General features: G+C 64.0%; 105 protein-coding genes (2 of these 105 running past the window's edge). 35 read left to right on the top strand and 70 right to left on the bottom strand.

Features of this window, described 5'->3' with window-relative positions; genetic code table 11:
* The 5 genes from flgJ to OX462_RS06440 all read left to right on the top strand — a co-directional run.
* Window positions 1-436: the final stretch of a flagellar assembly peptidoglycan hydrolase FlgJ gene (gene flgJ / locus OX462_RS06420; protein ID WP_099408912.1), read on the top strand. Its footprint begins 491 nt before the window's first position; only the last 436 of its 927 coding nucleotides appear in the window; its start codon lies beyond the left edge, outside the window; the stop codon is at window positions 434-436.
* Window positions 437-524: 88 nt separating this feature from the next.
* On the top strand, window positions 525-2492 hold the full coding sequence (gene flgK, locus OX462_RS06425; protein ID WP_070220147.1) for a flagellar hook-associated protein FlgK: 1968 nt from the start codon (window positions 525-527) through the stop codon (window positions 2490-2492).
* Window positions 2493-2543: 51 nt separating this feature from the next.
* Window positions 2544-3785: a flagellar hook-associated protein FlgL gene (gene flgL, locus OX462_RS06430; RefSeq protein ID WP_070220145.1), complete on the top strand. Its 1242-nt coding sequence runs from the start codon at window positions 2544-2546 to the stop codon at window positions 3783-3785.
* A gap of 168 nt (window positions 3786-3953) precedes the next feature.
* Window positions 3954-4397, top strand: a complete 444-nt coding sequence (locus OX462_RS06435) for a MarR family winged helix-turn-helix transcriptional regulator (RefSeq protein ID WP_409028031.1) — start codon at window positions 3954-3956, stop codon at window positions 4395-4397.
* A gap of 48 nt (window positions 4398-4445) precedes the next feature.
* Window positions 4446-5705 carry an MFS transporter gene (locus OX462_RS06440; RefSeq protein WP_409028032.1) on the top strand — a complete coding sequence of 420 codons (1260 nt, stop codon included), beginning with the start codon at window positions 4446-4448 and terminating at the stop codon, window positions 5703-5705.
* Window positions 5706-5714: 9 nt separating this feature from the next.
* On the opposite strand, the gene OX462_RS06445 is transcribed toward OX462_RS06440, so the two are convergent.
* Window positions 5715-6617: a LysR family transcriptional regulator ArgP gene (locus tag OX462_RS06445; RefSeq protein ID WP_409028033.1), complete on the bottom strand. Its 903-nt coding sequence runs from the start codon at window positions 6615-6617 to the stop codon at window positions 5715-5717.
* Between the two features lie 73 nt (window positions 6618-6690).
* Here OX462_RS06445 and OX462_RS06450 point away from each other — a divergent pair, with 73 nt between their 5' ends.
* Window positions 6691-7344 carry a LysE/ArgO family amino acid transporter gene (locus OX462_RS06450; protein WP_070289131.1) on the top strand — a complete coding sequence of 218 codons (654 nt, stop codon included), beginning with the start codon at window positions 6691-6693 and terminating at the stop codon, window positions 7342-7344.
* Here the strand turns inward: OX462_RS06450 and fliR are convergent, their stop codons facing one another.
* From fliR to fliF, 13 genes are all read right to left on the bottom strand, one after another.
* A complete protein-coding gene (gene fliR, locus OX462_RS06455) occupies window positions 7345-8205 on the bottom strand; it encodes a flagellar biosynthetic protein FliR (RefSeq protein WP_070289132.1) in 861 nt (286 codons plus the stop codon).
* Window positions 8206-8221: 16 nt separating this feature from the next.
* Window positions 8222-8491: a flagellar biosynthesis protein FliQ gene (fliQ, locus tag OX462_RS06460; protein WP_034754044.1), complete on the bottom strand. Its 270-nt coding sequence runs from the start codon at window positions 8489-8491 to the stop codon at window positions 8222-8224.
* 10 nt (window positions 8492-8501) lie between these two features.
* On the bottom strand, window positions 8502-9260 hold the full coding sequence (gene fliP / locus OX462_RS06465; protein ID WP_373631560.1) for a flagellar type III secretion system pore protein FliP: 759 nt from the start codon (window positions 9258-9260) through the stop codon (window positions 8502-8504).
* Between the two features lie 7 nt (window positions 9261-9267).
* The gene (gene fliO, locus OX462_RS06470; protein WP_070220132.1) at window positions 9268-9846 is read right to left on the bottom strand and encodes a flagellar biosynthetic protein FliO; all 579 of its coding nucleotides are present in this window, start codon (window positions 9844-9846) and stop codon (window positions 9268-9270) included.
* Entirely contained in the window at window positions 9843-10277 is a 435-nt protein-coding gene (gene fliN, locus OX462_RS06475) for a flagellar motor switch protein FliN (protein ID WP_070220130.1), read from the bottom strand. The genes fliO and fliN overlap by 4 nt, the downstream gene beginning before the upstream one ends.
* 50 nt (window positions 10278-10327) lie before the next feature.
* On the bottom strand, window positions 10328-11314 hold the full coding sequence (fliM, locus tag OX462_RS06480) for a flagellar motor switch protein FliM (RefSeq protein ID WP_070220128.1): 987 nt from the start codon (window positions 11312-11314) through the stop codon (window positions 10328-10330).
* Window positions 11315-11320: 6 nt separating this feature from the next.
* Window positions 11321-11833, bottom strand: a complete 513-nt coding sequence (gene fliL / locus OX462_RS06485; protein ID WP_070220126.1) for a flagellar basal body-associated protein FliL — start codon at window positions 11831-11833, stop codon at window positions 11321-11323.
* 186 nt (window positions 11834-12019) lie between these two features.
* Entirely contained in the window at window positions 12020-13312 is a 1293-nt protein-coding gene (locus OX462_RS06490; RefSeq protein WP_409028034.1) for a flagellar hook-length control protein FliK, read from the bottom strand.
* Between the two features lie 19 nt (window positions 13313-13331).
* Entirely contained in the window at window positions 13332-13772 is a 441-nt protein-coding gene (fliJ, locus tag OX462_RS06495; RefSeq protein ID WP_070289135.1) for a flagellar export protein FliJ, read from the bottom strand.
* 32 nt (window positions 13773-13804) lie between these two features.
* Window positions 13805-15121: a flagellar protein export ATPase FliI gene (gene fliI / locus OX462_RS06500; RefSeq protein ID WP_227742184.1), complete on the bottom strand. Its 1317-nt coding sequence runs from the start codon at window positions 15119-15121 to the stop codon at window positions 13805-13807.
* An 89-nt stretch (window positions 15122-15210) separates the two neighbouring features.
* Window positions 15211-15912, bottom strand: a complete 702-nt coding sequence (locus tag OX462_RS06505) for a flagellar assembly protein FliH (protein WP_070222451.1) — start codon at window positions 15910-15912, stop codon at window positions 15211-15213.
* 43 nt (window positions 15913-15955) lie between these two features.
* Entirely contained in the window at window positions 15956-16954 is a 999-nt protein-coding gene (fliG, locus tag OX462_RS06510; RefSeq protein WP_034754023.1) for a flagellar motor switch protein FliG, read from the bottom strand.
* On the bottom strand, window positions 16947-18662 hold the full coding sequence (gene fliF, locus OX462_RS06515) for a flagellar basal-body MS-ring/collar protein FliF (RefSeq protein WP_070289137.1): 1716 nt from the start codon (window positions 18660-18662) through the stop codon (window positions 16947-16949). Before fliF ends, fliG begins: the two co-directional genes overlap by 8 nt.
* A gap of 328 nt (window positions 18663-18990) precedes the next feature.
* On the opposite strand from fliF, the gene fliE reads away from it, so the two are divergent.
* The gene (gene fliE / locus OX462_RS06520; RefSeq protein WP_230502628.1) at window positions 18991-19293 is read left to right on the top strand and encodes a flagellar hook-basal body complex protein FliE; all 303 of its coding nucleotides are present in this window, start codon (window positions 18991-18993) and stop codon (window positions 19291-19293) included.
* A 143-nt stretch (window positions 19294-19436) separates the two neighbouring features.
* Here fliE and OX462_RS06525 read toward each other — a convergent pair whose 3' ends face one another.
* From OX462_RS06525 to OX462_RS06580, 12 genes are all read right to left on the bottom strand, one after another.
* Window positions 19437-20183, bottom strand: coding sequence for a flagellar brake protein (locus OX462_RS06525; RefSeq protein ID WP_409028035.1), 747 nt, complete (start codon window positions 20181-20183; stop codon window positions 19437-19439).
* Between the two features lie 25 nt (window positions 20184-20208).
* Window positions 20209-20535 carry an EscU/YscU/HrcU family type III secretion system export apparatus switch protein gene (locus tag OX462_RS06530; protein ID WP_035821344.1) on the bottom strand — a complete coding sequence of 109 codons (327 nt, stop codon included), beginning with the start codon at window positions 20533-20535 and terminating at the stop codon, window positions 20209-20211.
* Window positions 20528-21706 (bottom strand): flagellar hook-length control protein FliK, encoded by a 1179-nt coding sequence (locus OX462_RS06535; RefSeq protein WP_409028036.1) that lies wholly within the window; start codon window positions 21704-21706, stop codon window positions 20528-20530. Before OX462_RS06535 ends, OX462_RS06530 begins: the two co-directional genes overlap by 8 nt.
* Window positions 21707-21732: 26 nt before the next feature.
* Entirely contained in the window at window positions 21733-22059 is a 327-nt protein-coding gene (locus OX462_RS06540) for a flagellar protein FliT (protein ID WP_070222370.1), read from the bottom strand.
* 3 nt (window positions 22060-22062) lie between these two features.
* On the bottom strand, window positions 22063-22509 hold the full coding sequence (fliS, locus tag OX462_RS06545; protein ID WP_070222372.1) for a flagellar export chaperone FliS: 447 nt from the start codon (window positions 22507-22509) through the stop codon (window positions 22063-22065).
* A gap of 22 nt (window positions 22510-22531) precedes the next feature.
* The gene (gene fliD / locus OX462_RS06550; RefSeq protein ID WP_409028037.1) at window positions 22532-25213 is read right to left on the bottom strand and encodes a flagellar filament capping protein FliD; all 2682 of its coding nucleotides are present in this window, start codon (window positions 25211-25213) and stop codon (window positions 22532-22534) included.
* Between the two features lie 231 nt (window positions 25214-25444).
* Complete coding sequence (locus OX462_RS06555) at window positions 25445-25816, bottom strand: flagellar protein FlaG (protein ID WP_121670246.1); 372 nt, start codon at window positions 25814-25816, stop codon at window positions 25445-25447.
* Between the two features lie 84 nt (window positions 25817-25900).
* The gene (locus OX462_RS06560; protein WP_070312021.1) at window positions 25901-27412 is read right to left on the bottom strand and encodes a flagellin N-terminal helical domain-containing protein; all 1512 of its coding nucleotides are present in this window, start codon (window positions 27410-27412) and stop codon (window positions 25901-25903) included.
* A gap of 342 nt (window positions 27413-27754) precedes the next feature.
* Window positions 27755-29326, bottom strand: coding sequence for a diguanylate cyclase (locus OX462_RS06565; RefSeq protein WP_070222378.1), 1572 nt, complete (start codon window positions 29324-29326; stop codon window positions 27755-27757).
* A gap of 201 nt (window positions 29327-29527) precedes the next feature.
* Window positions 29528-30175 carry a response regulator gene (locus OX462_RS06570; protein ID WP_034753998.1) on the bottom strand — a complete coding sequence of 216 codons (648 nt, stop codon included), beginning with the start codon at window positions 30173-30175 and terminating at the stop codon, window positions 29528-29530.
* A 30-nt stretch (window positions 30176-30205) separates the two neighbouring features.
* Window positions 30206-31708, bottom strand: coding sequence for a sensor histidine kinase (locus tag OX462_RS06575; protein ID WP_240453430.1), 1503 nt, complete (start codon window positions 31706-31708; stop codon window positions 30206-30208).
* A 17-nt stretch (window positions 31709-31725) separates the two neighbouring features.
* On the bottom strand, window positions 31726-32313 hold the full coding sequence (locus OX462_RS06580) for a hypothetical protein (protein ID WP_070222380.1): 588 nt from the start codon (window positions 32311-32313) through the stop codon (window positions 31726-31728).
* A 115-nt stretch (window positions 32314-32428) separates the two neighbouring features.
* On the opposite strand from OX462_RS06580, the gene greB reads away from it, so the two are divergent.
* Window positions 32429-32995 (top strand): transcription elongation factor GreB, encoded by a 567-nt coding sequence (gene greB, locus OX462_RS06585; protein WP_070222382.1) that lies wholly within the window; start codon window positions 32429-32431, stop codon window positions 32993-32995.
* A gap of 71 nt (window positions 32996-33066) precedes the next feature.
* A complete protein-coding gene (locus tag OX462_RS06590) occupies window positions 33067-33711 on the top strand; it encodes a transposase (protein WP_409028038.1) in 645 nt (214 codons plus the stop codon).
* Between the two features lie 100 nt (window positions 33712-33811).
* On the opposite strand, the gene OX462_RS06595 is transcribed toward OX462_RS06590, so the two are convergent.
* The 3 genes from OX462_RS06595 to gmk form a co-directional block, all read right to left on the bottom strand.
* Window positions 33812-36094: a RelA/SpoT family protein gene (locus OX462_RS06595; RefSeq protein ID WP_070222384.1), complete on the bottom strand. Its 2283-nt coding sequence runs from the start codon at window positions 36092-36094 to the stop codon at window positions 33812-33814.
* A gap of 82 nt (window positions 36095-36176) precedes the next feature.
* Window positions 36177-36380, bottom strand: coding sequence for a DNA-directed RNA polymerase subunit omega (rpoZ, locus tag OX462_RS06600; protein ID WP_010400723.1), 204 nt, complete (start codon window positions 36378-36380; stop codon window positions 36177-36179).
* 58 nt (window positions 36381-36438) lie between these two features.
* The gene (gene gmk, locus OX462_RS06605) at window positions 36439-37077 is read right to left on the bottom strand and encodes a guanylate kinase (RefSeq protein ID WP_080753685.1); all 639 of its coding nucleotides are present in this window, start codon (window positions 37075-37077) and stop codon (window positions 36439-36441) included.
* 199 nt (window positions 37078-37276) lie between these two features.
* Here gmk and OX462_RS06610 point away from each other — a divergent pair, with 199 nt between their 5' ends.
* A complete protein-coding gene (locus OX462_RS06610) occupies window positions 37277-37687 on the top strand; it encodes a DoxX family protein (protein ID WP_071650226.1) in 411 nt (136 codons plus the stop codon).
* Window positions 37688-37702: 15 nt separating this feature from the next.
* On the opposite strand, the gene OX462_RS06615 is transcribed toward OX462_RS06610, so the two are convergent.
* A complete protein-coding gene (locus tag OX462_RS06615; protein WP_070312022.1) occupies window positions 37703-38029 on the bottom strand; it encodes a hypothetical protein in 327 nt (108 codons plus the stop codon).
* 3 nt (window positions 38030-38032) lie between these two features.
* Window positions 38033-38923 (bottom strand): YicC/YloC family endoribonuclease, encoded by an 891-nt coding sequence (locus OX462_RS06620; RefSeq protein ID WP_070289142.1) that lies wholly within the window; start codon window positions 38921-38923, stop codon window positions 38033-38035.
* 302 nt (window positions 38924-39225) lie between these two features.
* On the opposite strand from OX462_RS06620, the gene rph reads away from it, so the two are divergent.
* From rph to hemW, 3 genes are all read left to right on the top strand, one after another.
* Window positions 39226-39954 (top strand): ribonuclease PH, encoded by a 729-nt coding sequence (gene rph, locus OX462_RS06625; RefSeq protein WP_046685905.1) that lies wholly within the window; start codon window positions 39226-39228, stop codon window positions 39952-39954.
* Window positions 39955-40092: 138 nt separating this feature from the next.
* Window positions 40093-40677: an RdgB/HAM1 family non-canonical purine NTP pyrophosphatase gene (gene rdgB / locus OX462_RS06630; RefSeq protein WP_070222390.1), complete on the top strand. Its 585-nt coding sequence runs from the start codon at window positions 40093-40095 to the stop codon at window positions 40675-40677.
* Window positions 40674-41948 (top strand): radical SAM family heme chaperone HemW, encoded by a 1275-nt coding sequence (gene hemW, locus OX462_RS06635; protein WP_070222392.1) that lies wholly within the window; start codon window positions 40674-40676, stop codon window positions 41946-41948. Before rdgB ends, hemW begins: the two co-directional genes overlap by 4 nt.
* Here hemW and OX462_RS06640 read toward each other — a convergent pair.
* The 3 genes from OX462_RS06640 to OX462_RS06650 form a co-directional block, all read right to left on the bottom strand.
* Window positions 41945-43120: a tetratricopeptide repeat protein gene (locus OX462_RS06640; RefSeq protein ID WP_409028039.1), complete on the bottom strand. Its 1176-nt coding sequence runs from the start codon at window positions 43118-43120 to the stop codon at window positions 41945-41947. The two genes, hemW and OX462_RS06640, sit on opposite strands and share 4 nt — an antisense overlap.
* Before the next feature lie 166 nt (window positions 43121-43286).
* On the bottom strand, window positions 43287-45020 hold the full coding sequence (locus tag OX462_RS06645) for a methyl-accepting chemotaxis protein (RefSeq protein WP_070222396.1): 1734 nt from the start codon (window positions 45018-45020) through the stop codon (window positions 43287-43289).
* A gap of 122 nt (window positions 45021-45142) precedes the next feature.
* Entirely contained in the window at window positions 45143-46216 is a 1074-nt protein-coding gene (locus OX462_RS06650) for a patatin-like phospholipase family protein (RefSeq protein ID WP_070289145.1), read from the bottom strand.
* Window positions 46217-46420: 204 nt separating this feature from the next.
* Here OX462_RS06650 and OX462_RS06655 point away from each other — a divergent pair, with 204 nt between their 5' ends.
* Entirely contained in the window at window positions 46421-47272 is an 852-nt protein-coding gene (locus OX462_RS06655; RefSeq protein ID WP_121670240.1) for a hypothetical protein, read from the top strand.
* A 154-nt stretch (window positions 47273-47426) separates the two neighbouring features.
* Here OX462_RS06655 and tal read toward each other — a convergent pair whose 3' ends face one another.
* From tal to zwf, 3 genes are all read right to left on the bottom strand, one after another.
* Entirely contained in the window at window positions 47427-48362 is a 936-nt protein-coding gene (gene tal, locus OX462_RS06660; protein WP_086140119.1) for a transaldolase, read from the bottom strand.
* 130 nt (window positions 48363-48492) lie between these two features.
* A complete protein-coding gene (locus OX462_RS06665; protein ID WP_034750862.1) occupies window positions 48493-49347 on the bottom strand; it encodes an SIS domain-containing protein in 855 nt (284 codons plus the stop codon).
* Window positions 49348-49477: 130 nt separating this feature from the next.
* The gene (gene zwf, locus OX462_RS06670; protein ID WP_034750861.1) at window positions 49478-50950 is read right to left on the bottom strand and encodes a glucose-6-phosphate dehydrogenase; all 1473 of its coding nucleotides are present in this window, start codon (window positions 50948-50950) and stop codon (window positions 49478-49480) included.
* 562 nt (window positions 50951-51512) lie between these two features.
* Here zwf and OX462_RS06675 point away from each other — a divergent pair.
* Window positions 51513-52466 (top strand): chemotaxis protein, encoded by a 954-nt coding sequence (locus OX462_RS06675; protein WP_070222400.1) that lies wholly within the window; start codon window positions 51513-51515, stop codon window positions 52464-52466.
* A gap of 128 nt (window positions 52467-52594) precedes the next feature.
* On the opposite strand, the gene OX462_RS06680 is transcribed toward OX462_RS06675, so the two are convergent.
* Window positions 52595-53491, bottom strand: coding sequence for an SMP-30/gluconolactonase/LRE family protein (locus OX462_RS06680; RefSeq protein ID WP_070312028.1), 897 nt, complete (start codon window positions 53489-53491; stop codon window positions 52595-52597).
* A 14-nt stretch (window positions 53492-53505) separates the two neighbouring features.
* A complete protein-coding gene (pgi, locus tag OX462_RS06685) occupies window positions 53506-55170 on the bottom strand; it encodes a glucose-6-phosphate isomerase (protein WP_409028040.1) in 1665 nt (554 codons plus the stop codon).
* Between the two features lie 336 nt (window positions 55171-55506).
* Here pgi and edd point away from each other — a divergent pair, with 336 nt between their 5' ends.
* From edd to OX462_RS06700, 3 genes are all read left to right on the top strand, one after another.
* The gene (edd, locus tag OX462_RS06690) at window positions 55507-57420 is read left to right on the top strand and encodes a phosphogluconate dehydratase (protein ID WP_409028041.1); all 1914 of its coding nucleotides are present in this window, start codon (window positions 55507-55509) and stop codon (window positions 57418-57420) included.
* A gap of 3 nt (window positions 57421-57423) precedes the next feature.
* A complete protein-coding gene (gene eda / locus OX462_RS06695) occupies window positions 57424-58053 on the top strand; it encodes a bifunctional 4-hydroxy-2-oxoglutarate aldolase/2-dehydro-3-deoxy-phosphogluconate aldolase (protein WP_409028042.1) in 630 nt (209 codons plus the stop codon).
* Window positions 58054-58115: 62 nt separating this feature from the next.
* Complete coding sequence (locus OX462_RS06700) at window positions 58116-58628, top strand: hypothetical protein (RefSeq protein ID WP_081345913.1); 513 nt, start codon at window positions 58116-58118, stop codon at window positions 58626-58628.
* A gap of 8 nt (window positions 58629-58636) precedes the next feature.
* Here the strand turns inward: OX462_RS06700 and OX462_RS06705 are convergent, their stop codons facing one another.
* The 23 genes from OX462_RS06705 to OX462_RS06815 all read right to left on the bottom strand — a co-directional run bounded on the left by OX462_RS06705 (window position 58637) and on the right by OX462_RS06815 (window position 78693).
* Window positions 58637-59671 (bottom strand): LytR C-terminal domain-containing protein, encoded by a 1035-nt coding sequence (locus tag OX462_RS06705; RefSeq protein WP_409028043.1) that lies wholly within the window; start codon window positions 59669-59671, stop codon window positions 58637-58639.
* A 13-nt stretch (window positions 59672-59684) separates the two neighbouring features.
* Entirely contained in the window at window positions 59685-60632 is a 948-nt protein-coding gene (locus tag OX462_RS06710) for a type II secretion system F family protein (protein WP_070222413.1), read from the bottom strand.
* A gap of 19 nt (window positions 60633-60651) precedes the next feature.
* Window positions 60652-61626, bottom strand: coding sequence for a type II secretion system F family protein (locus tag OX462_RS06715; protein WP_070222415.1), 975 nt, complete (start codon window positions 61624-61626; stop codon window positions 60652-60654).
* A 10-nt stretch (window positions 61627-61636) separates the two neighbouring features.
* Window positions 61637-63004, bottom strand: coding sequence for a TadA family conjugal transfer-associated ATPase (locus OX462_RS06720; RefSeq protein ID WP_070222417.1), 1368 nt, complete (start codon window positions 63002-63004; stop codon window positions 61637-61639).
* Between the two features lie 53 nt (window positions 63005-63057).
* Window positions 63058-64209, bottom strand: coding sequence for a CpaE/TadZ family protein (locus OX462_RS06725; protein WP_409028044.1), 1152 nt, complete (start codon window positions 64207-64209; stop codon window positions 63058-63060).
* 36 nt (window positions 64210-64245) lie between these two features.
* The gene (locus OX462_RS06730) at window positions 64246-64764 is read right to left on the bottom strand and encodes a TadE/TadG family type IV pilus assembly protein (protein WP_121670236.1); all 519 of its coding nucleotides are present in this window, start codon (window positions 64762-64764) and stop codon (window positions 64246-64248) included.
* Window positions 64765-64774: 10 nt separating this feature from the next.
* Window positions 64775-65242, bottom strand: a complete 468-nt coding sequence (locus OX462_RS06735) for a TadE/TadG family type IV pilus assembly protein (RefSeq protein ID WP_070289154.1) — start codon at window positions 65240-65242, stop codon at window positions 64775-64777.
* A 7-nt stretch (window positions 65243-65249) separates the two neighbouring features.
* Window positions 65250-66800: a pilus assembly protein TadG-related protein gene (locus OX462_RS06740; protein ID WP_121670235.1), complete on the bottom strand. Its 1551-nt coding sequence runs from the start codon at window positions 66798-66800 to the stop codon at window positions 65250-65252.
* A gap of 46 nt (window positions 66801-66846) precedes the next feature.
* Window positions 66847-67131 carry a hypothetical protein gene (locus tag OX462_RS06745; protein WP_070222427.1) on the bottom strand — a complete coding sequence of 95 codons (285 nt, stop codon included), beginning with the start codon at window positions 67129-67131 and terminating at the stop codon, window positions 66847-66849.
* A 9-nt stretch (window positions 67132-67140) separates the two neighbouring features.
* Window positions 67141-68742, bottom strand: a complete 1602-nt coding sequence (locus tag OX462_RS06750; RefSeq protein WP_070289156.1) for a type II and III secretion system protein family protein — start codon at window positions 68740-68742, stop codon at window positions 67141-67143.
* Between the two features lie 22 nt (window positions 68743-68764).
* Window positions 68765-69613 (bottom strand): Flp pilus assembly protein CpaB, encoded by an 849-nt coding sequence (gene cpaB / locus OX462_RS06755; RefSeq protein ID WP_070313226.1) that lies wholly within the window; start codon window positions 69611-69613, stop codon window positions 68765-68767.
* A complete protein-coding gene (locus OX462_RS06760) occupies window positions 69610-70956 on the bottom strand; it encodes a DUF8689 domain-containing protein (RefSeq protein WP_409028045.1) in 1347 nt (448 codons plus the stop codon). The genes cpaB and OX462_RS06760 overlap by 4 nt, the downstream gene beginning before the upstream one ends.
* Window positions 70957-70987: 31 nt before the next feature.
* Entirely contained in the window at window positions 70988-71608 is a 621-nt protein-coding gene (locus OX462_RS06765) for a methyltransferase family protein (RefSeq protein WP_409028046.1), read from the bottom strand.
* Between the two features lie 40 nt (window positions 71609-71648).
* Window positions 71649-72236, bottom strand: a complete 588-nt coding sequence (locus OX462_RS06770; RefSeq protein ID WP_217494210.1) for an A24 family peptidase — start codon at window positions 72234-72236, stop codon at window positions 71649-71651.
* Complete coding sequence (locus OX462_RS06775; RefSeq protein ID WP_121670234.1) at window positions 72233-73303, bottom strand: phosphatase PAP2 family protein; 1071 nt, start codon at window positions 73301-73303, stop codon at window positions 72233-72235. The genes OX462_RS06770 and OX462_RS06775 overlap by 4 nt, the downstream gene beginning before the upstream one ends.
* Window positions 73300-73473, bottom strand: a complete 174-nt coding sequence (locus tag OX462_RS06780) for a Flp family type IVb pilin (RefSeq protein ID WP_071654391.1) — start codon at window positions 73471-73473, stop codon at window positions 73300-73302. Before OX462_RS06780 ends, OX462_RS06775 begins: the two co-directional genes overlap by 4 nt.
* Before the next feature lie 94 nt (window positions 73474-73567).
* A complete protein-coding gene (locus OX462_RS06785) occupies window positions 73568-73741 on the bottom strand; it encodes a Flp family type IVb pilin (RefSeq protein WP_070222439.1) in 174 nt (57 codons plus the stop codon).
* A 75-nt stretch (window positions 73742-73816) separates the two neighbouring features.
* On the bottom strand, window positions 73817-73963 hold the full coding sequence (locus tag OX462_RS06790; protein ID WP_157814672.1) for a hypothetical protein: 147 nt from the start codon (window positions 73961-73963) through the stop codon (window positions 73817-73819).
* Window positions 73964-74215: 252 nt separating this feature from the next.
* On the bottom strand, window positions 74216-74917 hold the full coding sequence (locus OX462_RS06795; RefSeq protein ID WP_070222441.1) for a response regulator: 702 nt from the start codon (window positions 74915-74917) through the stop codon (window positions 74216-74218).
* On the bottom strand, window positions 74914-76581 hold the full coding sequence (locus OX462_RS06800) for a sensor histidine kinase (protein WP_139142972.1): 1668 nt from the start codon (window positions 76579-76581) through the stop codon (window positions 74914-74916). The genes OX462_RS06795 and OX462_RS06800 overlap by 4 nt, the downstream gene beginning before the upstream one ends.
* Before the next feature lie 149 nt (window positions 76582-76730).
* On the bottom strand, window positions 76731-77690 hold the full coding sequence (locus OX462_RS06805; RefSeq protein WP_070289169.1) for a GGDEF domain-containing protein: 960 nt from the start codon (window positions 77688-77690) through the stop codon (window positions 76731-76733).
* 5 nt (window positions 77691-77695) lie between these two features.
* Window positions 77696-78322 (bottom strand): chemotaxis protein CheC, encoded by a 627-nt coding sequence (locus OX462_RS06810; protein ID WP_070222465.1) that lies wholly within the window; start codon window positions 78320-78322, stop codon window positions 77696-77698.
* A 2-nt stretch (window positions 78323-78324) separates the two neighbouring features.
* Window positions 78325-78693: a response regulator gene (locus OX462_RS06815; RefSeq protein WP_070222443.1), complete on the bottom strand. Its 369-nt coding sequence runs from the start codon at window positions 78691-78693 to the stop codon at window positions 78325-78327.
* Between the two features lie 208 nt (window positions 78694-78901).
* Between OX462_RS06815 and rpiA the strand changes: the two genes are divergently transcribed.
* Window positions 78902-79579, top strand: coding sequence for a ribose-5-phosphate isomerase RpiA (rpiA, locus tag OX462_RS06820; protein ID WP_409028047.1), 678 nt, complete (start codon window positions 78902-78904; stop codon window positions 79577-79579).
* A gap of 20 nt (window positions 79580-79599) precedes the next feature.
* Here rpiA and OX462_RS06825 read toward each other — a convergent pair whose 3' ends face one another.
* Together OX462_RS06825 and OX462_RS06830 are read right to left on the bottom strand one after the other, a co-directional pair.
* Window positions 79600-80163: a DUF6622 family protein gene (locus OX462_RS06825; protein WP_409028048.1), complete on the bottom strand. Its 564-nt coding sequence runs from the start codon at window positions 80161-80163 to the stop codon at window positions 79600-79602.
* Between the two features lie 171 nt (window positions 80164-80334).
* Window positions 80335-80607 (bottom strand): oxidative damage protection protein, encoded by a 273-nt coding sequence (locus OX462_RS06830; RefSeq protein ID WP_034750797.1) that lies wholly within the window; start codon window positions 80605-80607, stop codon window positions 80335-80337.
* Window positions 80608-80826: 219 nt separating this feature from the next.
* Between OX462_RS06830 and kdsA the strand changes: the two genes are divergently transcribed.
* From kdsA to OX462_RS06845, 3 genes are all read left to right on the top strand, one after another.
* Entirely contained in the window at window positions 80827-81672 is an 846-nt protein-coding gene (gene kdsA, locus OX462_RS06835) for a 3-deoxy-8-phosphooctulonate synthase (protein ID WP_034750794.1), read from the top strand.
* Between the two features lie 239 nt (window positions 81673-81911).
* Window positions 81912-86387, top strand: a complete 4476-nt coding sequence (locus tag OX462_RS06840) for a two-partner secretion domain-containing protein (protein WP_409028049.1) — start codon at window positions 81912-81914, stop codon at window positions 86385-86387.
* A complete protein-coding gene (locus OX462_RS06845; protein ID WP_083293701.1) occupies window positions 86388-88133 on the top strand; it encodes a ShlB/FhaC/HecB family hemolysin secretion/activation protein in 1746 nt (581 codons plus the stop codon).
* Window positions 88134-88206: 73 nt separating this feature from the next.
* On the opposite strand, the gene argA is transcribed toward OX462_RS06845, so the two are convergent.
* The gene (gene argA, locus OX462_RS06850) at window positions 88207-89517 is read right to left on the bottom strand and encodes an amino-acid N-acetyltransferase (protein ID WP_046685875.1); all 1311 of its coding nucleotides are present in this window, start codon (window positions 89515-89517) and stop codon (window positions 88207-88209) included.
* Window positions 89518-89573: 56 nt separating this feature from the next.
* Between argA and hrpA the strand changes: the two genes are divergently transcribed.
* Window positions 89574-93782: an ATP-dependent RNA helicase HrpA gene (hrpA, locus tag OX462_RS06855; RefSeq protein WP_409028050.1), complete on the top strand. Its 4209-nt coding sequence runs from the start codon at window positions 89574-89576 to the stop codon at window positions 93780-93782.
* A gap of 478 nt (window positions 93783-94260) precedes the next feature.
* Here the strand turns inward: hrpA and OX462_RS06860 are convergent, their stop codons facing one another.
* A complete protein-coding gene (locus OX462_RS06860) occupies window positions 94261-94845 on the bottom strand; it encodes a PRC-barrel domain-containing protein (RefSeq protein ID WP_070221465.1) in 585 nt (194 codons plus the stop codon).
* 412 nt (window positions 94846-95257) lie between these two features.
* Here OX462_RS06860 and OX462_RS06865 point away from each other — a divergent pair, with 412 nt between their 5' ends.
* The 3 genes from OX462_RS06865 to OX462_RS06875 all read left to right on the top strand — a co-directional run bounded on the left by OX462_RS06865 (window position 95258) and on the right by OX462_RS06875 (window position 100060).
* Window positions 95258-96445: an extracellular catalytic domain type 1 short-chain-length polyhydroxyalkanoate depolymerase gene (locus OX462_RS06865; RefSeq protein WP_121670232.1), complete on the top strand. Its 1188-nt coding sequence runs from the start codon at window positions 95258-95260 to the stop codon at window positions 96443-96445.
* A gap of 288 nt (window positions 96446-96733) precedes the next feature.
* Window positions 96734-97948, top strand: a complete 1215-nt coding sequence (locus tag OX462_RS06870) for an MFS transporter (protein ID WP_409028051.1) — start codon at window positions 96734-96736, stop codon at window positions 97946-97948.
* Between the two features lie 78 nt (window positions 97949-98026).
* Window positions 98027-100060 carry a GNAT family N-acetyltransferase gene (locus OX462_RS06875; RefSeq protein ID WP_409028052.1) on the top strand — a complete coding sequence of 678 codons (2034 nt, stop codon included), beginning with the start codon at window positions 98027-98029 and terminating at the stop codon, window positions 100058-100060.
* Window positions 100061-100111: 51 nt separating this feature from the next.
* Here the strand turns inward: OX462_RS06875 and OX462_RS06880 are convergent, their stop codons facing one another.
* A complete protein-coding gene (locus OX462_RS06880) occupies window positions 100112-101377 on the bottom strand; it encodes a putative Na+/H+ antiporter (protein WP_070310952.1) in 1266 nt (421 codons plus the stop codon).
* A gap of 206 nt (window positions 101378-101583) precedes the next feature.
* Here OX462_RS06880 and imuA point away from each other — a divergent pair, with 206 nt between their 5' ends.
* The 4 genes from imuA (at window position 101584) to OX462_RS06900 (ending at window position 105341) form a co-directional block, all read left to right on the top strand.
* Window positions 101584-102294, top strand: a complete 711-nt coding sequence (gene imuA, locus OX462_RS06885) for a translesion DNA synthesis-associated protein ImuA (RefSeq protein WP_409028053.1) — start codon at window positions 101584-101586, stop codon at window positions 102292-102294.
* Entirely contained in the window at window positions 102224-103711 is a 1488-nt protein-coding gene (locus tag OX462_RS06890) for a Y-family DNA polymerase (RefSeq protein WP_409028054.1), read from the top strand. Before imuA ends, OX462_RS06890 begins: the two co-directional genes overlap by 71 nt.
* An 81-nt stretch (window positions 103712-103792) precedes the next feature.
* Entirely contained in the window at window positions 103793-104497 is a 705-nt protein-coding gene (locus tag OX462_RS06895) for a glutathione S-transferase N-terminal domain-containing protein (protein ID WP_070291767.1), read from the top strand.
* 70 nt (window positions 104498-104567) lie between these two features.
* Complete coding sequence (locus OX462_RS06900) at window positions 104568-105341, top strand: alpha/beta hydrolase family protein (RefSeq protein WP_070291768.1); 774 nt, start codon at window positions 104568-104570, stop codon at window positions 105339-105341.
* Here OX462_RS06900 and OX462_RS06905 read toward each other — a convergent pair.
* From OX462_RS06905 to OX462_RS06915, 3 genes are all read right to left on the bottom strand, one after another.
* A complete protein-coding gene (locus tag OX462_RS06905; RefSeq protein ID WP_409028055.1) occupies window positions 105331-106125 on the bottom strand; it encodes a hypothetical protein in 795 nt (264 codons plus the stop codon). The genes OX462_RS06900 and OX462_RS06905 overlap by 11 nt on opposite strands.
* Window positions 106126-106208: 83 nt before the next feature.
* On the bottom strand, window positions 106209-106559 hold the full coding sequence (locus OX462_RS06910) for a hypothetical protein (protein ID WP_034783462.1): 351 nt from the start codon (window positions 106557-106559) through the stop codon (window positions 106209-106211).
* A gap of 70 nt (window positions 106560-106629) precedes the next feature.
* A complete protein-coding gene (locus tag OX462_RS06915) occupies window positions 106630-108513 on the bottom strand; it encodes a M61 family metallopeptidase (RefSeq protein ID WP_409028056.1) in 1884 nt (627 codons plus the stop codon).
* A gap of 208 nt (window positions 108514-108721) precedes the next feature.
* On the opposite strand from OX462_RS06915, the gene OX462_RS06920 reads away from it, so the two are divergent.
* From OX462_RS06920 to coaD, 5 genes are all read left to right on the top strand, one after another.
* Entirely contained in the window at window positions 108722-109186 is a 465-nt protein-coding gene (locus tag OX462_RS06920; protein ID WP_121670224.1) for an Hsp20 family protein, read from the top strand.
* A 247-nt stretch (window positions 109187-109433) separates the two neighbouring features.
* Window positions 109434-110951, top strand: coding sequence for a Do family serine endopeptidase (locus tag OX462_RS06925; protein WP_070291803.1), 1518 nt, complete (start codon window positions 109434-109436; stop codon window positions 110949-110951).
* Window positions 110952-111024: 73 nt separating this feature from the next.
* A complete protein-coding gene (locus tag OX462_RS06930; RefSeq protein WP_070221454.1) occupies window positions 111025-111684 on the top strand; it encodes a response regulator in 660 nt (219 codons plus the stop codon).
* A gap of 2 nt (window positions 111685-111686) precedes the next feature.
* A complete protein-coding gene (locus OX462_RS06935; protein ID WP_070291769.1) occupies window positions 111687-113018 on the top strand; it encodes an ATP-binding protein in 1332 nt (443 codons plus the stop codon).
* Between the two features lie 96 nt (window positions 113019-113114).
* Window positions 113115-113434 carry the 5' end (the start) of a pantetheine-phosphate adenylyltransferase gene (gene coaD / locus OX462_RS06940; RefSeq protein ID WP_409028057.1) on the top strand. 826 nt of this gene lie beyond the right edge of the window, so the window shows 320 of its 1146 coding nt (coding positions 1-320); its start codon is at window positions 113115-113117; its stop codon lies off the right edge, out of view.

Genomic DNA, 113434 nt, shown 5'->3' on the forward strand with positions numbered 1-113434 from the left:
AAAGCTGGGCGTGCATGCGGAAGAGGCGAGCCGCGCCACCGGCATCCCGGCCAAGTTCATGCTGGGCCAGGCGGCGCTGGAAACGGGCTGGGGCAAGCGCGAAATCATCAGCCGCGACGGCAGCAGCAGCCACAACCTGTTCGGCATCAAGGCGTCGAGCGACTGGAAGGGCAAGGTCACGGAAGCCGTCACCACGGAATATGTAAATGGCAAGGCGCAGCGCAAGGTGGAAAAATTCCGCGCCTACGACAGCTACGCGGACAGCTTCAAGGATTATGCGCAGTTGATTACCAACAACAAGCGCTACGAAAAAGTGCTGGCCAGCGCGGGCGACGCCAGCACGTTTGCCCAGGGCTTGCAAAAGGCCGGCTACGCGACGGACCCGAATTACGCTGCCAAATTGACAAAAATTATTAAAAATTCGCTGGTCGGCTAATTCCCCGCCTGTCCCCTGCGCAAGCCGCGCGCTTCAAGTTTTCGCCGCGGCTGCCGTAAATACATTTGACGGTAACCAATAAGACACCATGACTTCGAATCTACTCAGCATCGGTAAGAGCGGTTTGCTTGCAGCGCAGGTGGGCCTGTCGACGACCGGGCATAACATCACCAACGCCAACGTGGCCGGCTACAGCCGCCAGGTGGTGCTGCAGCAGACGTCGCAGTCCAACTATGCCGGCTATGGCTTTGTCGGCACGGGCACGGAAGTGTCGCAGATCAAGCGCCAGTACGACAGCTTCATGGCCACTCAGGTCAATTCCGCGCAAAGCGCGACCAGTGCGCTCGACACGTATTACACGCAGATCAGCCAGATCGACAATCTGCTGGCCGATCCCACGGCCGGTCTGTCGCCCGCCATGCAGGATTTCTTCAAGGGCGTGCAGGATTTCAGCTCGAATCCCTCGTCGGTCGCGTCGCGCCAGGCGCTGCTGTCGAGCGCCGGCTCGCTCGCTTCGCGCTTTCAGGGTCTGAGCGCGCGCCTGACGGAGATCGGTGACGGCGTCAATTCGCAGATCACGTCGAATGTGACGGTGATCAATACCTATGCCAAGCAGCTCGCCGAGCTGAACAAGTCGATTTCCCAGTTGTCGGTCGATGCCAGCAACCAGCCCAACGATCTGCTGGACCAGCGCGACCAGCTGATCACGGAATTGAACAAATATGTGAAGGCGACGGTGCAGCCCGCCGCCAACAATACCGTCACCATTTCCATCGGCGCCGGCCAGCCCCTGGTGGTGGCGGACCGCAGCTTCGAACTGGCGGCCACGCCTTCGCGGACGGACCCGAACCGCATCGAGGTGGGCTATGTCACGGGCAGCACCGTCACCGTGCTGCCGGACAGTTCCCTGACCGGCGGTTCGCTGGGCGGCTTGCTGGAATTTCGCAGCGGTACCTTGGACAATGTCCAGAACTCGCTGGGCAAGGTCGCCATCGCGCTGGCCAGCACCTTCAACGACCAGCACAAGCTGGGCCAGGACTTGAATGGCGCCATGGGCGGCGATTTTTTCAAGATACCCGACCCCGTGATCGGTGCCGACCGCGGCAACAACGCCAGCAGCACCACGGTGCTGTCGGCCAAGGTCAGCGACCCGACCAAGCTGACGGCCAGCGATTACAGCCTGAAATACGACGGCAGCAACTATGTGGTAACGCGCGAATCCGACGGCACGCACACCATCATCAATCCGTATCCGCAAACGGGGCCGCAAACCATCGACGGCGTCGATTTCTCGATCTCGGGCACGGCCGCCCAAGGCGACAACTACGTCATCAAGCCGACGGCGAATGGCGCGGCCGGCTTGAACGTGCTGATCACCGACCGCAACAAGATCGCGGCCGCCGCGCCGATCGCCACCTCGGCGCCGGTGGCCAATACGGGTTCCGGCAAGCTCAGCGCCGGCTCCGTCGACAAGGCCTACCTGACGCCGGGCAATGCCCTGACCGGTCCCCTGACCTTGACGTATGACAAGGCGACCACCTCGCTGACGGGTTTCCCGGCAGGCCAGGCGGTGACGGTCAAAGGCTTGAATGGCGCGACCACGACCTATCCGGCCGGCACGGCGAACATCCCCTACACGGAAGGCGACAACTTCAGCTTTGGCGGCATCAATGTCAGCATGACGGGCACGCCGGCGCAGGGCGATACCTTCGTCATCAAGCCCAATACGGGCGGCGTGGGCGACAACCGCAATGCCGCGCTGCTGGCGGGCTTGCAGACGAAGAATATCCTCGATGGCGGCAATGCCACGTTCCAGGGTTCGTATGCGCAAACCGTCAGCTTCGTGGGCAACAAGACGCGCGAAGTGCAGGTGAGCGGCCTGGCCAGCCTGGCCTTGCTGCAGCAGGTCAGCACCCAGCAGCAGGCCGTTTCCGGCGTCAACCTCGATGAAGAGGCGGCCAACCTGCTGCGTTACCAGCAGTCCTACCAGGCGTGCGGCAAGGTCATGCAGATCGCCAGCACCCTGTTCGACGTGGTCATCGGCCTGGGACGTTAATCAATTTTTGCCGCGACGTAGCGCGCGGCGGCTTTCTGGAAGGGCAGCATCATGCGCATCAGCACACGAATGATTTATGACCAGGGCAGCTCGCAGCTGAACAATCTGCAGGGCGCCTTGAACCGTACGCAGATGCAGCTGTCGTCGAACCGCCGCAACCTGACGCCGGCCGACGATCCGATCGCCTCGGCGCGCGCGCTGGAAGTGACGCAGTCGCAATCGATCAACACCCAGTTCGTGACGAACCGTTCGAATGCGAAGAACTTCCTGTCGCAGGAAGAGCTGGCGCTGGCCAGCACCACCTCGCTGATCGCCGACGTGAAGGACCTGGTGCTCAAGGCCGGTAACCCTTCCCTGAAGGATGTCGACCGCGATACCCTGGCGAGAGAGCTGGAAGGCCGGCTGACCGACTTGCTGGGCATCGCGAATACGGCCGACGGCGCGGGCGGCTACCTGTTTTCCGGCTACAAATCCACGACCCAGCCATTCAGCCAGACGCCGACGGGCGCCAGCTATGTGGGCGACCAGGGACAGCGCGAACTGCAGGTGGGTTCGGCGCGCTACCTGGCCACCAGCGATTCCGGCGCCACCGTGTTTGAAAACAACCTGACGGGCAACGGCAAGTTCACGACGGCCGCCGCTACCGCCAACTTCACGCGCGGCGGCTCGGGCGTGATTTCGGGCGGCACGGTGACGGACCCGTCGGCATTGACGGGGCACAAGTATTCGATCGACTTCAAGGTCACGGGCACGGGAACGGACGCCGTCACCACCTATACCGTCACCGACGCCACCCTGGGCCAGACGGTGCCCAATCCTGCCGTGCCCATCCCCTACAAGGCGGGCGACGCCATCACCTTCGACGGCCAGCAAGTGAACATCACGGGCAAGCCGGCCGACCTGGACAGCTTTACCCTGGAGCCGAGCGCCAAGGAATCGTTGTTTACCACCGTGAAAAACCTGATCGGCGTGCTGCGCCAGCCTGGCAGCGGCGATGCGGGCCAGGCGCGCCTGACGAACGGCTTGAACGCCGCGCACAACATCCTCGACACGGCCTATGACAATGTGCTGTCCGTGCGCGCCGATGTCGGTTCCCGCATGAAGGAACTCGATTACCTCGACAGCGCCGGCGACGATCTCGACATCCAGTACGCCACCACCTTGTCGGACCTGCAAGACCTGGACATGGTGAAAGCCATTTCCACCTTCAGCCAGCAGCAAGTGACCCTGCAGGCGGCGCAAAAATCGTTCACTTCGATCTCGGGCTTGTCGCTGTTCAATTACATCAGCTGACGCACCGGCATCGCGGGATGGGCCGGCAAGCCGGGGCAGGGAGTGCATCTCCCGCCCCGGCTTTTTTGCGCGCGGAATCTGGCTGTTCTGACAATATATACAGGCAAACTGTGCAGTCTAACTGCATATCTGTTATAGTGGAGTCCGTTGATACACCACACGGCTACCATGACCACCGCGCAAGAAGACCACGAACAAGTTCTGCAACTGGCCGGCGAATTGCGCATCCTGGTCGGCAAATTGCGCCGCCGCCTGCGCGAAGAGGCGCACCTGGGGGACGTCAGCATGTCGCAGGCATCCGTGCTCAGCCGTCTCGAGCGCGACGGCCCCGCCACCGTCAGCAGCCTGGCGCGCGCCGAAGGCATGCGCCCCCAGTCCATGGCCGCCACCGTGCAAGCCTTGACGCAAGCGCGGATGGTGACGGGTTCGCCCGATCCGCTCGATGGCCGGCAGACGCTATTGACCCTGACGGACAGCTGCCGCGCCTGGATCGCGGCGAGCCGCGCCGTACGCGAAGACTGGCTGGCGCGCACCATCGAAACCCGGCTCACGCCGGCCGAAGTCACCGAGCTCGACAAGGCGGTGGCCTTACTCAAACGCTTGGCGGAGTGATCCGCTGAATTTTTCACCACGACCCCGGCAAGGAGCCCGCACGCCCAGATGAACAGCACATTCCGTTCGCTACGCATTCCCAATTACCGTATCTGGGCCGGCGGCGCCCTCGTGTCGAATATCGGCACGTGGATGCAGCGCACGGCGCAGGATTGGCTGGTGCTGAGCGAATTGACGCAGCACAATGCCAGCGCCGTCGGCATCGTCATGGCCTTGCAATTCGGCCCGCAGCTGCTGTTGCTGCCCCTGACGGGCATGGCGGCCGACCTGCTCGACCGCAGGAAACTGCTGCTGTGCACGCAGGCGGCCATGGGCTTGCTGGCGCTGGGACTCGGGATGTTGTGCATCAGCGGTCTGGTACAACTGTGGCATGTGTATGTGTTTGCTTTCCTGCTGGGCTGCGTGACGGCCTTCGATTCGCCCGTGCGCCAGACTTTCGTGGCTGAAATCGTCGGCGAGGAAGATCTGACGAACGCCGTGGCGCTCAACTCCACCTCGTTCAATGCGGCGCGCATGCTGGGCCCGGCCGTCGCCGGCTTGCTGATCAGCAGCGTCGGCAGCGGCTGGGTCTTCATCATCAACGCCGTCAGTTTTGCCGCCGTGATCGGTTCGCTGTTGCTGCTGCGCGTGGAACTGCTGCGCCGTGCGCCGCGCGTCAAGGCCACGCGCGCCAGCCTCGGCGAGGGTTTCCGCTACGTGCGCCAGCGGCCCGACCTGATGGCCATCCTGCTGATGCTGTTTCTGATCGGCACCTTTGGCCTGAACTTCCCGATTTTCCTCTCGACCATGTCCGTGACGGCTTTCCATGCGGGCGCCGGCCAGTATGGCGTGCTCAGCTCCGTGATGGCATGCGGCTCCGTGGCCGGCGCCCTGCTGGCGGCGGGGCGCGGCCAGCCCACGCTGGCGCTGCTGCTGGGGGCGGCCGCGCTGTTCGGGCTGGCCTGCGCGCTGGCCGCCGTGATGCCCAATTACTGGCTGTTCGGCATGATGCTGGTGGTCATCGGCATCGCCGCGCAAACGTTTACCACCAGCGTCAACAGCAGCGTGCAACTGTCGACGGCGCCCGCCATGCGGGGCCGCGTGATGGCCATCCTTTTGGCGATCTCGGCAGGCGGCACGCCGCTGGGCGCACCCATCGTGGGCTGGGTGGCCGACACCTTCGGCCCGCGCTGGGCGTTGGGCATCGGTGCCCTGTCGGGCCTGGCGGCAGCCTTCGTCGGCGTGCGCTACCTGGTCAAACATCACCAGTTGCGCCTGAACGTCGACCTGCGGCGCCGGCGCTTCGCATTCAGCAGCGACCAGCATTGAGGCGGTCCGTCAGGGCGGCAGCAGGCCCGTGCGGGCGGCGGCCACGATGGCTGCGCTCAAGCCGTCGAGCAGGCCGGAGGCGGCGCGCGCCGTATGCCAGTACAGGGCGATATCGAGCGGGGTATCCGGTAGCAGTTCGACCAGGCTGCCATTGTCAAGATGCGGCTGGATCAGCGCCTGCGGGTGCAAGCCCCAGCCCATGCCGGCCAGGGCGGCCGTGACGAAGGCATGCGACGAAGGCAGGGCATGGCGCGGCAGCTCCACGTGCCGGTGGCACAGGCGCCGCACCCAGCGCGCCTGCAGTTCGTCCTTGGCATTGAAGACGAGGCTGGGTGCCAGCGCCAGGCTGGCGGCGCCGACGCCGTGGGCAAAATAGCGCTGCAGGAAGGCGGGACTGGCGGCGGCCAGGTAGCGCATGGCGCCCAGCGGGCGGCTGTTGCAGCCCGATGCGGGCCGGGCCGTGGCGCTGACGGCGGCCAGCACGGCGCCGCTGCGCAGCCATTCGGCCGTATGGTCCTGGTCGTCGACGGCCACTTGCAGCAGCACCGGGTGCCCGGCCGCAAAGGCGGCGATGGCGGGCGTCAGCCAGGTGGCCAGGCTGTCGGCATTCACGGCGACGGGCACGCTGGCGCGCGACACGCCCAGTGCTGTCTGCGCCAGCGCCGGCAAGGTGCCCTGCAAATCCTGTTCGAGCAGCTGCACCTGGTCCACGTGCTGGCACAGGCGCCGTCCCGTTTCCGTGGCGCGGCAGGGCTGGTCGCGTATCACCAGCGCGCAGCCGACGCGCTCTTCCAGCAGGCGGATGCGCTGCGAAATGGCCGATGGCGTCACGTGCAAGGCGCGTGCGGCGCGCTCGAAACTGCCTTCGCGGAGGACGGCGGCCAGGGCGGCGAGGGCGGCATAATCGAGCATGAATGAAGTTTTCCTTAACTTACTGCAGTAAAGGTAGTTTGCCTTCATTGCGTGCGGCTGGCAAGATCGCTGCATGACACTTTCGACCGCCACCACCCCACTCGTTTTTTCCGTCTTTCTCCAGGGCTTGACCCTGGGCCTGGGACTCATCGTTGCCATCGGCTCGCAAAATGCCTTTGTCTTGCGGCAAGGCTTGCGCCGCGAACATGTTGGCGCCATCGTGCTGTTTTGCGCGCTGGCCGACGCGGCCCTGATTGCCGCCGGCGTGTTGGGCATGGCCCATGCGCTGGGGCAGCGCCCCTTGCTGGCCAGCGCGCTGGCATTGGGCGGCGCCGTTTTCCTGGCCGTCTACGGTTGGCAAGCGCTGCGGCGCGCGCGCCGGCCGCAGCAGCTGCGCGCGGCCGAAGGCGGTGCCGGGCTGGCGCTGGGCGCCATCCTGGCCCAGGCGGCCGCATTTACCTTGCTCAATCCCCATGTCTATCTGGATACAGTATTGTTGGTGGGAAGCATCGGCGCCCAGCAACCGGGCGCGCTGCGTGGCTGCTTCATCGCCGGCGCCAGCGCGGCCAGCCTGCTGTGGTTTGCCTCGCTCGGCTATGGCGCGCGCTGGCTGGCGCCGTGGTTTGCGCGGCCCCGGGCCTGGCAAGTGCTCGATGGCTTGATCGGCGTGACCATGTTCGTATTGTCGGCGCTGCTGTTGCGCCACGCGCTGGGCTGGCAGCCCTGATCAGCGCGCGGGCGGCAGCGGCGTCGGCGCTGCCGGGCGCAGGGGATGCGGCGGCGCGGGCGGCGGTGGCCGGTCGCGCGTGGCAAAGCCGCGCGGCAGCAGCCGTGCCGTTTCTATGCCGCGCAGGAACATGTTCTGGAACGGCGTGGCCAGATAGGGCAGGACCATGCCGATCACCAGCAAGCCCACGCCCAGGGTGACGGGGAAACCGATACCGAAAATGTTCAGCTGCGGCGCGGCCCGCGTCAAGATGCCCAGCGCCACGTTGGTCAGCAGCAGGGCGGCGATGATGGGCAGCGAAATTTGCAGGCCGGAACGGAAGATTTCTCCGCCCCAGGCCGCCAATTGCTGGAAACCGCCGCCGCTGATGGGACTCGATGAAATCGGCAGGCTGACGAAGCTTTCCGCCAGCGCCGCCAGCAAGACCAGATGGCCGTTGACGGTCAAAAACATCAAGGTGGCCAGCATGACGAGGAACTGGCTGATGGCAGACGACCTGCCCTTGGTTTGCGGATCGAAGAACGAGGCGAAGCCCAGGCCCATGGTCAGACTGCTGAGTTCACCGGCCATTTCAATGGCGGAAAACACGATGCGGATGGAAAAGCCCATGGCCAGCCCGACCAGCATCTCTTGCGTGAGGATCAGCAGGCCGGGCAGGGACATCGGGTTGATGGCAGGCAAGGCCGGCACGGTGGGGGCGATGATCATAGCCAGCAGCGCGCCCAGGGTCACCTTGACGGTGGCCGGCACGGCCGCGTTGCCGAACAGGGGGGCGGCCGCGATCAAGCCGAGGATGCGGCTAAGCGGCCACAGCAGTGCTGCGATCCACGTGTTCAGTTCGATGCTCGACAGGGTCAGCATGGCAACAATCGCTGCACTAGCCGACCAGGTTCGGGATGCCCGTGAACACCTGGCGCATGTAGTCGAGCATGACGGACAGCATCCACGGGCCGGCCACGACGATGGCGACGAAGATGCCGACCAGCTTGGGGATGAAGGACAGGGTCGCCTCGTTGATCTGCGTGGCCGCCTGGAAAATACTGACGATCAAGCCGATGATGAGGGCAACGAGCAGCATGGGCGCGGCCACCATCAGGGTGATTTCCATCGCATGGCGGCCCAGGGTCATGACGCTTTCGGGTGTCATCGTACTTCCCCTAGTAAAAACTCTGGGACAAGGAGCCCAGCAGCAACTGCCAGCCGTCGACCAGCACGAACAGCATCAGCTTGAACGGCAGCGAGATCGTCGCCGGCGACATCATCATCATCCCCATCGACATCAGCACGCTGGCGACTACCATGTCGATGATCAGAAACGGGATGAAGATGGCAAAGCCGATCTGGAACGCCGTCTTCAGTTCGCTGGTGACGAAGGCGGGCACGAGGATGCGCAGCGGCACGTCTTCCGGGCCTTGCAGGGCCGCCGAGCGCGACATCTTGGCGAACAGGGCCAGGTCGGCCTGGCGCGTCTGCTTGAGCATGAAGGTTTTCAGGGGATCGACGCCCTTGTCCATCGCCTGCTGCATGCTGATCTTGTTTTCCTGATACGGTTGATACGCATCCGTGTAGATCTTGTCGAACACGGGGCCCATGACGAACAGGGTCAAAAACAGGGCCAGCCCTACCAGCACCTGGTTCGGCGGCGCCGATTGCGTGCCGATGGCCTGGCGCAGCAGGGACAGCACGATGATGATGCGCGTAAAGCAGGTCATCATCAAGAGGGCCGCCGGCAGGAAGGTGAGCGACGTCATCAGGATGAGCGTCTGCACCGGCAGCGAGTAATTCTGGCCGCCGCCCGGCGCCGGCGTGCTGTTGAAGGCCGGGATGCCCGGTTCGGCCAGCGCCCACAGCGGCAAGGCCAGAGCGGCGGCCGCCAGCAGCCAGGTCAGGGGAGTCTTCAAGGTGGACCACGCCATCTGCTGCTTATTTCCCATTGCGTTTTTCGATGGTCTGTTTCAGCCACTCGGAAAAATTGGCGGCCGCGGGGCCGTTTTGCGCCGTCGCCAGTTGCGGCAACTCGCCTTCCTGGCGCGGCATGGTGGCCAGCGCGTTGATCCTGCCGGGCGAGGCGCCGACGACGATCCACTGGTCGGCCACTTCAACGAGGACGATGCGTTCGCGTCCGCCCAGGTTGAGCGAGCTGACGACGCGCATCTTGTTGTTGCCGCCCATGACCTTGGGGCCATAACGTTTCATGAACCAGGCCAGGCCGATCAGCAGGGCCAGCACGAATACGAGCGCGAAGATGGTTTGCAGCAGGCTGCCGGCCGAGCTTGTCGGCGCCATCGTCATGGGCGCACCCGCCGGCATGGCGGGCAGGGCGGCGGCAGGCGAGGTGGCCGGCACCGTTGCTGCGGCAACGGGCGGTGTCTCGCTTGCTGCCGCGACGGAAGCGCTGGCGGCGCTGGCCGCCGGCGCCGACGCGGCTGCCGGTTCCGCGTGGGCAATGCTGCATGCCGCCAGGAGCGGCAGCACGGTGGAAATCAACAGGCCAGGCTTCATTTATTCAATTTTCGGATGCGTTCGGAAGGCGTGATGATGTCGGTCAGGCGGATGCCGAACTTGTCATTGACCACCACCACTTCGCCCTGGGCGATCAGGCAGCCGTTGACCAGCACGTCCATCGGTTCGCCGGCCAGGCCGTCGAGCTCGACCACGGAACCCTGCGCCAGTTGCAGCAGGTTCTTGATGGCGATCTTGGTGCGGCCCAGTTCGACCGTCAGCTGCACGGGAATATCGAGGATGAAATCGATATCGTTGTGCGTTTCCGACTTCGATGCCTGCTTGGAAAAGTCCTTGAACACGGCGGCGCTCGCCGCGCTGGCCGTAGTGGCGGCCTGATTCTGCAGCGCTTCGGCTTCCGCCTTGGCCTGCTCGGCAATGGCCGCGCCCCAATCGTCTTCCGCGCTTTGGTCGTCTTGGTTGTCAGACATGTGTTTCTCCTGTTGTACGGATACGGACCGCAGCGCGATCCGGGTATTTCTTAATGGTTATTCATATTGTCGGCATTCGCCAGCAACTTTTCGACTTTCAGCGCATATTGTCCGTTCAACACGCCATACGTGCAATCCATCACGGGCACGCCGTCGACGGTGGCGGCGATCAGTTCGGGAATATTCAGGGGGATGATGTCGCCCACCTTCATGTTCAAAATCTCGTCGAACGACACGCGCGCCGTGCCCAGCGAGGCCACCAGCTCGACTTCGGCGATCTGGATCTGCTGCGTCATCAGGCGGATCCAGCGCTTGTCCACTTCCAGCGCCTCGCCCTGCAGGCTCGAGGTCAGCGAATCGCGGATCGGTTCGATCATCGAATACGGCATGCAGAAGTGGATTTGTCCGGAAACGGAACCCAGTTCCACCGTAAACGTGGACGCCACCACCACCTCGTTCGGCGTGGCGATGTTGGCGAACTGCGTGTTCATTTCTGAACGGATATATTCGAATTCGACGGGGAAGACCGGCTCCCACGACTTGGTATAGGCTTCGAAGACGATATCGAGGATGCGCAGGATGATGCGCTGCTCCGTCTGCGTAAAGTCGCGCCCTTCGACGCGTGTGTGGAAGCGTCCGTCGCCGCCGAACAGGTTGTCGACCAGCAGGAAGACGAGGCCCGGATCGAAGACCATCAGGGCCGTGCCGCGCAGCGGCTTCATGTGCACCAGGTTCAGATTGGTCGGCACCACCAGATTACGGATGAACTCGCTGTACTTCGAGACGCGCACGGACCCGACCGACACCTCGGCGCTGCGGCGCAGGAAGTTGAACAGGCCCACGCGCAGCAGCCGGGCGAAACGCTCGTTGATAATTTCCAACGTCGGCATCCGGCCGCGCACGATGCGCTCCTGGGTTGCCAGGTTGTAGGTACGAACTCCCGTGACATCTTCCGGCGTCTGCGCGTCGTCCTGGTCTCCGTTGACGCCCTTCAGAAGGGCATCGACTTCTTCCTGGGAGAGGAAATTATCGGCCATGGCTGCTTATTGAATGATGAATGCGGTAAATAATACGTCCGTCACGTCCTGCTCCGGCCCTTTGTCCTCGAACGGCTGGTTCACCTGATTGATGATTTCGGCCGCCAGCTGCTGCTTGCCTTCCACGGTATTGAGTTCGGACGCCTTCTTGCCGGACAGCAGCAGCAACAAGCGGCTGCGCACTTTCGGCATGTTCAGCTTGATGCTATCCATTTCTTCCGGACTGCCCACCTGCAGGGTAAAGGCGATCTGCAGATATTGCTCGCCATTTTCCGGCTGCAAGTTGACGGTGAAGGCATCGACGGGAACGAAAACGGGCGGACCTGCCTTGGAAGCGGCGTGTTTTTTCTTGCTCGGCGCCGCTTCTTCTTTATCGGCCTTGCCATGCAAGAAGTACCAGGCGGCACCGCCGCCGATGCCGCCGGCCACCAGCACCGAGGCCAGCACGATGATCAGAAGCTTCTTTTTCGAGGCGCCGGCGGGGGCCAGGCCTGCATCTGCTTTCGGATCTGCTTTCATTTTTGGATTTGCTTTCAATGGTACTCGGGTGCATGGAAGTGGATCACGACGCCATTATGTCATTATCGGCAAATTCTGCGCAGAAGGATGCAGTGAAAAGAGGGCGGAAGCGCCCTCAACTCGCTGTATTTATACGAAAAGTTATGCCGCGGCGCGCGCCTGTGGCCTGCGGACGACGAATTGTCGTCAGGCAAAGGTATCGACGGCACTCAGGCTGGGTCGGCTGCGGCCGCCAGCTGCCGGCGCGATGGCGATCTCGCCGCCGGAGGTGCCGCCACCCTGACCATTGCCACGGCGTTCGCCCGAGGCGGCGCGCTCGCCGTTGTTTTGCTGTTCCGGCGTGCCGGCCGAGACGGTGGCGCTGCCGAAGGCGATGCCCGCTTCGCTCATCATTTCGCGCAGGCGCGGCATGGCCGCTTCCAGCGCCTGGCGTACTTCCGGCTGGGCCGACATGAAGGCGGCATCGGCCTGGTCATTGGTGACCGTCAGGACCACCTGCACGGGCCCCAGATCGGGCGGATTCAGGGTCAGGGTGGCGCTCTGGTCGCCGCCGGCCGCCATCCACACGACTTTCTGCCCCAGTTGCTGGTCCCAGGCCGGCGAGCCGACCCGGCCCGTCAGCTTGTCGGCCGGCACGGCCACGGCGGCCGCGGCCTGCTGCAGCGCGCCCGGCTGCAACTGGGCCGCAAGGCGGCTCAGGTCGGCAGGCGTTTCCTTGAGGATGGGTTCGGCTACGGCGGCGCCCGCCTTGGCGGTGGCCGCCAGCTGGGCGTCGACGGTCAGCTTGCCCGGCTCGGCCTTGCCTGCCGGCACGCCGGCCCCTGGTGTGGCGGCCGCCTTGCCCTGGGCCTGGCCCAGGCTGTCGGCAAAGTCGCCGCTGTCCGCTTGCGCGATGACGGTGGCGGCGGCCTTGCCGCTGCCCTGGCCGGCTGCCAGTAACGGCCCGGTTGCCAGGCCCTTGCCGTCGGCCTTGACGCTGGCGCGCGCCGGCAGTTCCGGCACGGCCTTGGCGGCTGGCGCCGGCGGTTGGATGGCCAGCTGGATGCTGCCCACGAGGGCCAGCATCTCGGCGGCCGGATCGGCTGGCGGCGTGACTGTCGTCGCGGGAACGGCGGGCACGCTGGCCTCTGCCGTGGCGCTGTCACTGTCGCCGTTGGCGGGGGGCGCCGCCTCGGTAGCTGGTGCGGGCGGCTGCTCGCTGCTGGCCGCCTGTTCGGTGCCCGCTTGCGCCGGCTTCGTTTCATTGGCGGGCGCCGGCGTCGCGGGTGCTGGCGCGGCCGCAGGACTGGCGGGGCGTGCCGGCGCCGGCGCTGGTGCTTGCGCCATATTACGGCTGGCCTGGCGTTGCTCGATCTGGCGGTTCAGGGTGCGCTGGAAGTCGCCCGCCGCGCCGCTGGTGGAGGGCTGGCTGCGGTTGGCGGCACCGGGCGTGGCGTTTGGCGAGATGATCTGGGAAATCGGTGTTGGCTGGGTTTGCATGATGCTGCCTCAGTGTTGCTTAGCGTTTGTAATAGGCTTGTCTCGCCGCGTGCTCATCCATTGCTTTCTGGTCGCGCTTGTTTTCCAGCTTCAGCGCCTGTTCCTGCGCCCGGTTGTTCAGGGTGGTGTACGACATGCGCTTGCGTTCGGCCAGCTGCCAGCGCATCTTTTCATTCTCGCTGCGCGCCTGCGCATGCTCGACCACTTGCTGCTGGCCCAGGATGGCGCTGTCGAGCTTGACCATGAAGGCCTGGAAGTTGCGGTAAGCCATGGGCGTGATGCCGTTGCTCATGCTCGCCTCGAAGCGCTTGGCATAGTCGTCGCGGTAGCCGGACAGCATGTCGAGTTTCTGGCGGCAATCGTCGAGCGCTTTCAGGGCCGCGCCCAGGCGCTTGGCGCAATCGTCGGTTTCGCGCTGGGCAAGGTCGATCAGGGTAGCAAGTTGGGAAGGAGAAGCCATGGCTGATTATATTCCCGCTATGCAAGTCCTAATCAGTCGAATAGAGCGGTAAGTTGCCCCAAGCTCTCATCCATGCTGACCCGCTCCGTGATTTGCTGTTGCAAAAACGCCTCGATCTTTTCATGCAGGGCGATGGCCTGGTCCAGCACGGGGTCGGTGCCGGCGCTGTAGGCGCCCACGCTGATCAGGTCGCGGCTGCGCTCGTAGCGCGAATACAGCTGTTTCAGCTTGCGCGCCTGCTGCTGGTGCTCGTGCGTGGTGATCGAGTGGGCGGCACGCGAAATCGATTGCTCGATGTCGATGGCCGGATAATGGCCCGCTTCGGCCAGGCGGCGGTTGAGCACGATATGCCCGTCCAGAATGGCGCGCGCCGAGTCGGCGATCGGGTCCTGCTGGTCGTCGCCCTCGGTCAGCACGGTGTAGAAGGCCGTGATCGAGCCGCCGCCTTCCTCGCCATTGCCGGCCCGTTCCACCAGCACGGGCAGCTTGGCGAAGACGGATGGCGGATAGCCCTTGGTGGCGGGCGGCTCGCCGATGGCCAGGGCGATTTCGCGCTGCGCCATGGCGTAGCGGGTCAGCGAATCCATGATCAACAGCACATTTTGCCCCTGATCGCGGAAATGTTCGGCAATCGCCGTCGCATATGCGGCCCCTTGCAGGCGCATCAGCGGCGGCGTGTCGGCCGGCGCGGCCACGACGACGGAACGGGCCAGGCCTTCGGGGCCGAGGATTTGCTCGATGAATTCCTTTACTTCGCGGCCCCGTTCGCCGATCAGGCCGACGACGATCACGTCCGCTTCCGTGTAGCGGGCCATCATGCCCAGCAGCACGCTCTTGCCGACGCCGGAACCGGCGAACAGGCCCATGCGCTGGCCGCGGCCCACGGTCAGCATCGCGTTGATCGAGCGCACGCCCACGTCGAGCGTATCGACGATGGGCGCGCGGCCCAGGGGATTGGCGGGGCGTACATTGATGGGGGCGCTGTCGGTCGTGTGCAGCGGGCCCAGCTGGTCAAGCGGACGGCCCGCGCCGTCGAGCACGCGGCCCAGCAGTTGCGGCCCCACGGGCAGGTGGCGCGCGCGGTCGCTGGGGCGGCGGCGCGGGTGCGCCACGCTGCCGGGGCGGGGGATGGCCGGCTCGACGGAAAACACGCGCGTGCCGGGCACGATGCCCTCGACGTCGCTTTGCGGCATCAAAAACAGGCGGTCGCCTTCAAAGCCCACCACTTCCGCCTCGACCCGGCCGCCATTGGGCAGCGGCACGGTACAGGCGGCGCCGACGGCCAGGCGCAAGCCCACGGCTTCCATCACCAGGCCGGCCACGCGCGTGACCCGGCCTGAAATTTGCATCGGTTCGACAAAGCCGACCACGGCCGAACAATCGCTCAGGTAGGCGCGCCAGCGCGCCGCATGGGCCGTGGGGCCTTTGACGGGCTCGCTCACGGCGCCAGCCAGTCCAGGTCTTTGCCCAGCGCATGCGTCAGGCGCTGCCAGCGGGTGGATGCCTGCGCGTCGATCTGATTGCTGGCCGTGTCGATCTTGCAACCGCCGCGTTCCACGGACGGATCTTCGATGACGCGCCAGCCACCTTTGTCGAGTTCATCGCCGATACCGTCGCGTACTACTTGCGCGTCTTCCGGGTTGAGCATCAGCAAGGCCGGTTGTTGTAGCACAGGCAGGTATTCGATGGCTTCGCGCACCATCGGCAGCATCAGTTCGGGGCGCACGGGCAAGGCGGTCTTGAGCATGCCCTTGGCCAGCTGCAGGGCCAGTTCCATCACGTCGTTGGCGATCAGTTCGTCGGCCTGGTGCACGGCCGTGCCGAAGTCGACGGCGATGGTTTGCAGGTGCGCCAGTTCCACGGCCGAGGCAGCCTTGCCTTGTGCATACGATTCGGCATGGCCGTCGGCATGCCCGGCCGCGTGGCCTTCCGCATAGCCGGCAGCGCGGCCTTCCTCGAAGGCCGTGGCGCGCGCTTCCTCGCGGATGGCGTCGAGTTCTTCCTGCGTCGGGTATTCGAGCGGCGGGGCCGGCTCTTCCTCGTGCAGCTCGGCAAAAGGATCGAATTCCGGTTCGGGATCCGGTTCGAGCAGCTTGCGCGCCGCCACCACGCTGGGGCGCTCGTCGCCAAACGAGGTCATTTCCCAGCGCTGGTACGCGGTTTGCTGCTCTTTGGGAATCAAATTAGACAAACGAATCCTCGCCTTTTCCGCCTAAGACAATCTGTCCCTCGTCCGCCAGGCGGCGCACGATCTGCAGGATCTGTTTCTGCTGCGATTCCACTTCCGACAGGCGCACGGGGCCTTTCGATTCGAGGTCTTCGCGCATCATCTCGCCGGCGCGCTGCGACATGTTCTTGAAGATCTTGTCGCGCAGTTCCTGCGAGGCGCCCTTGAGGGCGATGATCAGCATTTCCGACTGCACTTCGCGCAGCAGCAGCTGGATGCCGCGGTCGTCGATATCGATCACGTTGTCGAACACGAACATTTCGTCCATGATCTTTTGCGCCATGTCGTTGTCGTAGTTCTTGATATTGTCCATGACGGAGCCTTCCTGCTCGCCGCTCATGAAGTTCAGGATTTCGGCTGCCGCGCGCACGCCGCCCAGCGACGATTTCTTGATGTTTTCGTTACCCGACAGCAGTTTCGTCAGCACGTCGTTGAGTTCGCGCAAGGCGGCCGGCTGCACGCCGTCCAGGGTGGCGATGCGCAAGACCACGTCGTTGCGCAGGCGGTCCGTGAAGTGGCCGAGGATTTCGCAGGCCTGGTCGCGTTCCAGGTGGACGAGGATGGTGGCGATGATCTGCGGGTGTTCGTTGCGGATCAGCTCGGACACGGATTGCGAGTCCATCCATTTCAGCGATTCGATGCCGGAGGCATCCTTGCCGCCCAGGATGCGCGACAGCAGCACGGACGCCTTGTCGTCGCCCAGCGCCTTGGTCAGCACTTGCCGGATATATTCGTCCGAATCGAGGCCGACGGTGGAATTGAGTTCCGTCTGCGCGCGGAAGTCGCCGAGCACCTCGACCACCTGCTCGTGCGCGATGCCCTTCATGGTGGCCATGGCGGCGCCCAGTTTCAGCACTTCGCGCGGGCCGAGGAATTTCATGACCTCGGCCGCTTCGCTCTCGCCCAGTGCCAGCATCAGGATCGATGCTTTTTGCAGTCCCGTTGTCTCAGTCATTATTGCCTATCCATGCTTTGATTACGTTGGCCACCACGCGCGGGTCTTCCTGCGCCAGTTTTCTGGCCATGGCCAGGTTTTCGCGATAACCGCGCGCCGTATCTTCTTCCAGTTCTTCCAGCTCCGCTTCGCTGAGCAGGACTTCGTTTTCTTCGCCCTCCTTGGCCAGTTCCGGCTCGATGACGGGCGGCGGAGCGCCGAAATCGTCGATCTTGCGCATCACGGGGCGCAGCATCGGGCGCACGATCTTGATGAAGATGTACAGCAGGATCAGGGCCGTGATGAGGAATTTCGCCAGTTCCTTGGCCAGCGGCAAGTTGGCCGGGTCGCGCCACCACTCGAGCTTGCCTTCCGGCGCGCGGTCGATGCCGTCGAACGGCGAGTTGGCCACGCTGAAGCTGTCGCCGCGCTCCTTGTTGTAGCCCATCGCTTCCTTGACCAGATTGTTGATCTGGACCATTTCGGCAGGGGAAATCGGCTTGACCGTGACCTTGCCATCCTTGTCGAAGCTGCGGCGGTAGTTGACGACGACGGCCACCGACAGGCGGCGCAGGCCGCCCATGGATTTCTGCTCGTAGCGCACGGTCTTGTCGACTTCATAATTGGTCGTCGATTCCTTCTGTGTCGGCGCCGTCGGCGCGCCAGCCGGGGCGCCCGGCGCCTCGGCCGTCAATGGCGCCGTCGCCACGCCTGGCGGCTGGTTCGACAGCGCGCCCGGCACGCCGGACGGGTTGGCATTGCCGGCGCCCGTCGATTCGCTCGTTTGCTGGCTGCGGATGGTGGACGCTTCCGGCGGCGAGTTCGGCTTGTAAGTTTCGGCCGCCTGTTCGCTTTGCGAGAAATCGACATCGGCCGTCGCTTCGGCGCGCACATTGCCTTCGCCGACGATGGGCAGCAAGATCGATTCGACCTGCTTGATCACGCTTTGCTGCAATTGCTGCACGTATTTCAGCTGGTTCGGGTCAAGGCTCTTGATGCCGTTGGCGCGGTCCTTGTCCTTTTCCTGGTTCGACAGCAGGGTGCCGGCCTGGTCGACCACGGTGACATTGATTGGCAGCAATTCCGGCACGCTCGACGCCACCAGGTGCACGATGGCGCTCACCTGCAGCTGGTCCAGGCCGCGGCCCGGGTGCAGGTTCAGCAGCACGGAAGCCGTCGGTTTTTGCTGTTCGCGCACGAAAACGGACGGTTTGGGCAGCGCCAGGTGGACACGCGCCGTATCGACGGCGGACACGGATTCGATCGATTTCGCCAGTTCGCCTTCGAGCGCGCGCTGGAAATTGACCTGTTCCAGGAATTGCGAGACACCGAGCTTCTGGTTTTCCATCAGCTCGAAGCCCACGTTGCCGCCCTTCGGCAAGCCTTGCGCGGCCAGTTTCAGGCGCGCGTCATGGACTTGCTCGGACGGCACGAGAATGGCGCCGCCGCCTTCGGAAAACTTGTGCTTGATGCCCAGCTGGTCCAGCGAAGCGGTGATGGCGCCGCCGTCGCGGTCCGTGTAGTTGGAAAACAGGACCTTGTACTCGGGCGGCTGGTTCCACATGTACAGGGCCACGCCGATGGCAACCAGTGCCGCCACGCCCAGACCGCGCAGGAAATTCTTGCCCATCGGCGTCTTGGCGAAAGCTTGCACGGACTCCACGGGCGAGCGGCCAGGCGCCGGTTCCGGTGGTATGCGGTTCACATCGATTTCTTCGGCTACAGCCATGATTGCCTTCCGGGGCGCGTATGTTGGGTAGTGAGTGGGGGCCGCTTCCACTGGAGGAGGGGGCGATATGCAGAATTATCCGCCACTGTCACGCGCTTCAATCGTCCAAATAGAAGGCGCTTTTGCCGCCTGCTCGGCCGAGCGGCTGGCGTTGGCGCTGGTATTGTGGAACCCTGGCAACATGTGACGGAAGTTATTGTACCCGTCGTTGCCTTGCAAGCCAGGGTTTTGTTCTCTGGGTGCAACAGGCATGGAACAGTTATGAAGCACACCAGAATCGGGAGGCGAAGTGAAAACAGGCGGTATCGATAGCAGCAGGATCGAGGCGATGATCGCGCAACTGAAGTCGGCGGCCACGCGGCCGGAGGCGAAAATACCGGCGATCCAGACCGAGATGCCGGCGGCGAAGGTGAATTTTGCCGATGCCTTCAAAAGCGCACTGGACTCCGTGAGCGGCGCGCAACAGGCTTCGTCGGCGCTGGGCCAGCGCTTTACCATGGGTGACGAAAAGGTCAGCCTGTCGGACGTGATGGTATCGATGCAAAAGTCGAGCATCGAATTCCAGGCGACGGTGCAGGTAAGGAATAAATTAGTTGCTGCATATCATGAGATCATGAATATGCAAGTTTGATACAGGCAACTGTATTGGTCCGTCACGAACGCCTTACAAACCGTAGCGAGCGGAAGCCAGTTGTGGCCGAGAAGCGGAACTGTACTCTAGTACAGTGAGCATCGCAGGCCGCAAATGGCGACGCGCAGTAGGTTTGTCAGGTGTTAACCTAACCCCGCCATCCTGGCGTTGCGCTCCCGCTCCAGCCGCGTGATATAGCGCTGCACGTGCGCCAGCATGCTGCGCGGCAGGTCGACGAACTGGCAGCCGAGGCGGCGGTTCAGCTTGTTGTTGAGCAGGGTCATGTCCAGCGAATTGCGAATTTGCAAAGTCGCGGTGACGATGCCGACATCGGGCAGGTCGATGCGGCAACCGGGATAGTCCCTGCCGATGGTTTCGCCCAGCATCAGTTTATTGTCGAGGATGGCGATGCCGCCGCAGCTGATGTCGGCCAGCGGAAACAGGGTGTTGGCGCCGCCCAGCGAGGGCGGCAGGGGAATCGAGACGCGCACGGGATTGCTCACGGGCGTCGTCATGCGGTAATACTCGCGCCGCTGCAAGCGGATCAATGTTTCTGGAATGGCAATTTTCAGGGCGGGCGTGCCGCCATGGTTGCACTCTTCCACCAGGGCGCTGGCAAACAGGATGCGTATCTTGTCGAGCGAGGTTTCAAACGAAATGCCGGTGGCGGCCACCATGCGCCGGTTCTGGTCGGCGTTCACGGAACGGTCGAGGATGACGGTGTTGTGGTCGGCATCGACTTCCAGGATGGACGTGACGCACACATCGGACTCACCGTGGATCAGCATGCGGATCAGCTGGTTCTTTTCGCTGATGCCGCGCAGCAAGGCAATGATTTCCCGCCGCGATTCCACTTCAAAATCATGCCAGTTTTCGAGGCCGGAATCCATAATATGTGCTTGCATTGATGCCTGTCTATGTATCGGTGAGGTTGACGCTGGTGTCGGGCGGCGGCGGAATCGGCCCGCCATTCGCAGATTCAATATGATATAACCAGGCCAGCAGTTCCGCAATCGCCCGATACAGGCCGGGCGGAATCTGGCGGTCCAGGTCGACATCCATCAGCAGCGCCACCAATTCCTTCGACTCATGCACGAAGACGCCGTGTTCGCGCGCCGTGCTGATGATCTGGTCCGCGATCAGGCCGCTGCCCTTGGCCACCACCTTGGGCGCCGGCGTGCCGCTCTGGTAAGCGAGGGCAACGGCTGTCTGCGGCACCTTGCGCTTGGTGTCGTCAAGCATCGTCTTCTCCAGCCGCCTGCGGCTTGCCGGCGATCGTCAACGATGACAATGGCCATCCGGCTGCGGCCAGCGACGCTTCCAGCCGCGCCGCATGCTGGCGCAAGGTATCGGCGCTGCCTTCGCTGCCCGCTTGCAGCTGGATGGCCACGCTGCCGCCCTGCAACACCACGTGCGCGGCCAGGTCGCCCAGCAGGGGGAACTGGAAGCGCACATTGCTGCGCCAGGCCGTCGCTTCCTCGTCGGCGTCACGGCTCTCGTGCTGCTGTCCTTCCGGCGCATCGCGGCTGATATCCCATTGCATCTTCTGCCCGGGCCAGGCTTCGCCCTGCCATTGCACGCGCGCCTGTTCGTGCGTATGCAGCTGCAAATTGATCAGTTGCGCCGATGCCAGGTCGGTGCCCGTCCTGGCCGTCTCGCCCTGTGCCGCCTTCTGCATTTGCGGTTCCAGCAACAGCGAGGCCAGCGGCCGCTTGCCCTCGGCCCATTCGGCCACATGCGATTCATAGAACAGGCCGCTGCTGCCGACGGCATCCTGCAGTTTCTGGGCCACCTGGGCCGGGGCGGCGTTTGGCGTGGCCATCAGCGGCGTCTTGCCGACCAGGGACAGGGGCGCGCCGGGCACGCTTTCCGCCTGGCTGAGCACTGTGCTGATGGCGCGCGCGGTCGTGCTCAGCTCCGGCGCTGGCGTGTCGCCGGCCAGGGCGGGCAGCAGATTGGCCGGCGTCAGCGGTGCACGGCTGAGCAGGGTGGCCGCCGTGCTGCTGGCGCGCGTGCCGGCCTGGGCGGCGCCGGCCTGGGGGCCGCGCAGGTCGGCAGCCTCGGGCTCGGCTTCCGCGTCCGCATATGTCAGCAGGGCGCTGGCGGGCTGGTCGCGGTTATTGCCGATTTGAAAAGAGGGGCGGGGATTGATGCCAATCAAGGTCAGCGGGATTTCCGTGCCCGCCTGGGCGCCGGCGGGCAGCTGCATGCGGGCCGGCGTGCCGGCCACGCGCACGAGAAAGCTGCCGTCGCCCATGCGGGCCAGCACTTGTCCCTGCATGGATTTGCCGATCAGTCCCTGCAGCGAGCGCTGGAACTCGGCCTGGCGCGGGTCGGCGACGGCATCGGCAGCCCGCGTGGGCTTGACCGGGGTCAGGGGCGTCATGCCGATCGCATCCATCTTCGGCAACATGATAGCTCGCCTTGCCCCGTGGGCGTTTAGACGCCGTAGGCGTTGGCCAGGCGCCGCTCGGTGCCCGTGCTGTTGATCAGCTTGGACAATTGCGCCATCCACGGCATGGTCAGGTCGCGGATCTTGCGGTCGTCTTCCAGGATCTGCTTGATCAGGGCGACTTTGCGCTGGCGGCCGGCGCTTTCCAGCACGACTTTTTCTTCATTCGCCTTCAGCGCGGCCACATGCGCGCTGATGCGCTGTTCCAGCGCTTCGAGCTCGTCCCAGTCGGCGTTGGTGGCGGCGGTCACCATCCGGCCCGTCAGGGTCTGCATGGCTTCGTAGGTGGTCAGGACTTCTTGGTGGGTCATCATGGATCAGGCGCTCGCAAGGCTGGGCATACGTTTCAAATCGGCGCCGGGAATGGCGGCCGGCGTGGCGCCGATGGCGTTCCAGGTTTCGCGCAGGTCGGTCAGCAGGCGCTGTACTTCTTCCAGCATGCCAAGATCGTTGCGGATGTTGGCCGCCAGCAGACGCGCGCTCATGTATTCATACAGGGCGTCGAGGCCTTCGGCGATCTGGCCGCCCACTTCCTTGTCCAGGCTGGCGCGCAAGCCATTGTCGATGATCTGGATGGCTTTCGAGATGGATTTGCCCTTTTCCGGGATGTTGCCTGAATTCATGTGCATCTGCGCGCTGAGCACGGCCACCAGGGCGCCGTCGTACAGCATGACGATCAGCTTGTGCGGCGAGGCCGAGCCGATGCCCGTTTCCAGGCCGACCTTGGCATAGGCGTTGACGCCGCGTTGTTGGGTTCCAAACATATATTTCTCCTGATGATAGCGCTTAACGGTTGGCGGCGATGGAAGCCAACTGCTGGGTCAAATAAGTTTGCGTGGACTGCAATTTGCTTAGCGTAACGTCGAGGCGCGTGTATTGGGCGCGGTAGCGTGCTTCGATTTCGGTCAATTTTGCGCTGAATTTGTCGCGCTGCGCCGCCACTGACTTCAGGGTTTCATTGATGCCGTTCGTGCGTCCGGTGATCATGCCATCCGTGCCCAGGAAGGAAGTCGCCAGGTTGTTCAATTGGTAGGCATACCCTTGCGAAAAGCTGACCGTGCCGCGCGAGCCGATGACGCCTCCGGTGACTTCAATTTTCAAGCCTTCGGCTGGCGAGCCCGGGGCGCCCGTCAGGGTCTGGCCCGAGCCGACGACCGGTTGCCCGCCCAGCGTACCGGCCACGTCGCTGCCTTTGACGGGTTTGGCTGCGCCAAACAGGGTTCCAATGCCAGTCCCGGTGTCGCTGCTCACGGCGAGGTTGGAGACGGAACCATAGCGACTTGAGGAAAGGACCAGTTTGCCGGTGCCATCGATCGCGGCGGAAACCGTGGTGCCATTGTCCGAGAAAGCTTTGATGCCGTTGATTGATGACTGCACCAGTGATGCCAGTTGCGTGGGGGTATAAGTGCCAGCCGGTATCGTCACCTTGGCCGTGTTCTTCGCGGCCGAGGGTTCCGTATCGTTCACGGTGACATTCCAGGTGGTATCGCTGGCAATCGTGGTGCTGGCCGGTATGGCAGCATCCGATGTGAGCGAACCCTGGCTGGCCATCGTGGTGATGGTCAGGTCATAGGTCCCGGGCTTGGTGGCCGCGGTCGAGCTGGTAAACGCGACGTTGCTGTCGCTGGCCTTGCCGATGGCCGAGAACAGACCGGCGATGTCGCTGAAGTTCGCGCTGATCGCCTTGTCGAGTTTGCTTGTATCCAGAGTCAGGTTGCCATCCTTCTGAAAGGAGATACCCACCTGGCTCAAGGTGTTCATGCTGCTGCCCAGGCCTGTAATCGGCACGCCCAGCTGCCGACGCAACTGGGTCTGGATCGATTGCACGGTGGAGTCGCCGAGCAGAACCCCGCCGGTCTTGGTATCGGGGTTATACGCCGTCATTTTGCCGATCGCGGTGTTCAGATCGTTGTAGGCCTTGACGAAGGCGGTGATGCTGGTTTTGACCGTTGTTGTATCTTTGGCCACCGACAGGCTGGACGTGCCTATTTTGGTAATGCCCAAGGTGACGCCTTCGATCGCCGTATCGACGCTGTTCGAACTGCTGGTGATGGCGATGCCGTTGACGCTGAACATGGTGTTCTGGGCCGCGCTGTTCTGTTTCAAGTTTTGTGCGCCAGCCACATCGTAGGCCAGCAAACCGCTCAAGGCGCTGTCGGCGGGCTGGCCATCACTGCCGCTGAGTGTGATCTTCATGGCTGAATTGGCGCCCGTCTTTGTCGAGCTGAGCACCAGGTGATACGGCTTGTCGCTGCCATCGGAAACGATGCTGGCGGTCACGCCAAGACTGGCGTTGTTGATGGCGTCGCGTATGCCCTGCAAGGTGTTGTTGGTGGAGTCGATCACCACCGAACCAGTGGCTTGCGTGCCATCCTGCGTGAAGCCCGTATTCATATAGGCGCCGCCCGAACCTGCCGTCAGTCCGGCTGCCGCTGGATTGCTGCCGGCGATGGTGATGGGACTGGCATTGCCCGAAGCCAGGGTGATCGAACTGGCAATCGTCACGTTCGAACCGTTGTTGGCGGCATTGGAGGCATGGCCGATGCCGCCCATGGTGCTGCCCGTGACCACTTCCTCGATATTGATATTGGAACCATCGGCGCGCGTAAATTGCAGATTGCCGCCGGCTGCCGTGCCTGTGACGGTGATATTCGCGGCGGCCAGCGCGTTTGAGACGGGATTCGGGCCCGCCAGTGTCGTATCGAGCGAGGCGGCCGTGATGCCGCTGCCTGCGGCAACGCCGTTGCCTTGCGTAACGATCTCGATGCCGCCAACCGACAGTGAATACGTGCCATCCGCGCCGGTGGCAATGTTGCCGAAACCGGTGAACATGCTGGCGCTGCTGGCCGTCGGCTGGGCAGTGGCCGTCACGCCTGTGGTGCTGCTCTTGGCGTTGATGGCGTCGGCCAGCGCACGCGCGCTCTTGGTGCTGGCATCGGTCGGGATGGCCGTGCCATTGATAATCAGCGAGCCGTTGCTGACGCCCGTGAGCAGGGTGCTGCCGCCCAGTGCCGTGCCTGTTACACCAAATGTGCCGCCGGCGAGTGCGCCAAGCTGGAAGGACACCGTGGTCTTGGCGCCGCTGCCGATGGTCGACAGTTTGCTGGCCATGCCGCCGGACGTCAGTGTCTGCGCCTGGGCCAGCTGGGAAACATTAATGTTGTAGCTGCCGGCCACTGCCTTGGCGCCAGCGCTGGCCGACAACACCAGCGGGTCCGATGGCGTGGCGCTGACGGCGCGGAAGTTATTCGAGTTGGTCAGTGCCGACAGCGAACTCTGAAAACTGCTGACGGAACCGCTGAGCGTTCCCAGCGCGCTGAGCTTGGCCTGGTAGGACGCTGTTTTCTTGTCAAAGGTATTCAGTGGCACGGCTTCGGCCGCCATCAGCTTGTCGATGATGGCGTTCACGTCCAGGCCGCTGGCGCCGGCGGCGATGCCAACGGATGAAATTGTAGGGGTGATGGCCACGGAATGCTCCTAGGAAAACGCTAATATAAGCTGTTATCGGCAGAATCAATCAGGACTTGAGAGGGGGAATTACCGCGCTGTTTTCAGGCGAAACAAAAAGGCGGGAGGAAAAAAGGGAATATTGCTGTATTTGCAATAAAATACGAGGCCCGGTAGTCAGGCTACCTGGCCCCGGTAAACTGCTGATGCGTGCTGCCACGATGCTGCGCTTCCGTGGACAATGCCATCATCTTATGCGCTTTGGCTAATCAGGGAACCCTTGGCCGAATCGAACGTCTTGGCCAGCTCCAGCGCTTCCCGGGTGGGAATCTGGCGCAGCACTTCTTTGGTTTCCTGGTCGATGACCTTGACCACTGTGCGTTGGCTGTCCTCGTCGATGGAAAATTCAATGCCTTGCGTTTTTATTTGCGATGACTGGTTCAGCTCCGATACCGCCTTGTTCAACTGCTCGCGGCTGGGTTCTTTGCTGACTTGTTGTGGTGCAGCTGCGTCGTTTTCCGTCGTCGTGCGTGGCGTTGCCGGGCGCGCCGCCGACGTATCCGTCGCGGTGTAACTCTTGTCTATCCTGGCCGCGGAGGCGGCCGCTATCGTATCGATAGTCATGGTGCTCTCCTAGTGAAAATTCCCCTGCCGAAAAAATCCGGCAGGGGAATCAGAGTCCTACGCTGTTGCCTGGCTAATCGGAGATTAGCCGCGCAGCAGACTCAGGACGCCGTTTGGCAGCGAGTTCGCTTGCGCCAGCATGGCCGTACCAGCTTGTTGCAGGATCTGGCCGCGGGTCATGTTGGCCGTTTCCGACGCAAAGTCCGTATCGACGATGCGGCTGCGCGATGCCGACAGGTTTTCCGTGGTCGATTGCAGGTTCGAGATCGCCGAAGCGAAGCGCGATTGCAATGCACCGTACTGAGCACGTTGGCCATTGACCGTCGACAAGGCTGCATCGGCGATTTTCAAGGCCAGCTGAGCGCCATCGAACGTCGTGATGTCGATCGACGCGACGGACTTCAGTGACGAACCTTGGTTGCCGGCGCCTGCACCAGTCGCACCAAGACCCAGACCGGAACCGGCATCGGTGACGGAGAAGCTGCTGTCCGAGTCGAACGTCACGGTGCCGTTTGCAACAGCGACACCTGCAGCGCCTTTGTTATCGACCGCTGTGGTCTTGGTGCCGTCGAGCTTGTAGCTTGCGACATCGAACTTGGTGTTCGCAGTAGCGCCGTTGGTGAGCTTGATGTCAGCGCCATTGGCATTGCTCAGCTTAATACCGCCGTTTTTCGTGTCGTACTGAGCCGTCACGCCGGTCTTTGCCGATTGGGCATTGATGGCGTTGATGCCTGCTGCGAAGTCGGTGGCGCTGCTTGCGCTGCCGCCCACTGCGAAGGACACGGTGACAGGAGTCTGGGCTGGATCGTTGTCCGATGCGATCTGGAACGAGTACGATTCGGCGGCCAGGGCCAGGTTGGTTTCCGTTTTTGCCGTAGCGGTGACACCGGTAGCGCTGGTTTTCTGGTTGATGCCAGCAGCGATCGATTTAGCCGTGTCCGACAGGACAGCTGGAGGACCTACGGCAGCGGTAGCCGTAGTGTAGGTGGCGGAACCGAGCTTGCCGTTGATGGTGATGGCTTTTGCATCGGCAACGTTGGTTGACGTTGCTTTGACTGCAACAGCATCATTCTCAATACGGTTGTTGCCGTAGGTATTGGTCAGGAAGTTTGCGCCGCTGGCCGAAATCAGCTGATTCGCGTCCGCGCCGACCTGGAAGTTGGCCGTGCCCATGGTGCCGTCCAGCAGCGCCTGGCCGTTGAACGAAGTGGTTTGAGCGATGCGGTTCAATTCCGAACCCAGTTGACCAACCTCGGTTTGCAGAGCCTGACGGTCGCTCGACGAGTTGGTGGCGTTCGACGATTGAACTGCCAGTTCGCGGATACGTTGCAGGATGTCGCCCGAGCTCGACAGTGCACCCTCGGCCGTTTGAGCCAGCGAGACGCCGTCGTTTGCATTGCGGGTTGCCTGCGTCATGCCGCGGATTTGCGACGTCATGCGGTCGGAAATCGCCAGACCAGCAGCGTCATCCTTAGCGCTGTTGATGCGCATACCGGAAGACAGACGTTGCAGCGAGGTGGTCAAGGCCGATTGCGACGTCGACAGGTTGCGCTGTGAGTTCAGGGAGGCAATGTTGGTATTAATTACTGCAGCCATGTTAATTCTCCAAACAGATACTACATTGTGCTAAGTGCCGTTCACTTTGGCCTGCCCCGCTGTTCCGGGACAATCAAGCCGCTGTTGTTTAGGGTAACGGTTGCTCTGCGGGAAAATTTATAGCGGAAAGTGCTTTAAATTTTAATTTTTAGCCCTTCAGTTTGCTGCTGGCCGCGCGCTAAACGACGGCGTTTGAGAAAACTTGAGGGTAAAAATAGTTTTATTTTCATATCGCGCGGACGCTGGCGGCATGCTGCAGGGGGTGAGGGGTGTTGTTGTTTGTGCCATGAAAAATGCCGTCCGGCCGAGTGGCGGGACGGCATGTGGCGAAGCGGGCGGGCGTCAATCCGCCACCACCACCCGATTCTTGCCCGTCTGCTTGGCCTGGTACATGGCGCGGTCGGCGCGTTTGACGAGTTCGGCCTGGTCTTCGTTGGGCAGGCGCAGGGCCACGCCGGCGGAAAAGGTGATCAAGACTTTTTCGTTGTCGTGCAGGAAGAAATGCCGGGTCAGTTCGCGTTGCAGCCGCGTCATCGTCGATGAGGCCGCTTCGACCGTGGTTTCCGGCAGCAGGATGAGGAATTCCTCGCCGCCGAAGCGGGCGATGACGTCCATCGAGCGCAGGGTTTCCTTGACGATTTTCACCAGATGTTTCAGGGCGGCGTCGCCGGCCAGGTGGCCATAGGTGTCGTTCAGGCGCTTGAAGTCGTCCAGGTCCAGCATGGCGATGCACAGCGGCGTGCCGCGGCGGTCCGAGCGGGCCGTCTCGCGTTCGAACACATCGTCCAGGCCGCGACGGTTCAGGCTGCCCGTCAGCTGGTCTTCCCGCACCAGTTCGCTCATATGCTGGAGCTTCGCTTCCAGCGTGTGGATGCGCTGTTCCGCATCCTGCACTTCCTGGCGCGCCAGCACCATCTTGTCGCGCGCGCGCAAGGCCTCGTTCTGCACCATGCGCGTTTCGCGCAAGACTTCGTCGAGAACGCTGTTCAACTCGCTGATATTTTCCGCCTGGCTGATCTTTTCCGAATAGCCGCCGATCTTTTCGTGGAAGTCGCCCGTGCTGGCCGCCACTTGCCCCAGGCGGTCAATGAAGGTCATCATCATGTTCTTGACCGTCAGCTTGACGTCGGACAGGCTGTGCTTGAGCTGGCTTTGCTTGTAGATGACTTCCTTCAGGCTGCGCGTGGCGTCTTCCAGCGCGCGCTGGTCGAGCGGACCGGCGATCAGGTTTTGCACGGCGTCGACCTGGCCGCGCAGCCAGCTGTCGTCGTCGAGCAACTGGCTGACGTTGTCCAGCAGCAGCTTGAACAGGCGCAGCAACAGTTCCTGCTGCTCGGCCGTGTCGCCGCTTTTCAGTTCGATCTGATAGCACAGCTGTTTCAGGCGCAGGGCCGCTTCGTTCAGCGCTTCTTCCGTGTGGGCCAGCTTGATCGCCGCGCCCAGGGACTCTGCCTCTTCCACCAGCGCGGGCGTGCCCGTCAGCAAGGTGGCGACGGCAAAGCCCAGGGTGCGGCTGAGCAATTCACGCAGGGTGCGCGTCTGTTCGCCGTCCGGCAGGGGCGGCAATTCGATGCCGCCGCTTTTCTTGACCTGTTTCTCGGCCAGTTGCGCCAGGGTACGTGCATAGCCATCCCAGTCGCGCGCTTTCAGGGCGCGCTGGAAACGCTTGCCAAAGTCGCCCAGTTCGCCCGCCGATTCGCTCATCTTGGCGGCGAATTGCGTCAGGACGTTTTCCGCACCGCTCTCCGTGGGGGCGCTGGCGGCCAGCACGGCTCCCGGCGTAGCCGGCGTCTCGGCCGCTTCGCTGATGCCCGCGATTTCATTGTAGATATCGCGGTAGGCGCTCGGCGTGGGGGCGATGCGGCGCGTGGCCAGGCGGCGAAACGCTTCGCGGGCGATATCGGCCGGGTTCATCGCCGCAGCGGCGGCGGTATTCGTGGCGCCAGCGGGAGCGCCTGCTGGTGAGGATGGCAATTTACTGGACATGTAGGCACAGCCTTTTTAGATATTTCTCATTATCCTCATGATATGCGAGTTGGCAAAGAACTTATTGTGCGAGAAGCAAGGAGAAGTCCTGTCAATTCGCCCGATGCCAGCGGGCATGCCGCTTTGCCGTCAATCCACCAGCTGGTTGCGGATGGCGTAATGCGTCAGTTCCGCGCTGTTCTTGAGCTTCATCTTGACCAGCAAGCGGGCGCGGTATTCGCTGACGGTTTTCACGGACAATTTGAGCTCTTCGGCGATGGCGCCCACCGCCTTGCCCGAGGCAATCATGACCAGGGTCTGGTACTCGCGGTCCGACAAGGTGTCGTGCAAGGCCGTTTCGTGGTCTTCGCCCACCGTGTTGGCCAGTTCCTGCGCCAGCGAGGCGCTGATGTATTTCAACCCTTGCGCCACTTGCCGGATGGCCGTGACCAGCTCGCGCGGCGCGCTCTGTTTCGTCAGGTAGCCAGCCGCGCCCGCCTTGAGCGAACGGATGGCGTACTGGTCTTCGCGGTGCATGGACAGCATCAGCACGGCCAGTTCCGGCTTTTCCTTCTTGATCTGCTTGAGTACCTCGATGCCGCTGCGGTCGGGCAGGGAGATGTCAAGCAACAACACCTGGCATTTCGAGCCGCGGAACAGTTTGATGGCGTCGTGGCCATTTTCGGCTTCGCCAGCTACGATGATGTCCTTCGTGTCGGCGAGGATTTGCTTCAAGCCTTCGCGCACGATCGCGTGATCGTCGGCGATGAATACCCGGATGGTGGCTTTTTCTTTCATGACTGCATTGTTTCCTATCTAATTCACCCACTAGGCCGCGTCTGGCGGCGGCCCGCTGTGCGCGGGCGCACTGGCTGCAGCCGCTATTATCGCCTCTCGCGGGGTGGTCAGACGGATTTTTATGCTCAGGATGGTGCCGCCGTCCGGCCCATCCATCAGGCTCAGGCTGCCGCCCAGCGCGCTGGCCCGTTCGGCCATGCCGCGGATGCCGAACGACTGCGGCTTGGCGCGGTCGGACAGGCGCATGCCGACGCCATTGTCGGCGATGGTCAGGCTGATATGCTGGCGCTGCCGGGCCAGGCGCACGCTGACCTTGCTCGCCTGCGCATGCTTGGCGATATTCGTCAGCGCCTCCTGGGCGATGCGGAACAGGCTGGTCGCCTGATCCAGCTCCAGTTCGATGTGCTGGCGGTTGGAAATGAACTGGCACTCGATGCCGGCCTGGCGCGCGAATTCCTTGACCTGCCAGTCCAGCGCGGCGACCAGGCCCAGGTCCAGCATGGAGGGGCGCAAGTCCAGCGAAATGCGGTGCACGGCGTCGATGCTGCGGTCGACCAGGGCATCGACATAGTCGGCCTTTTCCTGCAGCAGCGGGTCGTCCGGCGGCAGGCGGCGCGCCAGCATGGCCAGCGCCATCTTGATCGCCGTCAGGTTGCCGCCCAGGTCATCGTGCAATTCGCGCGCCAGGCGCGTGCGTTCGTGTTCCTTGACCTTGTCGATATGCGCCGTCAGCTCGGCCAGGCGCGCGCGCGACTGGCGCACTTCGATCTGTTCCAGCCGGCTTTCCGTGATATTCGTCATGATGCCTTCCCACTGCACCGTGCCGTCGGCCAGCGCGCGCGGCGTCGAGCGCAGGTTGATCCATTTGACGTCCTTCCAGGCATCGATCCAGATCCGGCCTTCCCAGTTCCAGCTCCACAAGGCGCTTTTCGAGGCTTGCATCGATTCCAGATACGAGGCCCGGTCGTCGGCCAGGATCAACTGGTAAAACAGTTCCGGGCGCGCGTGCAGCAGCGCCGGGCTCAGGCCCAGAAGGGCCTGGCAGCCTTCGCTCAGGTAGGCAAAGGACGCCCGTCCATCCGCATGCAGGCAGAACTGGTACACGAGGCCCGGCGTATTCGAGACGATGGCGTTGAAGCGCGACTGCACCTGCGCCAGGGCGGCGGCCGTCGCCTGCGGCGTGCGCAAGTCTTCGCCCTCGGCCAGCAACAGGGGGCGCCCCTGGCGCTGGGCGCGCGACAGGTGCAGGCTGAGCGAATACAGGCTGCCATCGCGGCGCCGCTGCTGCACGTGCAGCCGGGCTTGCGCGCCGATGCTGTCGTCCAGAGTGGCCAGCACGGCGGCCAGTTGCTGCGCGTCGAGCTGCGGCGCCAGCGTGAAGGGCGTCATCGCCAGCAATTCCTTGCGCGCATACTGCAAGTTGTCGCAGGCGGCATCGTTGGCGTCCAGCAATTGCAAGCTGGCCGCGTCGTACAGGTAGATTTCCGGCGCCGCCGCGCGCAGGGCGGGGGCCAGCCGGGGAGTGTCGTGCATGGAGTTGCCTTTCTTCATCAGCGGCGGGCGCGCCAGAAGGCGGCAAAGCGGCGCAGCACCCTGGCTGGGCGGGAATTATGACGCCCTGGCGTGCCCTTGCGCAAGCGCTGCCACCAGGCGCGGCGGGCGCGGCCCAGGGCGGCCGACAGGCGGCTGACACGGCGCCACGGGCGCGTGGCGCGCAGCCGGGCGATCCAGCGGTCCTTGGTTTCCATGAAGAGGCCATGCCAGCGCGCAAACCACGGCAAACTGAGCAGGGTAGGGCGCGTCAGCGAATACAGGCGCGCGACGGCGGCCGCGCCGCCCAGCTTGGCGATGACGATCACGCCGATGCCGGAAAACGCATGGCCGCGCGCGATCGCCAGCAGGGCCAGCAGCTTGACGGGAAACAGCAGCACGGCCGGCAGCACGAAGATGGCCAGCGCCCAGTACGGGGGCAGGCGCTTGATCCACGCTTCGAGCGCATGCAGGGGCGGAAATTGCGACACCACCTGCATGATGCGCGCGCCCGTCGCCCATAGCCATTCCTCGATCAGCAGGCAGATGGCGGCCAGGTAGACCAGCGGCGCGAACAGCCAGCGCCTGACTCTGTAGATTTTTTTCATCCGTCTCCGTGTGCGGCCCACGTTTGCCGCGATTGCCACGATGATACGTCAAAAAAGCCCGCCTGCGCCCGCATCCGGTGTGCCCATGGCTTCCTGGCGGGGCTACAATAGGCGGATGAATAAAGCCTTTGTAAAAGAATCGGACAACGACGACGATGAAGAAGCGGTCGCGCTGGCGCTGGCCATTCCCGCCGGCGCCAAGAACTACATCACGCCGGCCGGCTACCAGCGCATCAAGGAAGAGCTGCTGCAGCTGATCGACGTCGACCGTCCGGAAGTGGTACGCATCGTCCATTGGGCGGCGTCGAATGGCGACCGTTCGGAAAATGGCGACTATATCTATGGCAAGCGCCGGCTGCGCGAAATCGACCGCCGCATCCGCTTCCTCACCAAACGCATGGACCTGGCCGCCATCGTCGATCCCAGCGTGCACCATGGCAACGACCAGGTGTTTTTCGGCGCCACGGTAACCTACCGCACCAGCGACGGCGAAACGCACACCATCACCATCGTCGGCATCGACGAATTCGACCCCCTGAACGGCAAGATCAGCTGGGTCTCGCCCATGGCCCGCACCATTACCAAGGCGCGCGAAGGCGATGTGATCACCCTCAACACGCCGCTGGGCGAGCAGGAACTGGAGTTGCTGGAAGTGACGTATCCGGCGCCGGGGGAGGGGTAAGCTTGCGGTGACGCAGGACGCCAGAGGCGCGCGCTGGCACACTGACCATTCAGTTGGTATCAGGAGTTGCCATGCCCCGTCGCCTTCGGCTCGTCTTGCCCGGCGTTCCCTTACATGTGGTGCAACGTGGCGTGAATCGCCAAGCCTGCTTTCTTGATGGGCAAGACAAGCAGCGTTATCTGGATTATCTGCACAGTTGTTTGGCGCTTGCACCATGCCATCTGCATGCGTATGTGCTGATGAATAATCATGTGCATCTATTGCTTTCCACGCAAAGCACAACGTCCCTGTCGTTGCTGATGAAAATGCTGAACCAGCGTTATGTGCAGTATTTCAACTGGCGTTATGGCCGCACCGGCAGTTTGTGGGAGGGCCGCTACAAATCTTGCCTGGTACAGGGCGAGCGTTATTTATTGATTTGCCAGCGCTATATCGAACTTAACCCTGTCAGGGCCGGTATCGTGGCATTGCCTGGTCAATATTGCTGGTCCAGTTATCGAAGCAATGCGCTGGGCGTGCATGATGATCTGCTGTCTCCGCATTCTTTATATATGCAACTTGGATGTGATGTGCTTGAGCGGCAAAAGACATACCAATCGTTATTTCAGGATGAATTAGGCGATCGCTGCATCGGACAACTGCGAGAAGCAGTCAATGCTGAATTTGCGGTGGGGGATCAGGCGTTTTTACGACGCGTTGCGGAACTGAACCGGTAGCCCGCAGCGGAGATCCGGGGTCAGTCGCTTCGCGATCGGAATACGTCCCATTGGGACGTATTCCCCCGGCGGGTCTGACCCCAGCTTTTTGCCGCGTGAATCAGTTACGCTCGCGCAAGATGCGGTTCACGCCGGCCACTCTGCGCACATTGCGCAGCAGGGCGGCCAGGTGGACCCGGTCCTTGACCTGCACGGTGAAGCGCAGCTGGTCGAGCACGTTGTCCTTGTCTTCGTCCATGCCGACATAGATGATGTTGGCGTCCGATTCGCCGATTTCGGCGGCCACGCGGGCGAGGATGCCCCGTTCGCTGTTGATCAAGACTTTGATGCGGCAGTCGAAGCGGCGGTTCAGTTCGGTTCCCCAGCGCACGGCGATCCAGCGGTCCGGTTCCTTGGCGCGCTGGCGTTTCGCTTGCGAGCAGTCGCTCGTGTGCACGAGCAAGCCCTGGTCGCGGCGCAGCTGGCCGATGATCTGGTCGCCGGGAATCGGCAGGCAGCAGGGCGCCAGTTGCACGGACACGCCTTCGCTGCCGCAGATGGTGACGGGGTCCAGTTCGCTGCCGCTATTGTGTTCCACGGGCATGCTGGCCGCTTCGCCGCCGATCAAGCCGAAGATGTGGCGCGCCACCAGGGTGGCCATGCGCTTGCCGATGCCGATGTCCGCGTACAGCTCGTCCATGGAATTGGCGCTCGATTCGTTGAGCAGGCGTTCGACCAATGGCGCTTGCAGGTCGGCGTCGATGTTCAGGGTGTGCAGCGCCTGCGACAGCAATTGCTGGCCCAGGGCGATCGATTCGGGCAGGTTGATCGTGCGCAAGTGGTGGCGGATGGCCGAACGGGCCTTGCCGGTGCGCACGAACGACAGCCACGTCGGGCTGGGGCGCGACGAGGAATCGGTGATGATTTCGACGATGTCGCCATTGTGCAGCTCGGTGCGCAAGGGCGAGGTTTCGTTGTTGATTTTCACGGCCACGGTCTGGTCGCCGATGCCCGTGTGGATCGAGTAGGCGAAGTCGATGGCCGTGGCGCCGCGCGGCAGGGCGATGATCTTCGATTTCGGCGTAAACACGTAGACGGAATCGGGGAACAGGTCGACCTTGACGTGTTCGAGGAATTCGGCCGAGTCGCCCGTCTGCTGCTGGATGTCGAGCAGCGATTGCAGCCACGCATGGGTGCGCTGCTGCAGGTCGGACGGGTTCGATTCGCCGCTCTTGTACAGCCAGTGCGCCGCCACGCCGGACTCGGCCGTGCGGTGCATTTCCTGCGTGCGGATCTGGAATTCCACGGGCGTGCCGTACGGGCCGATGACGGTCGTGTGCAGCGACTGGTAGCCGTTCAGCTTGCGGATCGCGATGTAATCCTTGAACTTGCCCGGCATGGGCTTGTACAGGCTGTGCAGGGTGCCCAGGGTCACGTAACAGTCGGCAAAGCTGCCCACCACCACGCGGAAACCGTACACGTCCAGCACTTGCGAGAACGACAAATGCTTGCTGCGCATCTTTTTATAGATGTCGTACAGGGTCTTTTCGCGGCCCGTGACGTCGGCTTCGAGCTCGGCCATGGACAGGGTGCTTTTCACCGCTTCCATGATCTTGTTGACCACCTCGCGCCGGTTGCCGCGCGCCGCCTTGACGGCTTTCGCCAGGGTGCGGTAGCGCATCGGATACAGGTGCGAGAACGACAGGTCCTGCAGCTCGTGGTAGATGTTGTTCAGGCCGAGGCGGTGCGCGATCGGCACGTACACTTCCATGGTCTCGCTGGCGATGCGGCGTTTTTTCGCCGCCGTCATGAAGTCCAGGGTGCGCATATTGTGCAGGCGGTCGGCCAGCTTGATCAGGATCACGCGCACGTCGGACGCCATGGCCAGCAGCATCTTGCGGAAGTTTTCCGCCTGCGCCTCGATCTGGCTCTGGAATTCGATCTTTTCCAGTTTCGACAGCCCATCGACCAGGTGCGCTACAGGAGCGCCGAAGCGCTCGATCAATTCTTCCTTCTTGACGTCCTGGTCTTCCATGACGTCATGCAGCAGGGCAGCCATGATGGCTTGCGCGTCGAGCTTCCAGTCGGCGCAGATTTCGGCGACGGCGATCGGATGCGAGATATACGGCTCGCCCGAGCGGCGCATCTGGCCCAGGTGCATTTCGTCGGAGAAGCGGTAGGCTTCCTTGACTTTTTTCAGGTCGGCGGGAGACAGGTATTCGGCCAGCTTGTCGGCCAGATGGCTGACGGAAGCCACGCCGAGGGCGGGCGCTGGCGGTGCTGCGGGGGTGTTGCTGCCGGACGTGCCGGCGCCGGGCGCGGAAGCGCCCTGCGATTTTGCCGCCTGGCGCGAGGCCAGGGGCGGCAGTGCTGCGGAAGTCGTGTCGGCTGGGGTCAGACTCATAAAACGTCGCGTTGCTTCACAGTGTGAATAAAGGATACGGTAGAACCAGGGGTCAGCACTGTTCCGGCACGCGGGTTCCCACTTACATCGGGACCTTTTTCAGCATTTCGATGCCGACTTTACCGGCAGCGATTTCACGCAGTGCGACGACGGTAGGCTTGTCCTTGGCTTCCACCTTTGGGGTGTGGCCTTGCAACAACTGACGTGCGCGATAGGTCGCAGCCAGGGTCAGCTGGAAACGGTTAGGGATCTGCTTCAGGCAATCTTCGATTGTGATACGGGCCATAGTAACTCCTAAAATTTTTGCGTGGTGCTGTGTGAACTGGCGTGCCGTTGCAGCGTTTTTACTCTGCGTGCAGGCCCAGCTGGGCGAATAGCGATGCGTTGCGGGCCGCTTGTTGCGCAAACCGGCAACGGGCCGCTCTCACGATCGCGCTCAGTTCGGACAAAGCGACCGTAAACTCTTCATTGATAATAACATACTCGAACTCGGGAGCGTGTGCGATTTCGCCGCCGGCCGCCAGCAGGCGGCGCGTGATCACGTGCGGCTCGTCCTGGCCGCGCTTGTTCAGGCGTTCTTCCAGCGCATCGATCGATGGCGGCAGGATGAAAATGCCGGCCGCGCGCGGGAATTGCTTGCGCACCTGGCGCGCGCCCTGCCAGTCGATTTCCAGCAGGATATCGGTGCCGGCGGCCATTTGCTGCTCCACCATGATGCGCGAGGTGCCGTAGTAATTGCCGTGCACTTCCGCCCATTCCAGGAATTCGCCCTGGTCGGCGCGCGCGACAAAGTCTTCCGCCGTCGTGAAATAGTACTCGCGGCCATGCTGCTCGCCCGGACGCGGGGCGCGCGTGGTGGTCGAGATCGACAATTTGATGCCGGGCTCTTGCGCCAGCAATGCATTGACCAGTGTCGATTTGCCGGCGCCCGATGGCGCGGCGACCACGAACAGGCTGCCGGAGAAGGCGGTAGGGTGGCTCATGCGGATCTTTCCATTTGCGTGTGATGGCGGCGCGTGCGCTTGCATGGGCGCCGCCCAATTCGGTATTTTACCAAGAGGCAAGGCGACGAGCCAGCCCTGCGATGCGCCTGGCCGCCGCGCCTGCGCATTTTTTGCTTGTTATCCTGAAGAAATAGTTATCTAATTTGGAATATTTTTTCTTTATCGACAGGATGTGCGCATGAAAAATTTCCCGTTTCTCAGTATTGCCCAGGCCATGCTGTTGCTGCGCGTGGCCATCGCCGTGATGTTCATGGCGCATGCCATCACGCGCATCGCCAACGGCACCATTCCCCGCTTTGCCGGTTTTCTGGAAGACAAGGGATTTATCTATGGCCTGGCTGTCGTGTGGGCGATTACCATTGTCGAGATCGTTTGCGGCAGTTTGCTGATCGCCGGCAAATACATGCGCTGGGCGGCGGCCGGCCTGATGGTGATCTGCCTTGGCGGCATCGTCATCGTGCATGCGGCCAAGGGCTGGTTCGTGGGCGAGCATGGCGCCGGCGGCGTGGAGTACAGCATCGTGCTGTTTGTCGCCTGCGTCGTCATCGCCGCCAGCGACAGGGCGCGCACCGGAGCGCGCCTGGCGTAAGTTGCATGCCCTGTCTCAGCGGGGCAGCCGGCCCAGGGCGATTTCGCCGCTATTGAGCACGATGGCCCGTCCATTCACATCGGTGCAGTCGCGGTTGCTGATGCGCACGATGGCGCTGTCGACCGAGACTTCTGCGCCCAGGTTGCTGCGCGAGCAGATGCGGTAGGAGGCGGCGTCGGCGCCCGTGTAGATGGCGGCGCCGCGTTCCTTGAGAGCGAAACACCCGGAGGCGCAGCCTTCAACCGCATACGGCGACGGCTGCTGCGCAGGTTGCGCTTGCGCGCCTGCCGCCAGCAGCACCAGGGTGACGCTGGCGAGCGTCAGGATGCGTGGTGCGGTCATGGCTTATTCCAGGTTCTGCACCTGTTCGCGCATCTGCTCGATCAGCAGCTTCAAGTCCATCGATGCGTCGGCCAGTTCCTTGACGGAGGCCTTGGCGCCCAGCGTATTGGCTTCGCGGTTGAGTTCCTGCATCATGAAGTCGAGGCGCTTGCCCACTTGCCCGCCCTTGGTGAGGATGTGGCGCGTTTCGCCCAGGTGGGCCGACAGGCGCGCCAGTTCTTCGGACACATCGATGCGGATGCCGTACAGGATCACTTCCTGGCGGATGCGTTCCATGGCGTCCTGGCGCGACAGGGCCGAATTCGAGCCCTGGCTGGCCAGGCCCAGCGCATCCTGCATGCGCTCGATGGCTTTTTGCTGGAAGGCCGCCACCACTTGCGGAATCAAGGGCGTGATGCGCTTGACGATGGCTTCCATCGCTTCGATGCGCGACACCAGCACCGCTTCGAGCGCCGCGCCTTCGCGCTTGCGGCTGTCGACGAAGGCGGCCACGGTGCGGCGGGTCAGCGCGCCCACGTCCGCCTGCAGGGACTCCTGTCCCACTTGCGCTTCTTCGATGACGCCAGGCCAGCGCAGCAGTTCTGCCACCGTCATGACGGGGGCGGAGACAAAATGCTGGCCCACTTCGTTTTGCAGGCGCGCCAGTTCGGTCAGCAGGGGCACGTTCAGCGCCTGCGTGCCGGCGGTCGCAGCCTTGCGGCCAAAGCTCAGGCGTACCTCGACTTTGCCGCGCGTGATGGCGGACATGACGGCGGCGCGCAAGTCAGGTTCCAGGGCCCGCAGATCGTCGTTGATCCGGAATTGCAGGTCGAGAAAGCGTGAGTTGACGCTCTTGATTTCAATTGTCAGTGTGCCTGCAGCACCTTCGCTGGTGGCAACCGCGTAGCCTGTCATGCTTGAAATGCTCAAAGGATTCCCCGATTTGATCTTGTATACAGTCACTTATACACTTAATCAGCCAGCGCAGGCAATACTGCCCGCGCCGCGAAACAGGACCGAAGTGCCCGATGGCCTGAAAATTGCTGAATAGTGTGCGTTTTACGGCATTGTAAAGAAAATTGTGTTTGGCGGGGCAGGATTGTAGGGATCATGTGTGCGCCGCCCGCCATTGCGCCCTGCGCTGTTGCATGACTGCAAATGGGCGCGCGCGCGGTGGTAGAATCGCTGCCGCAACCCCAATCACACAGGACATCCCCATGACATTCGAATCCCGCCCGAGCGGCCGCGCCGTCGATGCGCTGCGCGCCATCCGCATCACCCGCCAGTACACCAAACATGCCGAAGGGTCGGTGCTGATCGAGTGCGGCGACACCAAGGTCATCTGTACCGCCAGCATCGAAGACAAGGTGCCGGGCTTCCTGAAGGGCAAGGGCCAGGGATGGTTGACGGCCGAGTACGGCATGCTGCCGCGCTCGACGCACACGCGCATGGACCGCGAAGCGGCGCGCGGCAAGCAGTCGGGCCGCACGCAGGAAATCCAGCGCCTGATCGGCCGCTCGCTGCGCGCCGCCTTCGATTTGCAGGCGTTCGGCGAACGCACCCTGCACCTCGATTGCGACGTGATCCAGGCCGACGGCGGCACGCGCACGGCCTCGATCACGGGTGCCATGGTGGCCGCGTATGACGCGTTTTCCCAGCTGCAGGCGCGCGGCGCGATCGCCGCCATCCCCGTGAAAAGCTTCGTCGCCGCCATCTCGGTGGGCGTCTACCAGGGCATGCCGGTGCTGGACCTCGACTACGTGGAAGACTCGGGCTGCGACACGGACATGAATGTGGTGATGACGGAAGCGGGCCACTTCATCGAAGTGCAGGGCACGGCCGAAGGCGCCGCCTTTGACCGCGCCGGCATGAACCGCCTGCTGGACCTGGCGCAGGGCGGCATCGCCGACCTGATCGCCCTGCAAAAGCAAGCTCTCGGCATGTAATCTTTACATAAATTTACATGTCTTCGCCCGCTGCGCCGGGCAAAAAGCCCGCACCTGCCGTTTTTTTCGGCAGCGGCGGGCCAGGGTGAGGGGAGCGCAAAAGGTTTACAATGTCGGCACTTCAACCGGACTACTGACATGACCCAACGCCTCATCCTCGCCTCCAACAACGCCGGCAAGCTCAAGGAATTCAACGAGCTGCTCTCGACCATCGGTTTTTCCGTCCACGCCCAGGGCGAATACGATGTGCCGGAAAGCGACGAACCGTTCCACACCTTCGTTGAAAACGCCCTGCAAAAGGCGCGCCACGCATCTCGCCTGACGGGCTTGCCGGCGCTGGCAGACGATTCGGGCGTGTGCGTCAATGCGCTCGGCGGCGCGCCCGGCGTGTACTCGGCCCGCTATGCGGGCGAGCCGAAATCGGATGCGGCCAACAGCGCCAGGCTGATCGCCGACCTTGAGGCGCATGCCGACAAGTCCGCGTATTACTACTGCGTGCTGGTGTATGTGCGCCATGCGGACGACCCGCAGCCCGTGATCGCCGACGGCCGCTGGAACGGCGAGATGATCGCCACGCCACGCGGCAACGGCGGCTTCGGCTACGATCCGCATTTCTTCATTCCCGCGCTGGGCAAGTGCGCGGCCGAACTGACGTCCGATGAAAAGAACGCGCTGTCGCACCGCGGCCAGGCCCTGCGCGCGCTGGTGGAAAAGCTGCGATGATCCCGATCAAACTGGTGGGCGCCGTTGCCCAATCGGCCGCCAGGTCGGCAGCCAGGCCCGCGCCGCAGGAAGGCATTTCCGGCGCGGCCGGGGCGGCCCTGAAGTACCTGCAGCCGGGCGCGCTCAACCTGACGGCCCTGCCGCCGCTGTCGCTGTACATTCACTTTCCGTGGTGCGTGAAAAAATGCCCGTATTGCGACTTCAATTCGCACGAGGTGCGCGGCGACCTGCCGGAAGCCGAATACCTGGCGGCCCTGCGGCTGGACCTGGAGATGGCGCTGCCGCTGATCTGGGGCCGCAAGATCCACACCATCTTCATCGGCGGCGGCACGCCCAGCCTGATGTCGGCGGCGGGCCTGGACCGGCTGATGTCGGACGTGCGCACCCTGCTGCCATTGGAGCCCGATTGCGAAATCACCATGGAAGCCAATCCGGGCACCTTTGAAGCGGAAAAATTCAAGTCTTACCGGGCCAGCGGCATCAACCGGCTGTCGGTCGGCATCCAGAGCTTCAATGGCCGCCATCTGCAGGCGCTGGGGCGCATCCATGACGACAACGAGGCGCGCCGCGCGGTGGAGATCGCGCATGCCAACTTCGACAATTTCAACCTCGATCTGATGTACGCGCTGCCCACGCAGACGCTGGACGAAGCGCGGCAGGACCTGGAGACGGCGCTGTCGTTCGCGCCGCCGCACCTGTCGCTGTACCACCTGACGCTGGAACCGAACACCCTGTTCGCCAAGTATCCGCCCGCGCTGCCGGACGACGACGAGAGCGCCGATATCGCCGATATGGTGGCCGCGCGCGCCGCACAGGCCGGCTATGGCCGCTACGAAGTGTCGGCCTATGCGCAGCCGGGCCGCCAGGCACGCCACAACCGCAATTACTGGGAATTTGGCGACTATCTCGGCATCGGCGCGGGCGCGCACTCGAAGATTTCGTTCCCGCACCGCGTGCTGCGCCAGGCCCGCTACAAGCAGCCGCGCGCCTACATGGACGCGGTACTGGCCGGTAATCCGGTGCAGGAAGAGCGTGAACTGGCGCGCGAGGAAATGGGCTTCGAATTCATGTTGAATACCCTGCGCCTGACGCAGGGCTTTGCGCCGAACCTGTTCGCCGAGCGTACGGGCCTGGCCCTCAACGCCATCGAGCAGCCGCTCAATGCGGCCGAAGCGAAAGGCTTGCTGTACCGCGACCACCAGGTCATCCGTCCGACGGAACGGGGATTGTGCTTCCTGAATGACCTGCAGCAGATGTTCCTGGAGGATTAATGCGTGGTGACGGCGCGCAGGCGCTGCAGCTTGGCCGCATACAGAGTATGGTCGCTGCGCGTGGTGCTGTTGTTCATCGCCAGTTCCAGCTGCTTGCCGGCCTGCTCCATCTGGCCCAGGCGCGCATAGGCTTGCGCCAGCCAGAAGTGAAATTCGTGGTAGTACGGGTCGCGCGCGATTTCACGTGAAAACAGCTGTATCGCCCGCACGTAATCGTTTTGCTGCATGGCCGCCTTGCCCAGGTTGAAGTAGTGGAAAGGCGGCTGCGGCTGCAGCGCCAGCAGGCGCCGGCGCAGCGGCAGCGCTTCTTCGGGCAGGCCGGACGCTTCCAGCACCTGCGCCAGGTTCGACAGCAGCACCGTGTTGTCCGGCGTGCGCGTCAGCGCATGGGCGAAAGTGCGCCGCGCTTGCGCCAGGTCGCCATGGCGGAACTGGATCACGCCCAGGGTGTTGTAGGCGCCGCTGAACGAGGAGTCTTGCAGCAGCGCTGCCCGGGCCCACCAGTATGCCTGATTCAGCTGGCCCTCGCTCATGGTTTCGGCGGCGCGGTTGTTCATGTACATGGCGAGCACGGTCGCTTCGTCGAGTTCTCGCGTGCGGTAGCCGCCTATCTCCGAGGACGGCAGGAAATCGATCACCATCATGCCCTTGGCATCGTACCTGCCGGATTTGTCGTCCAGCCGCTGGCCCAGTACCAGGTTGACGTGGCCGGCGACAAAATACATGTCGCCGCTGCGGCTCCAGCTTTCTTCACCGAGCACCTCCTGGTAGCGCACCTGCAAGCCCATTTCATGCGCCAGCGCCGCCGTCATGATCACCAGCGACAGGCAGTTCCCCTGACGCGCGGCGAACGTTTCGCGCGCATTGCGGGTCATGGCCGCATCGTACTCGAGTTTCAGCCTGCTCTTGTCGTACAGGGCGTCATACAGGGCCGCGCGGTCATTCTTGTTGCGCGCTTCGCGCCGCACTTGCGTGCGCACATACTGGCGCATGGTCTCGTCGATGGCAAAGACCTGGCTGGCGTCGATGGCGGCGGCCGGCGCGAAATCGCCGTCGTTGAAGATGGGGGGCAGGCTGGCTGGCGGTGCTACGCTGCAGGCCGCCAAAGCGCCGCAGAGCAGGGCGGCGCCCAGGCGCTTGAAGCAAGCGGCGAAAACAAGATAGGGGCGCATGGTCTCTCCCTGGAGGCGCCGGCTGTCTCATGTCGCGGTGGCGCGCCAGTCCCACCTGAAACCAGTATCGGCGCGCCTGGCGCCGCTGTCAAATGGTTTCAAGCGCCTTGCCGCCGCCTGCACGGTGCTGGAAAGCGGGTGTAACGCCAGACTTAAAACCTCGGGCTTAAAACTCTTCCCAGTCCTGCTCGCCGGCGATGTGCGATGGCGTTTTGCGCGCCGCGGCGCCGGCCGCCTTGGGTGCTGCGGGTTTGCCGGCCCTGGCCTGGGGCGGGCGTGGCGCGAGTTTTTGCGTGGTGGCAATGGCGGCCCTGGCCGGCCGCGCGGCGCGCACCGGCGCCGCCGTGGCCACGTGCTCGAGCTGGAAGCCGGCCGCCACCTGCGCCAGGCGCGCCGCCTGGTCCTGCATGCTTTCGGCTGCCGCCGCCGCTTCTTCCACCAGCGCCGCATTTTGCTGCGTCACCTGGTCCATCTGCGCGATGGCCTGGTTGACCTGGTCGATGCCCATGCTTTGCTCGGCGCTGGCGGCAGTGATCTCGGCCATGATGTCGGTGACCCTGCGCACGCTGTCGACCACTTCGCCCATGGTGCTGCCGGCCTGCTGCACCAGCCGCGTGCCGTTGTTGACCTGTTCCACCGAGTCGCCGATCAGGGTCTTGATTTCGCGCGCCGCCGCGGCCGAGCGCTGCGCCAGGCTGCGCACTTCCGTGGCGACGACGGCAAAGCCGCGCCCCTGCTCGCCGGCGCGCGCCGCTTCGACGGCCGCGTTCAGGGCCAGGATATTCGTCTGGAAGGCGATGCCGTCGATGACGCCGATGATGTCGACGATTTTCGTCGAGGCCGTATCGATGGCGCCCATGGTGTCGACCACCTGGCTGACGATGCCGCCGCCCCGTTCGGCCACGCCGGATGCGGCCACCGCCATCTGGTTGGCCTGGCGCGCGTTGTCCGCATTCTGCTTGACGGTGCTGGTCAATTCTTCCATCGACGACGCCGTCTCTTCCAGCGAACTGGCCTGCTGTTCCGTGCGCGCCGACAGATCCTGGTTGCCGGCGGCGATTTCGCCCGACGCCGTGGCGATCGCATTGGTGCCCGTCTGCACTTCCGACACCACCTTGCGCAGCGCCTCGTTCATGCCGTGCAGCGCGCGCATCAGGTCGCCGATTTCATCGCTGGCAGGCGTGCCGAAATGCGTGCGCAAGTCGCCGTCGGCCACCGTTTCGGCCACCTTCACGGCGGCCTTCAACGGCTGCGTGATCGAACGCGTGATCAGCCAGGCGCAGACGCTGCCCAGCGCCACCACCAGCGCGCACAAGGTCAGTAGCAGGGTGAAGCTGCGCCCGTTGGCCGCCTCGATCGCGTGCGCCGTGGCGTCGATGGCCTGGCGCTGCTGCGACAGCAGGGCCTTGACGTTGTTCTGGTACTTGGCGGCGGCCGGCGCGAAGCTGTCGCGGTAGACGCTTTCCGCCTGCGCCGCATTGCCGCCCTTGCGCGCATTCATCACCAGGGTCTTGGCATCCTGGTACTTGACGCGTTCGGCAATGGACGCCTTGAAGATGGCCTTTTCCTCGTCGCTGACGAGCAGGGTTTCGATTTGCTTCAGCAGCTCGCCGCCCTGCTTGGTGCTGTCGGCGATGGTGTCGGCAAACACGTTCGACAGGGTTTCATCCGTGCTCCTGGCGATCATCGAAGTGCGCGCGATGGCCGAGTAAATCAGTACGTACCAGTCCGATACGAGGCGTTCCTTGGCCAGCGGCTTTTCCATCATTTGCCGCGTCGCTTCGGCATTCACGCTGGCGCTGTACAGCGCGTACGAGGTGGAGATCACGGACAGCAGCAGCACCAGCGCGAAGCCTGCAGCCAGGCGTGTGCCGATACGGAGGTGGGAGAGGGCGTGCATGGTTGGAGCTCCTGTCGCAGAGGGATTAAAGGTTGCCTGTGCGACATAGTATGCACTGATAAGTGACCAAGAGGCGAGGGAAAAGCGCGCTTGTCTTTGCGCCTGTTGCAGCCACGCCCGTGCTACAGCTCGCCCGCCTGGCGCAGGTCCGGCTGCTCGGCCCAGCGGGCGAAGGCGGCCGCCATGCGCTCGCTTTCCGCGATGGCGCGGCGCCAGTCGCGCATGCGCGCCGCGTGGTCCTGGCCGTAATGGGGGAAGTCGCGCCGGTCCGGCAATTTGCCGTTGGGCAGGCTGGCCACGAAGGCGGGCGAGGGCGAGACGAGGATCATGTTGTCGAGTGCGCCATCGCCGCGGCGCGCGCGGCGCCAGGGCATGGTCTTGTCCAGCCAGCCCGGCACGATATGGTCGGCAAAATGCGGGTACAGCACCAGGTCCGGTTCGCGCTGGTAGGGCAGGTGCAAATGATAGTCGACCAGGCCGCCGTCCCAGTAGCGCCCTGGCGGCGCGCCGGCGATGTCCGTGACCGCGTCGAGCACCAGCGGGATGGAGCCGGAAGCGAGCAGCGCGTCGCGCAGGTTGTCCTGCGCCAGCGGCACGAAATGCGAATGAAAGGCGTCGAAGCGCGAGCGCAGCCAGCTGGCGCCGTCCGGTCCGGCATGGAACACGGTGCGTTCCAGCGAGGCGGCCAGCCGCGCGCGCGCCACAGCGTTGCCGGCGGCCGCCAGCAGGAAGCCGCGCCGGTCGCGCCATTTGCCAGGTTGCGCCAGCGCGCCGATGCCGCGCACGGCCAGCACCGACAGGCTATGGCGCTCGTGCCGCAGCAGTTGCGCATCCTGGCCATCGAGGACGGCGTCGAGCAGGGCACGGCACGTGCGGCTCACGTGCGCCGCATCGGGTTTGTCGGGATAGCGCTGGCCCACGTATTCGCGCACCAGGCGGCGCTGCGCGGCCACCGGGTCGGGGAACACGGCGGCGGCCATGCGCCAGGCGCCGATCGAGGCGCCGACGAACTGGCGCGGGCGCGGCGCCTGCGCCAGGAAGTCGCCGAACAGCCAGCAATCGAGCTGGTGCAGGATCAAGCCTTTCGGCCCGCCCGCGGCGGCGGGAACGATGGCGATGTCGCTGGCGCGCACCCCGTTTTCGGCGATGCGCGCCCGGGCGCGGCGGCCCAGGCGGATGGTGATCGGTGATTGCATGAGTAGTCGCTGGCGGCCTGTAGCCAGGTATTTTACCGCCAGCGCGGCGACACGGCACAGACGCGCTCGGTATAGTCACATTGTTAGTATTAATAAATTTCTTTAAGGCAACCATTCTATTGAGAAATGTTGCATAATATTGGACGTTGAATTTTTGGCATGTGCCAAGGATTCCTTATGTCTTGCTTTTTTTATTGGAATCGTATGCAACTGAATCACGCTTTTGTTCTGACCCTGATCGCCGCTTCGCTCGCCGCTTGCGGTGGCGGCGGTTCGTCTTCCCCATCCGACACGACGGCTGTCGTGAATACGGCCAAGCCTGCCGATCCGGTGGCGCCCGTCGTTCCCGTCGTGCCAACGGCCACCGGCGAAAACACGGGGGCCGTCAGCGCCCGTTTCGCCAATGGCGACAACAGCCGCTACATCTTTACGTCGATCGGCTTGCAGAGCAGTGGCAAGGCCAGCCCGCTGGTACAGGATGCCTCCGGCGCCCTGAGCACGATCAGCGGCATCGTCTTCACCGGCAACCCGGCCGTGACGCGCGAAATCAGCGGCGACGCGGCCTTTGCGCAGGGACGCTGGTTCAAGGGCGCGTTCAGCAATAGTACGGGCGCCACTACGTTGAGCGGCAACAATGCCAGTGGGCATTACGTCGCCTATAACGTGCTCGCCGCGCTGCCAGCGACCGGCACCTTCACCTGCGATGCAGGCACGTTCACGGCGCCTAGCTATACGGGCGGCAGCAGCGTCTCGTCGACCGCCAACTTCGGCACGGCCAGCGGCACTGCCAGCATGTCCTTCGATGCCTCGGGCGCCAAGGTCGTGCTGGCCATCGACGCCAGCGCCGGCGGCAGCACGGGCAAGGTATCGGCTTCGACGACCATGGCGTCGGCCGCGTCGAGCAGCATCACCGGTGGCTACCTGTCGAATGGCACGGGCGCGCAGCTGATGCTGGGCGACGGCGGCGCTGGCCGCTATCTGCTGATCGCCGCCTACAAGGCGCAGCTGGCGAATGGCGCCAACTACCAGGGCGTGGCCACCTTCCGTTGCTCTTGATGACGCCTGACGGCACCTGCTGCGCGTCGTGATTTGCGGCCACTCGCAATGGTGCCGTCAGTCGCCCCGAGGCCAACGAGGACGACTAGAATAAAAAAAGCGGCGTCCGTGCAATGCACGGCGCCGCTTTTTTTCGCCCGTCGTAATGATGCGATTACCGCAGCGCCGCGATCATCTGTTTCAGCTTGCCGGAATCGACGCAGAAGGCGCGGATGCCTTCGGCCAGTTTTTCCGTCGCCATCGCGTCTTCATTCATCATGAAGCGGAAGGCTTCTTCGTTCAGCGACATTTGCACGATGTTGGTCGATGGCGCCGCTTCGGCGCTCAGCTTGCGTTCCACCGGCGCATCGCTGTCGGCCAGCTTTTGCAGCAGGTCGGGGCTGATGGTGAGCAGGTCGCAGCCGGCCAGTTCGAGGATTTGCGAGGTGTTGCGGAAGCTCGCGCCCATCACCTCGGTCTTGTAGCCAAACTTGCGGTAGTAATTGTAGATGCGGCGCACCGATTGCACGCCCGGGTCTTCCGCGCCCATGTAGTCGATGCCCGTCGATTTCTTGTACCAGTCGTAGATGCGGCCGACGAACGGGGAAATGAGCTGGGCGCCCGCTTCGGCGCAGGCAATCGCCTGGGCCAGCGAGAACAGCAGGGTCATGTTGCAGCGGATGCCTTCCTTTTCCAGGATGGCGGCGGCGCGGATGCCTTCCCAGGTGGAGGCGATCTTGATCAGCACGCGCTCGCGTGGTATGCCCGCGTTCGAATACAGGGCGATCAGGTCGCGGCCCTTGGCCACCGTGCCCTGCGTGTCGAACGACAGGCGCGCATCGACCTCGGTGGAGACGCGGCCGGGGATGGTTTGCAGGATTTCCACGCCAAAGGCGATCAGCAGGCGGTCGATGATCTCGGTGGTCGAGGCGTTCGGATGGTCGCGCACGGCCTTTTCCAGCAGCGGCTTGTATTCATCCTTCTGCACGGCCTTCAGGATCAGCGACGGATTCGTCGTCGCATCGCGCGGCGTGTAGGCCTGGATCGATTGGAAGTCGCCGGTGTCGGCCACCACGGTAGTAAATTGCTTCAGTTGTTCGAGTTGGTTCATGGCTGCACAGGAAAGAGTGAATGGGCTTGCCAGGGTATTGTACCGAATGCGGGACGGTGGCGGCGCTTTTAACCCAAGGGCTAAAGTGCCGGGGTCGGACCCGGCGGGTCTGGCCCCGGATTGCCGCTTTTTAGCCGATAAACGAATCAAACTGCATGTCGAATTCCTGCAGCGCCTTTTGCGCATTCTGCATCTTCTTGCGGAATTCCGGTCCCCGTTGCAGGGCCAGGCCCACGGCCAGCACGTCGATCACGACCAGGTAGGCCAGGCGCGCCGAAATGGGCGTGTAGGGGTCGGTGTTGAAGACCAGGTCGATCGGGATCAGCACGGTGGCCAGGTCGGCCAGCGGCGTGCCCGATGGGGCCAGCACGACGACGTCGGCGCCGCCGCGGCGCGCCAGTTTCACGGAGCGCACCAGGGCGGGGCTGTTGCCGCGCTGCGAGATGGCCACCAGGCAGTCGCCGCCGCGCAGCAGGGCCGCCGCGATGCTGTGGATGTTCGGGTCGCTGTAGGCCACCGTCGGCACGCCCGAGCGGAAGAACTTGTGCTGCGCGTCGGCCGCCACGATACCCGACGTGCCCTGGCCATAGAATTCGATCTTGCTGGCGCGCGACAGGATGTCGAGCGCGCGCTGGATCGCTTCCGGATTCAGGTTGTTGCGCAGGTCGAGCAGAGTATTGATCGAGCGGCTGCAGATTTTATTCACCAGGTCGGCGGCCAGATCGTCCTGCGCCGGCTGCTCGTTCGCGCCCGGCATGGCCAGCGCCAGGCCCTGCGCCAGTTTCAGCTTGAATTCATGCCAGCCGTCGTAACCCAGCGTGCGGCAAAAGCGCACCACGGTCGGTTCCGACACCTGCGCGCTTTTCGCCAGCGCCGTGATGTTCTGGCTGACCGTCTGGTTGGGCTGGTCTAGCACGGCCAGCGCGACCTTTTTCTCCGACTTGGAGAGCGAATCGAGCTGGGTGCGGATGGAATCGAGTAGCATTGATTGATCTTCTGGCAGTAATGCCGTAAGTTTGCGTCCTTTTCACCCCAAAAGCAAAGTTCCGGGGTCGGACCCTCAGGGTCCGACCCCAGTATTTCGCCGTTCAGGGTTAAGCCAAATCTTAACGGCTTCAGTCCTCTGGCAATGCCTCTTCACGCCACTGCAAGCCATCGCGGCCGATCAGGGCGCTGGCGGCCGCCGGGCCCCAGGTGCCGGCCGTGTACGGAATCGGCGCGCTGTCGTTCTGTTCCCAGTTGTCGAGAATCGGCTCGACCCATTCCCAGGCCGCTTCCAGCTCGTCGCCGCGCATGAACAGGGTCAGCTGGCCGCGCAGGACGTCGAGCAGCAAACGCTCGTAGGCGTCCATGCGCGGGGTCTTGAACGATTCGCGGAAATCGAGTTCCAGCTCCGCCGGTTTCAAGCGCATGCCGTCACCCGGGGTTTTCGCCATCAAATTCATGCGCAAGCCTTCGTCCGGCTGCAAACGGATCACCAGGCAGTTCGGCTGGAAGCTGGACGTCGGCTGGTTGAAGATCGAATGCGGAATCTGCTTGAAGCGCACGACGATCTCGGCCAGGCTGTCGGCCATGCGTTTGCCCGTGCGCAGGTAGAACGGCACGCCGGCCCAGCGCCAGGTGTCGATTTCCGCCTTCAGCGCAACGAAGGTTTCGGTGCGCGAATGTTCCGGCGCATCGGGCTCGTCGCGGTAGCTCGGCACTGTGGCGCCATCGACGTGGCCGGCGCGGTACTGGCCGCGCACGATGTTTTGCGCCAGGGTGGTCGGTGTGAATTTTTTCAGCGAGCGCAGCACTTGCAGCTTTTCATCGCGCACGGCGTCCGGCGCGATCGAGGTCGGCGGCTCCATGGCGACGATGCACAGCAGTTGCAGCAAGTGGTTTTGCAGCATGTCGCGCAGCGCGCCCGAGGTGTCGTAGTAACCCATGCGGTTGCCCACGCCCAGCTTTTCGGCGATGGTGATCTGCACGTCGGAAATCCATTCGCGGCGCCACAGCGGTTCGAACAGGATGTTGCCGAAGCGCAGGGCCAGCAAGTTCTGCACGGTTTCCTTGCCCAGGTAATGGTCGATACGGTAGATCTGCGATTCCTGGAAGACCTTGCCCACTTCGGCATTGATCTGCTTGGCGCTGGCCAGGTCGCGGCCCAGCGGCTTTTCCAGCACCACGCGCGAATTCGGCGTGACCAGGCCGTTGTCTTCGAGGTTGTCGCAGATGAGGGCGAACAGGTGCGGCGGCGTCGCCAGGTAGTACACGCGCGTCAGGTCGGCGTCGCCGCGCAGCGCTTCGACCAGCGGCGCGTACGTGGCCGCATCGCTGGCGTTGAGCGACACATACACGATGCGCGCGCAGAACTTGCTCCAGGTGGCGGCGTTCAGGGTGCTGGCCTTGATGTGGGGACGCGAATTGGTCTCCACCATTTTCAGGAAGGCATCCTGGCCGCTGTCCTGGCGGCCCACACAGATGATGCGCGCCGTCGGCGGCAAATCGTTCGCGACGTCGCGCGCATACATTGCAGGCAACAACTTGCGCATTGCTAAATCGCCGCTGCCGCCAAACAGGACCAGGTCAAAATCGGTAAGTGCCATAAGTGAGTGTCGTCGCAAAAGTAAAAGGGCCGGAGCGGGGAGAAAGCCGACCGGAAGTGCCAGTCTGTCGCTACTATAATCGATGGTGTAAATTTACTACGTAGAACAGGCAATTGCAAGAAATTTTACTACATTCCATCCGCTGCCGTCGCCATTTTTCCCGGTATGCCTGCCTGCGATGCCGGCATGGCCATTATATGACGTTCGCCGGCGCCGGCGCAGCGTCATGCTGGTTATCGGCTTTGCAAAGCAACCATGGTTGCCAGGGAAATTTTCGATTCTCTCCGTCATCATTTGCGCTGTAGCAACAAGGAAATCAAGAAATGCTGTCAGGATCGCCGTTGGCAGCGTAAAGTAGCTTTGAAGAAAGTAAAAAAACGTATAATTCAAGCTCGAATCGATAGCAACTATTGGTTGTATGAAGTTGTACGATATACACTGCACCATTAGCGCCGGCCATGCCCCAAACCCGCCGTCCGGCGTCCATGCGACGTGCAGTCCGCACTGTCCGCAGCATCAGGGGCGGGCGACTTAACTTTACAAGACGGCTCAAGGGGACACAATGAATTCAATGCAGCAAGATGTCGATGAACGCACCAGCCTGACAGGCAATAACAAATTCGAACTGTTCCTGTTCAAGCTGGGGACCAGTGATCACTCGGCCAGCCGCGAACTGTTCGGCATCAATGTGTTCAAAGTCCGTGAAATCATGGAAATGCCGGCCATCACGGCGGTGGCTGGTTCGCACCCGCACATGCTGGGCGTGGTCAATATCCGTGGTCAGATCGTTCCCGTGATCGACTTGCCAATGGCGGTCGGTTGCAAGAGCAGCGGCTTGAAGATCCTGATGGTGACGGAATTTGCCCGCTCGACACAGGCGTTTGCGGTGGAAGAGGTCGATGAAATCGTGCGCCTCGAATGGAATCAGGTCTTGTCGGCCGAATCGAGCGTCGGCGGCGGCCTCGTCACCAGCATCGCCCGCCTCGACGGCGACACGGACAAGACCCGCCTGGCGCAAGTGCTGGACGTGGAGCAAATCCTGCGCAACGTGCTGCCGTCGGGCGATCCGGACGTGGACGAAAACAGCATCGGCCCGCAAGTGCGCTTGCCGGCCGGCGCCGTGATTCTCGCGGCCGACGATTCCTCGCTGGCCCGCTCGTTGATCGAAAAGGGCCTCGAAGCGATGGGCGTGCCTTTCATCATGACCAAGACGGGCAAGGAAGCGTGGGAGCGCCTGCAAGCGATCTCGGCCCAGGCGGCCACGGAAGGCAAGACGGCGAAAGACAAGGTCGCGCTGGTGCTGACCGACCTGGAAATGCCGGAAATGGACGGCTTTACCCTGACGCGCAACATCAAGAACGATGGCCGCTTCTCCAACATTCCCGTGGTGATCCACTCGTCGCTGACGGGCTCGACCAACGAAGACCACGTCAAGGGCGTGGGCGCCGACGGTTATGTGGCCAAGTTCGTGGCGGCTGAATTGGCGGAAACCATCCGCAAGGTGCTGTCGCGGTAATCCGACGGCACCATGGCCAACACTGTTGTCGGATTACGCTGGGCCTTGCCCCGCTAATCCGACCTACGTGAGCGTTAAAAAAGCGCCGGACCCTCGCGGGTGCCGGCGCTTTTTCATACCTGACCGTGTTACGCCTGGTAAGGCGTTTCCGGCTGGCCTGCCACGTCCACGCGCACGGACAGCACGTGACCCGTCAACGGGTAGTCGGCGATTTCTGCTGCCGAGCGGTTGTGGCTGGCGCTGGTGATGTACAGGGTGCGCAGGTCGGGGCCGCCGAACGTCACCATGGTGGGGCAGCGCACGGGCACGGTAATTTCGCCCAGCAAATGGCCATCGGGGGCGAAGCGCAAGATCTTGCCGCCTTCAAACATGGCCGACCAGTAATTGCCTTCGCTGTCGACGGCCGCGCCATCGGGGCGCCCGCCGTAATCAAACGCCTTCTTGTCCATGGAAAAGCGCTGGAACGGTTGTGGCGCGGAAATGGCTCCCGTGGCCGCATCGAAGTCGAAACGGTCGATGCGGTGCGTGGTGGTATCCGAGTGATACATGGTGCGCCCGTCGGGACTGAAGCCCAGGCCGTTCGACACGGTCATGCCGCCCGACCAGACCTTGCGCACTTGTCCCTTTTCCAGCACGAACATTTCCGCTGCGTCAGCGTTGCGCGGCTCGAAAATCGTGCCGACCCAGAAACGGCCGGCCGGGTCAACCTTGCCGTCGTTGAAGCGCGTGGTGGTCATGTCGAACGGCGCCGGCGCGATGTGCGCCAGGCTGCCCGTCTTCGTGTCGAGGTGGGCAAAGCCGCTGCGCAGGGCGACGATCAGGCCGCCGCCGGCGTTGATGGCCAGCGCCGACGGTTCCGTCGGCATGGTCCACTGCGCATGCTTGCCGCTGGCCGGGTGCAAGCGGTGCACGGCGCGGCCATCGATGTCGACCCAGTACAGGGCCGCTTCCTTGCCATGCCAGAGCGGGCATTCGCCCACTTGCATGGCCTTGTCGCTGACTACTTTGATTTCGTAAATATTCATAAACCTCAATTAAGTTAATACGCCGCCTTGGCGGCTTTCGCCAAGGCAATCAAGCCATTGGTCGAGCTGTCGTGGTGGTCGGGACGGGCTTCGCCCGTCAGTTCGGCCTGGATTTTCTTCGCCAGCACCTTGCCCAGTTCCACCCCCCACTGGTCGAAACTGTTGACGTTCCACAAGACGCCCTGCACGAAGGTCTTGTGTTCGTACAGCGCGATCAGGGCGCCCAGGGTGGTCGGGGTCAGCTGGTCCATCAAAATGGTGTTGCTGGGGCGGTTGCCGGGGAAAGTCTTGTGCGGCACCAGTGCTTCGATTTCGCTTTCCGGCAAGCCCTGCGCCTGCAGGTCAAGGCGCACTTCCTCGGCCGTCTTGCCCGTCATGAAGGCTTCCGACTGGGCGAAGCAGTTGGCCAGCAGGGCATCGTGGTGGCCCGGCAAATCGTGCGTGGCGCGCAGGGCGGCGATGAAGTCGATGGGGGTGATGTCCGTGCCCTGGTGCAGCAGCTGGAAATACGCGTGCTGGGCATTCGTGCCGCAATCGCCCCAGATGACGGGGCCGGTCGGCACGTCGACGGGCACGCCATCCTTGGTGACGCGCTTGCCGTTGCTTTCCATGTCCAGCTGTTGCAGGTAGGCGGCGAAGCGGCTCAGGTCCTGGTGATACGGTGCGATGGAAACGGAGCCGCAATCGAGGAACTGACGGTTCCAGAAGCCGACCATGGCCAGCACGACGGGCATGTTGTCTTCGAGGGGCGCCTGGCGGAAATGCTGGTCCATCGCATGCGCGCCGGCGAGGAAATCGCTGAAATATTCAAAACCGACGGACAGGGCCACGGCCAGGCCGATCGAGGACCAGACGGAATAACGGCCGCCGACCCAGTCCCAGAACGGGAACATATTGTCCGGCGAAATGCCGAAGTCGACGATGGCTTGCGTGTTGGTCGAGACAGCCACGAAGTGTTGCGCCAGATCCTTTTCTTCGCCTTCGAGCAGGAACCAGGCGCGCGCCGTGTTGGCGTTGAGCATGGTTTCAGCGGTAACAAAGGTTTTCGAGGCAACAATGAACAGGGTGGTTTCCGGATCGACTTTCGACAGGGTCGCTTCCATGTCGTGACCGTCGACGTTGGAAACAAAGTGCATTTCCAGCCCCGGGTTGGCATACGAGCGCAGCGCCAGGCACGCCATTTTCGGGCCCAGGTCCGAGCCGCCGATGCCGATATTGACGATGTCGCAAATCGGTTTGCCTGTGTAGCCGAGCCAGCTGCCATTGCGGACCTTGTCCGTAAATGCCTTGACGCGCTGCAGTACATCTTGCACGTCAGCATCGATATCCTGGCCATCGACCATCAGCCTGGTGCCGCGCGGCGCGCGCAAGGCGGTATGCAGAACGGCCCGATGTTCGGTAAGATTGATTTTCTCGCCGGTGAACATGGCTTCGCGCTGCGCTTCCACGCCGCGCTCGCGGGCCAGGTCCATCAGCAGCGCCATGGCGGTGGCGTCGACCCGGTTCTTCGAGTAATCGAGCAGCAGGCCGGCCGCATCGACCGTCATCGTCGAGAAACGTGCGGGGTCGGCGGCGAACAGCTGGCGCAGATGCACTTCGCGCAGGCTGGCGCTATGCGCTTGCAGGGACTGGAAACTGACGGTGGCGGTGATGGCAGGAGTAGGTGCTGGCTGGCGCATGGCGGTCGGCTTGGGTGCTTGTCTCGGTTGAAAGGAGCGCGGCGCGTTCGTGGTGGCGAACAGCGGGTCCGGCATTGGTATGAGAATAATACATCAGAAAAACGTAATTTCACTACAGTTTGTGACGCGAAGCGGATTTTGTTGTGCTTTTTTTAGCGATTGCGCCCGTGCCATATAAGAGCTATGTTGACAGCTGCCGATACGCGATATTTGCCGGGCTTGCCTTGATACGCCGCAATCCGTGGCTTATTTGTGCGGTCGGCCCATGCAAGAGTGCTTCTTCTTCACCATTTTGTAGTAAAATTTCACGAAATACTCATTTTTAAGGAAATCCATATGGCGCTGCATCCAGTAGTCGAATCCGTAACAGCGCGCATCATCGCGCGCAGCCGGCCATCGCGCGGCGCCTACCTGGCGCATCTGGATGCGGCCCGCATCCAGGGCGTGCAGCGCGGCGCCCTGTCGTGCACCAACCTGGCGCACGGCTTTGCCGCCTTTCCCGCCAACGACAAGCTGTCGCTGAAGGAATACAAGAAGCCGTCCGTGGCCATCGTTTCCTCGTACAACGACATGCTGTCGGCGCACCAGCCGTTCGAAGGCTTCCCGCAGATCATCAAGCAAGCCGTGCGCGAAGTGGGCGCCGTCGCCCAGTTCGCCGGCGGCGTGCCCGCCATGTGCGATGGCGTGACGCAAGGCCAGCCGGGCATGGAACTGTCGCTGTTTTCGCGCGACACCATCGCCATGTCGACTGCCGTGGCGCTGTCGCACAATATGTTCGACGCCGCCCTGTACCTGGGCGTGTGCGACAAGATCGTGCCGGGCCTGTTGATCGGCGCGCTGCACTTCGGCCATTTGCCGGCCGTCTTCGTGCCGGCCGGTCCGATGACGTCGGGCCTGTCGAACCAGGAAAAAGCCAAGGTGCGCCAGCTGTATGCACAAGGCAAGGCCACGCGCGAAGACTTGCTCGAAGGCGAGTCGAAAGCCTACCATGGCGCCGGCACCTGTACCTTCTACGGCACGGCGAACAGCAACCAGATGCTGATGGAAGTGATGGGCCTGCATTTGCCGGGCGCCGCCTTCATCACGCCGAACACGCCGCTGCGCGATGCGCTGACCAGGGCCGCCGCCCAGCGCGCGGCCGTCATCACGGCGCAAAGCGGCAGCTACTTGCCAGTCGGCCATATCGTCGACGAGAAATGTATCGTCAACGCCGTCGTGGGCTTGCTGGCCACGGGCGGCTCGACCAATCACACCCTGCACCTGGTGGCGATCGCCAAGGCGGCCGGCATCGTCATCGACTGGAACGATTTCAATGAACTGTCGGCCATCGTGCCGATGCTTACGCGCATCTACCCGAACGGTGACGCCGACGTGAACCATTTCCACGCGGCCGGCGGCACCGGTTATCTGATCCGCGAACTGCTGGATGCGGGGCTGCTGCACGACGACGTCAACACCATCCTGGGCCACGGCTTGCGCGCGCATTGCATGGAGCCGTTCCTCGGCGAAGACGGCAAGGTCTTCTGGAAAGATGCGCCGGCCGCCAGCGCCGACGAAAACGTGCTGCGCCCGGCCAGCAATCCTTTCGCGCCGGACGGCGGCATGGTGCTGGTGGCGGGCAACCTGGGCCGCGCCGTGATGAAGGTGTCGGCCGTCAAGCCGCAGCACCGCACGGTCGAAGCACCTGCCCTGGTATTCAATTCGCAGGAAGACTTCATGGCCGCCTACAAGGCCGGCACGCTGGACCGCGATTTCGTCGCCGTGCTGCGCTTCCAGGGTCCGCGCGCCAACGGCATGCCGGAACTGCATGCGCTGACCCCGGCGCTGGCCAACCTGCAGGATGCGGGCCGCCACGTGGCGCTGGTCACCGATGGCCGCATGTCGGGCGCGTCGGGCAAGGTGCCGGCCGCCATCCACGTCTCGCCTGAAATCCTCGCCGGCGGCCCCCTGGGCCTCGTGCGCGACGGCGACATCATCCGCCTCGACGCCTTTACGGGCGTACTGGAGGCGCTGGTGCCGGCCGACGTCTGGCACGCGCGTGCGCTGGTCACGGCCGACCTGTCGCCGAACCACGTCGGCATGGGCCGCGAGCTGTTTTCCATGTTCCGTTCCACCGTCAGCGCGGCGGAAGAGGGTGCCACCACCTTCGGCCTGCCGTCGCCGATTCCCACCACCGTCGCCTTGCACGACGCCGACAATGTCGGCGATACCGTACCGGGTTCCGATGAAGACTTTTTGGCTAGGAAATAAGAGATGACCATGACACTACTGGAAATTATGCGCACCTCGAGCGTGATCCCCGTGATTGCGATCGACGATCCTGAACACGCCGTACCGCTGGCGCGCGCGCTGGTGGCGGGCGGCATCCGCGTGCTGGAAGTGACGCTGCGCACCAAGCACGGCCTCGAAGCGATCCGCGCCATGTCGGCCGTGCCGGGCGCCATCGTCGGCGTGGGCACCTTGACCCGTCCCGAGGAATTCGTGCAGGCACGTGATGCGGGCGCCGTCTTCGGCGTTTCGCCGGGCCTGACGTCGGCCCTGGTGGCGGCGGCGAAAAGCAGCGGCCTGCCCTTGCTGCCAGGCGTGATGACGCCAGGCGAAGTGATGGCGGCGCGTGAAAACGGCTTCCAGCAGCTGAAACTGTTCCCGGCCGTACCGGCGGGCGGCATCGGCATGCTCAACGCGATCTACGGCCCGCTGCCGGACATCACGTTCTGCCCGACGGGCGGCATCTCGCAAGAGACGGCGTCGCAGTTCCTGGCGTGCAAGAACGTCGCCTGCGTGGGCGGCTCGTGGCTGACGCCGAAAGACGCGATCGCGGCCGGCAACTGGGGCCGCATCACGGAAATCGCCAAGGCCGCCAGCGGTCTTCGATTGGCTTAAGCGGTACTGGCGCGGCAGGCTTTACGCTTGCCGCGCTTTCTTCTCTTCTTCTTATGCGAGTCTTGCGCCGCCCCCTCACCATCGGCGAAACCGCCATGGCCCGCAGCGTCTTCCAGGGCGCCATCGACTACGCGCGCGTGCGCGTGGTGCGCGGCTCCTTTTTACCGTTCGGCCTGCAGGACCAGAACACGGCGATGACGCCGCGCGGCAGCCTGCATTTCATGCCGGCCCAGTACCGCGACGACTTTTCCCGCGAAGGCAACAGCGGCAAGCTGTTCTTCATCCACGAAATGGTGCACGTGTGGCAGTACCAGCTCGGCTACGGCGTGCTGCTGCATGGCGTGCTGCTGGCGCTGCGCGGCGGCTACATCGGGCAACGGGCCTACCGCTACGATGCGCAGGCTGGCGGCGTGCTGTCCGACTTCAACATGGAGCAGCAGGGCGACATCATCGCCCACTACTTCGGCGCGCGCCAGCTGGGCATTCCCGCCTACGTGGCGAAACTGCCGCAGCTGCAGGATATCCTGCAGGGCTTCCTGATCAACCCCGCCGACCGCCGCCTGCTGCCGCGCTGATGCCTGCGTCACGGTGTCGCGTTCGATGCCAGGCGCACGTCCGGTGCGCGCAGGCTGGCCGCCGCATCCTTGCCCAGCAATAAACGCAGGTCGGCGCCCGCGCCGATGCCGCTGTCGCCGGCCGCCTGCAGTTGCGGCATGCCGCCCAAGGCCAGCGCCAGGGCGGCCGCTGCCTCGGCGTGCCCGGGACGGTAGACGATGCTGCTGGCCTGGATGCCGTAAGGCCGCTGGTTGCCCAGCCGCAGCACGCTGATGCCCATGCCGCCCAGCATGCCGCGCATGCGCGCCGCCATCCCCGTTTCTCCATTGCCGTTGATGACTTCCAGCCGTGGCAGCGGCGCCGCCTGCTTCGCCAGGGCGGGCACGGCGGCCGGCGCGGCGCGTGGCGCCACGGGCGTGTCGCGCCAGCTCAGCGTGAAGATATTCGGCTGCGACTGCGTCAGCTGCAGGCGGCTGGCCGGTGCCGCCGGCTTGGGCGCCGGCGCCAGATCGGGCGCGACGGCGTCCGCAGTGGCATCGATGGCATCGACTGTGCTGACGCTGCGCGCCAGCGCCGCGATAGCCAGGTCCAGGTTGGCGCGCGCCGGCTGCTGGCCGTTGTCGAGCTGCAGCGACTGGCGCAGCACGCTGGCCGCCTGGTCGTAATCGCCCTGCAGGTACAGCACGTAGCCGAGGTTGTTGTAGGTCCTGGCCGTCGGCGCCTCTTGCGCCAGCGCCTGCAGCATGGCGCGCGCCGTGTCCAGCTGGCCCAGCTGCGCGTGCAGCACGGCGGCGCCATTGCGTGCATCGGCCGAGTCGGGCTCAAGCAGCAGCGCTTCGCGGTAGGCGGCCATCGCCGCGCGCGGATCGCCCAGTTCCTGCATGCGCTTGCCCAGCTTGCAGAACGCGGCGCTGCGGGCGGCGGGGCTGTCAATGCTGCGCGCCCGGGGCGGGGCGGCGTGATTGGCCTGGCTGTGCTGGCTGGCGGGACCGGGCAGGTGGCCGCAGGCGGGCAGCAGGCCGGCGCAGGCGAGCATGAGCATCAGGGTGGTGTGCTGTGACATGGCGGTTCTCCGGTCAGCTGCCGCTGCCCATGCTGGGCAGGAGCACGCGGTAAATTTGCAGGAAGGCTGGCCCCATCAGGACGACCAGCAGCGAAGGGAAGATGAAAAAGATCAGCGGGAACAGCAGCTTGAGGGCGATCTTCGCCGCTTCTTCCTCGGCCATCTGGCGGCGCTTGGTGCGCAGCTGGTCCGACTGCACGCGCAGCGACGCGGCGATGCTGGTGCCGAAGCGCTCGGCCTGGATCAGCATGGCCACCAGCGCGTCGACATCCTCGACGCCCGTGCGCAGGGCCAGGTTGCGCAGCGCCCGCTCCTTGGTGTTGCCGGCGCGCAGTTCCAGCATCACCAGATGCAATTCCTCGGCCAGCACGGCGCTTTTCAGGGCGATCTCGGCCGCCACCCGGGCCAGCGCCGCATCCATGGCCAGGCCTGCTTCCACGCACACCGTCATCAGGTCCAGCGCATCGGGAAAGCTTTCGAAGATATCGCGCTGGCGCCGCTTGATCATTTGTGCCAGCACGATATTGGGCAGGTAGTAGCCGATGGCGGCCACGATCAGCAGCCAGAACAGCAGCGCCTTGCCCGCCATCTGGCTGCCCGAGGCGCTCAGTCCCAGAAACAGCAGCAGGGGCAGGCCGATGGCCAGCATGGTCTTGGCGGAAAAGAACAGGATGGGCGCCGACGCCTGGCGCAGGCCGGCATTCATGAAGCGCCGGCGCATCACGGAGCCTTCCCAGCCCTGCTCGGGCAGCGACAGTCTGGCCAGGGGGCCGCTCAGGCGCACCATGCGCGCCAGCCAGGGGCTGGGCGCCGATGCGCCGGGCGCCGCCGCGCTCTTGCCGGTGGCGTTGTCCATGCGCTGGCGCAAGGGATCGGGCGCAAAGCTGCGCATGGCCACCAGCACGGTGCCGAAGACGGCAATGAAGAGCAGGGCGAGAAAGGCGATATGCACGGGATTCATGAGGGTTCTCCTTGCGGGCTCAGACGCGGATGCGGATGATATTGCGCATGACCAGGATGCCGCACACCATCATCACCAGGGCGCCGGCGAGCATCTTGCGTCCGCCCGGGTCGACGAACAGCATTTCCAGGAACTGCGGATTGGTCAGGTGGATCATGGCCGCCGCGCCGAAGGGCAGCAGCGACAGGATCCAGGCCGACAGCTTGCCTTCGGCCGACAGCACGCGCACCTGTCCCAGCAGCTTGATGCGCTCGCGGATGATGCGGCTGATGCTGTCGAGCAGTTCGGCCAGGTTGCCGCCCGTTTCGCGCTGGATCAGCACGGCGATGACGAAGTAGCGCAAGTCCGTGCTGGGCACGCGCGTGGCCAGGTTCATCAGGGCGTCCTGCATGGCGATGCCGAAATTGACTTCGTCGAAGGTGGCGCGAAATTCCACGGCCAGCGGCGCGTTCATTTCATCGCCGACCATTTTCAGGGCGGTGGGGAAGGCATGGCCGGCGCGCAGGGCGCGCGCCATCAGATCCAGCGCATCGGGCAGTTGCTGCTCGATGCGCTGCAGGCGCTTGGCCTTGGCGCGCAAGACCACCAGCAGCGGCAGCAGGGCCGCGCCCGCCACCAGCGGCAGGAGCAGCAGCCACGGCACACTGAGGTAGATGAGCAGCAAAAATGCGGCGCCGGCCGAGGCCAGCATCACGCCGGCGAAGCTTGCCACGCTCCAGCTCAGGCCCGACTGCTCCAGCAGGCGGTCGAGCGCATGCACGCGGGGCACGCTGAGCAGCACGCGCTGCAGGGCCGGGGTGTCGCTCAGCAGGCGCTTCTTGATCATCGAACTGCCCGTGTCGCCATGCGCGCCGGCCGACATGATGCGCAGGCGGCGCGCGACCCTTTCCGCTTCCGGGCCGCGCGAGGTGTTCCATGCCAGGTACACGCCCTCGATCAGCAGTACCACGGCGATGAAGGTGAGGATGGCGAATACGTAATAGAGATAGTCCATGATGCTCCCCTTAATGGTACTGGCGGGCGGGATCGAACAGGGTTTCCGGCAGGCTGATGCCGAAGGCGCGCAGGCGTTCCAGGAAGCGCGGCCGCACGCCGCTGGCATGGAAATGCCCCTGCACCGTGCCGTCCTCGCCGATGCCCGTCTGGCGGAAGGTGAAGATTTCCTGCATGGTGATCATCTCGCCCTCCATGCCTGTGATTTCCTGGATCGACGTGACCTTGCGCTTGCCGTCCGTCAGGCGCGACACCTGCACCACCACGCTGATGGCCGAACTGATCTGCTGGCGCATGGCTTTCACGGGCAGGGCCGCGGAAGCCATGCTGATCATGTTTTCCAGCCGCGTCAGCGCGTCGCGCGGGGTGTTCGCGTGGATGGTGGCCATCGAGCCTTCATGGCCCGTGTTCATGGCGCCCAGCATGTCGAGCGCCTCGGCGCCGCGCACCTCGCCCAGGATGATGCGGTCGGGGCGCATGCGCAGTGCGTTGCGCACCAGCGCCCTTTGCGTTACCTCGCCCTTGCCCTCGATGTTCGCGGGCCGCGTTTCCAGGCGTACCACGTGCGGCTGCTGCATCTGCAGTTCGGCCGCGTCCTCGATGGTGACGATGCGTTCGGCCGTGCTGATGAAACCGGAAATCGCATTGAGCATGGTGGTCTTGCCGCTGCCCGTGCCGCCCGAGATCAGGATGTTGACCTTGGCCTTGCCCAGCGCCTGCAGGGTGGTGCTCATTTCCTCCGTCAGGCTGTGCTTGAGCAGCAGGTCGGCCAGGCGCAACGGCTGGGCCGAGAAGCGCCGGATCGACATCACGGGGCCGTCGATGGCCAGCGGCGGGATGATGGCGTTCACGCGCGAACCGTCGGGCAGGCGCGCATCGACCATGGGGCTCGATTCATCGATGCGCCGGCCCACGCGCGAGACGATCTTGTCGATGATCTTCATCAGGTGGGCGTCGTCGGTGAAGCAGACGTCGCTCAGCTCCAGGCGGCCATGGCGCTCGACATACACCTGCCGATAGGTGTTGACGAGGATGTCGGACACGCCGGGATCGGCCAGCAGCGGTTCGAGCGGGCCGAAGCCGAGCACCTCGTCCTGGATGTCGCGGATCAGCGAGCGCCGTTCCAGCTCGTTGATCACCACATTGTCTTCCGTGAGCACGTCGCTGACGAGGATTTTCAGCTCTTCGCGGATCTGCTCGCGCGACAGGCGCTGCATGCCCTCCAGGTCGACGCGGTCGAGCAGCGCCTGGTGGGTGCGGTGCTTGAGCTGCTGGTAGCTGTGGCTCGCTGCGCCCTGGTGCGCGGCATCGTCATTCAGGCTGGCGTCATCCTGGGCATAGCCCAGGCGGTCCCGCAGGGTGAGTTTTTCGGCAGTCATGGTCGGTCTCCGGTGAGTGGGGCGGTATCAGGCTCGAGGATCAGGCTGGAGCCTCAGGCGCGCGCGAGCAGCCGCGAAACCCAGCTTTGCGCGGCGGGCGGGGTTTCGCCTGCCAGGCTGGCGGCCAGTTCCTGCAGGGCGCGCGAGACGGCGTTGTGCGGCGTCAGCTTGAGGATGGGCACGCCCTGGCTGACGGAGGCCGCCACCGCTTCATAGTGGTTGGGGATGGATTTGTAGACGTGCTTGCCATACGCCGCTTCCAGGTCGGCCACGCGGATGCTGTCGCTGCTGGCATAGCGGTTCAGGATCAGGCGGACCTTGTCTTCGCGGTAGCCGAGGCCGCGGAACACGTCGAGCAGGCGCTTGCCGTCGCGCACATACGGCAAGGTTGCCTGCAGCACGGGGAAGATCAGGTCGGCCCGGTCCAGCGCGCGCACGCTGACGGGGTCGAGTCCGCGTCCCACGTCGAGCAGGATGTAGTCGTACTGGCTGCGCGCCAGGGTCAGCAGTCGGTCGATATGGTCGGCCTCGACGTCGGCCGCATGGGCCGGGTCGTCGGCGGCGGCCAGCACGCTGTAGGCGGGCGTGATCTGGATCATGCTGGCGCTGAGCAGCGACGCATCGAGGCGCACGATCTGCTGCGACAGCTGCGACAGGGTGGTGGCCGGCTTGTGGTCCGAGACGAACAGGGCGGCGTCGCCGAACTGCAGGTTCAGGTCGAATAGCGCCACCTTGCGCTGTTCGCCGGCGGCCAGCGCGTAGCCGAGGTTGGCGGCGATGAAGGTGGCGCCGCTGCCGCCCTTGCACGAGACGAAGGCCAGCACCTGGCCCTTGCGCGTGACCTGTTTCTGCAGCTTGTCCTCGATGCGGCGCAAGGCGGCGCACAGGGCCGCGTCGTCGTCGGGCTGCAGCACTTCGCGCACGCCGGCGCGCATCGAGCGCAGCAGGAATTGCGGACTTTGCTGCTGACATTGCACGATGATGGCCAGGTTCGGATGGCGCCCGCCCAGCAGTTCGAGCCGTTCCAGCTCCGCCTCGCCCGTCTGCTCCTGCTCCAGCAGCAGCAAGTCCGGCGTGACGCCGTTGTCGAACACATCCGGTATGCTCGCCAGCAGCGAGACGCGGTCGGCCGCGCTGCGTTCGCGCAGCAAACGGGTCAGCCGCTTGAGCTGGGCTTCATTCTTCGAGACGATGACGATATTCACTTGGTACTCCCCGGTAAAGGCATTCGGTAAAGGCGTTCAGTTGATCTGGAAGCCCAGGCTTTCGGCGTGCATGACCACCACCGAGGCTGGCACGGCGATATTCAGAAAGCCGAACAGGCTGACCATCGGCGTGTAGCTGACGTTGTCGATCGATACGCGCACGCTGTCGATGCAGCTGGCCGTGCGCGTGATGTCGCCGCAGGCCGACAGGTTGTCGCCCGGGTCAGTCGGCGGCAAGGTCACTTCGGCGCCGCTCTTGTTCAGGTAGCGGATGGTGATGTTGGCAGCCGTCAGTTCGGGCGCGGCCGGCAGGGCCGTGCCGCCGAACAGGGCCAGGGTCTTGACGGCGTCGGTCTGGTCGATCCAGCGCACCACCGCTTCGCGCGCGGCGCGGCGGCTCACTTCCTGCACCGTGTTGTACAGGTACAGCATGCGGCCGAATTCCAGGATGCCGAACAGCAGGGTGAAAAACAGCAGCGACACCAGGGCGAATTCGACGGCGGCGGCGCCGCGCTGGAGCCCGGCTGGAGGAGACGATGAAAGGCGGTGGCGCATGGCGTTCTCCTTACAGCATGTAGCGCATGGTGGTGCGCGGTGCGAGCGGCGTGGCATAGGTGCTGGCTGCGCCGATCACGAAGGGCAGGTACTGGCCCACCGACAGCGTGTAGTTGACGACTTCGACGCGGATGCCGCCCGGCGCCGTGCCGTCGGTGCAACTGCTGTCGTTGAATGCCGCGTCCAGGCAGGTGACCGTCACGTTGGCCGTGGTGAAGTCGCTGATGCCGGCGCTGACGGCCGCATCGGCCACCGTCTGTCTGGCCGCCGGCACGCCCTGCGAGGCGATGCCGGCCTTGGCCTTGACGGACATGTTGCGCGCCGCGTCGCGCGTGGCCTTGTTCAGCGCGTCGTAGTACCAAAAAGCGCGGCCGAAGCCGAAGATGCCGGCCAGCAGGGTGATCAGCAGTGCCAGCACGATGCCGAATTCGACGGCGGCGCCGCCGCGCTGGCTGAGAGGGGAAAGGTGGATGCGCATGGCCGCCTCACTTGTAGAGTTTGATTTCGGAATTCGGCACGGGCTCGATCAGGCCCGCGAACTCGACGTCGAGGCGCTTGGTGCCGCCGCTGAAATCGGCTTTCATCGTCATGAAGAATTTGCCGATACCGACCGCGTTCATGGTGCCGCACGAAGCCGGCCCGACGGGCGCCGTGCGGCAGTCGACCAGCACCACGTTGAGGATGCGGCGGTTGCGCTGGCCCGGATGGGCCACCGATGGCGCCTGGAACGTGGGGCCGCTGGTCTGGTTGTATGGCGCAGGCGGCGTACTGGCAGGAAAGCCGGCGCCGGCGCTGACGGGGTAGCTGGCCGTGTCGAAGTAATTCGCCTTGGCCGTGCTGTACATGGGGTTGGCGTTGCCGTCCGCGACGCTGTAGGCCGTGCCGGCCTTGGCCGGGGTGGCGCCATTGCTTTGGTAGGCGGGGCCGTAGGACCACAGCACGCCGTAGCCGGCGAACTGCGCGAACGTGGCCGACGGTGCCGGGACGGGACCGGCTGACGGCAGCTGGTAATTCGGTTTGTTGCCGGCCAGGCTGACCGGCTGCTGGCTGGGCAAGGTGCTGGCGCCCGGCTGCATCCAGCCGGTGGGCGGCGAGTTGGCGGCAGCGGCGGCGCAGGGCGACGCGGCGCCCACGCACGGATATTCCTTGATGTTGGTGTCGGGCGGCGCCGTCGCGGGGTCGCACACGGATGGCCCGCCGTAGTCGTCGAAGCGCGAATTGAGCGAGGCGGCCAGCGAAGCCGTCAGCCCCGTGTTCGTGTAGACCTGGCCCGTGCCGCTGGTGATGACGGCGCTGCTGCCCGTGCACATGAATGGCGCGGTGGAGGCGGCGCTCGCGTGCGAGGCGCTGCAGCTGCCGGGCGGCGCGTCGACGGGGTTGATCAGGTAGGGATCGGACGGCCCGCCCAGCGGATTGAGGCCGAACAGGTTGTAGGTGACGCCGCGGCGAAAGCCGAATTCCACCAGCTCCGTCAGGCCCGTGCCGGCCGGCGCGGCCGGATACGTGTATTGCGCCGTCTTGTTGGCCGGATCGACGGCGCACACGCCGATCGGCGTGACGTCGTTGACGAAGCGCCCCGCCACGGCCACGCCCGAGGTGCTGGTGCTGGCGATGCCGGCGATGCCCATCAGGTAGGTGGCGAAGGTCTTGCTGCCCGTGTCGACGCGGATGAAGGTCTGGCCCTGCGGGCTGGTGCGGGCGCTGGCGCCGGACGACCAGGGACCGTCCGGGCTGGGGCCGAAGCTGATGTTGGCGGCCGTGATGGTCAGCGCGGTGGAAAAATCGTAGCGGTTCTTTTGCGCGATGGCGATGGCCTTCGTCTGCGCGTTGTCGATGCCGGCGGCGCTTTGATTGAGTTCCACGGCGCCCGCCAGGGCGGCGCTGTCGGCGCCGTTCTGCAGTTCCGTCTTGGCGATGTACAGGTGGCCCAGGTCCAGCACCAGGCCGCCCATGGCGAACAGCACCACCAGGGTCAGCCCCAGCACGATGGCGATCGCGCCCTGCTGCTTGTCGTGCCTGCGAAATGCGGTCTTCATGGCTGTCTCCTGGTGGCCTGGGGGGAGTGCGTCGCGAAACTGGCGCCTACTGGCGTCCGCCCACGCCGATGGTGAAGACATTCGGCTGCGGTTCCGGCGCGGCGAACGATTTCTGGTAGCGCTGGTAGGCGCTCGCGCCGGCCTTGCCGTCGATGCCGCTGACGGGGTCCATGTTGCGGTAGGCGTCCGGATACATGATCTGCTGCGCCTTGAGCAGGGCCACCGATTCGCCGAAGTGCGAATCGAGCACGGGCGTGGTGGTGGCGGCGCAGCCGGCTAACAGCAATAGCGACAGCAGGGTGGCGCAAGGCAGGCAATGTGCGGTTTTCATGGTGTTCTCCTATTTGAGGTCGAAGCCGGCGGCGGACTGGGGCGCGGCCGCTTGCGGCTGCATGGGCGCTGCCGGCGCTGCGGGGGCGGCAGCAGGAGTGGGCGCGCTGCCTTCCATTTTTCCCTGCATGAACATGTCGCCGCGCGTCGGCTGGATGTAGCCGTCGGTGGGCAGCTTGTAGTCGGCTGGCAGCGGCTTGACCAGGTGCGGCGTGATGATGAAGACCAGTTCCGAACGGTCCGTCTGGAAGTCCGTGCTGCGGAACAGGGCGCCCAGCACGGGCACTTCGCCCAGGCCTGGCAGGGCCTTGATATTGCTGGTCACGTTGTTCTTGATCAGGCCGCCGATGGCGAAGCTCTGGCCGTCGAACAGCTGCACCGTGGTGGTGGCGCGCCGCGTCGTGAACGAGGGCAGGATGGCCGTGGCCGAGATGCCGGTGGCGGTGATGCCGATGCCGTCCTTGTTCAGGTCCGACACTTCCGGCGCCACCTTCAGGTTGATGCGCCCCCCATCGAGCACGGTGGGCGTGAATTTCACGGCCACGCCGAATTCCTTCTCTTCCAGGGTGATGGTGGGCACGCCGTTATTGTTGCTCTGGCTGACGGGGATGAAGATTTTGCCGCCGGCCAGGAAGCTGGCCTCCTGGCCGCTGATGGCCATGATGTTCGGTTCGGCCAGCACCTTGATCAGACCATCGCGTTTTTGCGCGTCGAGGTTGAAGAAGTTGTTCTTGCTGGCGCCGCTCAAGCCGCTGGGATTGTTGCTGAGAAGGCTGGACAGCAGCGAATACGACCAGCTGCCGATGGTCTTGTTGATGCCCAGACTGGCGCCCAGCTGGTCGACCAGCACCTTCGACACTTCGGCCACCTTCACTTCCAGCATCACCTGCTGCGGCGCGGCGATCGACAGCAGGTTGATCACGCGCGGTGCGGCCGCATCGGGCGTGGCGGCGGGAGCGGCAGCGGCGGCGCCCGCGCCTGCGGCTGGCGCGGCGCCGGAGCTGGCCGCGCCGCTGCGGGCGCTGCGCTGCACATAGGCGTTGGCCAGCGACAGGGCCTGGTCGGCCTTGACGACGTCGCTGACCATGCCCGACAGGATCAGGGTGTCGCCCGCCACCGTGACGTGGATCTTTTCGTTCGGCAGCAGTTCGGCCATGCGTGCCTGCAGGCTGCTGCTGTCGATGCCGACGGCCAGGTCGATGATGGTGGCGTCATTGCTCTTGTTCCACAGGATCAGGTTGGTGGTGCCGACGGAACGCCCCAGCAGGTACACCTCGTTGGGATTGAGCAGGATGACGTCGGCGATGCGCGGGTCGCCGACGGACATGCGGCTGGCGGCGAACGGCAGGCGCATCAGGGTCGACTTGCCTTCGGCCAGGCTCATTTGCGGCGCCATCTCGGTACGGCCGGCGCGCGATTCGCTTTGCGGCGGCGTGGCCCTGGGCCGGGCGGCGGCCCGGCTGCTCCTGGCTGCGCCCGTGTCGGTGCCGGCGGCGGTGGCGGCAGCGGCGACGGGTTCGCCGCGTGCCTGGGGCGCCAGGGCGCCGATCATGGCGAGGGCAAGCGCCAGGCTGAGTACCCGGCTTCCGCTTGCTGTGCAATATGTGCTCATGGCGTGACTCCTCTGATGCAGGTTAGAATTGTTGGGAGCTGCGTTCCAGCCCCTTGATGACATCGACGCGTGGACCGGCTTGAGGCGCGGGTGCGGCGGCGGGACGGCGGCGTGGCAGCGGCTTGGCTTGCACCATGGCGGCGGGGGCGGCCATGGCGACCTTTTCATCGAGCAAGCTGGACTTGGTGGCGCCTTCCGTGTTGACGGGCTTGTCCTCGACCTGATTGCGCAGCACCAGCGACAGGGTGCCCACGCTGCGCGCCAGGTCGAGTTTTTCAGCCTGGTCCGGCGTCAGCTCCAGGGTCACGGCGTTGACCACCTTGGGCTTGGTGTCGTCGCGGCTCGATTCCTGGGCGATGGCCAGCACGAGGATGCGTTCGAGCACGATCTTGGAAATGTTCGGATCGCGGTCCGGCGTCTTGCGGGCCCCTTCGCCCTGGGTGTTGACGAGGATGTCGACGAAGTTGCCGGGCAGGGCGAAGCCGGCCACGCCCACCACGTCGTTGACGCGCACGGTCATGGCGCGCTTGCCCTCGGCGACGACGGCCGACAGGCCGCCTTGCGTGCCGGGAGGCGCCAGCTTGCCTTCCATGATCGGTTCGCCGTGCTGGATGCTGGTGCGCGTGACGCGCGTTTCCAGCAGTTTCGGATCGTTGATGGCACCGGGCGGCAGCGCGTTCGATGGCCAGTCGACCATGCGCACCATGTCGGGCGTGAGACGCGCCCCCAGGCTGATGTCGACCTGGGCCACGGCCACCTTGTTGATGTTGCCCGAGGCTTGGGCATTGATCCAGCGCGCGGCCACGATGACCGCGGCGAACGCCAGGATGACCGCAATGGCCATCATCGTCAGAGCGCGTGCGTTTCTCATTTTGCTTCCCCTTTGTGCTGGACCGCTGCCGGTCCGGTGTGTGTGCTTGCGAGGTCGTTATCGCTGCCGAAATAGTTTTGCCATGCCCAGAACAGGACTTCCGGAGACAGTTGCGCCGGGTGGTCTTCATAACGCGCCTGGTCGCAGACCTGCGCGAGGATGTCGCGCGGATAGCAGGCGAGCAAGGGCCGCTTGTAGAGGCTATGCAGGTGCAGCAGGTAGGTGTAGGAGGCTTCGTCGAAATTGATGCCCAGCTGGGCGCAGGTGCTGCGGAACACGGCCAGGTAGTGGTAGGCGCTCAGGGGACCCACATGGATCTTGTAGCCGATGCGGCGCAGGAAGGAATCGTCGGCCAGCTGCTGCGGCGCCAGGTTCGACGAGAACACGACGATGACGTCGAAGGGCACGGGGAATTTGTAGCCCGTGTGCAGCGACAGGTAATCGATGTGGCGCGCCATCGGCACGATCCAGCGGTTCATCAGTTCCACGGGCGAGCAGCGCTGGCGGCCCAGGTCGTCGATGATGAAGATGCCGTTGTTGGCCTTCAGGTGTGGCGGCGCCTGGTACAGGCGGGTGCCCTGGTCGAATTGCAGGTCCAGCATGTCGAGCGTCAGCTCGCCGCCCGTCAGCACGGCGGGGCGTTCGGCGCGCACCCAGCGCGGGTCGGATGGCACGCGGCCTTTGTTTGACAGGGTGTGCAGCATGGGGTCGAGGAAGGGCAGCACTTCGCCGTCGACCATCACGGCATGGGGCAGGGCGATGGCGCCGCTGAGCAAGCCGTTCAGGCGCTCGGCCAGGTAGCTCTTGCCGCTGCCGGCGGGGCCGTGAAAGAACAGGGCGCGTCCGGAATTCATCGCTGCGCCCAGCTGGTCGAGCACGGCCGAACTGGCCACCACGTCGCGAAATTCGCGCTGCACGTCGTCGCGCGTGACATGCATGTCGGCCACGCTTTGCGCCAGCACCTGGTTGCTGTAATCGGCCAGGGCGACGGGGGCGGGACCGCTGTAGGCGTTGCGGCGCATGTATTCGGCGGCGCGCAGGCGGCCCTGGTCGCCCAGCAGGTAATACAGGTCGGCGTCGGTGCCGCTGCCGCCGTTGCGGCGCGCTTCGCACAGCTTTTCGGCGCGCATGAAGGTGAGCAGCGGTTCGAGCACGCCGGCGCCCAGTTTCACGTGCGTCGACAGGGCGGGCAGGCCGATCTGGCCGCGCAGGAAGAGTATCTTGACCAGCAGTTCGACCAGGAACAGGAAGGGCAATCCCGTTTCCTCGACCGTGCGTGGCGCGCGCTTGGCCGCCGGTTCGACGCCGCCGCCGTCGCTGCGTTCTGGATAGGTGTCAGGCATGATGGATACTCCTCGCTCGGATGGCCGGATATCAGAAGATGAAGGGCAGCAGGCGGTACTTCACCTGGCGCATGTAGACGCGGTAGCGCACGTCGGCGGACAGGAAACGCTCTTCGCGCAGCAGGCGCATCACCATCATGCCCATCGTCGCGACATAGATGACGGTGTTGACGGGCGAAGTGTTGGCCAGCAGGTAGCCGCTCAGGGAAATCAGGTAGCTGGCATACAGCGGATGGCGTATCACGCGGTAGACGCCGCCCGTCTTGATCTCGCGCTGCGCCGCCACCAGGCCGAAGCTGCGGTTCAGCGACAGCAGGCCGGCGATCTGCAGCAGGCTGCCGACGGCCAGCAGGTAGCGCGCGCCGGGCCAGATGGCCATGTCGGCGGGGGACAGTAGGAAGGGCGCGAAGGTGGCGCCGATGGCCAGCAGCCAGTCGCCCGCATCGGTGGAGACGCTGACGGGGGCCGAACGCACGATGAAGAACAGGGCGGCCAGGGTTTCGGCGGCGCAGAACAGCAGATAGCTCCAGTCGCCGCTGTGCAGGAATCCCACCACGTGGGCGCTGGCAAAGAACGTCCACAGGCAAGCCATGGCGATGCTGGTGAACAGGCTGGCGTGGCGCGAGTGGCAGAGGGTGGCGAGGGTGTCCATGGTCAGGTCCTATGGTGGCTGGTCGTCGGAGCGGCGCGTTTCAGCGCAGGCTCCACAGGTGGGTGTATTGCAGGAAGACCTGCAAGCCGGTGCCGCTGGCAATGGCGAAGGCGTAGGCCAGCTTGCCGGTGGCTGGCGGCGGTTCGGCGATCGTGGCGGCGCCGCCGGCCAGGCTGTGCAGCAGCGCGCCCAGCATCATGTGCCAGGTATTTTTCAGCACCTGGCGCAGGCGCTGGCCGGCCAGCGCGGCGGCCAGGGCCAGCACGCCGCCGCACAGGAAGGTCAGCAGGGCCGCTTCGAGCACGGCGTCGGGACCGAGGAAGGCGCCGCACATGGCCATCAGCTTGACGTCGCCGGCGCCCAGGGCGCGCAGCAGGTACATGGGCAGCAGCAGGGCCAGTCCGGCGGCGGCGCCGGCCAGCGCCTGCAGCAGTCCCAGGCCGCCGAAGGAGGCGTCGAACAGGCCGGCGCCCGATGGCACGAAGCCGTTGAGGATCAAGCCCGCCAGCGTGCCCCACAACACCAGCCGGTTCGGGATGCGGCGCGTGCGCAGGTCGTGCCACAGGGCGCTGGCGAGCAGGGTGGCCAGCACGGCCAGGCACAGCAGCATGGGCAGGTGGGCGTTCATGACGTCAGTCCTTCCTTGCTCATGCAGGGCGCCGTGGCCATGTGCATGGCCGGTGCCGCGGCCTGGCTGCCCAGCAGCCGTCCCACCAGGCGCCACACCAGCGCCGCGCCGGCCGCACCCACATAGCCGTCGAGCGCATAGTGCCAGCCCAGGTGGATGGAGCCGAGCAGGATCAGCACGGCGAAGGCGGACAGGGCGATCCCTGCGGCGCGGCTGACCTTCCAGCCCATGATGGCCATCAGCACGGCGGTGGCCACATGCATGCTGGGCATGGCGGAGATCCCCAGTTCGCCGTTCGCGCCCTTGCTTTGATAGCCTTGCCACAGCATCTCCTGCACCTGCAGGGCCCAGACGGGAACGTGCTGGTTGGCGTCATGCAGGTAGGCCATCAGCGGCGCATACGGATCGCTGGCGTGCAGGTGGCCGTAGTAGCAGGGACCGACCGAGGCAAACAGCACGGCCAGGATGCTGCCCAGGGCGATCCAGGTCAGCGCAAAGCTGAGCAGGAACTGCATGCGCAGCAGCGGGCGGCGCGTGTCGAGGATCAGCCAGTACAGGATGGCGTAGAACAGGAAGAACCAGAAGTGGTAGCTGAAGTTGAGCAAGCCCGTGACGAGCGGGTGGCCCAGCAGCGGCTGCAGCCTTTCCCATGGGGCCATGCCGCCATGCAGCGCCATGTCCCAGGCGGACAGGGTGGCATCCCAGGTGTAGGGATGCAGGCGCGGAATGGCGCCCTTGAAGACGGTGAAGCTGGAGGCGAAGACGGGAATCAGCAGCATGGCTGGCAGCGCGTGCAGCAGTCGTTCGTTGCTCAGGTAGCGGCGCAGATCGTGGTACAGATAGTGGCACAGGCGGTGCGGGCGTTTCATCACCATGACGTGGATGGTGTAACCGCACAGGATGAAGACGGGACCCGTGAGGATGGCCACGAAGAAGCCGGCCAGCACGTTGAGGATCTCCGATGCGCTGGGCAGGCCGCCGGCCAGCAAGGTCGCGGCGGCGGCGTACAGCAGCACGATCAGCAGCAGGGCGCGGTGGGTGCGCAGCGAGGCGCGCAGGGTGTTCATGACAGGGCCAGGACCACTTGGTCCTTGACGTAGACAAACAGCAGCTTGACCTGGTCGCCCAGCACGGTGATCGTGACCACCAGCACTGCCGCGATCAGGCCCGCCAGCAACGCGTATTCGATCGCTGTAACGGCGGACTCGTCGGATAAACGGCTGAAGAGAGATTTCACGATGGGCCTCGCTAGGCGGTATCAAGGTGGGCGTGCCGGAAATATGGGGAAGCGTAGTCCGGGCTGGCGCTGGGCCGGCCCGGACGGCACCGCGTCAGGCATTGGCGGTGGTCAGCTTGGTGCCGATGGTGCTGAAGGTTTTTTTCAGCTGCGTGCCGACGATGGTGATGGCGGCGATGATCACCACGGCGATCAGGGCGGCGATCAGGCCATATTCGATTGCGGTGACGCCATCTTCTTCGCGGATAAAGTTTTTGATGAGGTTCATGACAACTCCTGGTGGTGGTTAAGCTACGACGGTGGGTAAAACGGCATGGCGGTGTTGCTTCCTGTTGCTACGCTCTCATGGGCTTTCGCCCAGTGCGAGCAGTCCGATGATGCACACCACCGCCATGAGGGCCGCCACCAGGGCATAGCGGTAGAACGCAGCCTTTTCCTTGCCCTGCAAATAGGTGATCAGGGCTGTCGGAAGAAACTTGTCAAGGCGCATGCTGTGCTCCGTGTCGTGGTGGGCCGCGCGGTGATTTGCACTCCGGTAAATCCACTATAGAAGTTGGCACCTTGATCTACATCAGAAGAACATCCTTTTATTGCAAGGAGGAATTGCTTGTTTTTTTCGTGACAATTGTCATGGTCGAGTCTGGCGTGCGAGCGCGCGGGCGCAGGCAGCGCCGGTGGCTGGCGAAGGGGGCGGCGGAGGGAGTGCGCGGCCGGGCAGTGGCCGTGCCGGGGGACAGCGGCGTCAGGCGCCGGGCGGCAATTGGCCCAGCTGGTGCTTGGTGGCGTAGGCGTACAGTTCCAGGCGGTTGTATACGCCCAGCTTGCGGTAGATCGACGTCAGGTGGTTGCGCAGGGTGTGTTCGGAGATGAACAGCTGGTCCGCCAGCAGCTTGGCCGGCGTGCCGCTGCCGTGCACCAGCGCGGCGATGATCTTTCTTTCCTTGAGGGTCAGGCTGGCGATGGCGATGGCTTGCGCCGAGCCGCCGCCGGGCTGGGTCAGCTGCGTCAGCATGCGTCCCAGCATCGCGTGTTCCAGCCACAGCTCGCCCTGGTATACCTTTTCGATGGCCTTCAGCACCATCTCCGCCGGCGCATCCTTGCTGACGATGCCGCGCGCGCCTTTCAGCACCGTCTGGTCCAGGACGGCCTGGTCGTGGCTGGCCGTCAGCACCAGCACGCGCGTGCTGCCGCACTGCGCCAGCGCGGGCAGGATGGCCAGCGAGCTGATGCCGCCCAGGTCCAGGTCCAGCACGATCACATCCGGTTGCAGCGCCTTCGCCTGCTCCAGCGCCTCGGCGCTGTCGGACGCCGTGGCGACCACGCGCATGCCCGAGTGCTCGCCGCCGATCAGCCGCTCCAGGCCCCACAGCATGGTCTTGTGATCGTCCACCAGCATGACGCTGATGACATGGCTGGCCGGGGGCGTGTAGCGTAAGTCGTTCATATGGGGATCTCGATCTGCACGGAGGTGTTGCCCAGCATGCCATGCGTGACGCGGGCCGTGCCACCCAGGGCGGCTGCCCGTTCGGCCAGCGAGTCGGGCAGAAAATCGGGGACGTGCGCGGCCGCGCATTCGTTGTCGATGCTGATGTGCAGCGCGCCCTGCACGCAGGTCAGCTTGACGGCGCCGTGGCGCGCCGACGTATGCTTGCGGATATTGCTCATGCCTTCGTTGACGATCTGGAACACCTCGGCCGCCAGGCGGTCGTTGATGTGCAGGTCGCCTTCGATTTGCAGGGCGATATCGATGCCATAGAATTCGCGGATCTGCGTGGCCTGGCGGCGCAGCGCGACCAGCAGTTCCGGCTCGCTTTGCACCTGGCCGTTCTTGAACGTGCGCGCGTAGCTGCGCAGGTCGGCGATCACCTGGCCCGACATGATGATCAGTTTTTCCAGTTCGGGCAGCAGCGGGTTGCCGGGCGTGGCTTCGTTGCGCAGGGCCGCCAGGCCGTGGCGCAGGCCGATGTACGGCTGCACGGCCGTGTCATGCAGGTCGCGGGCGATCTTTTCGCGCTCGCGCGAGGCCGCCTGCGACGCCAGGCGGTCGAGCAGGTCGATGTTTTCAATGACGGGAAACGCCTGCGCGCCGATATGACTGAGAAACAGGGCGTCCGTCTTGCTCATGCTGGTGGCGGAGACGATGAAGATGCGGCCCTTGCCATTGCGCAGGGGCAGCGGTGCGCTGATGAAGGCGTGCGCTTCGAGCAGCTCGGCCAGGCGGTCGCCTGCCGCGTCGTCGTGCCGCAGCCAGCGTCCGCTGTCGGGATCGAGCATGCGCGCGCCGCCTGTCCACGGCAGCCAGCGGCCGGCGGGCTGGTTGTACAAGGCGATTTTATCGTGCGGGAAAGCGAGCAGGGGACTGGCCGCGTCATCGCTGAGGAGCGAGCTGGTGTGCACGACGCCCGTTGCCGTTTGCAGCACGCTGCGCAGCGACCAGACCCGCGTGCCCTTGTCCTGCATGATCAGCAGGCAGCTGCGGCCGTTGAAATAACTGCGGGTTTTTTCCAGTACGGAGGTAATGGTCTGGTCGACGCCGAAGCGCGGATTGGACAGCTGGCTGACATCGCGCAGCAACGCCAGGTGGCTGCGCTGCGTGATGGCCGAACCGCCCCAGTAGGCGATCATGTAGCCGAGCGCCAGCAGGAAGGTGGTACGCAGCAGCAGGCGCGACAGCTCCGCATCCGATTCGCCGAACAGGGCCGTGGCGGCGAACAGGCCGGCCGAGGCCAGGGTCACGCGCGCGCCTTCCTCGAAGCCCCGCTGGAACGACGAGGTCAGGATGGCAAAGAAAAAAAACAGGAAGAATAAATTGTTGTGGCTGCTGGTGGAAAACACGATCAGCGCATACCAGGCCACGTCGAGCCAGTACAGCAAGATGTCCTGGGGCAGGCTGAAGCCCAGCACGGCCAGCACATAGAGCAGCAGGCTGTGCATGGTGTAGGCGGAAAAGATCAGCCAGGTAATCTTGCTCAGCTTGCCGGCGCTTTCGGGGTCGATGAACAGGGTCAGCAAGGTGGCGCTCGACAGCAGCAGGCGCATGCCGTTGACCATGGTCGTATCCATGCCGGCACCCGGCAAGCCGGATCTGAGGGGAGGATCGAGATTCACAAGCGCTCCTGGCCGTGTCCCGCATGGTGAGCCATGCGCAGGGATAGATACCACAGATAAATTCTTGTTATTGTTGCTGCAATCAATGACGAGTCTACGCACACGCCATAAAGATGTCTACTGGAATCCTTTGCCCTGCGTTGCTTTTTTTACAGCGGCTGCACCATCACGCGGTTGCGCCCGGCGCCCTTGGCCAGGTACAGGGCGCGGTCGGCGGCGCCGATCAGGGCGGAGATGGTCGGCTGCTGCTGCGGGTGCTGGGTGGCGATGCCGATGCTGACCGTGATGTGCTTGACCTCATTGCCCGTCTTGGCATGCGGAATGCGCAGTCCGGCCGCGTGCTGGCGGATTACCTCGGCCATGCGCAGCGCCTGCGCCGCGTCCGTGTCGGGCAGGATGGCGGCAAATTCCTCGCCGCCATAGCGCGCCAGCAAGTCTGTGGGGCGCTGCAGGATGGCGGCCAGTTCGGCCGCGACGCGGATCAGGCAATCATCACCTTGCTGGTGGCCGTAATGGTCGTTGTAGTCCTTGAAGTGATCGATATCGATCATCAGCAGCGACAGGGGGCTGCCCGTGCGCATGGCGCGCCGCATTTCCTTCTCGATCGCCACGTCGAAGTGGCGGCGGTTGGCGATGCCCGTCAAGCCATCGGCAAAGGTTTGCGAACGCAAGACCATGGTCTGTTCGCGCAGCAGCTTTTCGCGGCCCACGGCGATGGTGACATCATTGATCTGGATCAGGCAGTGGCGCGGCGAATCGGGCAAATTGATCGGCGTGACGGCGATCGCCTGCTGCATGCGCTCCCGGCCTTCGGCCGCGCCATGCGTGTACAGGGGAAACGGCGCCTTGTGCAGGGTTTGCGACAGCAGCGACTGGAAATTGTCGCGCAGGGCCTGGGTGATGGCCGAATCGATGCGCTTGTGGCGCAGTTCCGGATAGACGGTGAAGAAATCCTGGCCCAGCACGGCGTCGGCCTGGCATGCCGAGTGGCGCGCCATCCAGTGGTTCCACAGCACGATGCGGTGCTGCTCGTCGAGCACGATGGCGCCCAGGTTGACGGCGCCGAGTATGCTCTCGAGCAGGGCGAGTCGGTGTAAGGCATCCGGCATGATCGTCACGCCTGTCCCAGGACCTTGGCCAGATAGTGGCTGACCTGCTGCTTCAGGTCGTGCAGGGCGGACAGGTCGAGCACGAATGCCACATAACCGTGGATCTGGTGCTTGGACAGCACGAAGTCGATATGCAGCATCAGTACGACGGCCTCGTCATCGTGGCCGCCGAACGAAGACAGGATTTCCGCGCTGGTGCCCACGTGGTACAGGGGCAGCGAGCCATGCAGTTCGCTGTCGAACAGGTTGGCCAAAGTCCCTACGCAGGAATTGAGGATGATGTTGCCGATTTCGCTCATCGCTTCCTGTTCCATCTCCGTCAGTTCCTGCAGCGGCATGGCGTCGCCCACCATCAGGCGCACGATTTCCAGGCTTTTATCTTCCGGGAACATCAGGATGGCTTCGGTGGCGAAGGCGCCATCGTAATGCTGGCTGACGCCGCAGATGCGTTCGCCATCCTTCTTGCTGCCCAGCAGGGCAGCCGCATCGGCACGGTTCAGGAAAGTGATCGACGGCACCGACATGGTGACTTCTTCATTGACGATCTCGCTCATCGCGGCGGCCGCATGGCCCACCCCGATGTTGAATATCTCCACGAGGGCATCGTTTTCCAGTTCGGAGAGATTGACCATGCTCACAGTCCCAGTGACTCGATCAGCTGGTGGATGCGGGTTTCCGTGATCGGTTTTTCCATGAAGCCGACACGAAGTTCGATGGCGCGGTTGCGGATGGCGTTTTGCACGTTCGCCGTGACGAGAACGATGTGCGTTTGCGGGCACAGCGCGCGCAATTGTTCCGCCGCCGCCACACCGCCCATGCCGGGCATGTTGACATCCAGTAATATCAGCACAGGGCTGACAGTCTTGACTTTTTCCAGGGCTTCCTCACCCGTCGCCGCCTCAATCACTTGCCAGTCGGCATGTTTGCTGAGGATGAACTGATGCGACATCAGACGTGAAACCCGGCTGTCATCGACAACAAGTACCTGCTTACTGTGATTCATGTGCTATTCCTGAAACGTCATATCGGTCAATCGTTCCATTTTCGCATATTTTAGAGGGCATAGAGAGTAATTGGCTGGGCAATTGCCTTGGGGCAAGTCTTTTCCACTTGCCTGTTGTATCCCGTCGCCAGGTCCGTCATCATGGCCGGCTGGCCGGGCTGGCAATCCGTTAAAATAGCGGCATTCCTCACTTTAGCCTTTTTTTGCCATGACCCAAGACGAATTGAAGCAAGCCGTAGCCCGCGCCGCCATTAACTATGTGGTGGACGGTGAAATCATCGGTGTCGGCACCGGTTCCACCGCCAACTTTTTCATCGATGAACTGGCCAAGATCAAGGACCGCATCAAGGGGGCGGTCGCGTCGTCCGAAGCGACGGCCGCGCGCCTGGCCGGTCATGGCATTCCCGTCTTCGACCTGAACGACGTCGAGTCGATCGCCGTCTACATCGATGGCGCCGATGAAATCACGGCCAGCGGCGCCATGATCAAGGGCGGCGGCGCGGCATTGACGCGCGAAAAGATTGTCGCGTCCGTCGCGAAACAGTTCGTCTGCATCGCTGACGGTTCGAAGCTCGTCGAGACCCTCGGCGCCTTCCCGCTGCCGGTGGAAGTGGTGCCGATGGCGCGCGCCGCCGTCTCGCGCCAGCTGGCCGCGCTGGGCGGCACGCCCCGCTTGCGCCTGAAGCCTGGCAGCACGGAAGCCTTCATCACCGACAATGGCGGCGAGATCATCGACGTGCTGGGCTTGCAGATCGCCGACCCGGTGGCGCTGGAACAGCAGATCAACCAGATCGTCGGCGTCATCGCCGTCGGCCTGTTCGCTGTGCGCGGTGCCAACGTTTGCTTGCTGGGCATGCCGGAAGGCGTGCGTACCTTGGCGTACTGATACGCAGCAGAAATCCGGGGTCAGTCACTACTTGATCGGAATGCGCCCCACTGGGGCGTATTCCCCCGCCGGGTCTGACCCCAGCCTTCCGTTTGCACCGCCCGGTACACGGCCACGGTGCGCAGCAAGCCGCCGAGGAAGATGCCGCTGAAGCAGCCATAGGCGAGGCAGACAGGCACGATGAAGCCGGTCGCATGGGCGTAGGCCGGCGCGATGGCCAGGGTCACGGCCACCGCATACTTCATGCAAAAGATACTCATCATCAGCATCAACGGCACCCAGCTGCCGGGACGCTGCACGCTGGCCCGCTCGGGTATGGCGACGATCTTGCGCGCATCGCTCAGCGTCCAGGCCAGTGCCGCGCCGGCCAGGGCGCCGGCGGCCCAGGCGAACGGCGCCACGCCGGCCAGGCCGAAACTGCCCTGCACGCCGCTCAGCGACAGGGCCAGCATGACCAGGGGAATGATGCACAGCTTGCGCAAGGTCACTTCGCGTGCGCGGCTGGCCAGCACGCCCCGGTAGACGAGCAAGCCCAGGATGGCCCAGACGTAGAGGGGAGTGTGGCTGAAGATGTGCTGCAACATGGTGTCCGCCTTTGGAGTGAGGTTGTCGATGGACGTACTGTGCCAGCGGGCGGCATGGGCGGCGAGCGGTGTGCGACGAAACGGGGAGGCGGTGCCGTGAAACGGCGGAGGAGGGCGTGAAACGCAGGTGAAACTGCCCGTGACGCGGCGGTCACGGGCAAGCGATAAAACTTATTCCGTTGGCGGCACGTAGCCCATGGCGGCATCGGCGCCATCGCCGAAGAAATGCTTTTCCATCTGCGTGGCCAGGTATTTGCGGGCGCGCGCGTCGGCCAGGTTCAAACGGTTTTCATTGACCAGCATGGTCTGGTGCTTGAGCCAGGCGGCCCATGCTTCCTTCGACACGGATTCGTAAATCTTCTTGCCCAGTTCGCCCGGGTACGGCGGGAAATCCAGTCCTTCGGCTTCCTTGTTGAGTTTGATGCAGTGGATCGTGCGGGCCATCTGTGCTCCTGAATCAGTGTAGAGATAAAGCGTGATTATAAGGCACTTTGCGCCTGCCCTCGCGGGGTCGTCGCGGCCTGGCGACACGCCGTTTGCCGCGCCCTTGCGCTGGATCAAATTTGATCTGCGCCGCCCTAGCTAGTAAGATGCCTTATCGCGCCAGCCGCTGGCTGCGCCTCTTCCAAGCAAGTAGTAACAATTAACCAATATGGAATCCCTATGACCTCAGTGAAAGTCCATGGCATCGATGTCAGCAATACCGGCAGCTTCGCGCTGTTTGGCGGCATCAACGTGCTCGAATCGCGTGATCTTGCCATGCGCGCCTGCGAAGAATATGTGCGCGTCACGCAAAAACTGGGCATTCCCTATGTGTTCAAGGCCAGCTTCGACAAGGCCAACCGTTCCTCGATCCATTCCTACCGGGGACCGGGCCTGGAAGAAGGCATGCGCATCTTCCAGGACGTCAAGGCGGCGTTCGGCGTACCCGTGATTACCGACGTGCATGAGCCATGGCAGGCGCAGCAGGTGGCCGAAGTGGTCGACGTGCTGCAACTGCCCGCCTTCCTGGCGCGCCAGACGGACCTCGTCGTGGCGCTGGCGAAAACGGGTAAAGTCATCAACATCAAGAAGCCGCAATTTTTGAGCCCAGGCCAGATGGCCAATATCGTCGAGAAATTCAAGGAAGCGGGCAACGACCAGTTGATCCTGTGCGACCGCGGCACTTGCCTCGGCTACGACAATCTGGTGGTCGACATGCTGGGTTTTGGCGTCATGAAAAAGACCTGCGACGACCTGCCCATCATCTTCGACGTCACCCACGCCCTGCAGCAGCGCGATCCCGGCGGCGCCGCTTCGGGCGGCCGCCGCCAGCAGGTGGCCGACCTGGCCCGCGCCGGCCTGGCCGTCGGCATCGCCGGCCTGTTCCTGGAAGCCCATCCGGACCCGGACAATGCCCGCTGCGACGGCCCCAGCGCCTTGCCGCTGGACCAGCTGGAGCCGTTCCTGGCGCAGTTGAAGGCGCTCGACGATCTGGTCAAGTCGTTTGCGCCGCTGAATATCAAGTAACTAGTCACTAGCAGCTGTTTTTCGCGCGTTCTGTGAGCAAAAACACCACCGGTTCCGGTGGTGTTTTTTTTTGCCTGCAGCGGCTGCGGGTGCTGTTGTCTGGCATGCGTGTTGTGTTAACGCCCGATGGGGAGAATTTGTCGAAATTGCTTACTTGCAGCATTTTATAATGCCATTAATTGCTTTTGCCGAAAAGTCCTGGCAAGCCCCGATGTCATCACGTCAGATCGGAACATCACATGAATCGAATTCATCGCACGGTATGGAACCGCCGCCGCAACGCGGTCATGGTCGTGGCAGAACATGCCGGCAGCGGGGGCAAGCGCTCCGGCACCACAGGGACGCTGCTGGCCAGCGTGCTGACCGGCGTGATGCTGGGCGGCGGGGCGCAGGCGGCGGACCTTGCCGCCACGGCCTTGCCCAGCGGCGCCGTGGTGACGGCGGGACAGGCGCACGTCGGCCAGCAGGGCGCGGCCATGACCGTAACCCAGGCCAGCGGCAAGGCGGCCATCGAGTGGAACAGTTTTTCGATCGGCAAGGATGCCAGGGTCAATTTCGTGCAGCCGAATGCCGCCGCCGTGACCTTGAACCGGGTCCGGGGCAATGAAGGCTCGGTCATCGACGGCGCGCTGCATGCGAATGGCCAGGTGTTCATTTTGAATCCGAATGGCGTGCTGTTCGGCAAGGGCGCCAGAGTCGATACGGCGGGCCTGGTAGCGAGCACGCTCAATCTCGGCGATGCCGATTTTCTGGCAGGCAAGACCAGTTTCACCGGCAAGGGCGGCGCCGTCCGCAATCTGGGCAGTCTGAACGCCAGGGATGGCGGCTACATCGCGTTATTGGGCGCGCAAGTGCGCAATGACGGCGTGATCAGCGCCAGGCTGGGGACGGTGGCGCTGGCGGCCGGCAACAAGGTCAGCCTGACTTTCGACGGCGGCGCGTTGGTGGGCGTGGCCGTCGATGAGGCGGCGCTGGCCGCGCTGGTCGCCAATGGCAACGCCGTGCACGCCGATGGCGGCCTGGTGGTGCTGACGGCGAAAGGCGCCGACGGTCTGTTGAGTACCGTCGTCAACAACACGGGCGAAGTGCGCGCGCGCACCATCAACGAGCGCGGCGGGCGGATTTTCCTGCTGGGCGAAGGCGGCGCCGTGGAAGTGGCCGGCAAGCTCGATGCCAGCGCGCCGCAGGGCGGCAATGGCGGCTTCATCGAAACCTCGGGGCCGGTGCTGCGCGTGGCTGACGGCACGCGCGTCGACAGCAGCGCCGTTGCGGGCCGCAGCGGCTCCTGGCTGATCGATCCCACCGATTTCACGATCGGCAGCGGCAGCGCCGCGCAAGGCGCGAGCGGCATCGGCGTCGATACCCTGCAAGCGGCGCTGGCTGCCGGCAATGTCACGATTCAGACCCAGGCGGCCGGCAGCGAAGCGGGCGATATCCACGTCAACGCGCCGCTGGCCTGGAACGCCAACCAGCTGACCCTGGAAGCGCACGGCGACATCAATGTCAACGCCGTCATGAGCGCCACCGGCAGTTCGACCTTGAACCTGAAAACAGGCTACAACTTCAATCCCGGCAGCCCGACGTTTAACACGAGCAAGAATGTGCTGGTGGGTATCGATGACGCCGGCGTCTTCAAGGGCCGCATCGATGTCGACCGCGCCGGTACGGGGTTGCTGACGATTAATAACATCGGCTATACCCTGATCAATGCGCTGGGCAGCGCCGGCAGCACCAGCAGTCTCGATTTGCAGGGCATCAACGGCGGCGCCGGCGGCCACTATGCACTGGCCGGCAATATCGACGCCAGCGCCACCAGCGGCTGGAACGGCGGCGCCGGCTTCGCTCCCGTATCCCTCTCCGGTGTGTTCGACGGCCTGGGTCATACCGTCAGCGGCTTGCGCATTATCCAGCCGTCCGGCACGTATGTTGGCCTGTTTGGCAGCAACAACGGGCGGGTGCGCAACGTGGCGATGTCGAATGCGGTGGTCAGCGCCAATCAGGGCGTGGGGGCGTTGATCGGATTGAACATGGGCAGCGTTTACAACAGCTACGCCGCGGGCAGCGTGACGGGGCCGGGCGGTTACGTGGGCGGCCTGATCGGTGCGATCTTCGATGGCACGCTCACCCGCCTGCATTTCGACGGCACGGTCAATTCGCAGGGCAATAACATCGGCGGACTGACCGGTTACCTGGCGTACCAGATCACCCTGGCCAACAGCTATGCCAACGCCACGGTGACGAACACGGCCGGCACCTGGACTGGCGGCCTGGTCGGGCAAAACGATTACGGCTACATCGTCGACAGCCATGCCGGCGGCAGCGTCATTGGCAAGGGCGACACGGGCGGTCTGGTCGGCAATAACAACAGCGGCAGAGTCACCGGCAGCTACGCCACCGCCACCGTGACCGGCACCACGAATACGGGCGGCCTGGTCGGCAACAACAATAACGGCAAGGTCAGCGGCAGCTACGCCAGCGGCGCCGTCACCGGCACGAGCACGGTGGGCGGCTTGATCGGCCGAAGTAGCGCCGCCGGCGGCACCGCCACGCCGGATAATGAAGTCAATACCAGTTATACGAGCGGTACCGTCAATGCCAGCGGCGACAATGTCGGCGGCCTGATTGGCTTAAATTATGGCAACAACGTCGTCAATACCTATTCCCGCAGCGCCGTCAGTACCAGCGGCAATTATGTGGGCGGTTTGATCGGCAACAACCTGGGCACCGTCGACAAGAGCTACTCGACCGGCCTCGTGAGCAGCCCGGGCGCTGGCGTGGGCGGTTTGATGGGCGTCAGCATCGGCGGCGTCAGCAACAGTTTCTGGGATACACAGACCAGCGGGCAGAACAGCAGTGGCGACGGCACGGGCAAGACCACGGCGCAAATGAAAGATAGCAATACATTTATCACCAGCAGCTGGGATTTCACCTTCCACAGCGGAGTATGGGGACGCAAGGCAACGCTCAATGACGGCTATCCCGTCTTGCGCACGTTTGGCTACGTCGATCCGATCACCATCACGCTGAACAATCCAGCCTTGACGAAAACCTATGGCGGGGCCAATCCGGTCCTGACAGGCGGCTGGACGGTGAGCGGCTGCGACAACAACCTGGCATGCGTGAGCGGCGTCGACTGGAGTGCGGCCTTGCTGCCCACCACCTCCGTCGGCACGCTCAATTACGGCGCCAGCCTGTTCACGCCGACCCTGGGCGCCGGCTATGGCAAGTTGAGCGATTATGACATCACCTACAGCATGGGCGCCCTGTCGATCACGCCGGCCGTGCTGACCATTGCCGGCATCGGCGCCGCCAACAAGACGTATGACCGCACGAACGCGGCCAGCATCAATGCCGGCACCCTGGTGGGCCTTGTGAATGGCGAAAACCTGTCGCTGTCGGCCAGCGGCACCTTCGACAGCGCCAACGCCGGCGCCCGCACGGTGGCGGCCAGCTTGCTGGTGGGCGACGGCAGCGGCGCCAACGCGGGCCTGGCCAGCAATTACATCCTGTCCACGCCGACCGTCAATTTGGCGGCGACCATCCATGCGCTGGAAGTGCATCTCGCCAGCCTGGGCGGCAAGGAATACGACGCGACCGACAAGCTGAACGCCAGCTTGCTGCAGATCACGAATGTGCTCGGTGGCGACACCGTCAACCTGAGCGGCACAGCTACCCTGGCGTCGCGCAACGCCGGTACGCAGGCGCTGGCAGGCTATGCGGACCTTGTGCTGGACAACAGCAACTACACGTTCGCGCCAGCCAGCCTGGGCGCCAGCGTGCTGGTGACGCCGCGCGCGGTCAGCGTGAATGCGGCTGGCGGCGCCACGCGTCGCTACGATGGCAGCGTGAATGCGGCCGCCGGCCTGCTGAACCTGGCTGGCGTGCTGGCGGGCGATAGCGCCAGCCTGAGCGGCAATGCGCTACTGGCAGGCAAGAATGTCGGTACGCAATCCATCAGCGGCCTGGGTACCTTGAGCCTGGACAATGCCAATTACACCTTGAGCGGCGTGCTGCCTGCCGGCAGCGTGGCCATCACGGCCTTGCCCGTCAATGTGGCGGCAGTCTCTGGCGCGAGCCGGGCGTTTGACGATACTGCGGATGCGGCCGCCAATTTGCTGGCCTTGAACGGCGTGCTGGCCGGCGACAGCGCTGTGCTGGGCGGCAAGGCGACGCTGTCTTCCAAGGAGGCGGGCAAGCAATCCATCGTCGGCTTGTCGGGCTTGACTGTGTCCAACAGCAATTACACGCTGGCCGGCGCGAATGCCAGCGGCACCGTGGAGATCCTCCCGCTGGAAGCGGAAACGCCGGAAGCGCCAAAGGCGAGCCTGGCCAGCACCATAGGCGAGGTTTCCCGGACCAGCGTTCCCAGCAAGCGCGAGGTCTTGCGCGATGCCGGCCTGTCGTTGCAAAGCGACTTGATCCCGTTCGTTTCCGTGCCACCCACCGTGAATAGCAGTGCCGTGCCACTGGGCGCCGCCTTTGGCGCGAATGCGCCGCTGAGCGTGCTGTACAGTCCCGGCGCGAACGAGATGAGCGAAAGTCTTACCCTGGCGCAAACCCAGCGCTTGCTGCAGCCAGCCGGCGCCCAAGGCAATGGCGGATCGCAGCCATTGCGCTTGCCCGTCAGCCGCAATTCCCTGATGGAGATCGTCAATGGCGGCGTCAAGTTGCCCGATGGCGTGGACCAGTTGCTGTTTGTCGTGAAGGCCCAATAAATGAGCATGCTTATCCGTACCTCCATCGTCCCCACCGCCCGCCGGGCGGCCTGCAAACGCACGGCCATGTCGCTGGCGCTGGGCCTGGCCTTGGGCGCGACCGCCATGGCGCAGGCCCAGCAGGTACCGACCATCGGCGACGTCGTGCGCCAGAGCCAGCCGGTGCCGCCGCCGGTGACGCCGCCGCCGTCCCTGCCTGCGCTGGGCGGCGTGCCGGCCGCGCCACCGCTGCAGGCCTTGACCGGCGATGCCGCCAGCAAGGTCAGGGTGACGCAGTTCGTGCTGGAGGGCAACCACGCCATTGACAGCGCCACTCTGCTGGCGCTGCTGCAGCCGGAGCTGGGCCGGACGCTGACCCTGGCCCAGCTCGAAGAGATGGCCACCCGTATCACGCGCCATTACCGTGCCGCCGGCTACTTTGTGGCGCGCGCCTATATCCCGGCGCAGGAATTGACTGATGGCAAGTTGATCATTCGCGTGGTGGAAGGTCAATACGGAAAATTTATCCTCAGCAATACTTCGCGCGTGCACGATAGCGTGGTGCAAGGCTTGCTGGACCAGGCCAGGCGGCACGATGTCGTGTCCCTCGATACCCTGGAGCGGGCGATGTTGATCATCAATGACACGCCTGGCGTCAAGGTGGTGCAGGCCGACGTGATGCCGGGCGAGCAGGTCGGCACCTCGGATTTTGCCATCCGTACCGAGGCCACGCCCGCCTGGGGCGGCTACGTGTTGCTGGATAACTATGGCTCTACGTACACGGGCAAGCAGCGCCTGCGTTTCAATGCCGACTGGAATTCGCCCAGCGGCCGCGGCGACCGCCTGTCGGCCAGCGGCATGGCCACGCGCAACAGTGGCTTGCTGAACGGCCGTCTTGGCTATTCGATGTTGCTGGGCACGGACGGCGCCCGCGTCGAAGGGGCGCTCAGCCGCACTACCTATGAACTCAGCGACGTGTATGCCGCGCTTGACGCCTCTGGCAACGCCAATGGCGTGGACCTGCTCCTGAGTAAGCCGCTCAAGCGTACCCGCGAGCACACGGTGGAAGCGGGCCTGGGCGTGGCGTACAAGGATTTAAAGGATGAAATCGGTGCCACGCGCACCTCGGTGGGCAAGCAGTTGAGCAGCATCAGCGCCAGCATCGCGGACCGGCGTATGCATGCCTTGCTGGGCTGGGATGGCTTGACCCAGAGCAGCGCCAGCCTGACGGTGGGGCGCTTGCACTTCAAGGAAGCGGCTGCCGAAGCGCTCGATGCGGCCGGCGCCGATACGCAGGGCGGCTATGCCAGGCTGAATCTGGCGGCGTCGCGCGTCAGCGTGCTGCCGTCGCAATTCCTGCTGACCACCAGCGTCAAGGCGCAGGCGTCGCTGAACAATAAAAGCCTCGATGGCGTCGAGCGCATGAGCATTTCCGGCGACGGTGGCGTAGCCGCGTATCCGATCGGCGAACTCAGTGGCGACCATGCGGCGCTGCTGCGCGCCGAACTGGCCCGGCCGCTGGCGGGCGGCGGCACGGCGCAGCTGAGCGGCAGCATCTTTAGCGACTATGGCTGGGCCAGGTCTGTCGCGGCGCCGGCCGGCGGCGTCGCCTCGCGCAAGCTGGGCGATATCGGCCTGGGCCTGAGCGCCATGGCTGGCGGCATCCTGCTTAACCTGCAACTGGTGCACCGCACGGTAGGCGGGGTGCCGAGCAGCGAATCGGCATCGCGCACGCGCCTGCTGTTCCAGGCAGGCTGGGTAAGGTAAGCTATCGGCTGCCCTTGTCTGCAATGCAAAAAGCCTGGCAATGCCAGGCTTTTTGCGTGTTCAGTGACGCCGATTACAGGGTCTTGATCAACACCTGCGACTTGCGCTGCCAGTTATACATATGCTGGCGGTCCTTCGGCAGATCGTCGACGGTGGCCGGCACGAAGCCCCGCTTCTTGAACCAGTGCGAGGTGCGCGTGGTCAGCACGAACAGTTTGTTCAGGCCGGCGGCGCGCGCGCGGTTTTCCATGTGTTTCAGGATGCGCTCGCCGTCGCCCTGGGCTTGCACTTCCGGGTTGACCGTCAAACATGCCATTTCCGCCATCTTTTGCGCGGGGAACGGGTACAGGGCGGCGCAGCCGAAGATCACGCCGTCATGCTCGATGACGGAGAAATAATCGATTTCGCGCTCGATCAGCTCGCGGCCCCGCTTCACCAAAGTGCCGTCCGCTTCCAACGGTTCGATCAGTTTGATGATGCCGCCCACGTCTTCGATGGTGGCCTGGCGCAGGCTTTCCAGGTTTTCATGGCTGATCATCGTGCCCACGCCATCATGGGTAAACAATTCCAGCAGGGCGGAACCGTCCATCGAGAACGGCACGATGTGCGAGCGCTCGACGCCGTTGTGGCAAGCCTTGACGCAATGCTTCAGGTAGAACGCCGTGGCGTCGGGCAGGAAGCCGGCCATCAGCACGGCTTCGGCCTGGTGCGACGACAGTTCGCGGATTTCCACGCCCGTGGCGTCTTCCATCATCGGCGTTTCGGTAATAAAGATCAGCTTGTCCGCGTGCAGGGCGATGGCGGCGCTGCACGCCACGTCTTCCATGGTGAGATTAAACGCTTCGCCCGTGGGCGAGAAGCCCAGGGGCGAGAGCAGCACCAGGCCGTCCGAACCGAGGATGGAATGGATGGTTTCTGCATCGACCTTGCGCGTGATGCCCGTCAGTTCCAGGTCCACGCCATCGATCACGCCCAGCGGGCGCGCCGTGATGAAGTTGCCGGAAATGATACGGATGGCCGCATGCGACATGGGCGTGTTCGGCAAGCCCTGGCTGAACGCGGCCTCGATATCGAGGCGCAGCTCGCCGGCCGCTTCCTTGGCGCATTCCAGCGCGGCGATGTCCGTGATGCGCACGCCGTTGTGGAAGCGGCCTTCGACGTTACGCAAGGCCAGTTGTTCCGCCACCTGCGGCCGCGAGCCGTAGACGACGGTGACATTGATGTCCAGCGCATGCAGCAGGGACAAATCATGGGCCAGCACCTGCAGCGCCCCGGCGCTGACGAGTTCACCGGGGAAGGCGACCACGAAGGTCTTGCCGCGAAAGGCGTGGATGTAGGGCGCGACGGAGCGCAGCCATTGGACGAATTGGGTAGGGTTTTCCATTAAGCGCATTATAATTCGCTGCGCGATGTGCGCGCTTAAAATACCTGTAAAAAACAATGTCTTCAGCCAGCAATAAGTCTTCCCCTCCTTCCACCGTTGCAAATGTGCCCGCCAGCGGGGGTGTTGCCACGCCTGCCGCCACGCCTGCGCAAGGCCGCCAGCGCCCGCCCGTGAGCCAGCAAAGGCAGCAGCCGCCACGCGCGGAACAGCAGAAAGAGCAACAGCGACAGCAACAGCAGCAGCGCGCGCCGCGTCCGCCGCGCGAGGGGCAGGCGCCGCGCGATGACCAGGCCAGCCGCGAAAGCCGCGAGAGCCGCGACGCGGCCCGCGCCGCGCGCGAGGCGGAAAAGGCCTTCCGCAACCCGCTGCCACCGATTACGTATCCGGAAGACTTGCCCGTTTCGGGCCGGCGCGAAGAAATCGCCAAGGCCTTGACGGAAAACCAGGTCATCATCGTCTCGGGCGAGACGGGGTCCGGCAAGACGACGCAGTTGCCGAAGATTTGCCTGGAGCTGGGACGCGGACAGAAGGGCATGATCGGTCACACGCAGCCGCGCCGGATTGCCGCCTCGTCGACGGCCAAGCGCATCGCGCAAGAACTGGGCACGCCCTTGGGCGAAACGGTGGGTTTCAAGGTGCGCTTTAACGACACCCTGAGCCGTGGCGCGTCCGTCAAGCTGATGACGGACGGTATCCTGCTGGCCGAGACGCAGACCGACCCCTTGTTGAAAAACTACGACACCATCATCATCGATGAAGCGCATGAACGCAGCCTGAATATCGACTTCCTGTTGGGTTACTTGAAACAGTTGCTGCCGCGCCGGCCCGACCTGAAGATCATCATCACCTCGGCCACCATCGATGCCGAGCGCTTCTCGCGCCATTTCGGCACGCCGGAAAAACCGGCACCCGTGATCGAAGTGTCGGGCCGTCTGTACCAGGTGGAAGTGCGCTACCGTCCCGTGGAGCGCGAGCAGGTGGCCATGCCTGGCGCAGGCAGCAATGCCGACAAGCCGGGCCAGCGCACCGCCGCCGCGCGCGAAAAGCGCGACTTGATGGATGCCGTCGTCGATGGCGTGGAAGAGCTGTGCCGCATCGGCTCGGGCGACGTGCTGGTGTTCCTGCCCGGCGAGCGCGAAATCCGCGACTGCGCCGAAGCGCTGCGCAAGCACCATCCGCCGCACGTGGAAATCCTGCCCCTGTTCGCCCGCCTGTCGGCCGAGGAGCAGGAACGCGTCTTCAAGACCAGCAATGCGCGCCGCATCGTGCTGGCCACCAACGTGGCGGAAACCTCGCTGACGGTGCCCGGCATCCGCTACGTGGTCGACGCGGGCCTGGCGCGCGTGAAACGCTACAGCTACCGCAACAAGGTCGAACAGCTGCAGGTCGAACCGATCGCCCAGTCGGCCGCCAACCAGCGCGCCGGCCGTTGCGGCCGCGTGGCCGACGGCGTGTGCATCCGTCTGTACGAAGAGCAGGATTATCTGCTGCGCCCGAAATTCACGGAGCCGGAAATCCTGCGCTCCTCGCTGGCCGCCGTCATCCTGCGCATGAAGTCGCTGCACCTGACGGACGTGGAAACCTTCCCCTTCATCGAGCCGCCGCTGGCGCGCGCCATCGCCGACGGCTACCAGCTACTGCAGGAACTCGGTGCCGTCGATGAAGTCAATAAACTGACGGCGCTGGGCAACAAGCTGGCCAAGCTGCCGCTGGACCCGCGCGTGGGCCGCATGATCCTGGCCGCGCTCGATAACGCGTGTCTGACGGAAGTGCTGATCGTCGCTTCCGCCCTGTCCGTGCAAGACCCGCGCGACCGCCCGATGGAACACCAGCAGGCGGCCGACGAAGCGCACAAGAAATTCGCCGATGAAAAATCGGAGTTCCTCAGCTACCTGAAGATCTGGCGCTGGTTCGAGTCCGCCATCGAGCACAAGAAAACCAACCGCCAGCTGCAGGACAATTGCCGCACGAATTTCCTGTCGCAGATGCGCTTGCGCGAATGGCGCGACGTGCACTCGCAGCTGCTGACCATCGTCAAGGAGCAGGGCTGGCGCCTGAACGAAGCGCCGGCCACCTACGACAATCTGCACATGGCCTTGCTGACCGGTTTGCTGGGCAATATCGGTTTCAAGGGCGAGGACGAGCCGGGCGCCGGGTATCTGGGCGCGCGCGGCATCAAGTTCCATATCTGGCCCGGTTCTTCGCTGCTGAAAAAGCCGGGCAAGTGGATCATGGCGGCGGAACTGGTCGACACGACGCGGCTGTACGCGCGCTGCGTGGCGCAGATCCAGCCCGAGTGGCTGGAAAAAGTGGGCGAGCACCTGCTGAAGAAATCGTGGGGCGAGCCGCGCTGGGAAAAACGTTCGGCGCAAGTGACGGCATCGGAACGGGCGACCTTGTACGGGCTGGTGGTGTACAGCCAGCGCCGCATCAACTACGGCAATTTCAACTTGCCGGAAGCACGCGAAATCTTCATCCGCGACGCCCTCGTCGGCGGCGACTTCGACACGCGCGCGCCATTCTTTGCGCACAACCACAAGCTGATCAAGGATATCGAAAACCTCGAGCACAAGTCGCGCCGCCTGGACGTGCTGGTCGACGATGAGCTGATCGCCGCCTTCTACGACAAGCTGCTGCCGGCGGACGTGTGCAATGGCGCCGGTTTCGAGAAATGGCATAAAGAGGCCACGCGCGACAACCCGAAGCTGCTGTACCTGAACCGCGAAGAGCTGATGCGCCACGAGGCGGCCGGCGTGACGACGGATCTGTTCCCGAAAACCATGTCCGTGACGGGCCTGGAAATGGGCTTGACGTACCACTTCGAGCCGGGCAGCGTGCGCGATGGCGTGACGTTATCGGTGCCGCTGTACGCGCTGAACCAGCTGCCGCGCGAGCGCTGCGAATGGCTGGTGCCGGGCATGCTGAAGGAAAAAGTGCATCTGCTATTAAAATCCTTGCCGCAAAAGCTGCGCCGCCACTGCGTGCCGCTGCCCGATTACGCGGCGAAATTCTGCGAGCGCGTGCATGAAGCGGGCGTGTTCGGCCGCGGTGACCTGATCGACGCCATCATCCTCGACATCCGCACGCAGATCACGATCAATGTGCTGACGACGGACTTCAAGCCGGAAACCCTGCCTGCCCATCACTTCATGAATTTCAAGGTGATCGACGAGCATGGCCGCCAGCTGGACATGGGCCGCAACCTGGCCACCCTGCAGGCGGAATTCGGCGGCCAGGCGCGCCAGAGTTTCCAGAAGCTGGCCGAAGTGTCGGGCGTCTCCGGCACGGGCACGCCCGGCGCCAAGGTGGCGGGCGCGCAAGTGGCGTCGCGGCTGCAGGCACAGGGCGCTACAGTCGCAGCAGGCAAGGGCGCATCCGCCGCCGCGCCGGCGCCTCCGAACGCCACCGTCTCGCAGCACATGGGTTTGACGGCCTGGACCTTCGGCGAATTGCCGGAGTTGCTGGAAATCGTGCAGGGCAAGCTGACCTTGATCGGTTTCCCTGCCCTCGTCGACAAGGGCACGCATTGCGACCTGGAAGTGTTTGATGATCCGACGGTGGCCGCGCGTACGCACAAGGTCGGTTTGCGCCGTTTATTTGCGCTGCAAATGAAGGAGCAGATCAAGTACGTCGAGAAAAGCATCCCCGGCTTGCAGCAGATGGGCATGCAATTCATGGCCCTGGGTTCGCAGGAAGAGTTGCGCGAGCAAATCATCAACAAGGCGCTCGACATTGCTTGCTTGCAAGATCCGCTGCCGCTGGACGCCGCCTCGTTTGCCAAGCGACAGGCGGAAGGCAAGTCGCGCCTGGTCTTGCTGGTCAATGAAATCGCCCGTTTGCTGTCGCAAGTGCTGACGGAATTCCACGGCTTGCCGAAGCGGCTGCAAAATATTCCCGCAGCGGCGGCCACCGATATCCAGGCGCAGCTGCAGGGACTCGTGCATAAACGTTTCCTGACGGAAAACGAATACACGCAGCTCGCGCATTTCCCCCGCTACTTAAAAGCGATCAATGTACGCCTGGAAAAACTGCGCGCCGACCCCGCCCGCGACACCAAGTTGATGGCCGAATGGCAATCGGCCGCCGCGCCGTATCTGCGCCAGACCAAGGACCGCCAGGCCGGCAAGAACACGGATCCGAAACTGGTCGAGTTCCGCTGGATGCTGGAAGAGCTGCGCGTGTCGCTGTTTGCGCAGGAATTGCGCACGCCGATGCCCGTGTCTGCCAAACGTTTGCAGAAGGTGTGGGAATCGATGCAGCGGTAGGTCGGATTAGCGCGTCCGCAGGGCGCGCGTAATCCGACGTCATCGTTGGCACGGGCGATGGGGTGGTGTTGATGGTGTCAATGGTGTCAATGGGTGTCGATGGGTGTTAACGGTGTCGCTGGTGGTGTCGGATTACGCGGCTGCGCCGCTAATCCGACCTACCTGACCTATCCGACCTATCCGGCCTGCCCGACCTGCCCGACTGTTCGTACGGGAACTGCGCACGCCGATGCCCGTGTCTGCCAAGCGTTTGCAGAAGGTGTGGGAATCGATGCAGCGGTAGGTCGGATTAGCGCGTCCGCAGGGCGCGCGTAATCCGACGTCATCGTTGGCCTGGGCGATGGTGCGCTGGATGGTGCGCTGTTAACGGTGTCGCTGGTGGTGTCGGATTACGCGGCTGCGCCGCTAATCCGACCTACCCGACCTACCCGACCTGCCCGACCTACCCGACCAGTGCGACCTGTCCGGTCTGCCCGATCTACGTTCTATCTTTATTGAGATCATCGTCGCTGAGCGATGAGCGCGAGCCGCTCTGGCTGCTGGTGCCGGCGCGGCTGCCGCTCATGGAGCTGCCGGACAGGCTGCCTTCGCTGCCCGATTGCAGGCTGGCGCCACCGCGCAGGTCGCTGCCCGATGGCATGCGGCTGCCGGCCATGGCGCCGCTGCTGTAGCGCGTGCCGCTGCCATAGAACGCTTCCATCTGCTGGTTCCAGGCATCGCTGCCCATGTCGGGCCAGTTGTTCTTGTCGAAGCCGGGAGCGTTTTTCAGCAGGTCTTTATCCACGTTGAGCAGGAAGCGCTTGTTGACGGTGTCCAGGGTCAGGCGTTCCCAGGGCACGGCAAACAATTTGTCGCCCATGCCCAGGATACCGCCGAAGGACAGCACGGCATACGCGATCTGGCCGGTGCGCATGTCGAGCATGATTTCCTTGATGTCACCCAGCTCCTCGTCGTTGTGATTGTAGACTTCGTCCCCGATCAGGGTGTCGGCCCCCATCAGGGCTGGCCCCGGGCCGTCGTGGTTGCGGTACATGCCCAGGATGTCGCGGTCCAGATAGCTCATGGTGTTCTCTCCTCTGGTGAAATGCTGATCGAACATGCAGATTAAGCTTACGCACCTGTTCGCGTTTGATCTGCCTCAATGGTGTTAAGTAACCCCCAATAAATTATTATGATTTCTGACTTCCATAACCGGCGCTCTGCAAGGTGGCCGACGAGGCTTGCCCACTGCTAGCAGTGCTCGCACTGCGTTGCAGTGGACGCCTTGCATAGCATCCGGTTCTGTTCGTCATAAATTCACAATAATTTCCTGAGGATTACTTAGCGGCACTTTTATCCGTGTGCAAACGTACGGTGTGGTCGGCCAATTGCGGTACTCTATGCGTTCTACGGAGGAGGCCGCACATGCTGACGATGCAACGATGCAGAGGGATGAACTTGCGGTACGCTCCACCAAGACACGCGCGCCGAGCGCCATGGTAAAGCCCGCCACCAAATGGCTCCGCGGGCTATTGCGCGCCGGTAAGGCACAGCAGCGCACGGCAACCAAGCTGGCCAAGGTGCTGTTCGGGCCCGTGCCTGCCAAGCCCAGGGCCAAGCCCCGCAGCAAGCCTGTGGCCAAGACCAGGCCGACGCCGCGCGCCAGGCCCGCCAGCGACGCCGTGCCCTCGCTGGCGCCGTTTGCCACGCCCCTGTCGCCACCGCGCGTGCGCAAGCGAACGGCGCCCCCGCCGGGCAAGTGGCTGGCCGCCCACTACGCGCCGTTGGCGGAACTGGGGCAGTTGCCCGGACGGCGCCTGCCTTATTTTTTGTACCTGCCCGAAAAAGCGCCGAGCGCCGCCATGCGCAGCCGTGGCCGGCCGCTGCTGGTGATGCTGCACGGCTGCGAGCAGAGCGCCACGCAGTTTGCCGACGGCACGCGCATGAACCGCCTGGCCGAGCGCAAGGGCTATGCCGTGCTGTATCCGCAGCAATCGCTGCGCGCGCATGCGCGCCGCTGCTGGAAGTGGTACGACAAGCTGACGCAGGAGGGCGGCGGCGATGTGCGCCTGATCGTCGGCGCCATCGAGCAGGTGGCGGCCCGCTATGCGATCGACCGCGCGCGCATCTATATCTGCGGCATTTCCGCCGGCGCCGGCATGGCGCATATCGTGGCCCTGAATCACCCGCATCTGTTCGCCGCGCTGGGCCTGCATTCGGGCCCTGTGTTTGGCGCCGGCCATAACCTGATCGGCGCGCTGGGCGTGATGCAGCATGGCGCCAGTGCCCGCGCCGATGCGGCCATCGATGAAGTGCTGGCGCGCCAGCCCGCGTTCCCCCGCCTGCCCACCATCCTGCTGCAAGGGCTGTCCGACAAGGTGGTGCGTCCCATTAACCAGACGCAGCTGGTACGCCAGAGCGTGCGTGTGAACCGCATGCCCGCCGACACGCTGGTAACGGCGCAGCGTCTGCCCGGCGGCGCTGCGGGCGGGCGCAATCCGGCCCATGCCTATGCGCTGCACGATTATCAGGTGGGCAAGCAGGTGCTGCTGCGCGTGGCGCAGATCGAGCACCTCGAGCACGCGTGGAGCGGCGGCGACGCCAGCCTGCCGTTCAACGACAAGGCCAAGCCCGACGCCAGCAAGATGCTGCTCGATTTCTTCGCCGGCCACCGCCGCCGGTAAGCGGCTCCCCGCGCGCCCACTGGTACGCATCGTTTTTCCCTTCCCGGCATGCCCGCGCCAACGCGCCGGCATGCTGGCGCGCCCTTTTCAGGGCAGGCGCCATTCCCGCAATGCCATGGAATTATCGTAAGTGGTATTGTTGCGGTATTTAAAAATCACAAAAATAAGCGTTAAAAATACTAATTGGTATACAATTGGTACACGTTTTCAGTGTGAGATGTGTCCGCCGTCCCATGCCCCGACGGCTGGCATGCACTGACGGCAGCCACCCACGTTACGGAACGCGCCATGTCCATCAAATCCAGGCAGTTGCTGTGTTTTTTTGCGTTTTTTCTCGTCTTTGAACTGAATATCTATCTGTCCAATGACATGATCATGCCGGCGATGCTGGGCATCGTCGACGAGTTCCAGGCGGAGAAAAAGTTTGTCCCCCTGTCCCTGAGCCTGTATTTGCTGGGCGGCAGTTCCCTGCAGATTTTCCTGGGGCCATTGGCCGACTGCATCGGCAAGCGCAAGCTGGTGTTGACCGGCAATGCCTTGTTCCTGCTGGCCACCTTGGCCGTGCCATTGACCGCCTCGATCGAGCAATTTCTCGCCGTGCGCTTCATCCAGGGCATGGGCTGCTGCTTCATCTTCGTCGGCTATGCCATGATCCATGAACTGTTCGACGACATGGCCGCCGTCAAGCTCAGCAGTATTCTGTCGAGTACCACCATCCTTGCGCCCCTGGCCGGTCCCATCCTCGGCAGCGCCATCATCAGCCGGCTGGACTGGCGCTACGTGTTTTTCCTCTCGGGCCTGCTGGCGCTGTTGTCCCTGCTGGGCCTGTTCAAGACCATGCCGCGCACGGCGCCCACGGTCACGCGCCTGGACCTTGCCGCCATCGTGCGAAGCTATGCCGCCATTTTCAGCAACGGGCGCTTCATGTTCGGCATGTTCACGGCCGGCCTGGCCACCGTGCCCCTGACGGCCTGGATCGGTTTCTCGCCCATCTTCGTGCTGCAGGAAATGGGCGCCTCCTACGCCACCTATATCGCGCTGCAATGCGTGATTCTGTCGGGCTTCGTCCTCAGCAGCATCGCCATCCAGCGCCTGCGCCAGGATTTTCCGCTCGTCCATCTACTGCGCATGGGAGGGCTGATCGCGGCGGCCGGCATGCTGGGCGCCGGCGCGGGCCGCCATCACGTCGATGTGTTTGCGGCCTGCATGTTTGTCTATTCCATCGGCTTCGGCCTGTTCAACGGCGCCTTGATCCGCAGCGCGATCACGGCCAGCAAGGAGTCGATGACATTGACGACGGCCGCCATGAGCTTGCTGTACTGCATCTATCTGTCCGCCTGGCTGCAGCTGTACAACGTGCTGTGCCAGCGCTTCGGCTATGTGCTGGAAACGTATGCGCTGCTGAATATTCCCGTCATCGTGGTCATCGCCGCCTGCCTGCTGTTGTTTACGCGGGGCATGGCGGAGCGCCGGGAAAGCGAGGTGCGGCTGGCCCGGCACTGATGGCGCAGCGCATGTTCTCGACCTTGTTTTACCCCCTGCGACGTTTATTGACACTCTCCTGCGGAAAATGGTGCGCCCATGAAAATAGATGACCTGGCCTCAAAACACGATCAAGCAAAGATTTTCAACCTGGAATACGAGTTCCGCATCAACCGGCTGAAGCTCGATTACATCACTCTGGCCGATGTGCGGCCCCCTGGCATTGATCTGGAACAACTGGCCGCGGAACACCAGGCGGGGATCGCCGCCCTGCGCAGCTTCGTCGGTCTGAACTTTAACCATTTCAATGCGGCAAGCTGTTCCTCGCTCAGCTGCATCCCCACGCGCGCCCTCGGCGACGACGAGCGCTACCTGCACCGCATCTGGATGGGCGGGCCGCTGCCGGCCATCGCATTTGACGCGATCGGGCAGTGGGGCGCGGCGCTGGAAGAAGTACGGCACAACGGCGGCGCGCCGTATGTCTCCATCCTGTGGGTGTGGGATGCGCAGCAGCTGCGCAATGACGAACGCTTCAGCCCCACGGGCGGCGCCGGGCGTTACACGATAGGCCGCTACGCCATCGGCGGCACGACCCTGCACATCAACTCGCTGCGCGCGCTGGCGCTCGATTTCGCACCGGCCCGCTTCGACATCCTCGACACCCTGCATACGCAGCGCTACTTCGCCACCCTGTCCGATTATTTCCGCATCCTCATCATGTGCGAATACGGCGGCATGTACATGGACGTCGATACGATCCCGCACAATCCGGCGACGATTTTCCTGATGAAGCCGGAAGTGCCCGACTATTTCCAGCGCAAGAGTGATGACAGCGAAGAGCGCCGGCATGTCAGCTGGATGAATCTGTTTCTCGATGAAACGGGCATGCTGATCGCCAAGAAAAACGACGCCGCGTTGCGCGTGATCCAGCGTAATGTGAACCTCGCCTATGCGGGCATCGATGCGCAGATTCCCCGTTCCTGTCCGCAATTCGAGGCGCAGCTGTTCGGCCAGTTCTATGCCGAATGGAAGAAAAACCTGGGCGTGACCCTGCTCAGCCATGCCGAGTTCTACCAGCGCTATTGCGTGCTGTATGACGGCGTGCGCGAAGCGGTGGCGGGCGGCATCCGCGGCATGCGCTTGCTGGACGATATCATTACCGGCATGCACATCCCCTTGAGCGACGAAGAGCGGCGCGCGTATGCGCGCTGCGTGGCGCGGCTCGATGACATCGACTGGCAGCTCGACGATCCTTTGCGCCTGCCCGACATCGTCGACGTGTTCGACATCGAGGAAGTGCCGCGCATGGCGTATGCGGCCCAGCTGCGGGCGGACATCGATCATTTCCACTATTACTCGGTGCTCTCAAGCGATCCGCAGCTCGATCGCGTAAATGACGTCTTTTGCCGCTACCTGCTGGCCCACCGTTCGCAGCATATTGCCGCCGGCAATTTCTGGCGCCCCACCGTCGGTCGCCACGGCAGCCGCATGCCGGCCGTCAGCGATGCCGCCCCGCCCGGTGACGAGGCGCAGGCGGGCTTGCTGTCGCATGCGCCGCTCAAGCTGGTGGCAGGTGAATTGCTGGGCGACGAGACGAAGAACCGCATGGCCAAACTGCTGTTTGCCACCAGTTATCTGGAATACTGCTCTTTTGGAAATAAACTCAATCTGCAGTTCGTCGAATTGCAGCGGCGGCAAAACATCGATCCGTATCTGGCGCACATCCACGGCCTGCATGACGAGGACGAGCGCTTCATCGGCTTTTTCACGGCCGCGACGATGGACGAGTTCCAGGCCTGCGGCGCCGTGTCATATTACCGCGATGACATGAAGGCGCTCGACGATGCGTATGACGCCTTCGTGCTCGCGCATGCGCGCGCCGACGACTGTTTCGTCAGCAGCCTGGCCATCGACGAGAAATACCGGGGCCAGGGCCTGTTCCGGCAAATGTTCCATGAAATCCGCGACCTGGCCAGCCGCAAGGGCTGCGCGCGCATCACCCTGACGGTGTGGGAAAAGAGCGAAGCGCTGCAAGTGTATCTGCACAAGGGTTTTCGCAGCGTGGGCACGTTCGACTATGCCTACAGCCTGTTCTATGACCGGCTGCATTTCCTCGTGTATGAGGGAAACTGAGGGGAAACTGAGGGAGAGCAGGGGCGGCCGGCAGCCGCCCCGCGAGGGTGCTTACAAGGCCAGGAAGGCCAGGCCCGCCACGGCCGTCGGCAGCAGGGCGCCCGCCAGCAGGCCGACGGCGCCGATCGATTCATCCTTGAAGCCGCGGCGCAGCAGGGCCACGCCGGCCGGGTTCGGCGCATTGGCGATGACGGTCAGGCCGCCGCCGGCCACGGCGCCCGCCATCAGCATGTATTTCGCTTCGTCCGTCATGCCGACGATCAGTGAACCGAGGTAGGTGAGGGCCGCATTGTCCGTGATCGCCGTCAAGCCCAGGGCGCCGAAGAACAGGGCCAGCGGCTTCAGACTCGAGACGATCGGTTGCAGCCACCATTGCTGCATGCCGCCCAGTACCACCAGGCCGCCGAGGAAGAAGCCGACCAATAAGCCTTCCTTCAGGATCAGCGGGCTTTGATAGCGTTCATACGCCTGCACGAAGCCGAGGAAGAACAGGAACAGGCCGATGAACAGCACGGGATGATGCGCCAGGGTGACGACGCCGGCCAGCACGATCATGTGCACGAGGCTGACGGCCAGCGGCACTTTCGGCGCTTCGACTTCACCGGCTTTCGGCTTGATGTCGGAGGTGTTGCTATGCAGGTATTTGCGCAGCAAAATGCTTACGCCCGTGGCATTGACCAGCACGGCGATGGCGGCTTTCCAGCCGAAATGGGTGGCCATGAAGGCGCTGTCCCAGTTCCACGTGGTGGCCACCATCAGCACGGGTGGTGCCGCATACGAGGTCAGGGTACCGCCGATGGAAACGTTGACGAACAGCACGCCCAAGGCGCCGTATTTCAGCCATTCAGGAATGCCCGGACGGAAGATTTGCGGCGCCAGCATCAGCGCGGCCAGGGTCATGGCGGCCGGTTCCGTGATCAGCGAGCCCGTCAGGGGCACGAGCGCCAGGCCCAGCCAGACGAGGGCCAGTTCCGTGCGCAGCGGCATCACGCGCGCCACGCCTTTCAACAGGCGCTGCACGGCGTCGAGCACGGGGCGCGAGGCGGCCACGACCATGACGACAAAGACGAACAGCGGTTCCGTGTAATGGCGCGACTCGGCATACTCGATGGCCGCATCGCTGCCCGAGACAAAGGCCATGATGATGATCAGGATGAAGGCCCAGAAGCCGAACACGACTTCCACTTCGCCCAGCAGATGCAGCAAGCCCGCATGGCGGGGGTGGCGCCGCGATAATGTTTCAAACGATTTGGCGGCGAAGGTGTGGATGAGCGCAAGGCCGAAGACGATGGCGCTGATGATTTGGATGGTGGTCAAATGCGTTTCCTTATGGACGGAGGAAGCCGCCCGGTGCATTGCCGAGCGGTAAGGAGAGTGCTTATGGTACAGCAATCGATGCCAGAAACGGGGTTTTTCGGACATGGCGTAGCGGCCCCGGGCGCGCTATCTGGCAGATAAGCCTTGCCAAAAGCAGGGCTGGATAGTACTGTATATGCATACAGTATTCATCTTGATATTCAATTATGCAACATTCCGAATTGATGGCGTCGCCGGAAGCCCTGCATCCGTCTTTATGGCGCGCATCGCAGCTGGGCCAGGGTGCCGCGCGCTGCCTGGATACGGGCTTTGCCGCCCTGTCGGCGCAGCTGCCCGGCGGCGGCTGGCCCAGTGGCAGCCTCATCGATCTGCTGGTGCAGCAGCCGGGCAGCGGAGAATTGCGGCTGCTGGCGCCCGCGCTGGCGCAGCTGCCGGGCTTGCCCATCGTGCTGCTGCAGCCGCCCCATCCGCCGCAGGCGCTGGCCCTGGCCGCGCAGGGGCTGGCGCCATCGCAATTGCTGTGGCTCAAAAGCGCCGGCAGCAAGGATGCCCTGTGGGCGGCCGAGAACATCTTGCGCAGCGGCACGTGCGGCGCCCTGCTGTTCTGGCAGCCGCACGTGCGCGCCGACAGCCTGCGCCGGCTGCATCTGGCGGCGCAGTCGGGCAATACCCTGTTCTGCATGCTGCGCCCGCTGCACGGCGCGCAGGATGCGTCGCCCGCGCCGCTGCGCCTGTCCGTGCGTCCGGCCGCCGGCGGCATCGAGATCGGCTTCATCAAGCGCCGGGGACCGCAGCGCGACGCGCCGTTGTTCCTGCCCCTGCAACCTCCTTCTTTACTGCTGCGCCATGCGACTCTGGATCGGCCTGTACCTGCCCCGGCTCCCGCTCGAAGTGTTTTGCCCGCGCTGGTCGGCTGACAGCCTCGGCGTGGTGCTGGAGCAGGAGCAAGTGATGGCCCTGTCGCCGCTGGCATTGGCCGCCGGCATCCGGTCGGGCATGCGCCGCGCGGGCGCGCTGATGCTGGCACCGCAGGCGCGTTTGCACGAGCGCTCGCCCGAGCTGGAAGCGCAGGCCCTGCAGGCGGTGGCGCTGGCGCTGCTGCAATATTCGCCGCTGGTGGCGCAGGGCGAGGAAGCGACCCTGCTCGTCGACGCGGGCGCCAGCCTGCGCCTGTTCGGCGGCGTGCGCGCCCTGTGCCGGCACATCGCGGCCAGCTTGCGCGCGCTCGGCTACACGGCCCAGCTGTCGTGCGCCCCCACGGCACGCGGCGCCTGGCTGCTGGCGCGCGCCGGGATGCGCCGGGGCCGGACCTTGAGCATGGCCAGCCTCGTGCGCCGCCTCGATGGCTTGCCGTGCGCCTTGCTGCCGCCCGCGCGCCCCTGGCTCGACTGGTTCGAGGGCATCGGCTGCCGCACCCTGGGGCAGTTGCGCCACTTGCCCCGGCCCGGCTTGCAGCGCCGCTGCGGCGGGGCCTTGCTGGACATGCTCGACGACGCGCATGGCCACAGCACGGAACTGTTCGTCTGGCTCGAAGCGCCGCCCACGTTCCGCGCCAGCCTGGAACTGTTCGACCGCGTGGAGCACGCCGACGCGCTGCTGTTCGGCGCGCGCCGCCTGCTGCAGCAAATGACGGGCTGGCTGTGCGCGCGGCAATTTGCCGTCGAGCGCATACAGCTGCTGCTGGCGCACGAACGGGGCAGGGTGGCGCGCCCGCCCACCGTCATCGACCTGGCGCTGGGCGAAGCCGTCTGGCGCGACGAGCATCTGGTGCGCCTGCTCAAGGAGCGCCTGGCGCAGCTGGCGCTGGAGGCGCCCGTGATCGGCTTGAGCCTGGAAGCGCTGCAGGTGCAAGCGATGGCGCCGCCCAGCGAGAGCCTGTTCCCCGAGCCGGGCGGCACGCCGCAGGAGCGTCAGCGCCTGCTGGAATTGCTGGTGGCGCGCCTGGGCACAGACAATGTCTTGCAGGCCGCACCGCGCGCCGATTACCGCCCCGAGGCGGCCAACCAGTGGCTGCCGCTGCCGGTCAGGGGCAGTGGCAAGAACGCGCCACCCGACTTGCCGCCCGGCTTGTCCGGCATGCCCCGTCCCGGCTGGCTGCTGGCCCAGCCCATCGCCCTCTTGATGCGCGAACACCGTCCCTTCTATGGCTCGCCCTTGAAAATGGTGTCCGTTGCCGAGCGCATCGAAGCGGGCTGGTGGGGCCAGTCGCAGGCGCGCGATTATTTTATTGCGGAAGGCCTCGACCATGCCCACTACTGGGTCTACCGCGAACGCATCGCCGGCAGCGGAGAAGACGCCGCGCCGCGCTGGTTTTTGCATGGTCTGTTTGGCTGAAGGCGGTGTCCTGCTGAAACTGCCATGCTTGGCTATACTTGCTTTCTTGCGCCGCGTCTTTAATTGAAATGAAGGATATCCATGACACCGCTTTCCGACTTCCCCATCACCCAAAAATGGCCTGCCCGGCATCCCGAGCGCCTGCAGCTGTACTCGCTGCCCACGCCGAACGGCATCAAGGTCTCGATCCTGCTGGAAGAGCTGGGCCTGGCGTACGAGCCGCACCTGGTCAGCTTCGAGCAAAACGACCAGCTGTCGCCCGCCTTCCTGTCCCTCAATCCCAACAACAAGATTCCCGCCATCCTCGACCCGAACGGTCCCGACGGCAAGCCGCTGGCCCTGTTCGAGTCGGGCGCCATCCTGCTGTACCTGGCGGAAAAGACGGGCAAGTTCCTGCCGCAGGATGCGGGCTTGCGCTACGAAACCATCCAATGGCTGATGTTCCAGATGGGCGGTATCGGCCCCATGTTCGGCCAGGTGGGCTTCTTCCACAAATTCGCCGGCAAGGAATACGAAGACAAGCGTCCGCTCGAACGCTACCTGGGCGAAGCGAAGCGTTTGCTGGGCGTGCTCGAGCAGCGCCTGCAGGGCCGCGACTGGATCATGGGCAGTCAGTACACGATTGCCGATATCGCCATCTTCCCGTGGGTGCGCTGCCTGGTGGGTTTCTATGGCGCGGGCGACCTGGTCGGTTTTGATAATTTCCCGAACGTGCGGCGTGCGCTGGATGCGTTCCTGGCCAGGCCAGCCGTTGCCAGGGGCGTGGATATTCCCAAGCGTGGTTAAAACAGGCGGCGGCCGGGCGGCGCTACAATGCGCCATCGGCCGCCCTGCGCGGCAGCTTTGATCTGAGACAATGAAATCCACCCGGCAAGATTTTCCCGGCGCGCACGGCCATGTGCTGGCGGCGCGCCTCGACGCGCCCGACGGCGCCATCCGCGCGTACGCGCTGTTCGCCCACTGTTTTACCTGCGGCAAGGATGTGCTGGCCGCGCGGCGCATCGCGCAAGGCTTGACGGAACACGGCATCGCCGTGCTGCGCTTCGACTTCACGGGACTGGGCGCCAGCGAGGGCGAGTTTGCCGCCACGAATTTCTCGTCGAATGTGGACGATTTGATCGCCGCCGCCGATTTCCTGCGGGCAAAACATGCTGCGCCGCAATTGCTGATCGGCCACAGCCTGGGCGGCGCCGCCGTGCTGGCGGCCGCCGCGCACGTGCCGGAAGCCACCGCCATTGCCACCCTGGCCGCGCCGAGCACGCCCGCCTACGTGACGCGCATGTTCAGCGAGCATCTGGAGCGAATCGCTGCCGAAGGCGAAGCGCTGGTGCAGCTGGAAGGGCGGCCCTTCCGCATCCGCCAGCAATTCGTCGACGACGCGGGCCGCCACAGTTTAAAGGAGCACATCGCCGGCCTGCGCCGCGCCCTGCTGGTGATGCACGCGCCGAACGACACGACGGTGAGCCTGTCGAACGCGATGGATATTTTTACTGCCGCGAAGCACCCGAAAAGCTTCGTCTCGCTCGACGACGCCGACCACTTATTGACGGGGCGCAATGATGCGGCCTATGTCGCCAACGTCATCGCCGCGTGGAGCGCGCGCTATCTGCAGGCTGCGCCTACGCCATGAGGCTTGCAGGCGCGGCCAGTTTTTTTCTGACAAGCAGAAACACGATGGCGCCCAGCGGCAAGGAGACGATGAATGTCCAGGGCTGGTAGGCGCTGGTGCCGGCGGCAACGCCAAACAGCTGGATGGCGATGGGCAGGAATAAATACTGTCCCGTCGCCCAGTTGAGCGACAGCTGGCCGAAGCCGATGCTGATGAACAGCAACCAGGGCCATTTTCTCACGGTCAGCTTGCTGCGCAGGCATAACACGAGGGCAGACAAAATCAGCATGGGGGAGAGGATGGCAGCGCCGAGCACCACGTAGTGGCGCAGCGATTTGCCGCGCAGCGTGAAGGTCGCCTGCTGTTCCAGCGATGCCGTCTGCGGCGCCACGCTCAAGCCCATGATGGTGGCGTCAGTGCCATATTTTCTCAGCACGATGGTGCTGACGATCCATTTTTCCGGATAGGCATATTCGAAGCTGATACGCAGCAATTGCGGCATATCGCGCTGTTCAATGCGCTGGTAGCCCACCACCTTGACGTACTGGGGCTCGCCTGCCGGGAAGGCGGCGCTCAAGGCGGGCAGCGCCTGGCGGATCTGATCGCCGTTATTGCCCGGCTCGGTTGCCATGCGCACATAGTCCAGCTGTTTTTCACGCAGCAGATCGCTGTAATGCCGCGCCAGCTGCTGGTCTTGCAGCGGGACTATCTGTTCAAAGTCCTTGATCATGTCGGATTGCTGGCATCCGGCCAGCATGCAAAACAGGAAGGGCAGGGCGCAGGTGCGCAGAAAGAGCAGGAACATGGGCAAAGGAGCAAGGGGACGATGAAAAACGCCGCCCCTGCAGGGGCAGGCGCGGCGCATGATGGCGTTCCGGTGGCGAAGGCTCAGTCTTCGTCAAATTCGGCCGAAAGATCCTTCCAGCCCTTGCTGACGGCAAAGGCGGAAAATTCCTCGGGCGCTTCCAGGACGATCAGTTTCTTGTCTTGCAAGCCCAGGTCGCCATGGCCGAAGTCGGGGCCCACGTAGCCAAGGCTGCGCAGGCGGGCCAGGATGTGGCCGACCAGGGTCTTGTCCTTGTAGGCGCCCGCTTCGAGCGGGGCGGCGAAGTCGACGTAGACGTCGATGATGCCGTAGCCTTCGTCGAAGATGCGGATGGCCTTGATGTCATGGGCACGGCCGGAGCCGTCGGTGGCCTTGAAGGGGCCGCTGAGCTGGATGTCGGTGTCATTGTTCATGCCGCCAGCATACACCAAAAGCCGGCCCCGCATAGGGGGCGCGGCGCAAAATCGCCGGGCAATCTCCGCCTCAGCGCGCCTGCAGGATGGCCGACAGGCGGTCGCGCGTGCCGGCGATGCGTTCCAGTTGCGGGTAGCGCAAGCCGCCGTGGTAGTCGAGCGCTACCGTCTGGAATTGCTTGCCCTTTTTGACCAGCAAGTTGATCGGCTGCGGGCTGGCCTTGGCCGCCTGGATGGCCGCCTTCAGCAGCTTGGGCGTGTAAGCCGTGCCATTCACGGCGAGCAAGGTCGTGTTGCCGGACAAACCTGCCTGGAAGGCGGGGCCGTCCCACAGCAGTTTGCCCAGCTTGCCATCCTTGTCGATCGTCAAACCCAGCGAATAGCTCAGGTCCGTGCTCTCGCTGCGCTCTTCATTCGCTTTCAGGAAGGGCCTCGGCGTGTCGCGGTAGACGAGTTTCCAGCCGGCGCGGGCCAGGCCATCGAGCGGTGCGCCGGGGCCGTGGCTCTCCAGGCGCGTGCGCAAAAAGGCGGCCCAGTCGTGCGGCTGCACGGCGTTCAGGGCCGCGACGACATCCTCGAAGGTGTAGGGCAGGGGCGTGGTGCTGCCATCCTGCATGCCAAAGAAACTGCGGGCGAAGTCGTCCAGCGAGCGGCGCTCGCGGGACAGTGCGCGGATGGTGGTGTCGACGTCGAGCCAGATCAGCGCGCCTTCCATATAGTAATCCTCGTCGCGCTGCCAGCTGCTCCAGGCTATGGGGCGCCGGCCATTGATGATGGGATCGTTCGTCGTATCCTGCATGGTGCGCCAGCTGCGCCCGGGCATCACGTCGTAATGGGCTGCCGTGGCGGCGAACAGGTCGCGCATGTTGGCTGGCGCCACCAGGCCGGAACGGGCCGCCAGCACATTGCCCCAATATTGCGTCTGGCCTTCATAGACCCACAGCAGGCTGTTTTGCAGCGGCGTGTTGAAATCCGGCGTGTCCTGACCGGCGGGACGGCGGAACTTGCCGTTCCACGAGTGCACCAGCTCGTGCGGCAGCAGCACGCGGCCCGCCTCGTTCTTGTCCCACTCGCTGAAATAGCCGGGCTTGACGCCGTTTTCGCTCGACTGCAGGTGTTCGCGGCCGATGCCGCCGAACTCGTCGCTCAAGGCCAGCAGGAAATCATAGTGGCGGTAGTGGCGCGCGCCGAACAATTTGTAGGCTTGCTGCAGCATGGCCCGGTGTTGCTCGACTTGCTGCGGCGACGCTTCCAGGCTGTCGGCGCTGTCGGCCATCACATTCAGCAGCACGGGCACCTTGGCACCCGGGTCGAGGTCGATGCGCTCGACATGGCGGCCGGCAAAGACGGGCGAGTCGACCAGGGTGTCAAGGTCCAGCGGCTCGAAATCGACTTGCTGGCTGGCCGGCGTGGCCGCCCGCGCGCGCACTTCCAGGGCGCTGGCAAATTCCCAGCCGGCCGGCAGGGTCAGGCTCGGTTGCACGAGAATGTCGCGCGCGGCGCGGCCCGCCGGATACAGTGTCATCGCATGCCATTGCACGCCCAGCATGGCGCTTGTCATGGTGATGCGGCCCTGGCTCGTGTCGACGGGCGAGAGTAGCTGGTATTGCGCTTCCACGGCCGTGGCGCCGGCCGGCACGTCGAGGTGAAAGGCGAACATATTGACGGGGTCGCGCCGCCACTCCAGGGGCGCGCCGTTGGCGGACAGGCGCAGGCCGGCCAGCTGGTTCAGCGGGCCGCTGGGGCCGTGGTTGCCCGGCACCCATTGCGGATACAGCAAAGTCAGCTTGCCGGGCGCGGCGGGAATGCTTGCGCGGATGCTGAACAGTTGCTGCGCCACGTTGCTGGCATCCACCTGCAGCACGATGGGGGGAGCAGTGGGCGAGGCGGCCTGGGTACCAGTGAAAACGAGAAGCGAGAAGGACAGGGACAGGACGGCACGGGAATAGGGCATGGAGCGGGGCATGGGACGGGGCGGCGGGGAGGACAAAGGCCGAGTCTAGCATTCTGTAAAAATTTCTTACAAATTTGAGGCCGTCTGGGGCGTTTTACGCCAATTTCAAGGCCTTGAAAGGGACTGGAGAGGCCGTATATCGGTAACAGGCGGATGCTCATGGTGAGGTCCGCCCCTCTTATCGCTTCATTTGAAAAGGATATTTATCATGCGTACTTTTGACCTTGCTCCTCTGTATCGTTCCGCCATTGGCTTTGACCGTCTGGCACAGCTGCTCAACGAACAGCGCGCCGATGCGCAACCGAGCTATCCGCCTTACAACATCGAACTGGTGTCGGAAGATAAATACCGTATCGTGATGGCATTGGCTGGCTTCTCGCGCGAAGAAATCGACATCATCACTGAACGCGACTCGCTGCACGTCACGGGCCGCAAGCAGAAAGATGGCGTCGAGCGCACGTTCTTGCACCGCGGCATCGCTGCCCGCGATTTCGAACAGCGTTTCCAGCTGGCCAACCACGTGAAGGTCACGGGCGCCACGTTTGAAAACGGCATGCTGACCATCGACCTCGTGCGCGAAGTGCCGGAAGCGCTGAAACCGCGCAAGATCGAGATCGGCAGCGGCACCGGCAGCGATACCGTCAGTGTGCTGGAACAGCGCCAGGCAGCCTGATCTGATCGCGGCGCCCCTAGGGCGCCCGGGCTAGCTTCTCCCATGCAGTAAAATACTGGCCGGTTGATCCGGCCAGTGTCACGTCCGGAGCCCATTCGGGCTTCCATTGATTGTCACGCGGCACGCAAGATTAAACCCTGCTTAAAGGCGCAAATGCCTGTTTCCAAATAGAAAAATGTTAAGCACCGCCTAAGACTCGTGGCCCACTATTGCATACATCAAAATCTCATTGAATGAGGAGCAATTCATGGAACAGCAAACGAATACCGCATCCCTGAAAATCAAACGCACCGTAGCCGCGCTGGCCGCGATCGGTGTGCTGGGCGCCGGCGGCGCCATGGTGGTGCATCAGAATAATGCCGGCGCGAATGCCGCCGCCGCTGGCGCCCCCGCCGCCCCCGTGGCTGCGGCCGTGGCGCCCGCCGCCAGCGCGCCGCTGGTGGCCTTGCCCGACTTTAGCCAGATCGCCGCGCGCAACAGCCCGGCCGTCGTCAATATCAGCGTCACGGGCAGCACCAAGGTGGCCTACGACCCATCGGCCCAGGCCGGCAACGACGACTTCGGCAACGACCCCTTCTTCGAATTCTTCCGTCGCTTCCAGGGCCCGCAAGGCGGACAGCGGGGCGGCCGCGACGTGCCCACGCATGGCCTCGGTTCCGGTTTCATCGTCAGCCCCGACGGCGTCATCATGACGAATGCCCACGTGGTGCGCGATGCGCGCGAAGTGACCGTCAAGCTCAACGACCGCCGCGAATTCCGCGCCAAGGTGCTGGGCACGGACCCGAAGACGGATATCGCCGTGCTGAAGATCGATGCCAATAACCTGCCCGTCGTGCCGCTCGGCCATTCGAGCGACCTGAAAGTGGGCGAGTGGGTACTGGCCATCGGTTCGCCATACGGTTTCGACAGCACGGTGACGGCCGGCGTCGTCAGCGCCAAGGGCCGTTCCCTGCCCGACGACAGCAATGTGCCGTTCATCCAGACGGACGTGGCGGTCAACCCCGGCAACTCGGGCGGTCCGCTGTTCAATACGCGCGGCGAAGTGGTCGGCATCAATTCGCAGATCTACAGCCAGACGGGCGGCTTCCAGGGCTTGTCGTTCGCCATCCCGATCGACCTGGCCGGCCGCATCAAGGACCAGATCGTCGCCACGGGCAAGGCCAGCCATGCCAAGCTGGGCGTGACGGTGCAGGAAGTCAACCAGGGCTTTGCCGACTCGTTCAAGCTGGCCACGCCGGAAGGCGCGCTGGTGGCCAACGTCGAGCGGGGCAGCCCGGCCGACAAGGCGGGCCTGAAATCGGGCGACGTCGTGCGCAAGGTGAATGGCCAGCGCATCATCGGCTCGGCCGACTTGCCGGCGCTGGTGGGCACGTCCTTGCCAGGCGACAAGATCACGATGGATGTCTGGCGTGACGGCAAGATCGTCAGCCTGACGGCAACCCTGGGCAATGCGGCCGACAAGGTGGCCGACGTGGCGAAGAGCGACAGCGCCGCCGGCAAGGTAAAGCTGGGCCTGGCCCTGCGTCCGTTACAATCGGATGAAAAACGCGAGGCGGGCATCAGCGCCGGCCTGCTGGTGGAAGACGCGGGCGGTGCCGCCGCGAATGCCGGAGTGCAGCCGGGCGACGTGCTATTGTCGGTCAATGGCCGTCCCGTCAACACGGTCGAGCAGGTGCGCGACGTGGTGGAGAAATCCGCCAAGTCGGTCGCCTTGCTGATACAGCGGGGACCGGACAAGATATTCATCCCCGTGCGGCTGGGGTAAATACCGGGGTCAGACCCGCCGGGTCTGACCCCAGCCTTCCGCTATGGGGCAAATAAATAAAAAAGGAGCGGCCATGCGGCTATTGCTGGTAGAAGATGACACGATGATCGGCGAGGTGGTGCTCGACTTGCTGCGCGCCGAGCATTACGCGGTGGACTGGGTCAAGGATGGCGACATGGCCGATACGGCCCTGCAGACGCAGACCTATGACCTGGTGCTGCTGGACCTGGGCTTGCCCCGCAAGGACGGTCTCGACGTGCTGCGCTCGATGCGTTTGCGCAAGCTCGACACACCGGTGCTGGTCGCTACGGCGCGCGATGCCGTCGAGCAGCGCATCGCCGGCCTCGACGCGGGCGCCGACGATTACGTATTAAAACCGTACGACCTCGACGAACTGCTGGCGCGCATCCGCGCCCTGCTGCGGCGCGCCTCGGGACGGCCGGAACCGGTCTTCGAGCACCAGGGCGTCTCCATCAATCCGCTGACGCGCGAAGTGATCGCCGAAGGCCATCCCGTCAACCTGTCGGCGCGCGAATGGGCCGTGCTGGAAGCGTTGATCGCGCGCCCCGGCATCGTGCTGTCGCGCGCGCAGCTGGAAGAAAAACTGTACAGCTGGAAAGATGAAGTCAACAGCAATGCCGTGGAAGTGTATATTCACGGCTTGCGCAAGAAACTGGGCAGCGACTTGATCCAGAACGTGCGCGGCCTCGGCTACATGGTGCCCAAGGCATGAGGATGAAGGTTACGGTGACGCACTCGCTGCGCGGCCGCCTGCTGTGGTTTTTGCTGGCGGCCATCATCATGGCGGCCCTGGCGCAGGCGTCGATCGCCTACCGCAGCGCCCTGTACGACGCCGACCAGATTTTTGATTACCACATGCAGCAGATGGCCCTGTCGCTGCGCTCCGGCGCGCCGCTGGCCAACCACGCGCAAGCCTTGCCGGCCGACCCTGTCAACAACGACATGGTGGTGCAGGTGTGGACGCCGGACGGCGTGCAGGTGTTCCGCTCGATCACGCGCGCGGAACTGCCGCAGCGCGCCGTGCTGGGCTTTTCGAACGTGAAAGCCAACGGCACGACTTACCGCATCTTTTCCGTGCAAACCAGTTCCCAGACCGTGCAGATCGCCCAGGACATGGCCGTGCGCAAGCGCATGGCCGGCAGCCTGGCGCTGCGCACGGTGGGGCCGATTGCCCTGATGGCGCCTATCTTGATGCTCGTCGTGTGGTGGGTCGTCAGCGGTTCGCTGGCGCCCGTCTCGCGCGTGCGCAAGCAGGTGGCGGCGCGCCAGGCGGACGATTTATCTCCCGTATCGGAAGCGGGCTTGCCCGACGAAGTGCGGCCCCTGGTGCATGAACTCAATCTTTTGTTCGGCCGTGTCAAGACGGCGTTCGACGCACAGCAGCATTTCGTCGCCGATGCCGCGCATGAATTGCGCACGCCGCTGGCGGCATTGAAACTGCAGGTATTGAGCCTGGAACGGGCCGAATCGGAAGAAAAGCGCAGCCTGGCGATCAGCCGCGTGAGCGCCGGCATCGAGCGGGCCACGCGCCTGGTCGAGCAGCTGCTGGTGCTGGCGCGCCAGGAAGCGAGCGCCGCCAGCGGCGACCAGCTGCAGGCGGTGGACTTGAACGACGTCGTCAAGCGCGCGCTGGGCGACATGGCCGGCATCGCGCAGGCACGCAAGATCGACCTGGGCCTGCACCACATGGACCCGGCCAAGGTGGCCGGGCAGGCCGACGCGCTCAACATCATGCTGCGCAACCTGGTCGACAACGCCATCAAGTACACGCCGCAGGGCGGCACCGTTGACATCGACCTGCGCGCCAGCCCCGTCGGCGTGACGTTATCGGTGGAAGACAGCGGCCCCGGCATCCCGCCCGAAGAGCGCGAGCGCGTCTTCAGCCGCTTCTACCGCGTGCCCGGCACGGACGCCAACGGCAGCGGCCTGGGCCTGGCCATCATCAAGGCCATCGCCGAGCGCCATGGCGCGCGCCTGGTGCTCGACAAATCCGAGCGCCTGGGCGGCCTGTGCGTGCGCGTGGAATTCCCGCAAGCCGTGAAATGAGCGTTTTAATCGTCATCTTTGGCATGTTGCATTGACGCGCGCGCCGTGGCCCTATATTGTCTGCGAAACAAGCAGAACCAGACCACGGAGCGCAGCATGCAGAGAATCGGATTTTCAGGAACCCTCGACCCCATCACCAACGGCCACATGTGGGTGATCGGCGAAGCGCGTTCGCTCGCCGACGAGGTGATCGTGTTCCTGTCGCAAAACCCCGCCAAGCGTCCCCAATTTCCCGCCGAAGACCGCAAGCGCATCATCGAGCAGAGCGCGCGCGAGTGCGGCTGGGACAATGTGCAGGTGGTCATCGTCAAGGGCGACTACACGGCGCGCGCGGCGAAAAAGCACGGCTGCGACTACCTGATCCGCGGCATCCGCACGACGGCCGATTTCGACTATGAAAACCTGATCCAGCAAAC

The sequence above is a fragment of the Janthinobacterium aestuarii genome, from assembly GCF_046113285.1.
GTDB lineage: Bacteria > Pseudomonadota > Gammaproteobacteria > Burkholderiales > Burkholderiaceae_D > Janthinobacterium.

Coding starts and splice junctions, on each gene's coding strand:
- OX462_RS06555 (WP_121670246.1), bottom strand. CDS start 25,816: ATGACTATCGATACGATAGCGGCCGCCTCCGCGGCCAGGATAGACAAG.
- OX462_RS06930 (WP_070221454.1), top strand. CDS start 111,025: ATGCGGCTATTGCTGGTAGAAGATGACACGATGATCGGCGAGGTGGTG.
- OX462_RS06915 (WP_409028056.1), bottom strand. CDS start 108,513: ATGCCCTATTCCCGTGCCGTCCTGTCCCTGTCCTTCTCGCTTCTCGTT.
- rph (WP_046685905.1), top strand. CDS start 39,226: ATGACATTCGAATCCCGCCCGAGCGGCCGCGCCGTCGATGCGCTGCGC.
- OX462_RS06805 (WP_070289169.1), bottom strand. CDS start 77,690: ATGCCGGATGCCTTACACCGACTCGCCCTGCTCGAGAGCATACTCGGC.
- fliE (WP_230502628.1), top strand. CDS start 18,991: ATGATCGCGCAACTGAAGTCGGCGGCCACGCGGCCGGAGGCGAAAATA.
- OX462_RS06595 (WP_070222384.1), bottom strand. CDS start 36,094: ATGAGTCTGACCCCAGCCGACACGACTTCCGCAGCACTGCCGCCCCTG.
- OX462_RS06920 (WP_121670224.1), top strand. CDS start 108,722: ATGCGTACTTTTGACCTTGCTCCTCTGTATCGTTCCGCCATTGGCTTT.
- OX462_RS06525 (WP_409028035.1), bottom strand. CDS start 20,183: ATGGATTCCGGCCTCGAAAACTGGCATGATTTTGAAGTGGAATCGCGG.
- OX462_RS06750 (WP_070289156.1), bottom strand. CDS start 68,742: ATGAGCACATATTGCACAGCAAGCGGAAGCCGGGTACTCAGCCTGGCG.
- OX462_RS06860 (WP_070221465.1), bottom strand. CDS start 94,845: ATGAGCTATCTGGACCGCGACATCCTGGGCATGTACCGCAACCACGAC.
- argA (WP_046685875.1), bottom strand. CDS start 89,517: ATGGAAAACCCTACCCAATTCGTCCAATGGCTGCGCTCCGTCGCGCCC.
- OX462_RS06795 (WP_070222441.1), bottom strand. CDS start 74,917: ATGAACGACTTACGCTACACGCCCCCGGCCAGCCATGTCATCAGCGTC.
- rdgB (WP_070222390.1), top strand. CDS start 40,093: ATGACCCAACGCCTCATCCTCGCCTCCAACAACGCCGGCAAGCTCAAG.
- gmk (WP_080753685.1), bottom strand. CDS start 37,077: ATGAGCCACCCTACCGCCTTCTCCGGCAGCCTGTTCGTGGTCGCCGCG.
- OX462_RS06620 (WP_070289142.1), bottom strand. CDS start 38,923: ATGACAGGCTACGCGGTTGCCACCAGCGAAGGTGCTGCAGGCACACTG.
- OX462_RS06565 (WP_070222378.1), bottom strand. CDS start 29,326: ATGAACCCGGCCGATATCGCCCGCGAAGCGTTTCGCCGCCTGGCCACG.
- fliF (WP_070289137.1), bottom strand. CDS start 18,662: ATGGCTGTAGCCGAAGAAATCGATGTGAACCGCATACCACCGGAACCG.
- OX462_RS06870 (WP_409028051.1), top strand. CDS start 96,734: ATGTCCATCAAATCCAGGCAGTTGCTGTGTTTTTTTGCGTTTTTTCTC.
- greB (WP_070222382.1), top strand. CDS start 32,429: ATGAATAAAGCCTTTGTAAAAGAATCGGACAACGACGACGATGAAGAA.
- OX462_RS06535 (WP_409028036.1), bottom strand. CDS start 21,706: ATGTTGCCGAAGATGGATGCGATCGGCATGACGCCCCTGACCCCGGTC.
- tal (WP_086140119.1), bottom strand. CDS start 48,362: ATGAACCAACTCGAACAACTGAAGCAATTTACTACCGTGGTGGCCGAC.
- OX462_RS06715 (WP_070222415.1), bottom strand. CDS start 61,626: ATGGACTATCTCTATTACGTATTCGCCATCCTCACCTTCATCGCCGTG.
- eda (WP_409028042.1), top strand. CDS start 57,424: ATGACCATGACACTACTGGAAATTATGCGCACCTCGAGCGTGATCCCC.
- OX462_RS06645 (WP_070222396.1), bottom strand. CDS start 45,020: ATGCACGCCCTCTCCCACCTCCGTATCGGCACACGCCTGGCTGCAGGC.
- flgK (WP_070220147.1), top strand. CDS start 525: ATGACTTCGAATCTACTCAGCATCGGTAAGAGCGGTTTGCTTGCAGCG.
- OX462_RS06490 (WP_409028034.1), bottom strand. CDS start 13,312: ATGCAAACCCAGCCAACACCGATTTCCCAGATCATCTCGCCAAACGCC.
- OX462_RS06895 (WP_070291767.1), top strand. CDS start 103,793: ATGACACCGCTTTCCGACTTCCCCATCACCCAAAAATGGCCTGCCCGG.
- OX462_RS06665 (WP_034750862.1), bottom strand. CDS start 49,347: ATGCTACTCGATTCCATCCGCACCCAGCTCGATTCGCTCTCCAAGTCG.
- OX462_RS06910 (WP_034783462.1), bottom strand. CDS start 106,559: ATGAACAATGACACCGACATCCAGCTCAGCGGCCCCTTCAAGGCCACC.
- OX462_RS06445 (WP_409028033.1), bottom strand. CDS start 6,617: ATGCTCGATTATGCCGCCCTCGCCGCCCTGGCCGCCGTCCTCCGCGAA.
- OX462_RS06675 (WP_070222400.1), top strand. CDS start 51,513: ATGAATTCAATGCAGCAAGATGTCGATGAACGCACCAGCCTGACAGGC.
- fliI (WP_227742184.1), bottom strand. CDS start 15,121: ATGCAAATTTCAGGCCGGGTCACGCGCGTGGCCGGCCTGGTGATGGAA.
- OX462_RS06840 (WP_409028049.1), top strand. CDS start 81,912: ATGAATCGAATTCATCGCACGGTATGGAACCGCCGCCGCAACGCGGTC.
- OX462_RS06815 (WP_070222443.1), bottom strand. CDS start 78,693: ATGAATCACAGTAAGCAGGTACTTGTTGTCGATGACAGCCGGGTTTCA.
- edd (WP_409028041.1), top strand. CDS start 55,507: ATGGCGCTGCATCCAGTAGTCGAATCCGTAACAGCGCGCATCATCGCG.
- cpaB (WP_070313226.1), bottom strand. CDS start 69,613: ATGAGAAACGCACGCGCTCTGACGATGATGGCCATTGCGGTCATCCTG.
- OX462_RS06760 (WP_409028045.1), bottom strand. CDS start 70,956: ATGCCTGACACCTATCCAGAACGCAGCGACGGCGGCGGCGTCGAACCG.
- OX462_RS06925 (WP_070291803.1), top strand. CDS start 109,434: ATGGAACAGCAAACGAATACCGCATCCCTGAAAATCAAACGCACCGTA.
- OX462_RS06845 (WP_083293701.1), top strand. CDS start 86,388: ATGAGCATGCTTATCCGTACCTCCATCGTCCCCACCGCCCGCCGGGCG.
- OX462_RS06790 (WP_157814672.1), bottom strand. CDS start 73,963: ATGCGCCTTGACAAGTTTCTTCCGACAGCCCTGATCACCTATTTGCAG.
- OX462_RS06705 (WP_409028043.1), bottom strand. CDS start 59,671: ATGTCACAGCACACCACCCTGATGCTCATGCTCGCCTGCGCCGGCCTG.
- OX462_RS06575 (WP_240453430.1), bottom strand. CDS start 31,708: ATGCACGACACTCCCCGGCTGGCCCCCGCCCTGCGCGCGGCGGCGCCG.
- fliR (WP_070289132.1), bottom strand. CDS start 8,205: ATGCTGACCCTGTCGAGCATCGAACTGAACACGTGGATCGCAGCACTG.
- fliS (WP_070222372.1), bottom strand. CDS start 22,509: ATGTTTGGAACCCAACAACGCGGCGTCAACGCCTATGCCAAGGTCGGC.
- OX462_RS06900 (WP_070291768.1), top strand. CDS start 104,568: ATGAAATCCACCCGGCAAGATTTTCCCGGCGCGCACGGCCATGTGCTG.
- OX462_RS06610 (WP_071650226.1), top strand. CDS start 37,277: ATGAAAAATTTCCCGTTTCTCAGTATTGCCCAGGCCATGCTGTTGCTG.
- OX462_RS06745 (WP_070222427.1), bottom strand. CDS start 67,131: ATGAAAACCGCACATTGCCTGCCTTGCGCCACCCTGCTGTCGCTATTG.
- OX462_RS06505 (WP_070222451.1), bottom strand. CDS start 15,912: ATGACCTCGTTTGGCGACGAGCGCCCCAGCGTGGTGGCGGCGCGCAAG.
- OX462_RS06735 (WP_070289154.1), bottom strand. CDS start 65,242: ATGCGCATCCACCTTTCCCCTCTCAGCCAGCGCGGCGGCGCCGCCGTC.
- OX462_RS06615 (WP_070312022.1), bottom strand. CDS start 38,029: ATGACCGCACCACGCATCCTGACGCTCGCCAGCGTCACCCTGGTGCTG.
- OX462_RS06740 (WP_121670235.1), bottom strand. CDS start 66,800: ATGAAGACCGCATTTCGCAGGCACGACAAGCAGCAGGGCGCGATCGCC.
- OX462_RS06570 (WP_034753998.1), bottom strand. CDS start 30,175: ATGAAAGAAAAAGCCACCATCCGGGTATTCATCGCCGACGATCACGCG.
- OX462_RS06865 (WP_121670232.1), top strand. CDS start 95,258: ATGGTAAAGCCCGCCACCAAATGGCTCCGCGGGCTATTGCGCGCCGGT.
- fliO (WP_070220132.1), bottom strand. CDS start 9,846: ATGAAGCCTGGCCTGTTGATTTCCACCGTGCTGCCGCTCCTGGCGGCA.
- OX462_RS06775 (WP_121670234.1), bottom strand. CDS start 73,303: ATGAACACCCTGCGCGCCTCGCTGCGCACCCACCGCGCCCTGCTGCTG.
- kdsA (WP_034750794.1), top strand. CDS start 80,827: ATGACCTCAGTGAAAGTCCATGGCATCGATGTCAGCAATACCGGCAGC.
- zwf (WP_034750861.1), bottom strand. CDS start 50,950: ATGGCACTTACCGATTTTGACCTGGTCCTGTTTGGCGGCAGCGGCGAT.
- OX462_RS06655 (WP_121670240.1), top strand. CDS start 46,421: ATGCAACTGAATCACGCTTTTGTTCTGACCCTGATCGCCGCTTCGCTC.
- OX462_RS06710 (WP_070222413.1), bottom strand. CDS start 60,632: ATGAATCCCGTGCATATCGCCTTTCTCGCCCTGCTCTTCATTGCCGTC.
- OX462_RS06560 (WP_070312021.1), bottom strand. CDS start 27,412: ATGGCTGCAGTAATTAATACCAACATTGCCTCCCTGAACTCACAGCGC.
- OX462_RS06540 (WP_070222370.1), bottom strand. CDS start 22,059: ATGATGACCCACCAAGAAGTCCTGACCACCTACGAAGCCATGCAGACC.
- OX462_RS06680 (WP_070312028.1), bottom strand. CDS start 53,491: ATGAATATTTACGAAATCAAAGTAGTCAGCGACAAGGCCATGCAAGTG.
- fliJ (WP_070289135.1), bottom strand. CDS start 13,772: ATGGCTTCTCCTTCCCAACTTGCTACCCTGATCGACCTTGCCCAGCGC.
- OX462_RS06935 (WP_070291769.1), top strand. CDS start 111,687: ATGAAGGTTACGGTGACGCACTCGCTGCGCGGCCGCCTGCTGTGGTTT.
- OX462_RS06580 (WP_070222380.1), bottom strand. CDS start 32,313: ATGAAAAAAATCTACAGAGTCAGGCGCTGGCTGTTCGCGCCGCTGGTC.
- OX462_RS06785 (WP_070222439.1), bottom strand. CDS start 73,741: ATGAACCTCATCAAAAACTTTATCCGCGAAGAAGATGGCGTCACCGCA.
- OX462_RS06435 (WP_409028031.1), top strand. CDS start 3,954: ATGACCACCGCGCAAGAAGACCACGAACAAGTTCTGCAACTGGCCGGC.
- fliM (WP_070220128.1), bottom strand. CDS start 11,314: ATGGCCGATAATTTCCTCTCCCAGGAAGAAGTCGATGCCCTTCTGAAG.
- OX462_RS06440 (WP_409028032.1), top strand. CDS start 4,446: ATGAACAGCACATTCCGTTCGCTACGCATTCCCAATTACCGTATCTGG.
- OX462_RS06765 (WP_409028046.1), bottom strand. CDS start 71,608: ATGGACACCCTCGCCACCCTCTGCCACTCGCGCCACGCCAGCCTGTTC.
- fliG (WP_034754023.1), bottom strand. CDS start 16,954: ATGACTGAGACAACGGGACTGCAAAAAGCATCGATCCTGATGCTGGCA.
- rpiA (WP_409028047.1), top strand. CDS start 78,902: ATGACCCAAGACGAATTGAAGCAAGCCGTAGCCCGCGCCGCCATTAAC.
- imuA (WP_409028053.1), top strand. CDS start 101,584: ATGCAACATTCCGAATTGATGGCGTCGCCGGAAGCCCTGCATCCGTCT.
- pgi (WP_409028040.1), bottom strand. CDS start 55,170: ATGCGCCAGCCAGCACCTACTCCTGCCATCACCGCCACCGTCAGTTTC.
- rpoZ (WP_010400723.1), bottom strand. CDS start 36,380: ATGGCCCGTATCACAATCGAAGATTGCCTGAAGCAGATCCCTAACCGT.
- OX462_RS06720 (WP_070222417.1), bottom strand. CDS start 63,004: ATGACTGCCGAAAAACTCACCCTGCGGGACCGCCTGGGCTATGCCCAG.
- OX462_RS06590 (WP_409028038.1), top strand. CDS start 33,067: ATGCCCCGTCGCCTTCGGCTCGTCTTGCCCGGCGTTCCCTTACATGTG.
- hemW (WP_070222392.1), top strand. CDS start 40,674: ATGATCCCGATCAAACTGGTGGGCGCCGTTGCCCAATCGGCCGCCAGG.
- OX462_RS06650 (WP_070289145.1), bottom strand. CDS start 46,216: ATGCAATCACCGATCACCATCCGCCTGGGCCGCCGCGCCCGGGCGCGC.
- fliP (WP_373631560.1), bottom strand. CDS start 9,260: ATGGCGTGGTCCACCTTGAAGACTCCCCTGACCTGGCTGCTGGCGGCC.
- OX462_RS06905 (WP_409028055.1), bottom strand. CDS start 106,125: ATGTTCCTGCTCTTTCTGCGCACCTGCGCCCTGCCCTTCCTGTTTTGC.
- fliN (WP_070220130.1), bottom strand. CDS start 10,277: ATGTCTGACAACCAAGACGACCAAAGCGCGGAAGACGATTGGGGCGCG.
- flgL (WP_070220145.1), top strand. CDS start 2,544: ATGCGCATCAGCACACGAATGATTTATGACCAGGGCAGCTCGCAGCTG.
- OX462_RS06640 (WP_409028039.1), bottom strand. CDS start 43,120: ATGCGCCCCTATCTTGTTTTCGCCGCTTGCTTCAAGCGCCTGGGCGCC.
- OX462_RS06530 (WP_035821344.1), bottom strand. CDS start 20,535: ATGCTTGACGACACCAAGCGCAAGGTGCCGCAGACAGCCGTTGCCCTC.
- OX462_RS06875 (WP_409028052.1), top strand. CDS start 98,027: ATGAAAATAGATGACCTGGCCTCAAAACACGATCAAGCAAAGATTTTC.
- hrpA (WP_409028050.1), top strand. CDS start 89,574: ATGTCTTCAGCCAGCAATAAGTCTTCCCCTCCTTCCACCGTTGCAAAT.
- OX462_RS06830 (WP_034750797.1), bottom strand. CDS start 80,607: ATGGCCCGCACGATCCACTGCATCAAACTCAACAAGGAAGCCGAAGGA.
- OX462_RS06730 (WP_121670236.1), bottom strand. CDS start 64,764: ATGCGCCACCGCCTTTCATCGTCTCCTCCAGCCGGGCTCCAGCGCGGC.
- OX462_RS06770 (WP_217494210.1), bottom strand. CDS start 72,236: ATGAACGCCCACCTGCCCATGCTGCTGTGCCTGGCCGTGCTGGCCACC.
- OX462_RS06890 (WP_409028054.1), top strand. CDS start 102,224: ATGCGACTCTGGATCGGCCTGTACCTGCCCCGGCTCCCGCTCGAAGTG.
- fliQ (WP_034754044.1), bottom strand. CDS start 8,491: ATGACACCCGAAAGCGTCATGACCCTGGGCCGCCATGCGATGGAAATC.
- fliL (WP_070220126.1), bottom strand. CDS start 11,833: ATGAAAGCAGATCCGAAAGCAGATGCAGGCCTGGCCCCCGCCGGCGCC.
- OX462_RS06450 (WP_070289131.1), top strand. CDS start 6,691: ATGACACTTTCGACCGCCACCACCCCACTCGTTTTTTCCGTCTTTCTC.
- OX462_RS06825 (WP_409028048.1), bottom strand. CDS start 80,163: ATGTTGCAGCACATCTTCAGCCACACTCCCCTCTACGTCTGGGCCATC.
- OX462_RS06810 (WP_070222465.1), bottom strand. CDS start 78,322: ATGGTCAATCTCTCCGAACTGGAAAACGATGCCCTCGTGGAGATATTC.